The following is a 115,343-nucleotide window of genomic DNA, read 5'->3' as shown; positions in this document are numbered from 1 at the left end:
AGCGTCTGGACATACAGTTCTAGAGCAGTATGCCTTTATGAAACGCGACTACGCAGTAAACCTGATGACGGCAGATCGCCCTGCGACTTCATTTGATGGTGACCGCCAGAAGTTCCTCGGTAATATGGGTTATGGCAGCTGGGCTGCGCCTGAAAAACTGTTTACTGCTGAACTGGGTAATAGTGAATGTCTGCGTGGTGACAACATTGGCGCATTAAACTTGCGTTTAGGTTGGTTAGCACCACAGCAGAACGAACGTACCGTTGTACAGCTAACGCAAATGCCGAGCCTAGCACAAGCTGAGCCTATGCTTGCGAGGTATCGCGATCATCAAGAAGTGGATAAGGCGTTTGACGCTCTGGCTACTCATTGGGACAACTATCTTGCGGCAGTTCAGGTTGAAACGCCTGATCCTGCAATGAACTCAATGCTGAACATTCACAACCCGCGTCAGTGTCATACAACGAAAAACTGGTCACGCTATTTGTCTTTGTATCAGCTTGGCTACGGTGCTCGCGGCATTGGTTTCCGAGACTCTTCGCAAGACACTCTTGGTGTTATCACTCATATGCCTGAAGAAGCGCGCGAGTTTATCGAGCGTCTGCTTTCAGTACAAAACGTAGATGGTTCTGCGATGCACCAGTTCTTCCCATCTACGATGGAAGCGAACGCAGGAGACTCTCGTGAAGAAGAAGATCGCCCTGATTACTACGGCGATGACCACTTGTGGATTGTTTATGCAGTAACGCAGTACGTCAAAGAAACAGGTAATGCAGAGTTTCTCGATAAGCTAATTCCGTTCTATCAAAAAGATAAGCAAGGCAAACCACTTGAATCGGCGAGCGTGTGGGAACACTTATGCCGCGCGATTGAATTCACTCGTGGTAATACTGGTCAACATGGCTTGCCATTGCTTGGTTTCGCTGACTGGAACGATACGGTGAACTTGCCAACAGGTGCTGAGTCTCTAATGGTTGCCAGCATGTACGGTAAAGCGCTACTCGATATGCTCGATCTCTGCCGCTTGCGTGGTGAAGATGACCGTGCCGCGCAATATCAGGCACAGTATGAGCAGATGAAAGCCATCGTTAACCAGTGTGGCTGGGATGGTGAGTGGTTTGTTCGTTACTTTGACGAGCAAGGGCAACCTGTCGGTTCTCATACCAATGCGCAAGGTCAAATCTATACCAATGGTCAAAGCTGGCCAGTAATTGCAGGCTTTGCAGAGCAAGAGCGCGCGACTCAGGCGCTTAACTCGGTATACACCAAACTCAATACGGCAAACGGCATTAAGCTTTCAACCCCTGGCTACAATGGCTTTAACCCGAACCTTGGTGGTGTTTCAACTTACCCGCCGGGCGCGAAAGAAAATGGCGGTATTTTCCTCCACTCCAACCCTTGGGTGATGATTGCTGAAGCGAAAATGGGTAACGGTGATCGTGCTTACGAGTACTACCGCCAAATCAACCCTGCATCAAAGAATGATGTGATTGATATCTTTGAATCAGAACCTTACTGCTACCCGCAAAACATTCTTGGTGATGAGCATCCGCAGTTTGGTCTTGGCCGAAACGCTTGGTTGTCGGGCACATCTTCGTGGACTTATGTTGCCGGAACACAATGGATTTTGGGCGTGCGTCCTGACATTGATGGTTTGATTGTTGATCCTTGTATTCCAGTTGATTGGAAAGAGTTTCGCGTTAAACGCCAGTTCCGTGGTGCGACCTACCATATTCACGTAACCAACCCAGACAAGGTAAGTAAAGGTGTGGCGGAGTTGCGCGTGAATGGTGAAGTCCTAGCTGGGAACAAAGTGCCAGTGTTTACTGAAGGTGAACATCAAGTAGAGGTAAGACTCGGCTAGTAAATGAGGGGAGCATTGCGCTCCCCACTTTTTGAACTCGCCAATAGAACTAGACAAATGTGGCTTGGCATTGCCACTCAAATTGAACGGTTTCCTCTGGAGCCAGCTCCAGTAGACCAATGTGATTATTGAATGCATCAGCAGGGCAAGTCATTGGCTCAATCGCAATACTAGGCTCCGAAGGTGGCGTATAGAGTTGCACGAACGAGTAGCCCTTGCCTTGGTTGAACTGCAAAGAAGCGCTCTTGTCATCACGTATCAGTGCAAGAGTTTGCTCTGATGAGTCACTGAACAGGTAGCAGTGATTGAGGTTAACGCCTTCCAATGAAGTTGGGGTAGAGAAGACGTTGCTAGAGAGATATTGCCCGGTAGGTAAATCGTGTTGGTGTTCGAGCTCGGTATGAGCCGCCATAGTGAGCTGACAATGTTTGAGGTCACAGCCGAGAGAAAAGTAGGGGTGCCATGCATCTCCAAATGGGAAATGTTCGGTGCCTAAGTTGGTAATGGTCGTATTGCAGCTTAAGGTTCCTTGATAGTCAATTCGATAACGGACATCAAGGCGAAACGCGAAGGGATACCCATCCGCTAATTTAGTGGTTTCAAAGCGAAATGTGGCTTCAGCGTATTCACTATTGGCTTCATGCGCGACCAGTTTAAAAGGTTGGTTATAGAGCAAACCGTGTACTGCATGCTCAGACCATGGAAAGTTGGCTGCCAGTGTGTAATCACGTTGTCTATAGCGGTATTGGCCTGCTTTTAGGCGATTTGGAAAGGGGAAGAGCTTTGCGCTACGCGAAAAGAAAGGATGAGATTGAATTAAATCATGACTGTCTTGGTATCCCACAATAAATGAAAATGGACTGTGGTTAACTCGATATTGATTAATGATAGCACCGAAGTCTTGAATAATATCGACTTGAATTCCAAGTTCAGAGTTTAATATGGTTGTTGAATTGAGTTCCCCAAAATTGTTTTTAATTAATTTAAACATAAATATTCTCCTTTTTTTAGATATTAAAGGATGAGTTTAAATATTCAATATTGGATTTGAAATTATGATAAATAAAATTCCATATACATCGTATTCAGGTCAAGCAGGTGCATTATGCAGTAAAGGGAATGCCGTTGAGTTTCTTCAGCCTTGGTATACCCCGATCTCAACAACACCAGCTAATACAGGGATGGCCGTTGGTGGTATAGGTTCGACATTTACCTTAACTCCGCAAGGTAACACACCAAACTTTAGCTTTATTCCAGGCATATTCGTTGATTGTGAACATGAAAGTATTCACTTTAATGACTTCTATTTTTCCGTAATGGATGAACACTCTCTGGATAATTTGGATATACCAAATGTCGGTGAATTATTACTGTTCTTAAAATATTATCCAGTGGACTTTTATTTTGATGTTTTTCATGCCAAGAATAAAGATTTAATTCTTTCTGGAATAAAGAATTGTTTGCGTTCAGGCTTGTTCTATCTAAATAATAAATCCAACTTTGAACGTTGGCAGATTGAATTTTCCGATAAAACCCAACAAGCGATCACCAACGATCCTTCTAGTCTTGAAACCCAGTTGCTTGTTGTGATCGATTTCTTCAATGGTTTATTGATAAACAACTCGGCACGAGCTCTGTCGCTGACGGCTAATAATGGTTCAAGCGTTGAATCTATTGATCCAAGCAACATAGAGTACCGTGCTCTTTATCCGATCGCAGAGTTCGAATATCGAGGGCTTGAGTCTGTTGCGCTAACGCGTCAGGTCATTTCACCTATTGTGAAAAACGACCAAATGCTTTGTAGCTTGCCGATGCACTGGAACCACTTCGAGATGAGTAACCGTAGTGACAAAACTCAGCTTGTCACCTTGGTTCAACCGTTACGCAATTTGATTGGTTCAACCTATAAGAAAGCACGTGAAGGTGTGCAAGATTCTTGTTGTCACTTAGTTCAAAATGCCATCAGCCAACAACATCAGCCAGTAACTATCTCTGGTGCTGGTTTTGAGTTCCATGGCGTGAGTATGACATCGAACTCACCTTATGATGGCGATATCTCAGGTGAGGTCTTGTATGGCGTGCATACCCAATTTGAAGGGGTAACGGCTGAGCAAGTAACGGTAACCGTCAAACCTCAGGTCTACTGCAGCAAAGCGGATCAACAAGTTGAGCGAGCATTAAAAACAGGCCGCACCAATGCGCATTTTGATCGTGGTATCTATAGTGGCCGAGAGCCATTAAGTGCTTTGGTCTGTGTGCAAGTGACTCTTAAACCTGGTGAGACGATTGCACTTCGATTTGCTCAAGTAATGGATCACAGCAAAATCTTATTGGATGGTTGGGAAAGTGAAAAAGCTTATGCCCGTTACTTTGATGCTCAATCGCGAGCGCAATCTATTCTCAACCAGACTTTGCCGAGACTGAGCGAGATCGAGCAAAACATTATCAGCCAACAGCGCGAGTTCCTTGATAATGCCAGCCAAACCTTTGTTGATAATGACTGTGCGCTTCGTTTCGCCACTATGGCGATGAACAGCTTGTCCTTCTTAGCGGAATCTACGGTATGGGATAAGGAAAACGTACTTCTGGTGAAAGAGTGTGTTGATTACCCATTTTTTAACTCACTGGATGTGTATTTCTACGGTTCATTTTCTCTGCTCTATCTGCTTCCGGAGCTTGATGGCTGCGTAATGAAACACTTCGCCAAAGCCATCTTAAATAGTGATGAAAAGCTGCGACGCTACTGGGAGTATGAAGATAAGCCTTATGCAGAGTTGGTGGACGAAAAATATCAGGGAAGCAGAGCTGAACGTGGGGCGGTCATTCACGATCTGGGCAGTCCTTTTGATATTGAGCCAGATGCTTACAGCTGGCATAACGTCAAAGAGTGGAAAGATTTAGCGCCTAAATTCATTCTGATGGTGTATCGCCACTGGCAAAAAACGGGCGACCGCGAAGTGGTTGAAAGTTGTTGGTCATCAGTGAAAGAGAGTATCGATTATCTGACCAATCTTATTGAAGATGGAGACACTCTGCCTTTGACCCGCGGTACTGATGATACCTTTGATAATCTTGCTTCTCATGGTGTTTCAATCTACTGTGGTAGCTTATGGGTAGCAGGGTTGCGCGCAGCAAGTGAACTGGCATTGTTAGTCGGTGAGGAAGAGCTGGCTCAGGGGTATACGCAACGTTCTAAGGATGCTCTTGAAACACTAGAGCGCGGACTTTGGGACGAGCAAAAAGGCTACTACCATTTCTTCATCACACCAGTACAGGCTAAGCATTTAACCGGAAACGGTTTCGAATCACTTGAAAAACTTGGCTTAACGCTGACAGGTAATACCGTACATGATGCTAACTTGGTCAACGCTTATTTAGATGCTTACGAAGTAGACAGTAGTATCAGCAAGCGAGGCCAACGTTTGGCTAAGAAACAACGACTGATCGAGCTAGCGCCGCAAGCATTCAGTGCTGAATTTGCCAAGTTGGAAGCGGATTCCGACAACAGTTTTGGTGACGCACTATTGGCGGACAGCTATCTGAAGCTGGTCGATTTACCGGGCTTGTTTGATTCATCACGCATTGAACGTACGCTAGATTTTATCTATCAAACCAACTTTATTACCAACAGTCCTAAATTGGGGGTTGCTAATATGACGCTGGCAGATGGTAGACCTCACGATGCGTTTCAGGCGCAAGATGTTTGGATTGGCGTTCAGTTTAGTGTTGCGACTGCACTGCGTCTTGCGGGTAAGCAAGCACAAGCAGAGCGATTGATGGATGCGGTATATCAGGCACTTTACAGCATGGCAAAAATTCCTTTCGCTGCTCCGGAAGGGTTTAACTGCTCTGTTACTGTAAGCGAAAACGATATTGCACAACGCTTTGACCTAACGTCAGAGGTGGCGAGTGAGTTGTTATTGCACTTACAGAAGGTTGGTCACTTGTTTGCTGATGGTCGGGTGAATCCAGAGCTGACTCAAAACATTGAGGAGTTTGCGCTGAGTTTGTCCAACTTACCTTCAAACGTCGACTATCGTGAACTCCACACTTGGTTGTTGAGTACCGGTTTGAAATACACAGCCGGACGCTATTTCCGACCTGGAATGATCTACGCCTATCTCTATAGATAGAGTGATTAGGTAGTTCAAAGGTGGAATATGTGGGATTGAGTGTAAAAGCCAATCCCACTTTATGCTTCATATACTTATAAAAAAGAACGAGGGGGTAAGTCTGATGACCAACAAAAAGAAAAAAGCTCCAACTGTTTATGATGTAGCAAAATTGGCTGGCGTATCACCCAGCACTGTTTCACGCTTTTTGAACCGAACTACCTATGTTGCGGAAGAGAAGAGTCATAAGATCGAACAAGCCATCACCTCTCTAGGCTACAAGCCAAACTTCCAGATGCAGCAGGATAAAAGTCGTCGCTCTATGACGATTGGTGTCCTAGTACAGCATCCTGACAGTCCTTACACCAGTAGCATTCTAAATGATATGGAACGAGTTCTGTTGGCACAGGGCTATTCTTTAGTGCTGGCGACCGGGCATTGGCAGAACAAGCTTGAGATGCATGCGCTTGAATACTTAATGAAGTGCTCAGTTGATGGTTTGATCATCGTGACTGGTAGCCTAAGCGAACAAATGATTTTGAAAACGGCAGAATCAATCCCTGTGGTAGCGGTAGGCTATAACATCGAGGGAGAAAACATCCGTTCACTCAATTTGGACAATGTCATGGGTGGCTATATTGCAACTTTGCACTTGTTACAACTCGGTCATATGAACATCGCTCATATTAAAGGGCTAGAGAGTCAACCAGACTCAAGAGCACGTCTTAAAGGCTATAAAAAAGCTTTGCTTGAAGCGAATATCAAACCTAATCCTAAGCTGATTAAGCAGGGCGATTTTAGATCTGAAACCGGCTATAAAATGACGGTGGAATTGATCGAATCAAAAGTTCATTTCTCAGCACTGTTTGCAGCCAATGACCAAACGGCTTATGGCGCGATCAAAGCGTTGACTGACCATGGTTACAAAGTACCAGAAGATGTCTCGGTGGTTGGGTTTGATGATTTACCCGTTTCACAATATTTCACACCAGCATTGACCACCTTGCGCCAGCCAATAGAAGAAATTGGTGCGTTATGTGCGAGATCTATGCTGAATTTGCTTTCCGGAGAGCGACACGAAGTCAGATTACCTCCGATTGATCTTATCGTTCGTCAGTCTACTAAGTCGATTTATCGATGAGATTCTCTTGAAACAGATTCATAAGCTCAGAGGCAAGTGTTAGTAGTATCACGAAGGGAAAAATAGACATTTTTAGAGCAGTTTATTTGTGCGCAGACATCAAACTATTCGCTATGAAATCGCTTACTTTCATCGTGTTGTAATTCATATGTCTAGGAGTAACTATGCACAAATTCAAACTCTCACTGGCGACCATACTGATTCTTTCATCGTGTTCTGTTTATGCAAATGAGCAGCTTATTAACGGTAAATTTGACGGTAGTATGGATGGCTGGTGGAATGCTGGTGCAGATGTAAAAATCAATAATGGCGAAGCGTGCGTCGAAATTAGAAATCCGGGTGAAAACTCGTGGAATGTGATTTTAGGTCAAGGCGGCATTGGTTTAGCCAATAGCGCAGACTATCAGGTTTCATTTGATGCGTACGCGACTGTCGACACTCAAATGAAAGCGCTGATCCAGCATGAAGGGCCTCCTTACACGCATTACTTTATTGATGAAACAAAGGTCTCGACTCAGAAGAAGAGCTATAAGTTTAACTTCAATCATGATGTTGAAAGTGATGCGAAGACAGAATTCCAGTTCCAAATGGGCGCACAGAAAGTTGGCACTATATGCGTCAGCAATGTGTCGATTCTTGGCGAACGATACATCGAAGAACTAAAGACCAGCTCTGTTCGCGCGAACCAAGTTGGTTACCTTCCTCAAGCCGATAAGTTTGTATTTGTCGCTAATGAATCTAAAGAGCCCTTAAAGTGGGTGCTAACCAACAGCAGTAATATCAATATCGATTTGGGCAGAACGGAAGTTTTTGGTCTTAATAAGGCTTCAGGTGAATTTATTCACCGTATTGACTTATCAAACTACAAATCGGATATGAGTGGTTTGAAAGTGAAAGTTGGCGAAGACGAGAGCTTCCCATTCAGCATCAACAAAGATATCTACAACCAGTTGAAATACGATGCGTTGTCTTATTTCTATCAAAACCGCAGTGGTATCGATATCGATAAAGCCTTGGTACAGCGTGACGATTTAGCGCGCCCAGGCGGTCATATGAGCGATGTAGTTACCTGTTTTGATAAGACGGACAGCTGGGGCAATAAATGGCCTGGTTGTGATTTTACGGTCGATGTAACTGGTGGTTGGTATGACGCAGGCGACCACGGTAAGTACACTGTGAACAGCGGTATCTCAACCTGGACTCTGTTGAACTTGTTTGAAAGAGGTAAATGGCTAGATAACGCACCTATTCCTTTTGCTGAAGGGAAGGTGAAAATTCCTGAAGCTGGAAACGGTGTGAATCCTTTGTTGTCTGAGGCTCGTTGGAATATCGAGTTCATGTTGGCGATGCAGATCCAAAGTGACAAACCCGTCGCTGTTCCTGTTGGTGACCAGTCTGAAGACAAAACACTTAAACTGACGAAGATTGACGCAAAAGGTATGGCTTTCCATAAAGTTGCTGATGAAGCTTGGACAGGTATGCCATTGCCACCTCATATGGACACCCAGAAACGATATGTGGGTTACCCAACGACAGCTGCAACGTTGAACTTGTCTGCGATTGGTGCTCAATGTGCCCGAATTTGGAAAGAGATTGATCCTAAGTTTTCGAAAAGCTGTTTGAATGCGGCACAAGAGGCTTGGGAAGCGGCGAGCAAAAATCCTAATATTCTTGCCTATGATAACTTCACAGGCTCGGGTCCTTATGATGATAAAGAGCTTTCAGACGAGTTCTACTGGGCTGCAAGTGAACTTTATATCACCACAGGTGACAGCAAGTACCTTAAAGCACTGAAAGCTTCGCCTCATTATCTAGAGACTCCAAAAGGCAACATTGAAGCTGATGATGAAATGTTCTGGGGGTACACAGCACCTTTAGCAACGATAAGCTTGGCGGTTGTTCCTAACGGACTGGGTGAAGAGCAGATTAAAGTAGCAAGAAATAACCTAATCGCTACCTCTGATAATTTTGTGGGTCAGATTGAGAACGAGGGTTACCACATTCCTTACACGGTAGAAGAGTACCCATGGGGATCGAACTCAAGCTTTGTGAACCGAGCTATCTTCTTAATCTATGCGAATGATTTCACTGGCGATATTAAGTATGTGAAAGCGGCTGCAAATGCGATGGATTACTTACTTGGCGCTAACCCAATGAACCTCTCTTACATTACAGGTTACGGTACCAACGCTGCTAAGAGCCCTCATCACCGTTTTTGGGCACATGCCGCTGATGAAAACTCACCAGCTCCAGCACCAGGTGCGCTAGTGGGTGGGCCAAACTCAACAAGCTACAGCGATCCTGTTGCTGCAACGCTGAAAGGGTTATGTGTGGGTCAAACCTGCTATAGAGACAGCATTAATGCGTGGTCGTTCAATGAGATCACGATTAACTGGAATGCGCCTTTAGTTTGGGTTGCTTCTGCTTTGGATGAAGGAAAGCTAAATTAATTTGTTTGTCTTATGAGTCTGTTGGTCATCTCAAATTTGCTTTCAACGTTCAAAATGAGGTGGCCAATATTTTTACTTTCAAGCAAGTAAAGAGTCGTAAAACAGATTGAAACAATAAATTATGCTTGGTTGTGAACTAATAAAAAGCCCTTATAAATAAGGGCTTTGTGCATTATGGAATTTGGAACTAGTGTTATTCGATATTCTGAATCTGCTCACGCATTTGTTCGATAAGCACTTTAAGTTCTACACCTGAAGCGGTGATGTCAGTGCTGATTGACTTGGATGCTAATGTGTTTGATTCACGGTTGAATTCTTGCATCATGAAGTCCAGCTTACGGCCACAAGCGCCGCCTTTTTTCATTACATTGCGTGCTTCTTTGACGTGAGAATCTAGGCGGTCCAGCTCTTCAGCAACATCGGATTTTTGTGCTAGAAGAATCAGCTCTTGTTCTACTCGCGTTGGATCTAACTCAACTTTTGCTTCTTCAAACTTGTTGAACAGACGCTCACGTTGCCATTGCAGAATTTCAGGCATACGTGCGCGAACTTTCACGACTTCTTCGCTGATCGCAACCAAACGCTGCTCAATCAACTCTTTCATGTTTTCGCCTTCACGACCGCGAGCATCAATAAACTCTTTAACCGCTTCGTCGAACGCTTCTAGAAGCGTTTGGTTAATGGCATCCATATCTTGCTCAGGCGTTTCCATTACACCCGGCCATTGCATCACCTGAAATGGGTTGATACGAGTCAGTTCACCAGTCATGTGCATAACCTGACCAGCGGCTTTAATCACTTGGTGTGCTAATGCTTCATTGATTTTAAGTTCACTTTGCGCAGCAGGGTTAGCTTCAAAGCGTAGGTTACACTCGACTTTACCGCGCGCTAAACGCTGACGAAAACGCTCACGAAGCACAGGCTCTAGGCTACGAAATTGTTCAGGTAAGCGGAAATAAGTTTCTAGGTAACGCTGGTTTACCGAACGAATCTCCCATACTGCGCTACCCCAATCGCCTTTGACTTCTTTGCGTGCATACGCCGTCATACTGTAAATCATCAGTGAATCCTTGATTAATCTTCTGCAATTTAATTAGCGCTAATAGTAGCATACAAACACATGGGATAGGTGAGCGCTAATCTCGTTGTTGAAGATTCACACCTAGGAACTGAATCGGAATTCCTATATAATCCTCGCCCAATAAATTTCGGTTACCGGCTGAGTTTTTACGGACTTAGTTTTACTAACACAGCTTTGTTTCCACAACACAGGTAAATACCTTATGCGTCCAGACAATCGTGCTGCAGATCAAGTTCGTCCAATTAAAATCACTCGTCAGTACACGGCATATGCAGAAGGCTCTGTGTTAGTTGAATTTGGCAACACCAAAGTGCTGTGTAATGCCAGCGTTGAAGAAGGCGTGCCACGTTGGTTGAAAGGTCAAGGTAAAGGCTGGGTGACGGCGGAATATGGCATGTTACCTCGTGCAACACACTCGCGTACTCGTCGTGAAGCGGCAAGTGGCAAACAGGGTGGCCGCACCATGGAAATTCAACGCCTGATTGCGCGTAGCTTGCGTGCAGTGGTGGATTTAGAAGCCATGCCAGAAGTGATGATTACAGTCGACTGTGATGTTATTCAAGCAGATGGTGGTACACGTACCGCTTCTATTACTGGCGCTAGCGTTGCATTGGCGGATGCGTTTGCAAAGCTAGTTGCTGATGGCCGCTTGAAAAAGAACCCAATGAAAGGCCACGTAGCTGCGGTGTCTGTAGGCATTCTTGGCGAAGAGGTGCTTTGTGACCTTGAGTATGTAGAAGACTCAGCAGCCGACACTGACATGAACGTTGTCATGACAGAAGAAGGCAAGATGATTGAAATTCAAGGCACTGCTGAAGGCGAACCGTTCAGCCACGAGCAACTGCTTGATTTACTTGCTGTTGCCAAGAAAGGCATTGCCGATATCGTCCAGGTTCAAAAATTGGCTCTGGCAGAATGATGTTTTTATAGCTCCCAATTGGGGGCTATTTTTTTAAGTAACGTTTTTTAAGTAACTACGGAAGAGAAGAGAAAGATGAAAGCATACCAGCGTGAATTTATAGAGTTTGCCCTTGAAAAACAGGTGCTAAAATTTGGTGAGTTTACTTTGAAATCAGGCCGTAAGAGCCCTTATTTTTTTAATGCTGGTCTGTTTAACACTGGTCGTGATTTGGCTCGCCTAGGTCGTTTCTACGCCGCTGCGCTTGTGGACTCAGGTATTGATTACGATGTGTTGTTTGGCCCTGCTTATAAAGGTATTCCAATCGCAACAACAACTGCTGTGGCTCTGGCTGATCACCATGATGTGGACACGCCTTACTGTTTCAACCGTAAAGAAGCGAAAGACCACGGTGAAGGCGGTAACTTAGTCGGTAGCGCACTCGAAGGTCGTATTATGTTGGTGGACGACGTTATCACCGCTGGTACTGCGATTCGTGAATCAATGGAAATCATTAAAGCTAACGGTGCTGATTTAGCTGGCGTATTGGTTGCGATTGACCGTCAAGAGAAAGGCAAAGGTGAGCTTTCTGCTATTCAAGAAGTTGAGCGTGATTTTGGCTGTGCAGTGGTTTCAATCGTCAGCCTGACTGATCTTGTGACTTACCTTGAAGAGAAAGGTACGAACAACGAACATCTTGATGCAGTAAAAGCGTACCGTGCTGAGTATGGTATCAATGCTTAATTGATAACGCGTGATGGATATGAAAAAGCCCCTAACGGGGCTTTTTTAGTTTTGGGTCGGTGGTAACGGTTTTTCTTGGTCACCATCATGTGAGTTGTCATAAATCTCAATGCCATCACGGCGAGTTTTGAGAAGCGACAACTGCCACATATATTGCTCTGGATGAGGACGAACTAAGTCTTCAATCGCTTGGTTCATTGCGCGCGCATCCGCTTCTTCATCACCTGTCGGGAAGTTTTCTAACGCAGGTAAAATATGTACTTCATATTTCTGTGTTTTGTCGTTATACGCAGGTAGCACTGGAACGACTTTCGCTTTTGAAAGGCGAGCCATTTTACCAAAGCCTTTTAAGGTCGCTTTTTCTGTACCAAAGAAGGGAACGAAAACTGAGTTCGCCTCGCCGAAATCTTCATCCGGTAACCAGTAACCTAAATAACCATCTTTGATAGAGCGAACAAAAGGTTTAACCCCTGCGTCACGAGCGAAGATGCGGCCACCATACTGCATACGCTGAACGTGCATTAGCCAGTCGCCGATTGGGTTACGCTGAGGCTTCATGATGGTTGTTACTTTGTAGCCTTTCGCAGCTAGCATTACCGCTGGGTAATCTACAGCCCAAGCATGCGGTGCAAGGATAATCACCTTTTCACCAGCATCAAGAAGCGGTAATAGATTTTCTTCGCCAATCATCACGCCGCGATTTTGGTTATGTTTGGTTGAGCGAGCCAAAAATTCTGAATAACCCAGCATGTATTGGGCCGCTTTGACAAACGTTTCTTCTAAGATTTCCTGACGTTCTTGCTCGGATTTCTCAGGGAAGCAGTAAGCTAGGTTAACGCGAGCACGACGAACCACTCGACCATTTTTCTTGATAGCAAATCGAGAAAGTTTACGCGCTAATCCGTCACGCAATGACACGGGCATAAAAGCGAATAGAGCAGCAAAAGCGATACCTATCCATGTGCCCCAATGCTTAGGATGAAGAAAAGACCACTCAAAAGTTGGATTATGTAAGTATTTATTGATGCTGTTATCGTTGTCGCTCACAAGCAGAACCTTTTATTTACTGGTATCGGGCATTGGTTTGTGTTTCATCTGGCAGCGATTTAAACCGCTTATGAAGCCACATCCACTGTTCTGGGGCGCGAAGTATAATCTCTTCAACAAATTTATTCATGTAGGCTGCCGCAGCTTTTTCATCTTGTTGAGGGTAGTTACCCTCAATGGATTGATCAGCAATAAGCTCGTATTTACCTTGTGAATTTCTAAAACCGGAAACTGGTACAATCGCACATTTGCTGCTGTAAGCCAGAATACTGGTACCCGTAGTGGTGCATGCTTCTTCTACTGCGAAGAAAGGGACGAAAACAGATTTGTTATGTCCGTAATCTTGGTCTGGCAAATAGAACAGACGCTCACCTTGGCGCAGTACACGAATCATTTTCTTCAGATCGGTACGATAAACGAGTCGGTTACCATTACGTGTTCGGCCTCGGTACTGAATAAATTCATACGCAGGGTTGCTGTGCGGACGATAGACACCATAGCCACTAAGACCAATAACCGCAAAAGCACGAGCTGTGATTTCTAAATTCAAAGCGTGCACGCCACACATTAAAACACCTTTACCGTTTTCTGCATGTTTGCGTACAACCGCAACATCTTTTTCATCCAAGATGCGCTTAAAACGCCAAGTTGGCCAAAACCAGGTAATACCGGTTTCAATCAGAGCCATTCCAGTGTTTTTGAAATTTTCGATCACCATTTTATCGATATGTTCTTCTGACATATCAGGAAAAGCGAGCTCTAAGTTTCTTTTAGCAATAAAGACCCGTCTTTTGCCAAAGCGCATGCCAAAAGCCCCGATTGCGTGGCCAAGCTTTAGCAACATACGGTAGGGCAATAGGTTAACGGTTAAGGAGAGTAGACCAAATCCAAACCATACACCCCAATATTTAGGATGCAGCAGGGATAAGGAGAACTCTGGTTTGCCGGGTCTTTTTGTGCTCATTGTCTTTACTTAATTTGTGCGCTGAGTAATGCCCAGTATTCTTCAAAGTTTTCGGTTGGTTGGTATTTAAAGTCTGAACGTACAAAACGGTTCAAACTTCCTTCAACTTGGCCGAGCAACTGGGCGGCTAGTGTTTTTTCATCGACTGGGAATGATTTACCTTCACGAATTTTACGCTCTCGCAGTATTTGGCGCAAAGAGGTTTCAATTCGTTCAAACAATTGATTAATTCTGTCACGTAGACGTTCATTCTCAAACATTAGAGCATGTCCTGACAGAATTCTTGTCAGCCCAGGGTTACGTTCTGAGAAAGCCAGAATAAGTTGCATCACTAATCGAATGCGATTGAGGGTATCTTTCTCTTCATCAACAATGCGGTTAATTCGTGACATTAACGATTCTTCAATAAACTCGATTAGGCCTTCGAACATACGCGCCTTACTTGGAAAATGGCGATATAAGGCAGCCTCTGAAACGCCAACTTGGGCGGCGAGTTTTGCAGTCGTGATGCGTGAAGCACCTTCGTTTGACTCGAGCATTTCAGCAAGAGCTTGGAGAATTTCTTCGCGGCGATTGGTTTTTTTATTGCCGGCCATAACCCGTATCTTCCTTCTGGTTATCACTGCTAATCACGAGGTAGTGGTTGCGTGGAATAGACGCCATTACTTCGTAAGTTCGAGATTATTTAATGAGGAAGTAGGTGGAATCACCACCTACGATTTGCGTTTAGCTGTCCGTTTTATTGATGAAGCTGTTTATCAGCAGCATTAAAGCGTTTGCCAGTTCAGCTTTGCTTGCCAATGGCAGCGCCTGCTCACCTTGTTGCCAATATACGGTTAATGCGTTGTCATCACTATTAAAACCTTGTCCTTCCACAGATACGTCGTTAGCACAGATCATATCGAGGTTTTTGCTGGTTAGCTTACCGCGTGCGTATTGCTCCACGTTTTGCGTTTCAGCAGCAAAGCCGACAGTAAATGGACGGTTTTCTGTTAAAGCTGCAACGGAAGCGACAATGTCAGGGTTTTTAACCATAGTGATGGTAAGGGTGTCGTTGTCACCCGTTTTCTTAATTTTTTGTTCAGCGACGTGTTCTGGGCGGTAATCTGCTACAGCCGCACAAGCAATAAATGCATCATGTTCCGTTGCGGCGTGCATCACAGCATCATGCATATCCAGTGCGCTCTCAACATTGATTCGTTTTACTTGTTCTGGTGTAGCCAAACTTACAGGCCCTGAGACTAAAGTCACTTGCGCGCCCATTTTTGCTGCTGCGTCTGCAATTGCAAACCCCATTTTGCCAGAACTGTGATTGGTCACGTAACGAACAGGATCAAGTGCTTCACGAGTTGGACCTGCAGTGATCAGTACGCGTTTCCCATCTAACGGTTTTTCAGTAGATAGGGGGTTTGGACCAAAGAATGCTTCACAGTGATGAACTAAATCCATTGGCTCTAACATGCGGCCTTTACCCACATCACCACATGCTTGTTGACCAGAAGCCGGTCCCCAAATCATTGCACCACGACGAGCAAGGGTCACTAGGTTTTCTTGAGTTGCCGGGTTGCCGTACATCTGCTGATTCATTGCTGGAGAAACCGCAACTGGTGAGTCCGTTGCCAGCACTAAAGTGGTGAGCAAATCGTTACCCATACCTGCAGCCATGCGTGCAATAAGATCAGCGGTTGCTGGTGCAAGCAGAACTAAGTCTGCCCATTTGGCCAGCTCAATGTGGCTCATTGATGCTTCTGCACTTGGGTCAAGCAAGCTGTAAGAAACGGGATTGCCGGAGACGGCTTGCATAGTAAGTGGCGTAATGAACTCACGCGCAGCATCAGTCATTACTACTTGAACTTGTGCGCCACGCTCAATCAAACGTCGCGTTAATTCTGCGCATTTGTAGGCGGCGATGCCCCCACTGATGCCAAGCAGAATTTTTTTTCCTGCCAAAGTTTGCATTCTGGATTCCTCAAAAAATCTGCGGGTTATGTTAGCACAACTCCCAGAATATGTATGAGCTGTGTCAACTTAACAATCCGCACAGGTGAAATATATGAGATTTTGCTTACACATCGGTGAGATTTTCTTTAAGAAAAGATTCCTCCGGAAGATAATGTCTTATGTATCAATAAAACCAACATAAAAAATCAAACGCTGGAGCACCTATGTTTCGTTCGATGAGAAGCCGTACCAAGTTGTTATTACTAACAGTTATCCCGTTAGTTGTGATAACCAGTGTCAGTTCTATGGTGTATTACTGGATAGGGATGAACAGTTTGCAACAAGAGCTGACTCAATATCGTGAGCAGTTAGTTAACAACCGTAAGCAAGAGTTAAAAGCCTACCTGATGATGGGTGTAACCGCGGTTAAGTCTCTTTACGAGGAAGACAGCAGCCCTGAAAACAAAGCGTTAGCAAAAGAAATTTTAAAGTCGATGCGCTTTGAAAGCGATGGCTACTTTTTTGCGTACGACTCAAAAGGTGTGAATACCCTTCACGCAATGAATTCATCACTGGAAGGCAAAAACCTTTACGGATTAAAGGATGAGAATGGCGTCCCTGTTATTGCAGGTTTGATTGATGCGGCTAAAACGGGTGATGGGTTCTTATACTTCTCTTGGCAAAAACCTTCTATTAAGGCTCAAGCACCGAAATTAGGTTATGCAGAATATTTACCGAAGTGGGATTGGGTGTTAGGTACAGGTATTTACATCGATGATATCGATACTCAGCTTGCCGAATATCAAACGCAGCGCTTGGCGGTGTTGCATGACCAAACCTATTCAGCTGTGGGGCTGTCTTTCCTAGGCTTGTTAATTACAAGTTTAATTGTGAGCTTGCTTGTGGCTCGAGGCGTAGCACCGCTGCAGCATATTGTTGGTTCTCTGAAAGATGTGGCTGCGGGTGGCGGTGATTTGACGGCTCGCTTGAAAGTGGAAAGTCACGACGAAGTAGGTGAAGTTGCGAAAGCATTCAATGATTTCATGGACAAGCTTCATCCGATGATCGCCGATATTCGACGTTCTGCCGATGATGTAAGCAGTGCAGCTATGGAACTGGATAAGCAAACGTCTAAATCCAGCCAGCAGATGAATGAGCACTGTTTAGAAACCGATAAAGTAGTCACTGCGGTAACTGAGATGAGTGCGACCTCTCGCGAGGTGGCGAACAACACCAACGCAACTGCACAAGCTATTGAGTCTGCAAATCAGCAAATTATCGAAGCTCAGAGAGAAGTGAACCTAGCTATTGAAGGCATTGGCGCTCTGGTCAATGAAGTCGATCTGACTTCTGATGCTATTCAAGAGCTAAGTCAACAAACCAGCAAGATTACTCAAGTTCTTAAAGTGATTGGTGATATCGCTGACCAAACTAACCTGTTAGCGCTGAATGCTGCGATAGAAGCGGCGCGAGCGGGTGAACAAGGGCGTGGTTTTGCGGTGGTCGCTGATGAAGTTCGTTCTCTGGCGAGCAGAACACAAAACAGCACAAAAGAAATTGGAGACATGATTGAAGCGTTACATCAAGGTGTTAACAAAGCGGTCACCAGTATGAATGTTAGCCAAGAACGTGGAGAGAAGACGGCGTTAGAGTCAGTTCAGATTAAAGAAACGCTCTCTGGTATCTCTAATGCGGTTTCAGTGATTCAAGACATGAGTACCCAAACGGCTTCTGCTGCTGAGCAGCAAAGCGCAGTAGCTGAAGAGATTAACCAGAATCTTGTGACTATTCAGCATATTGTGAATGATCTGAGTGAAAACCTGAAATACTCGGAATCGATCAGCCATCGTTTAACGCATTCTGGAGACAAAGTAGGAAGCTTGGTTGGACACTTTAAGGTTTAACCAACACTCTCGCTTCAAGCAATATTGAACCCAGTCTAAAAATCCCCAAAGCCAGTTGCGGTTTTGGGGATTTTTTCGTTTTTGTATGCCAAATATCCCCAACGACTTGGAGTTGCAGCTTCAAGTTGGAAGAGTATAGACAGGAGCTGATATGAAGCGAAAATTTCTTCCTAGTGAATCCATGCCTCGTGAAAAATTGTTATCGCGAGGCCCTCAATCCCTTTCTGATGCGGAACTGCTTGCCATATTACTTCGTACAGGTACTCAAGGAATGAATGTATTGGAGTTAGCTGATTTTCTGTTACGGGAGTTTGGTTCGTTGCGATCTCTGTTTTCCTCATCCAAAGATCACTTTTGCCAGCACAAAGGGTTAGGCGAAGCTAAATATGTGCAGATGCAGGCATCACTAGAAATCACGCAGAGGTTTTTGGCTGAAACATTAAAGCGCGGAGAGGCTTTAACCAGCCCACAGCAGACTCAATTGTATCTTTCGAGTGTGTTGCGCGACAGGCAGCGTGAGGCTTTCTATATTCTTTTTCTCGATAATCAGCATCGGGTTATTCAGGATGAAATCTTGTTTGAAGGCACCATTGATGCTGCCAGTGTCTACCCAAGAGAAGTGGTAAAACGCGCGCTTCACCACAATGCTGCAGCGCTTATCTTGGCGCATAATCATCCTTCAGGTGTGGCAGAACCCAGTCAGTCAGACAGAAGGATCACCCGTCGTATCTCAGACGCTTTAGCTTTAGTGGATATTCGAGTCTTGGATCACTTTGTCGTTGGAGACGGAGAAATCGTTTCTTTTGCTGAACGAGGGTGGATGTAAACATTGATCGCTTCATTCTCACTTTTTAAGAGCAAACTCAAGCTGCAAAATAGAACAACACCTTGCCAACTTTTGTATTTTCTACGGAATGAACGAGTCTAAAATGCAATGTTTAAACCTATCATTATGTTAAAAAACAACGCTTAAAAGAGATTTGTTGATGATTTCGCCTGAATGCGTAAAAAATGCTTAGCTTTCTGTCGTTTTCTGGTATGATTCGCACACATTTTTTGACACTAATTCAGCTCGCCAGAGAAAAAAGATCAGCGAATCCTGCAAAAAGGATCTGTTCGGGTCTTGAGCAATGGGTATCAAGTTAGTATAATGCGCGACCTTTGATAGCCTTGCGTGGATTTTCCATAGCGGTTTTTACCTCAGTTCTTTTTGAACATTAAGGGGTTCAGCCAGCAAGGTTGATATCGAGCTGAAACGATTTGGAGAAGACATTCATGTCCCGAGTATGCCAAGTAACTGGTAAGCGTCCAGTAACGGGTAACAACCGTTCACACGCACGAAATGCTACTAAGCGTCGTTTTCTGCCGAACCTACAAACTCATCGTTTCTGGGTAGAGAGCGAAAAACGTTTTGTTAAACTACGTCTAACTGCTAAAGGCATGCGTATTATCGACAAGAAAGGCATCGATGCTGTTCTTGTTGACATCCGTGCACGTGGCGAAAACGTTTAAGAGGAATTAAGCAATGGCTAAAGGCATTCGTGAGAAAATTCGTCTAGTATCATCTGCTGGTACTGGTCACTTCTACACTACTGACAAAAACAAGCGTAACATGCCAGGCAAATTCGAGATCAAAAAGTTTGATCCAGTAGTTCGCCAACACGTTATGTACAAAGAAGCGAAAATCAAGTAATTGATTGCTCTCTTTAAGTAGTAAGAAAACCCAGCCTATAAGGTTGGGTTTTTTCTTTTCTACGCCATACTTTTTTCTGCAAGCTTCTGCTTGAAAGGCTCACTGTTCTGACACTCCTCTCTAGGATCTGCATTTTCTTCCTGTTAATCTACATCCACGCTTTTACTATGGATCTCCTCATTTATTAAGGATAGCTTCATGCGTGTTGCTCCTAGTCGCCGTCGTCGGTGGAACAATATTCTCATTCTGGCTGTGGTGTTATTCATCGGGGTTTTAAATCTCCCAGCTGTGATAAAAACCTACTTTATGGAACCGCCAGCGCCAGCTTACCCAACGTTGCTCAATACCGAGTGGCAGCTACAAGCGATACATTTTCCTCAGCTATCTTTAGAAAAGAATCAAGGGCGTTGGAGAGCGACGCCACCAAGCAGTATCGCACCTGAAATATTGGTAGAACGCTGGAAAGACTTGGTTGGTACTGAAGTCGATGATGAAACGTATCAGTCGTTCCTGCCTATTCTGCGCAATCCACAAACGGTAGAGGTGTGGTACAGCGATCGCGAAGAACCACAAAGGATCACTTTTTATCAGACACCGCGTTTTTGGCTGTTCAAAAACTGGCAAGATAAGTGGATAGCCATTTCGGTTGAACAAGGCTACTTGTTGCCTGAGAACGAATAATCAAAAGAATGAGACAGGAAGTGTTATGCCAGAACTCCCAGAAGTAGAAGTCAGTCGTATGGGAATTTCGCCTCATCTTGTGGGGCAGAAAGTGCGGTCATTAGTCTTTCGTACGCCGAAATTACGTTGGGATATTCCCGTTGAACTGAAACAGATGGAAGGGCAGGTTATCCGTTCCATTTCCAGACGAGCGAAGTATTTGCTGATTGAAACCGATATCGGCTCGGCTATCGTTCATCTTGGAATGTCAGGTTCCTTGCGGGTGTTGGATGGGTTTATTACCGCAGGTAAGCACGATCACGTTGATCTCACTTTGAGCAATGGCAAAGTATTACGCTACAACGACCCTCGACGATTTGGCGCGTGGCTGTGGTGCCCAATCGGAGAATCACACTCTGTGCTCGGGAATATTGGTCCAGAGCCACTGACGGATGAGTTTGATGCGCCATACATGGTTGAAAAGGCGAAGAACAAGCGTGTTGCGGTGAAGCAGTTCATCATGGACAACAAAATTGTTGTAGGCGTAGGGAATATTTATGCCAGTGAATCGCTTTTTAGTTCTCGAATTCATCCACAACGCCCAGCTTGCTCTTTGTCTTTAGATGAGTGGAAAACGCTGGTGGCAGAAATCAAAGCGGTGCTTACCGGTGCAATAGCTCAAGGTGGTACGACGCTTAAAGATTTTGCTCAGGCGGATGGTAAACCGGGCTATTTTGCTCAAGAGCTGCAAGTGTATGGAAAAGCAAAACAAGCATGTCCAAGTTGCGGCGAGCCGATCATCGATCTAAAGATCGGGCAGAGAAATACGTTTTTCTGCCCAATTTGCCAACTTTAAAAAGAGTCAGAATTAAACTTTTTTCTTGGTATGCAGCGCGCTTGCGACAACTTCCGGCACGAACTGGTCAACATTACCGCCATGGATCGCCACTTCGCGAACAATGGTCGAAGAGATGAACGCGTGCTCTTCGGCTGGAGTGAGAAACACACTCTCTAAGCCGGGCATTAAGCGTCGGTACATATTGGTTAAACCAAACTCATACTCGAAATCGACCGTGGTGCGTAAGCCTCGAATCAGGACATTGGCTTGTTCTTGCTTAGCGAAATCGACTAATAGTCCCGAAAAACCTTTCGCGGTGACATTATCAAGATGTTTGGTTACTTCGCTGGCGAAGGCCACTCGTTCATCTAAAGTAAACATAGTTTGTTTACTAGGGCTTGCCGCTACCGCAATAATGACCTCATCAAACATGCTCGCCGCACGTTCAATTAAATCTAAATGACCGTTGGTAATCGGGTCGAAAGTGCCCGGATAAAGCACTCGAGAAATACGTTTTTGACTCACAATCTATTGCTCTTTAGTGAACGGAATGTCCGCCATACTAACAAAAAGGCTTTGAAGTCGGTATGATTGAACCAGTTAATTTGAGTATAAACAGAACAGAATGAAAAAGTTACTTGTTATTCGCAACGATAAAATTGGCGACTTTATGCTGGCGTGGCCAAGCTTTGCTATGTTAAAAGCGTCTATGCCTGATTGTCACATAACAGCGTTGGTACCTAAGTACACGGCAGCATTGGCTGAGTTGTGTCCCTGGATTGATGCCGTAATGATTGACCCGACGGAGAAGTCAGATAAAAGTGCTCAGAAAGCGTTAATCGAAGAGATTAAAGCGCAAAACTTCGATGCATCAATTAACTTATTCTCCACTACCTACAATGCGTTGTTAGTGTGGAAGGCAGGGATTCATTATCGTCTAGCACCTGCAACAAAACTGGCTCAAATCTTCTATAACAAACGTATCAAACAGAAACGCTCTCAATCAGCCAAACCAGAATACGAGTACAACTTGGATTTAGTCAGAGCTTTTTTGCGTGATACAGGCATAACAATCGTAGAACCTAGTGCACCTTATTTGTCGTTTAGCGACGAAGTATTGAAAGCTCAGCGAGACAAACTCTCAGAACAACTTGTTCTTGATGTCGATAAGCCTTGGATATTTGTTCATGCTGGAAGTGGTGGCTCGGCAAACAATCTAACCTTGGAACAGTACGCGAATTTAATTCAGGGTTTGGAAGGTGAGCATGAAGTTGTGTTAACAGCAGGCCCAGGTGAAGAAGCTAAGGCCGCAGAACTAAAAGCTATTATTGAACAGCTTGGCGGTAAAGCGGCTTTGTATGATAAAAACGATGGTCTGGTAGATTTCACTCGCTCTATAGCTTGTGCTCAGCTGTTTATTGCGGGCTCAACAGGGCCACTGCATATTGCTGCAACATTAGATGTACCCACGGTAGGTTTTTTCCCTGCTAAGCGTTCAGCCACGCCGCTGCGTTGGCGTCCTCTGAATTCAGAAGGTCGTCATATAGCATTTTGTCCCCCACAAGCAGAAGACAAGCAGAGCCAAGAAAACATGACTCGAATTGATATTGCTACGGTTGTCGGGCAAGTGAATCCGTGGGCGAAAAATTTCCTTTGATAGACAAAAAAGCCTGAGTCTAGCTCAGGCTTTTTCATTTATTTCTTATAGTTACTGTCGTTGTTTCGAGCCCATAAGTCGGCATATTTGACGAATGTTGAGTGAGCAGACAGTAAAGATATCAAAAAGCCTTGTTTGCCATCTAAAAATCCACGCTTAAGCACATACATTTTCAGGAAGCAGCCGATGGCGTGCCCAATACCTTGGCTTAACGAGGATTTCTTACCTTTAGCCTGACGTTGATCTGCCCAAGCTTTGGCATAACCAGCCGATTTTACTAGGTAGTGGTGAATGTCATTGTAGGTGTAATGAATCGCATCCCCGTGAAGTGTCTCAACCTGCATATTGCCTGTCATTTCCACTTTCTCATGTACGAGAGCGTCATTATATTGAGTCAGATTGGTTGGGTACAAACGCAGTACACGATCGGGGTACCAGCCACAATGGCGAATATATCGTCCAAATACCCAGCTAAGACGTGCAAATTGGTAAAGCGTATTCGGTTTATTTTCTGCTACTGCTTTTAATACGCTTTCTTTAAGTTCTGGAGTGACTCGCTCATCCGCATCTAGCCAAAGAACATAGTCTGATTCGACATGATTTTGCGCTAGGCGTCGTTGTGGGCCAAAGCCTGGCCAAGCCGCGTTAACGAAAAATTTATCTGTGTAGCGACGAGCGACTTCTTCTGTGTTATCACTGCTACCAGAATCCAGAACAACTATTTCGTCGACCCAGTCATGTACGGTTTCTAAACAGGCTTCTAAATGCTGAGCTTCGTTCTTAACAATTAAAGCTACGGCTAATGTCGGTTTGGTCACGATGGATCCTTAGTAGTGCTAGTTGCTGCTATTTTAAAGTCATGTACCGCTTTATCAAACATTTGAATGACTTGCTTCGCGGTAATCCGGCTCATTGCCTGTTCATCTTTAACCCGGGTACGCCAGCTTACTTCTGATGGTGACTTTCCGGTTTCAGCGAGTAAAGCTTCTTCATAGGCAGATACCACATACTGACGATAATTATAGGGGCCAGTGCGCTCTGGATTATGGTGTGCATATAAACCGATTACAGGTGTATTCATTGCGTTCGCCATATGAGTAGGCCCCGTATCCGGTGCAATAACAAGATCGGCTTTATCGATTAAAGCGAGCATCTGTTTGAGAGTGCTTTGACCAACGAGATTGATTACTGGTACAGCTAATTTTTGTTGGATACTTTCGGCGAGGTCTTTTTCTATTTTGGCAGGGCTGCCAGCTAAGATAATCTGCCATCCTTGAGCATGTGCGTAGGTAATAACTTCAGTGTAACCTTCTGCCGTCCAGTTTTTGTATCCTTTACTGGCTGCGGGAACAACAACGAGTTTGGGTTTGTCCGCGACAAAATGTTCATTTGCCCATTGCTCATCAATGAGCTGGTAGTTGAGTTCCCACTTTGCTTGTGTATCTTTAACACCCATAAACTCAACAAAAGCTAACAAACCATCTAAAACGTGAGTTTTATTGGGAGAAGGCACTTTAATATTGGTAAACAGGGTTTGAAAATCGTGGCTACGCGCGTTGTCAAAACCTAATTTGTACCTAGCCTTTATACCTAGAGTAGCAATGCTAGCGCGAAAAGCGTACTGCATATGGAGTAGGGCATCAAACCTGTCATTCTTTAGCTGCGCCCATAATGTTTGATAGGCCTTCCAGCCTTGTTTCTTATCAAACACAATCACACGAACGCCTGATAAATCTCCGATTAACTGAGCTTCCAGCTTCCCTGTTATCCAAGTAATTTTCGTTTCTGGCCATTCGCGTTGAATTGCCTGAACCGCAGAAATGGTGTTACACACATCTCCGATAGCCGATAAACGCAAAATACAGATTGATTGAGGAGCAGTTTGAAAAAGCGCCATGTAAGAACCCACCTAAATATTGAGTCAAGATTATGCAGAGTGCGCTATAAAATGTAAAATGCTAAGGCACTTACGTTGTTAGCGTGAGAGGTTGGTTGATAATTGTGAGGATTTCGATTTTTGTTCAAGACACTAACAGAGAAAAACCAAACGATCTGGTTTGACGAAGCGTTATTAGCTGAAGATCCAATGCAATGTTTTGATGCCGATTTCTGGCAACGCCGAGACAAGGTCTTGGGGAGCGCAACGGGTCGAGGTACTACGTGGTTTGTCGATGGTGAAAAATGCTCGGCAGCGCTGCGCCATTATCGACGTGGTGGTCTGTTTGGTAAATTAGTGAAAGATCATTATTGGTTTCAGGGCTGGGAAAAAACGCGCAGTTATCAAGAATTCCAACTTTTGAACACGCTCATTAAAACTGGTGTCAATGTACCCAAACCGATAGCGGCAAGAGCGGTAAAGCGAACTTTTTGCTACCAAGCCGACTTATTGAGTGAGCGCATTCCTAATGCCCGTGATTTAGTGTCTATTCTCCAAGAACAAGCTTTGCCTGCCGAAATGTATCGGAAAATAGGCCAAGAAATCCGTAAGATGCACGATGCGCAAGTCAATCATACCGATTTAAATATTCATAACATCTTGATCGATGACCAAGAAAAAGTATGGATTATCGATTTTGATAAATGTTTTCAACAAGATGGTGACAGTTGGAAGCAAAGCAATTTGGAACGGTTGAAGAGATCGTTTGAGAAAGAAGTTGGTAAAAGAAATCTCCAATATCGAGAAAACGATATGTCCAACGTTTTAATAGGTTACAAGAGCAAATAATGATGAGAAGAGTGGTTAGCCAAATACAGCGCTTTAGGGATATTATCCGTCGAAAGTTGGGGATATGGTTGTTCGATACAAAGAAAAAAGCCACTTTTAATCCTACTGATGTAAAGAGCATTCTGTTCATTCGTCATGACGCTAAGCTTGGAGACGCAATCGTATCATCTTGCCTTATTCGAAAGTTGAAGAAGTTTCGTCCAGATATTAGGCAGGTGGTTTTAACTTCGAAAGGTATGTCTTCGATGTTTAAAGACGATTTTGGCGTAGATGAAGTCGTCCATATCAAAAAGCGCCCTTCATATGGTGAGATTCGAAATATTTGCCAGCAAATTGGCTCTGTCGATATGGTGGTATCTCTAAATCAAGATATGAAGATGAAAGATATCTACATGTTAAAGCATCTAGAATCACAGCTTAATGTTGGAGTAGACCCTGAAGTCGGTTTGATTAATATCAATATACAAAACGATATTTGTCATGCTCACTATGCTAAGAAGTTTGATTATATAGCTAAGTTAGTTGGAATTGATGCTCCAGAAGAATCATATATAGTTCCAGTTAAAGATGAAGCGATACTTCGAGTTAAGCAGTTTCTAGTAGCAAAAGGAATTGACAAGTTTGTATTGTTAAACCCTTTTGGTAGCGGTAACGAGAGAAAGCTTAGCGCTGAGAAAATTAATGAAATTTTGTTGGAAGTTCAGAGCAAAAAATCTCTTCCAGTTGTGATTCTTTCATCTCCCGATACAAGAGAGCTTCTAGCATCCATGCCAATCGTATTTTCAGGCAGCGTAGTACATTTTGACCAAAGTGAATCTATATTTGATGCTATAGCCGCGGTCGAGTTATGTGATTTAGTCATTACTGTTGACACCTCGATTGTCCATATAGCAGCTGGTCTGAATAAACCACAAATCGCTATTTATAGTGATGACAAGACTAACTTTAAAAACTGGAACCCTAATTCGATTTTAGCTAAGGTGATAAAGACTAGTGGTTCAATTAGCAACTTTAAGATAGATTCATTGCAAATGACATTGATGGTTGATAGATAAATATGAGAATACTATTTATTTGTCCGGATTGGGCTGGGTTAGCTACACCTATTGTCAAAGAGATGAGAAGACAAGGTCATAACGTTACTTTGTTAGATCATTCTGATTTTTCTGATTTTTCCTATTTTAATAAAACACATCGATTACTTTCTAAGTGTTATCAAGTATTCTCTGGCGAAAATTATAAACATCGACAAACTTGTATAGAAATATCAAGAACTATCAATTCCTTCTTCATAGATAGAGAGATGTTTGATGCGGTTATTATGACAGAGCCAAGTTTGTTTGAAAGAGAACACTTGTTACTTCTGAAAAAACATTGCCATAAACTAGTTGCAACTCTATGGGATAGTTTAACAAAATCGCCGAAAAACAAGCAAAACATAGATCTATTTGACGCCGTTTTTAGTTATGATCGAGAAGACTGTAGTCGATATAATTTCGTTAAAATAAACAATTATTTAGATCCGTCATGGTTTACCTGTATAAGTTTAGAAAATGCTCGATATGATATTTTTTCTGTTATGAGTTTCACAAGGGAAAGATATAGTCAAATAGTTAATTTTCTAGATGATAATCCGAATATTTGTCCAAATATTTATTTATATATCGATAATGAAAGGAAAAGAAAATACATAAATGACACGCGAGTTAAAGTAATCAATACGATTATGTTGGGGGATGAACTTAAGGAAAATATCGAAAACTCTAAAGTAATTTTAGATTTACTACAGGGTCATCAGACTGGTATGTCATTTAGGGTTTATGAATCTTTAGCTTATAAGAGAAAGTTGATCACAACGAATGCAAATATCGTTAATTATGACTTCTATAACCCTTCCAATATTTTTATATTAGAAGGAGAATCGGTACCGGAAAGTTTCTTTTATACTGATTATGAAGATGTACCTGAAGATATAATTAGTAAATATCACTTATCTTCTTGGGTTGAAAATGTTATTTCCGATTTATAGTAAGGGATAAATGCTTCTATAGTATTCTTTATAGCACCTTTGCTTTTTAGGATGCATTGATAGCTAAGAGAGCCTAGTCTAATTAATTGGCTCCTATTATTGACTAGTGTTACAACAGATGTGGAGATTGCCTTTGCTGAGGGAGTAATGATTATCGCATTGTTAGAAAGCATAAGCTGAACTATTTCTGAAAAATTATAATAGCTTGGGCCTGTTAAAACGGGCTTTCCGAGCGCAGCTGGCTCCAACATGTTATGCCCTCCAACTTTATCGCCTAGCAGACTCCCACCCATAAAGCAGATATCAGCAGCTTCTATTAAGACCAACATCTCCCCCATGGTATCGCCCAAATAAACCTGAATGTTGGTGTCTAACAGTCTATGACTCTGTTCAGTTCTTCGAACAGTATTGAACATGTGCTGGGATAGGTTAAATACGTCGTTAAACCGTTCAGGATGACGTGGAACCAACATTAGCAGAGCATTAGGATGATCTTTTAATACTTCTTGATGTGCTGATAATATTTGTTCGTCTTCGCCGTTATGTGTGCTGGCAGCTATCCAGACAGGACGATTATTACCCAACTGATTGCGTAGGGCTTGGCCTTCTTCTTTCACTTTTGGACTAACTTCAATATCAAACTTAACTGAGCCAGTTACAGAGACTTTTTCTTTTGCTACACCCAGCCTAATAAAACGTTCAGCATCATCAGGATATTGGCACAGAACTTGAGTTAAGTTCTTGGCTAACATGTCAAATATTGGCTGTACTTTGGCGTAGCGCTGGCAAGAACGTTCTGATAGACGTGCATTAATTACGGTAATAGGAATGTTCGCTTTCGCGACCGTATGCAGAGTGTTGGGCCAGAGCTCAGTTTCCATAATGAGTAGCTGGCTAGGCTTTATCGCATTTATAAAGCCACGAATAGCGAACGGGAAATCGAATGGCATATAGCGATGTTCGGCTATTCCTGCTAACTTTTGGGCTTGTTCCGCGCCTGTAGCTGTCGTTGTAGTGATGACTATCGTTAGGTGCGGATATTGTGCTTTTAGCTTCTTAATCAGAGGCGTAACTGCGAGAGTTTCGCCTACTGATACGGCATGAACCCATATTGGGCCATGGCAGTTGTCTAATTTAGGCGTTAAACCGAAGTGCTCTTTCCAGCGTTTTCCTACACATGGTTTTCCTGTTCGGTGTCTATATAGCCCCCACATTAGAAACGGTGACGCAACAGCAAGCAAAGCAGTGTAGATATAGCGAATGAGCACGGTAGCCTCGATTATTTCTTAATTAGGTCTTCAGACTTCATATGAGTCCACTTACCTCTCGGTTTATCCAAGTATTGAAAGTATTCATTGGTAAATGTGCCCTGAATACAAACATAGCGGCGGCGCTTTGATTGTATAGCTTCATTGGCAAGAACATCATTAAAAACTTTAGGCCCTGTGGTTCCATAAACCCCTTTCTTTGGGTCATAGTTTTCAATGTTATTGACAATTGCATCCATGACTTTCTTAAAGTGCGGATTATTGGGCGCTGTCGCTAAGAAGTAATTTGTAATTTCAGTATCGTTTTTAATCTTTATGTATAAAGCGTCTTTTACTCCGTTAAGCAGTTTGCTTAACGGCCAAACCAGAGTCGCATCGATATCCATATAGATACCACCTTCTTTATACAAGGTGGTCACACGCCATAAATCGGCTTGAGCAGCTCCGTCTGTTAGCTTCAGATAAGCTTCATAGACTTCTTTTGGAGCATTCTCTTTCAAATACCCCTCTCTTGCTTCAGTACTAACGTATCGATAGTCATAACTTAACGACATTAAGCGATTAAACAAATAATTCAGATAGACAGGCAGAGTACTACGGTTGGAGTAGTTTGTTTGCCATATGACTTTAGTGACACCGCTATCATTGGAGCTTTTGAGTTTGGCTGGTGAATATTCTGGGATAGTAAAGCGCACTTTAGGTAGTACAAAGTGAAATGGGTATGACAATACTTTGAATATATTGCCGATTAGTCTAACTGAACGGTTAACAACCATTACTGGTAAGTGACTCATAATGTCCCTTATTAAAAATAATTCTGACGTATTACAGTATTAATGCAGACCATGATATAACTAGCAAAGAAACTTGTTAATAGCACGCATAACGGTTTCAGGTGAAAGCTTATTTAAACAGTCTAAATGTTGCAAAGGACATTCACGCTTAAAGCATGGCCTACAACTGATGTCTGTATGAACGATTTCAACGTTATTTGATAGTGGTGGTGTATATTGAGGAGAGCTAGAACCATATACAGCAACAATATTACATCCTACAGCAGCAGATACGTGCATTAGCCCTGAATCGTTACTTACCACCGTATGGCACGCCGCTAGCATATCTACAGCTTCAATGAGTGATGTTTGGCCTGCTAAGTTTTGGCAGTACTGTTGAAGCTCAGGCGGCAGTTGTTGACGAATAGAATCTGTGACTTCTCTGTCTTTTGCTCCACCAAATAGCCAAACTTGTTGGTCTTTTTCTATAAGTTGATGAGCAATTTTTGCATAGTATTTATCTGGCCAACGTTTAGCTGGGCCAAATTCAGCTCCAGGGCATAAGCCTACAACAGGGCGTTCTAGATCTAGTGAAAGTTTTTCAAGTGTAAGTTGCTGAGCATTTTTATCAACAGTCAATTTTGGTATCGGACAGTGTTCAAGCTTTACCTGTTCAAGCATGGTCTGTTTAGGATAAGCAAGTGCGACATAGCGTTCGACCATGTATTGAAAAACGCGTTTATCTGGTCGTAGGTCATTGATAAGGCCATATCTCATTTCACCTTTCCAACCTGTGCGAGTTGGAACCCCTGTAAACAAAGGGATTAACGCCGATTTTGCTGAATTAGGCAGTATAAAGGCATGGGTATATTTCTGACGTTTTAGTTCTCTGCCTAGCGCCCAGCGTCCTGAGAGGTTAAAAGAGCCGTGGCCGATAGGCATTTCTATCGCTTTATTTACTTCAGGCATGCGCTCAAGTATCGGTTTACACCAAGCAGGAGCGAGCACATCGATCTGTGCCGCAGGGTGCAACTCTCTTAACGTTGTGTATAGGCTTTGTGACATAACCATATCACCAACCCAAGAAGGACCAATAATCAGAATTTTCATAGTGTTTTTCACATTGAATGTATATATGTGGCAGATTAAAAGAGAATAAGTGAACTGCTACTTTTTGACTTTTCTAAAGGTATAATTGCCACGAATTTTACGCCATAAACCAAATACGTCTGTCTTCGGGAATATAGCAATACGGCGAATTTGATACTTATCTTGATGCATAGCTAATGGACCGCTATTAGTCGCAACAGCAAATTGATACCCAGCTTGTTGAGCTATATCCTTAGAACATTGGTTATGGTCACCGTATGGATAGGCAAAAGAGCATAACTTAGTTTGTAGAAGTTCTTCTAGTTCTTGTTTGTTAGTTTCTATTTGTGTTCTCTGCTCTGCCTCTGAAAGTGTGCTCAGTCGAGGATGCGTCATCGTATGGCCACCTATCTCGACCAAACCTGAACTGTGCAGCTCTTTCAGTTGTTCAGCAGACATTAGTGGAACGGACTTCTCTGGATTCTCTGGTACTTCAACATCCCAGCGATTGAAATTTTCTCCCGTCACAACATAGATGACCGCTTTAAAGTGATATTTTTTAAGCAGTGGCAGTAATAGTTCGTGGTTGTCTTTATAGCCATCATCGACAGTGAGAATGATGTAGCGCTTTCCATACTCGAGTCTATGGATGAGTCTTTTATCCGCTAAGTCACTAAAAGTCAGAGTTTCAAATCCCATTCGCTTTAGTAACTTGAAGTGTTTCTCAAGCATATCCACATGCATGTAAGTACCATGAACGCCTTTTTCACTCTCATCTCGAATAAATCGATGATACATTATCACAGGCATTTCACGCTGGAGCTTCTCAACATAAACGGTTTGATAAGTATCTTCTAGATGATCAACAACCTTTGCGAGGTCGTAGTTGTCTTGGATAAGTTGGTTAACTTCAGTTTCACAATGTTTGGTCTTTAAAGCCGCTTCAACAATGTCTGCTATTTGGCTGAAATCAATATCAAGGTCTTTAGAACCAATATCGCCAAAGTTAGTAGCCATAGCCTGATGAATATTGTTGCTATCAACGAGTCCAATACAGCTGGCTTCACCAATAGCTAAAGTAGGTCTGCCACATAATAAAGCTTCCATCGCTACTCGCCCAGCGCCAATGACTAAGTCGGATTGAGCCATAACTTGTTGAACATCATTGGTATAACCAGGAAAAGTGACTTTTGACGTGAACGGAGTAAAACGATCGGTCACTTCTGAACCTGTAATAACACGCACATCGTATTTCTCAGTGTCTAAGCAATCTTGGAGAAGCTTGTAGCATAAATCACCTTTTGGACCAGTTAGACGCCCAATAATTGTGATGATAGGTTTAGTATTTTCGGGCGCATCCTGCCATTTGAAATACGATGTTTGTATGCCATTACGACTTATCACCATTTCATCAAGTGGTACGGTTAGGTCTTTATGGAGTTGATCTCTTATTGCTTCGCATACTGGAAGCGTTTTATCGCCCATTGCATGAAATTTTTTGCGCGAGGCGTGAACTGGTTGTCGACCGTGAACGGTTGTGACCATTGGCGTGCCTGTGATTTTACAAGCGATGTGACAACTCCAACTGGAAGCTCTGGAATGTGCGTGAATCAGTTGAATATTGTTTTTCCTAATTAGATAAACAAGGTAAGCGACGTGCCAGAACCTGCGAGGAATACTACGTTTGTTGAATCGTAAAGAGAAAAATGGCCCAAGATGAGGTTTAGTTAAAGTATCACTCACATAGACAACATTATGCCCACGTTTGGTTAGTTCATCTCCAACTGTTGTGGCATACACTTCTGCCCCTGTTACTTCTAACTGGGAAAGAGCCATTAAAATATTCATAGTGTGCTCATCAAGTCTTTTATAAAGTGCTAGTCTACGCTACCCGCCTGATGATAACCATCAAGAGCAACGATGTGATTTCCTTCGCGAGTCTGTCTGAATAATTCTTCCGCTTTTTCTAAACGAGGAAGCTCAGTGTGGATCACATGTAGAACAATAGCTTGATAGAATAAATTTTTTATCTGCTTACCCTGCTTGACTAGACGATACTCAATGTCAGTATCTTCTCCAATACTTGGTATGTCGTAACGGTTATCAAAGCCATTTACCGATAAGAAATCTTCTTTATGAAGAGAGAAGTTACAACCAACAATACCTTTTTTCTTTGTGTTGAGCTTTTTTAGCAAAAAAGGGTGGGTGATGCGAATCCCTTTCTCCACATTCTTGCCGTGACCAAGTAAATAAAGGCTAAAAATTTTTAATTTATTGCGGTTGAAAAACTTATCAGGGGATGCGCTAGTGTAAAGACGTTCCTTAAACTGTATTGCTAAGTCGACTCGACGGCCATTTAGGATTGAGTTTGGCTGATTATTGGATAAATGATCGGCAACAAAGTGACTTTGCGGTATGCAATCACCGTCAATAAAAATGAGGTAATCGCTACTACTATGACTTACTGCTTTGTTTAATATGCGATTTTTTCTAAATCCGATGTCCTTTTGCCATATATGAGTGACAGGCTTTGAAGCGTCCGAGATGAGTTGTTTCACTTTAGCCACGTTTTCTTCACGTGATCCGTCATCGGCAATTATAATCTCAAAGTTCTCTTTTTGATTATCTAGTGCCTTGATGATACAAGCCAATGAATCCACATTATTGTAAAATGATACGATGACTGAAGCATCGTACTGATATTTATTCATTTTGTTTTAGTTCCACATTAACCCGTGCATAGCATAAAGCGACCAAGGAAAAGAATATGGTCGTTTGGTATTCCAGCCCGCTAGTATAGAAGACAGAGGTTATTCCGTACGTTATGACTAAGCAAATACCGGAGTATGCCCATGCACTTACATGATCTTTATGCATCAGAAAGAATTTTAGCATCAACACTAAAATAACCATGTAGGCTAAAGCGTATATTGCCCCGATTTTGACTGACAAATCTAAGTATGTATTGTGTAAATCCTTAAACGAAATTTCTCCATTTGCTTGTTCGATCATCTTTTTAACATTTGTCGACTGGTCTAAGAACAGCAGATACTTAGATTCAAAGTGTTCAATACCGACGCCGAAAAAAAACTCACTGGGCTTATTGGCTAAGTTGTATTTAGCAAAGTTAAAACCATTCTGCCACATAACAAGTCGTGCATTATTCGAATTATTGTGATTCAAATCAGCAATGCTGGAGATGCGCTGATGAACGGCTTCTATTGGTGGAAAAGATTTACCGACATAAAAAATTGCTGAAAAGCTTAGAGCGATGGTGATAAACGCTTTGGGAGAACGCAATAGAAGATATAACGTGCTGGTGATGGTAATAGCTAAAAGAGGCCCTCGACCTCCGGATATGACTAATGCTATTAAACAACAGACTGATAAAATTATGTAAAATAAGCGTTTGCCTTTGGTGACGCTATTGCGGTACTCAAAGATCAAAGGTAATAAAATAGCTAAGCTGTATCCAAGACATTCCGCCCACCGGCCTACATCCCAAAAACTGGTAATTCTTTGTCCATGCCATTCGGAGACAAGAGCTAATTCATAAAAAGCATTTCCCAGTCCGACCAGTAATCCTGCGATAAGGCTTACTTGTGCCCACTGAAGGTTATTGGTCTTTCGTAGCTGAAAGAAAAGGATGGGAAATACCAATAAAATGCTCGCTTTACGAAAGTAAGTAATAGTGTCCTTCGCATCCATTGACAGTGTTGAAGCAATACCAAGGCAGAATAAGCCTATAAATCCCCATAAAAGGCGATTCCGAGATACTAGTTCTCTAAAACTTTTGTTACTAGCGAAGGAATAGAATTGAATTAGCAGCAATAAACTTAAGCCAATGTAGATACCTGCTTTTGATATAAAAAGAGAGAAAAATAATAAGCAGAGAGAAGTTATTTCTATTTTGGTAAGCAATTTTGGCATGGAAAAACTTAAATATGAGTGAGGTAGAATGCTCAATTCGAGCCTGCAATTATCTTGAAATGCATCTACCCTAGGCCGGGTAGATGCAAGCTTTTAAAAAGGTTATTTATTGATAATACTCATGTACTCAGCCACACCTTCAGCCACAGTCTTAAATTGGTGGTCACAACCTACGGCACGTAGTTTTGTTAAGTCAGCTTGTGTAAATTCTTGATATGCGCCTTTCAAGTGGTCGGGGAATGGGATGGTTTCCACTTCACCTTTACCATGGAACTTTATAACTGCTTTAGCTACTTCATTGAATGATTCTGCATTCCCTGTGCCTAGGTTAAAAATACCTGACTTACCATGCTTCATAAACCACAGGTTTACTGCTGCAACGTCGCCTACATAAACAAAATCGCGTTTAAAATGCTCACTACCAGCAAACAATTTAGGGTTTTCACCAGCGTTCATTTGATTATTTAAATGAAATGCAACAGATGCCATTGAACCTTTGTGTTGTTCACGAGGGCCATAAACATTGAAGTAGCGGAAACCCGTCACTTGAGAAAGCTTCTCACCATGTGCTTCCGCATCTGCCAAAAGTTTTCGAACATAATTATCAAACTGTTGCTTTGAATAGCCGTAAACGTTTAATGCACCTTCATATTGTGGTTCTTCAATAAAAGTATCAGTTTCACCATAAGTTGCCGCTGAAGAAGCGTAAAGGAAAGGGATCTCCCGATCTAAGCAGTAATGCAACAACTCCTTAGAGTACTCATAGTTGTTGAGCATCATATATTTACCGTCCCACTCAGTTGTGGCAGAACAGGCTCCTTCATGGAAAATCGCTTCGATAGGACCGAAATCGTCTCCAGCCATAATTTGTGTCAGGAAATCATCGCGATCCATGTAATCGGTAATATCCAGATCGACTAGATTTTGGAACTTACGGCCATTTTTTAAATGATCAACGACCAGAATGTCGTTAATACCTTGGTCGTTAAGTGCTTTAACGATATTGCTACCAATCATGCCGGCACCGCCAGTTACGATGATCATAGATAAATCCTCAATACAAATTAGCTTTATGGGGCTCTGCCCAAAGATGAAACCAGTATATCACGCTTGTTTCATGCGTCACCCCTGACTGAACGGGATCCAAGAAAATCTTGTAGGGTCTTTTGATTAGAAATGATCGATCTAGGTTCGTTCTCGTGTGCCGTAGTCCGAGTGTAAGAATGCTCTTTTAAGAGGCGTTACTCTCCACAAAACTAATAAGTACTATCGCACATGGCTACATCTTGGTTTAAACTCTGGGCTAGATTTATTCCATTCCAGATAGCGCGAGCTATATTTTTGCTATAGGCAGAGTTTGATGAAAATATTAGTAACTGGTGGGGCTGGCTTTATTGGCTCTGCAGTCATCCGACATATTATTAACGATACTCAAGATTCAGTAATCAACGTTGACAAATTAACTTATGCTGGCAACTTGGAGTCATTGGATTCTATTTCTAGAAACGATCGTTATGTTTTTGAACAAGTAGATATTTGTGATCGACTAGCGTTAGACCGTGTTTTCGCTGTTCATAAGCCTGATGCTGTGATGCATTTAGCTGCAGAATCTCATGTTGACCGTTCTATTGATGGTCCTGCTGCGTTCATTGAAACCAATATTGTTGGTACTTATATCCTACTTGAAGCTGCCCGTAGCTACTGGAACAAAATGGATAGCGATAAGAAGTCTGCTTTCCGCTTCCATCATATTTCAACCGATGAGGTGTATGGTGACTTAGAAGGGACGGATGACTTGTTTATCGAAGAAACCTCTTATGAACCTTCTTCTCCTTATTCAGCGTCAAAAGCATCAAGTGATCACTTAGTTCGTGCTTGGTTGCGTACCTATGGTTTGCCAACGATCGTAACAAATTGCTCAAACAACTATGGTCCTTTCCATTTTCCAGAAAAACTTATCCCACTCATGATCCTTAATGCACTAGACGGTAAACTTCTGCCAGTTTATGGAGATGGTATGCAAATCCGTGATTGGCTATTCGTGGAAGATCACGCTCGTGCACTATACAAAGTGGTTACTGAAGGGAAAGTCGGTGAAACCTATAACATCGGCGGCCATAACGAGAAAGCAAACATTGAAGTGGTGAAAACCATTTGCACGCTATTGGAAGAGTTAGTGCCTACTAAACCTCAAGGTGTTGCTCAATACCTCGATTTAATCACTTACGTAAAAGACCGCCCGGGGCACGATGTTCGTTATGCCATTGACGCGGCGAAGATTGAACGTGAACTGGGGTGGAAACCTCAAGAAACGTTCGAATCAGGTATTCGGAAAACTGTTGAGTGGTATCTCAATAATAAAGAGTGGTGGAGCCGTGTATTGGATGGTTCATACAGCCGTGAGCGCCTAGGTGGTGGAGAATAACCAATGAAAGGAATTATTCTTGCTGGTGGTTCTGGTACTCGGTTATATCCGATCACACGCGGCGTTTCTAAGCAACTGCTTCCTGTTTATGATAAACCGATGATTTATTATCCTCTTTCAGCACTCATGTTAGCCGGCATTAAAGATATTTTAATTATTACAACTCCAGAAGATAACGAAAGCTTTAAACGCCTTTTGGGTGATGGTTGTGATTTTGGTATCAATTTGCAATATGCCATTCAAGCAAGCCCAGACGGGCTAGCACAAGCATTCCTTATCGGTGAAGAATTTATTGGTAATGATTCTGTATGCTTGGTACTGGGTGACAACATTTTCTATGGTCAGTCTTTTAGTAAAACACTGAAAAGTGCAGCTTCGCGTGAGAATGGTGCAACAGTATTCGGCTACCAAGTTAAAGATCCAGAGCGTTTTGGTGTGGTTGAGTTCGACCATGACATGAAAGCTATCTCTATCGAAGAAAAGCCAGTTCAACCTAAATCCAACTACGCTGTGACTGGTTTGTATTTCTATGACAAACGCGTTGTTGAGTTTGCTAAGCAGGTTAAACCTTCTGCTCGTGGTGAGCTAGAAATTACCACCATTAATGAAATTTACCTTAACGATGGGTCGTTGAATGTTGAATTATTGGGACGTGGTTTTGCTTGGTTAGATACTGGTACGCATGAAAGTTTGCATGAAGCGTCATCGTTTGTGCAAACCATTGAACACGTACAAGGTTTAAAAGTGGCGTGTTTAGAAGAAATTGCATGGCGAAATGGCTGGTTAACGGATGAGCAAATTAAAGCCATTGCTAAACCTATGTTAAAAAATGCTTATGGTCAGTACTTAGACTCTTTGATTAAATAACTAAGGTCAATAATGAGAATTTTAATCACAGGATGTAATGGGCAAGTCGGTCATTGCCTTACTGAGCGCCTGAAAAATAAAGCTAATGTTCTAGCCCTAGACTACGAAGGGCTAGATATCACTAACCAACAAGCTGTAATAAAAACAGTTACAGACTTTAAGCCGAATTACATCATTAATGCCGCGGCGCATACAGCAGTAGATAGAGCTGAACAAGAGGTTGAGCTTTCTAATGCTATTAACTGTACTGGCCCTCAATACTTAGCTGTTGCAGCACAAGAAATTAACGCTGTTATGCTTCATATTTCAACTGACTATGTGTTTGACGGCGAAAGTAAGCAACCTTATGCGGAAACAGATATAACGGCTCCTCAAGGTGTTTATGGCCAAACTAAATTGGCAGGTGAGTTGGCAGTTGCACAGTGCTGCGAGAAGCATCTTATCTTACGCACTGCTTGGGTGTTTGGCGAACATGGCAATAACTTTGTTAAGACTATGCTTCGTCTTGCTCAAACAAGAGAACATCTTAGTATTGTGAATGATCAATTCGGAGGGCCAACTTATGCTGGCGATATTGCTGAAGCCTTGATAACTATGGTTGAAGCTATTGAGCAAGGGCTTCAACCTGAGTGGGGGGTATATCATTTCACTGGCATGCCTTATGTAAGCTGGTATGGGTTTGCAGCGAAGATTTTTGAGTTAGCCGTAAAGAAAGGTGTATTAGAAAATCAGCCTCAACTAGGTTCCATTCCAACTTCTGACTACCCAACACCAGCAAAGCGTCCCGCAAACTCTCGGCTAGATTGTGGCAAAATTGGCCGTCAATTTGGTATAGAGCCAAGTAATTGGATGGTAGCTTTAGAAAATATTCAATCTTATAAGTAGTGCACGATGAAAGTTATTGATACATACATTCCAGACGTGAAAATTATTGAACCTACCGTATTTGGTGACGAACGTGGCTTTTTTATGGAAACTTGGAATCAAAAGCGGTTTGAAGAGATGGTAACTGGCAAGCCGACGTCTTTTGTTCAAGATAATCATTCCAAATCGAGAAAAGGAATTTTAAGAGGGTTGCATTACCAAACAGAAAACACTCAAGGAAAGTTAGTAAGAGTTATATCTGGTGAAGTGTTTGATGTGGCGGTGGATATTCGTGAAGACTCTCCAACTTGTGGGAAGTGGGTAGGAGAATATTTGTCCGCTGAAAATAAAAGGCAATTGTGGGTCCCAGAAGGCTTTGCGCACGGTTTTTATGTCACGAGCGAAGAGGCTGAGTTCGTTTATAAATGCACAGACTTTTATAACCCAAATGCTGAGCATTCTATAGTCTGGAATGATCCGGATTTAGCGATTAGTTGGCCACTTGATTTAGGTGGGCAACCAAGACTGGCAGATAAAGATCTCAACGGAGAGTCGTTTTACAGTGCTGTGAAGCTATAGTTCTATACAAGAAAAATACACGGCAAAGGTAAAAACGGTAGTCATAAAAACTACGGTTTTAAGATGTTTTTACATAGTACAAAGGCTAGAAGCTCAATGTGAAGTAGTCTCCAGCTTCATGAGAGCGTTAGCGAGCAGTACCTGCTTACCAGTCGCAACTTCACTGATTTTGGTTTACACTCTCCGCACTAAAAAATGCATACATTAAAGAGCATTAGAAAAAATTACGCATTTAGGGGCGATACCTAAGGGCGGTAGCATTGCTAAATGTTTTAAAGTTATAAAATTATATAAAAACGACTAGCTTTCATTGGGTGCTACTACCAAGCATTGAATTCAATATTTGTTTATAACTCAAAGATAATTATATGTTTATTCCTGTAATCATGGCTGGTGGATCCGGTTCAAGGCTTTGGCCTCTCTCTCGCTCTGCTTTTCCTAAGCAGTTTTTGTCACTAGACAATCAACATTCACTCACAATGCTTCAATCAACCATAGAGCGCTTGGATGGCTTGCAAGTAGCAGAACCAATCATTATTTCAAATGAAGATCACCGTTTTATCGTTGCTGAACAAATTCGTAGTTATGGAAAAAAGTCGCGAATTATTCTTGAACCTGCAGGAAGAAATACAGCTCCAGCCATAGCTTTATCGGCTTTGACAGCAATACAGCAGGGCGATGATCCTATACTGCTCGTTTTAGCTGCCGATCACTTTGTAAAAAATAAAGCAGCATTCCAATCGGCAATTATTCAGGCCGCACATCAAGCAGAGGCTGGTAAGCTCGCTACTTTTGGTATTGTTCCTACAGCTCCTGAAACAGGATATGGCTATATTCATCGTGGGGAAGAAGTGACATCCGGGACTTATGGAATCAATGCATTTGTCGAAAAGCCCCAGATGGAAGTCGCCGAAAAGTATCTGGCCAGTGGTGAGTACTATTGGAACAGCGGCTGTTTTATGTTTAAAGCCTCGGTTTTCCTAAATGAACTGAAACAGCATTCGCCAGATATTTACCGACAATGTGAATTGGCAATGGAAGGTATAACTCATGACTTTGACTTTATCCGAGTTGGAGTCGATGCATTCCTAAAGTGTCCTGATGATTCCGTCGACTATGCAGTAATGGAGCACACTAAGCTAGGTGTTGTTGTTCCTATGGATGCAGGTTGGAGTGATGTGGGTTCTTGGTCTGCTTTGTGGGATGTATCTGATAAAGATGAACACGGTAATGTATGTCAAGGTGATGCAATTTTAAATGGTACTTCTGACTGCTACATCTATGCGCCAAATAAACTAGTCGCTGCTGTTGGTTTGAAAGATATCGTGGTAGTAGAGACTAAAGATGCTGTGCTAGTTGCAGACAAAAATCAGGTGCAAGAAGTAAAGAAAATTGTCGAGCATTTGAAAGCAGAGAACCGTGCTGAGTATAGAGAGCACCGTGAAAGCTATCGCCCTTGGGGTAAATCAGATGCGATAGATAAAGGTGACCGCTATAAAGTAAACCGCATTACGGTTGAACCAGGTAAAAAACAGTCACTACAGATGCATTTTCATAGAGCTGAACACTGGGTGGTTGTGTCAGGTACGGCAAAAGTAACTTTTGATAATTCAGTGAAAGTTATCACCGAAAACCAATCATTGTATATTCCAGTTGGAATGAACCACATGATTGAAAACCCAGGGAAAATCCCACTAGAACTGATTGAAATTCAATCCGGTTCATACCTAAACGAAGATGATGTAGTACGTTTCGAGGATAAATAATCATGAAAGAATTAACGTGTTTTAAAGCTTATGATATTCGTGGGCAATTAGGTACTGAACTCGATAACGATATTTCATACAGAATTGGTCGCGCGTATGGACAGTTTTTAAAAAGCGAAAATGACGCAGATAAAACAGTTGTCGTTGGTGGTGATGTCCGCTTAACCAGTGAAGAGTTAAAACAAGCGCTAGCTAATGGCTTAATGGATGCAGGTGTAAACGTTATTGATATTGGCATTACTGGTACCGAAGAGATCTATTTTGCAACCTTCCATCTTGGTGTTGATGGCGGTATCGAAGTAACCGCAAGCCACAACCCAATGGATTACAATGGTATGAAGCTGGTCCGTGAAGGCTCAAAACCTATTAGTGGTGATACTGGTTTACGCGAAATTCAAGCTTTGGCTGAAAAGAATGAGTTTGTGGACGTTGAAGTAAAAGGTAACTACAAAAAAGTATCTTTACTTCAAGAATATGTAGATCACTTAGTGAGCTATATTACGCCAGCAAATATAAAGCCCATGAAGCTTGTTATTAATTCAGGTAACGGAGCTGCAGGTCACGTGATTGATGAGCTGGAAAAACGTTTTGTTGAACTGAATATCCCGCTAGAAATTATTAAGGTTCACCACGAAGAAGATGGTAACTTCCCGAATGGAATTCCTAACCCTCTATTACCAGAGTGCAGAGCAGATACAGCCAATGCAGTAAAAGAACACAAAGCTGATATGGGAATAGCATTTGATGGTGACTTTGACCGCTGTTTCCTATTCGATGAAAAAGGTGACTTTATTGAAGGTTACTACATCGTAGGTTTATTGGCAGAAGCGTTCTTACAGAAAGAACAAGGTGCTAAAATCATTCATGACCCACGCTTAAGCTGGAACACTATTGATGTCGTGACTAAGGCGGGCGGTGTGCCTGTAATGTCTAAAACCGGACATGCATTCATTAAAGAGCGTATGCGCAAAGAAGACGCTATCTACGGTGGTGAAATGAGTGCCCACCACTACTTCCGTGATTTTGCTTATTGTGATTCGGGTATGATTCCTTGGTTGCTAGTCGCAGAATTACTGTCAGTGAAAAGCATGAAGCTTTCAGAAACGGTATCGGAACGTATTGCAGCTTACCCTTCTTCTGGTGAGATAAACTCCAAGCTAGAGAATCCGAAAGGAGCAATTGGGCGAGTTTTAGATGCATACAAAACTGAAGCTCTTATTTTTGATGAAACAGATGGTATTAGTTTGGAGTTTACAGATTGGCGTTTCAATTTGCGTTCTTCTAATACTGAGCCTGTTGTTAGGTTAAATGTAGAGTCTAGGAGAAACAAAACTCTGATGAACAACAAAACGGATGATATATTAGAGCTGCTGAGAGAAGAATAATGAGTTCGCTGTTACTAGCTATTTATAATTATAGAGGGTTTATTCTTGGTAGCATTAAGCGAGACTTTCAGTCTCGCTATCAAAGAAGTATGCTTGGTGCCGCATGGCTAGTATTGCAGCCATTGGTTATGATCTTAGTATATACCCTAATTTTCTCTCAAGTAATGAAAGCCCGTTTACCAGAAAGTTCTGGGACTTATATGTATAGTATATATCTTTGCTCTGGAATTATTACTTGGGGATTATTTAGTGAGATATTATCTAAAACGAAAAATGTATTTATCGATAATGCGAATTTGATAAAGAAATTAAGATTTCCGAAAATATGTCTTCCAATAATTATAGTATTAACAGCTTTGATTAACTTTCTAATCATATTCGCTATTTTTATTTTTTTCTTAACTGTTACCGGAAACTTCCCTGGAATAGTAATAATAAATTTTTTGCTAATATTGATCTTGCAAATTATTTTAACCATAGGGGTTGGAATGATTTTAGGTGTGCTAAATGTGTTTTTTAGGGATGTGGGACAGTTGGTAGATGTTACATTACAAGTTTTGTTTTGGGCGACACCAATTGTGTATACAATAAGTATTATACCTAGCTGGGCCAAATTTTGGATAATGTTAAACCCGGTAGCACGTTTAATATCCGCTTATCAAACTATTTTTGTCTATCATCAGTCACCTGACTGGTGGTCATTATTTCCAGTATTAATAGTTTCTATAATCTGCTGCATTATTGGTATGCATTTATTTCGCAAGCACTCGGCTGATATGGTTGATGAATTATAATGGGTAATATAGTTGTAACTGGTGTAGGTAAGGCATATAAGCAATATGCATCAAAATTTGGCCGACTCAAAGAGTGGTTAATGCCATATAGTAAAACTAGGCATACGCTAAAGTGGATTCTAAAAGATATTAGTTTTTCTGTTTCTCCTGGGGAAGCAATAGGTATTATTGGTGTTAATGGTGCTGGTAAAAGTACCTTATTAAAGTTGATTACAGGTACGGCATACCCTACGAAAGGCACTATCAATATGACTGGCCGAGTTTCCGCTCTCCTAGAGCTAGGTATGGGCTTTCATCCAGACTTTACGGGACGGCAAAACGCTTTTATGGCTGGTCAACTATTAGGTATTAGTCGTAATAAAATAATTGAACTATTGCCTGAAATTGAAGAGTTTTCAGAGATAGGGGATTACATAGATCAACCAGTCAGGATGTATTCTAGTGGGATGCAGGTTAGGTTGGCATTTAGTGTCGCGACAGCGATAAGACCTGATATTTTAATTGTTGATGAAGCACTATCTGTTGGTGATACTTACTTTCAACACAAGAGTTTTGAACGAATTAAGTCATTTTGTGAACAAGGTACAACTTTACTACTAGTGTCACATGATAAAGCGGCAATTCAATCTATATGTAACAGAGCAATATTAATTTCAGAAGGTGTAATAAAAAAAGAAGGTAAGCCGGATGAAGTGATGGATTACTATAATGCACTTTTATCAGATAACTCTAGTGTTCAATTTAAATCGTTGGATAATGGATATAATCAAACTGTATCTGGAACCAAAGAAGCGATTATTAATAAAGTCGCTCTATATGGTGTTAATAATAAAAGCGTTCAAGTTATATCAACAGGGGAAAAAGTAAAATTAAAAGTTGAAGTTTTGATTAATGAGGATATTGATAACTTAGTTCTAGGGTATGTTATAAAAAACAAATTGGGCCTTGATATATTTGGTACTAATACATTTAAACATGACAAGGTAGAGAAGTTTTTAAAAAAGGGACAAATTATTAATTATACCTTTGAATTTGATGCGAACTTAGGTGAAGGTAGTTACTCCATTTCTCTAGCCTTACATGCCGATGATAAGCATGTAAACAGAAACTATCAGTGGCTTGATTTAGCTCTTGTTTTTACTGTTATCAATTCGAAAGAAGAGCACTTCATTGGTGTATCTTGGTTACCACCTACAATAGAAGTAAGTAAGTATGGACAATGATTTTTATAGAGCATTCGAAGATCGGTTTAGAGGTAGTAGAGATGAGATAAAAAAACGTCTCGAATGTTATAAACCGTATCTAAAATTCATTAAAAATTATAATGATAATTCTCCACTTGCTATAGATATAGGTTGTGGTAGAGGAGAGTGGTTGGAAATATTATCAAGTTTTAATATAAAAGGAACTGGAATAGATCTTGACTCCGGAATGCTTAAGGCCTGTACAGAAATGAATCTAGATGTACTAGAAGGTGATGGAATTTCCTATCTTAAAAATATAGAAAGTGATTCAATTTCAATTGTATCAGCATTCCATGTCATCGAGCACATAAGTTTTGAGCAATTAACAGAATTAGTTAATGAAGCATTTAGGGTTTTAAAACGAGGTGGGCTATTAATCTTAGAAACGCCTAATCCAGAGAATATTATTGTTGGCATTAATAATTTTTATTTAGACCCAACACATGAAAAACCTATTCCTCATCAATTTTTAAAGTTTTTCACCAAATACCACGGTTTTAGTCAATCTGTTGCTATTGGTGTAAACGGTAACTCTGAAGAGGCGATTTCGTCTTATGATTTAATCTCAGGTGTTAGTCCTGATTATGCCATCATATCCATGAAAGAGAGTGATGAGAAAAGTGAAAAAAATTTTCGTAATATATCAAGGATTGGTAGCCTAACTTTACATGAGCATTGTGAAAAGTTTGATCAGCGCTATAAGGCTATTTATTCTGATATGGATGAGAAAATAGTTCTTTTGTCAGAAATTATCAGCAATAGCATTGTTTTTAGAATTGAAAGAAAGATTTTAAATGTTATTTTTGGATTGAAATCAAAAATATTTAAATAGAGTTGTTTTTGTTTTGTTTTGTTTGGGTTTGATTAATATGAATATGATGAAAAAAATTACTTATTTTATATTAGCTCACTTTTTTGCATTTATTAAGAATAAGTTGCGTCTATTTCCTAAAACTAAATTTTTTTTAAAAAAAATTGTTATGTCTTCTTCATTATTAACTGTTTTTTTTAGAAAGCTTGGATTGATGCTCACTCCCACAGGTCCTGCATTGAATTTTGACCAGTTGAACAAAGCTCTGACACCAAGACAAAAAGTGATTTTTGAAAAGATGGAGGGAAATTCAATGGGAACTCGAAAATGAAGAAAGCATTTATATTTAGTGCTGATTATTTAGATTGTATGGATTTTTCTGTACTTCAAAACGAAGTTTTGAATCAAGTACAATGCAAGGATATGCCATTTATTTTCGTTCTAGGTTCTTGTAACCAGCCGTATGAGCCAACCACAATAATTAATATTTTGGGGAGAGGCTTTGCAAGTAGGGATTACAGGTCTATAGATCTGATAGAATTAGGTTTAACAAGTGTGTTGAATCTAGAGATTATTAGCCTGATGCTTTACTCATACGGTTACAATTCATTTATATCATTTAATGATGATATTATTAATAGTTTTCTTTTTGAAGATGGCGACAAGGTTAATAAAGTTGATGATTGCAAAGGTGATTCATTTACTTGCTACTCAATTACTGAGGAAGTTAATCTCAATAGTGTCATCGATATTATTAAAAATGATAAACTCAATTACATTCAGCTAAATGAAGTTTCAAAAATATTATCCTATATAAAAGTAGAGCCAGATACTAAAAAAATATTATATATTGACATTAGCACTTTGATACATTTCGACCATGCTACAGGGATACAGCGTGTTGTAAAAGAGTTAGCTAAGCAAATTATGTCATTTAACCTATCTTATGACTGTAAGCTTATCTATTCATACCCCAAACATGAACATTTTTATGAAGCGGATTTATTAGAATATACATATAAAACTCAATCATCAGCGTCAATAGAAAAGCACATGATTGATTTTTTCGATGGTGATAAGATTCTATTTTTGGATTTACATCCTTCAAATGCTTATACAAAAAAGGACATAATTAAAAGCCTGCAGTTACGTGGCGTAGAATCATATTTTATTGTGTATGATTTGCTACCGATATCACATCCTCATTGTTTTGTCCAAGAGCTGGTGGATGATTTCAAATCATGGTTGGAGACCGTAGTATGCTCTAATGGGGCAATATGTATTTCAAATGATGTTAAAAATAAGTTGGAACAATGGATTTCCACTAGTGGCACATACAAGTATCCACACTTTTGGAATGAATACTTTCATTTAGGCGCTGACTTTAGTGTATCAACAATTAAAAGTAATGATAAACCAAGTCAAGCATCACTACTGGAAAAATATATTATTAATGAAAGCTACAACGTTTATTTGATGGTGGGTACTGTTGAGCCTAGAAAAGGGCATGTGGATGTTCTTGATGCTTTTGAGTTAATGTGGAGAGAAAGCTCAAGTGATATCCTAGTGATCGTTGGTAAAGCTGGATGGAGAAATAAAGAGCTAATAAAGCGACTTGAAACACATTCTATGCTAGGAGTTCGGTTATTTTGGTTGCAGGGCTTGAGTGATGGGTATCTCGATTATCTGTATCAAAACTCTACATGCTTGATATCTGCCAGTGAAGGGGAGGGATTTGGTTTACCCTTAATTGAGTCTGCTCAATATGGGTTGCCGATAATTTCCCGCGATATACCAGTATTCAAAGAAGTTGCAGGAGATTTTGCATATTATTTCCAAAATGGTAAATTACATGAAGCAATAATAGATTGGAAAAATTTACACAAAAACAATTCTCATCCAAAATCTGAAGGTATGAAGTATTTGAGCTGGAAGGAAAGCGCAGATAGCTTGCTAAGTCATATTATTAGTAGATAAAGGATTTTAGTAGATTATGTCTAATTCGAAAAAAGTAGAAGTAATACCTTCTGGTATAAGTTTTTCTTGCCATGGGAATATACTTCAAGATGCTTTGTCCAAAGGTATCGCTCTTGAACATAGCTGTAAAAATGGAAGCTGTGGAGTGTGTTCTGCCAAGTTATTAAGTGGAATAGTGGAAGATCAATATGGCAAAGAAATTTCTAGTGGCAAATTTTTAACCTGTCAATCCAAGGCAAAAACCGACATAGTAATAGAGGCCAATTATTACCCAGAGCTAGTTGGTATTAATGAAATAACTACGCCATGTAAAGTTACTGAAATTAAATATGTAACTGATGATATAGTTGTAATTAATTTTAGGTTGCCTCCTACGAGCAAATTTGAATATTTACCTGGTCAATATGTGAATTTGAAATTTAATGGAGTGACTAGAAGCTACTCTATTGCATCAGCGATAAATAATTCTAAAGGACTAGAATTACACATACGAAAAGTTCCTAACGGAAAAATGTCAAATTTAATTTTTGGTTCAATAAAAGAAGGTACCTTAATGAGGTTAGAAGGACCAAAAGGCACTTTTTTTGTGAAAAATAACCAGAAACCAATCATTTTATTAGCTGGCGGGACGGGGATAGCTCCTATTAAAGCGATACTTGAAGACTTAATCGCAAAAAATGACCCAAGAGCCATCTGTGTTTATTGGGGAATGTCAACTTCCGATACTTTTTATGTTATTGAGTTGGAAAAATGGGCTGAACGCTATGACAACATTACTTATGTTCCTGTACTATTTTCGAGCGTAGGTCATTGGGAAGGTAGAAGAGGCTTTGTACACGAAGCTGTGTGCGATGATTTTGAGTCACTAAGTGAATATGAAGTTTATGCTTGCGGTTCACCACTTATGATAGATGCAGCAAAGAAAGAGTTTTGTAAGTTGGGTTTACCTATGGATTCTTTCCATTCAGACGCCTTTATTGCAGCTAGCAGCTAATTAATGAATTAATATTATGGAGATATAGAAAAATGAAAGCAGTAATTCTTGCTGGTGGTTTAGGCACTCGATTGAGTGAAGAAACATCCATAAAACCCAAACCAATGGTAGAAATTGGTGGAATGCCAATTCTTTGGCACATCATGAAACAATACTCAGCTCATGGTATAAATGACTTTGTTATTTGCTGTGGTTATAAGGGATATGTTATTAAAGAATATTTTGCGAACTATTTCTTGCATATGTCCGATGTAACATTTGATATGAAGCAAAATGAGATGATTGTACACCGAAAGCGAGCCGAACCATGGACTGTTACTTTGGTTGATACTGGCGATAATTCTATGACAGGTGGTCGATTAGGTCGAGTGGCTGATTATGTAAAAGATGAGAAAGCATTTTGTTTTACCTACGGTGATGGTGTGGGTGATATCGACATCTCTAAAACAATAGACTTTCATTTTTCTCATGGTAAGAAAGCAACACTAACTGCTACATACCCACCGGGTCGTTTTGGTGCTCTAGATATTAAACATGGTCAAGTCGATAGCTTCAAAGAAAAGCCTAAAGGTGATGGCGCGATGATCAACGGTGGTTTTTTTGTACTGTCACCTGAGGTGCTAATGTATATTGATGGTGACAGCTGTGTTTGGGAACAGTACCCACTGAATCAATTAGCTGAAGACGGTGAACTTATGGCCTATGAGCATCATGGATTTTGGCAACCAATGGATACTTTAAGAGATAAGGTGTATCTCGAAGAACTTTGGCAAGCTGGCAAAGCGCCTTGGAAAATTTGGGAGTAATAATGAATCCAACATTTTGGCATGGTAAAAAAGTTTTTATTACTGGACATACTGGCTTTAAAGGTGGTTGGCTTTCACTATGGCTACAGGAAATGGGTGCTATAGTAAAAGGATATTCTCTTCCTGCTCCGACAACTCCCAGTTTATTTGAGCAAGGGAAAGTATGGGCAGGTATGAGAACGGAAGAAGGCGATATCCGCGATTTTACTCACATGCGACAAAGTATGTATGAGTTTAAACCAGAAATAGTTTTTCATATGGCTGCCCAGCCATTAGTGCGTCTTTCATACCATGAGCCAATCGAAACATACTCAACGAATGTTATGGGTACGGTCTATTTGTTAGAAGCGGTTAAGCAAGTTGGTGGCGTTAAAGCTGTAGTTAATATTACATCTGATAAATGTTACGAAAACCGAGAGTGGGTTTGGGGATACCGAGAAGATGAACCAATGGGTGGTTATGATCCATATAGCAACAGTAAAGGATGTGCTGAGTTGGTTGCTTCATCTTATCGTCAGTCCTTTTTTAATAAAGAAAATTACCATCAGCATGGATGTGCTTTAGCATCGGTTCGTGCTGGTAACGTTATTGGTGGTGGCGATTGGGCAGAAGATAGATTGATTCCAGATATGTTAAAAGCATTTTCAAATAATCAAACAGTAGAAATTCGAAGTCCTCATGCAATTCGTCCTTGGCAGCATGTTCTTGAACCTTTGTCTGGTTACCTAACTATAGCAGAAAAGCTTTATACTGGAGGTCCCGACTTTGCTGAAGGATGGAATTTTGGTCCTCGAGACGAAGATGCAAAGCCTGTTGATTGGATAGTTAATCGATTAGCTGAACTTTGGGGTGCAGAGGCTCGCTGGTCTTTGTGTGATGGGGAACATCCACATGAGGCTCATTATCTTAAGCTTGATTGTTCGAAAGCAAAAATGCGACTAGATTGGCAGCCTGTTTGGGATCTAGATACAACACTGGAAAAAATTGTCTCTTGGCATAAAGCTTGGCTTGCCAAACAAGATATGCACCAATATACAATTAACGAAATTAAACAATATATGACCGCACGAGCAGGTAAAGAGTAATGTCAAAAGAACAATTAAGAAGTCAAATTGCAGAATTAGTAGCACAATATGCGGCCATTGAATACGCACCTAAGATGTTTATCGGAGGAGAAAGCGTTGTTCCGCCATCGGGTAAAGTTCTTGGAGCAAAAGAACTACAACTTATGGTAGATGCTTCTCTTGATGGATGGTTAACTACTGGTCGCTTTAATGAAGCTTTTGAAAAACGCTTAGGTGAGTACCTCGGTGTTCCATTTGTATTGACTACAACTTCGGGTTCCTCTGCTAACCTATTAGCACTGACAGCGTTAACGTCTCCAAAACTTGGCGATCGTCAATTGAAACCGGGTGATGAAGTGATCACTGTAGCAGCTGGTTTTCCAACGACAGTTAACCCTACGATACAAAACGGTTTAATTCCTGTTTTTGTAGATGTTGATATTCCAACTTATCAAATCAAATCTGAACTTATTGAAGCGGCCGTTTCTGAAAAAACCAAAGCGATAATGGTAGCTCATACATTAGGTAACACTTTTGATTTAACTGAAGCTAGAAGAGTAGCGGATAAATATAATCTTTGGTTAATTGAAGATTGTTGTGATGCTTTGGGCTCAACATATAATGGCCAAATGGTAGGTACGTTTGGTGATATTGCAACGGTAAGCTTTTATCCTGCTCACCATATTACAATGGGCGAAGGCGGCGCAGTTTTCACTAAAGATAAAGAACTACGTAAACTTATTGAATCTTTCAGAGATTGGGGGCGTGATTGTTATTGTGCACCTGGTTGTGACAATACTTGTGGAAAACGCTTCGACCAGCAACTAGGATCTTTACCTCAAGGATATGACCATAAATATACTTATTCTCATCTAGGATATAATTTAAAAATTACAGATATGCAAGCTGCTTGTGGTCTGGCTCAAATGGATCGAGTTGAAGAGTTTGTTCAAGCACGTAAAGAAAACTTTGCCTACCTTAAAAATGGACTAGCTTCATGCGAAGAATTCATTATTTTACCTGAGGCGACAGAAAATTCTGAACCATCTTGGTTTGGTTTCCCTATCACAATCAAAGATGATTCAGGCATTAGCCGTGTAGATTTATTGAAATTTATGGATCAGAACAAAATTGGTACTCGTTTATTATTTGCTGGTAACTTGACACGTCAGCCATATTTTGAACATGTAAAATATAGAGTGGTAGGTGAACTCACTAATACTGATTTAATCATGAACAATACGTTCTGGATTGGTGTTTACCCAGGACTAAGTAAAGAACATCTAAATTATATTATAGAAAAATTCGAAGAGTTTTTTGGTTTGAATTTCTAAAAGATAGGCCAGAGACAAATGAATAAAAAACTTAAAGTTGGAATTTTAGGAACTGGCAATATTGGCACAGATCTTTTGCTTAAAATTATACGGTCAAAATTTTTAGAGTGTAAAGTATTTGTCGGTAGAAATTTAAATTCAACAGGGATGAGAAAAGCAGTTGAGCTTGGTATTCCTATATCAGATAAGAGCATAGAAGCGTTTACAAGTGGCTTGTTTGATGTGGATTTAGTATTTGATGCTACTTCCGCTCAAATGCACAAAAAGCATGCTCCTATATTTGAAAGTATGGGCATACTGGCAATCGATATGACACCTTCACAAGTAGGGAGTATGTGTGTACCTGCTATTAATATGGAGGAATGTCTAGGTAAGAAGAATATGAACATGATCACGTGTGGTGGCCAAGCTTCAGTTCCTATTGCTTATACATTAAAGAAGGTCGTCCCTGAAATCGAATATATTGAGACTGTGTCAGCGATTTCATCTAATTCAGCTGGTCCTGGTACTAGAGCAAATTTAGATGAATATATCAATAATACAGAAGCTGCTTTATCCTATTTTTCTGGCTGCAATAATGTAAAAGCCATTATAAATTTGAATCCAGCAATTCCTCACATAGACATGCAAACGACTGTCTTTGCGAAGGTTAGCTCATGTAATATTGAAGAAGTAAAATCAGCGATTAATGAATGTGTTAAAACGATTCAAAGTTATGTGCCTGGTTATAAATTGGTTGTAGAACCCGTGTATGAATCAGGTCGAATTATGGTAATGGTTAGAGTTAAAGGACTCGGAGACTATTTACCACAGTATGCAGGTAATCTGGACATCATTAATTGCGCTGCAATATCGCTGGCAGAATCATATGCTAAGAGTAGGGAGAATTGATCCTTTATGAAAAATATTGTTATTAGTGATGCAACCCTCAGAGATGGCAATCATGCTGTGCGCCATCAGCTAAGCCGTGAACAGATTCAACAATATTGCATTGCAGCTAATGCTGCCAACATTCCTATTGTAGAAGTTGGGCATGGGAATGGTATCGGAGCAAGCTCTATACAAGTTGGTCTTGCGAAAGAGTCAGATGAAGTATTATTGGCGACAGCAAGAGAGCATCTGACGACCTCTAAGTTAGGCATACATGTAATACCTGGATTCGCAACGATTCAAAAAGATTTGAGCCGAGCAATTGATTTAGGTGTGGATGTATTTAGGATCGCTAGCCATTGTACAGAAGCCGATGTCACCGCCAAGCACATAGCCTATGCGAGAGAGCATGGGAAAGAAGTGTATGGAGTCCTTATGATGAGCCATATGGCAAGTGTTAAAGCACTTGTCGAAGAAGCTCAAAAAATGGAATCCTATGGAGCAGAGGCTGTAATTATAATGGACTCTGCTGGCGCCTATTTGGGGAGTGATGTTTATGACAGAATCCGAGCGTTACGAGATGGATTGAATTGTCAGGTCGGTTTTCACGGCCATAACAATTTGGGCTTAGCTATTTCAAATTCACTAATAGCAGCGAATAACGGTGCGACCATCATTGATGGTTGCGCAAGAGGATTTGGAGCTGGTGCCGGAAATAGTCAGCTTGAAGTGCTAGTTGCAGTATTTGAAAAAGAAGGTTTTTATACAGGTATAGATCTTTATAAAGCTTTAGATGCCTCTGACATAGCTGAACATAATTTGATGGAGAAGGTTCCAACAATCAGTTCTACGAGTATTGTTAGCGGTTTATCTGGCGTTTTTTCTGGTTATCTTATGAGGGTAAACCAGGTCGCTAAGGAATATGGAGTTGATCCTCGAGATATATTCTTTAGCCTTGGCGAGAAAAAAGTTGTAGCAGGTCAAGAAGATATGATCGTTGAAGTTGCCCAAGAACTTTTAGCCAAAAGGAAGGTTTAATGAACTCAAATCAGGTAAGTTATATTGATAATGAACTCAAAAGTGCATTCTTAGAAACTGAATTTGTAGACCTACTTAAAAATAAGCGAATCTATATTACAGGTGCATCGGGTTATATAGGTAAGTGGCTACTTTTCAGCTTCTCATTTTTGAATAAGACAAAAAACTTTAATATAAAAGTTACCGCAACTTCAAGAAATATACTTGATAGTGATTTCTTAGAATATACCGATAGCAGTTTTGAATATCGGAATGTAGATGTTCGCAACGCATTTGATATTCCACAAGATGTAGACTACGTAATTCATTTAGCAGGTGTTCCAGATCGTAGGATACACGCATCTGATCCATTAGGAGTGATAAGTACTAATATCGATGGTACCAGAAATGTATTAGAATCTGCCAGTAGGGTTCCTGGTTTGAAGAAAATATTAGTTTTTTCATCAGGTCTAATACATGGAAACCAATATGTTGATGAAAATGGGACAGTACATTATCGACCATCTGATACACTTAATTTCTCTTCTTCCTATATTGATTCTAAAAGAGTTCAAGAAAATATCTGTCACGTCTATTTTCGTCAATTTCAACTTCCTGTATCAATAGTAAGGCCTTATTCTTTCATTGGACCACTCCAAGAGTTAGATAGACCATGGGCTATAAATGATTTCATAAATGGCGCAATTAGGAATAATGAAATTAGAATATTAGGTAATTCACATACAGAAAAAAGCTATCTTTATTCAATAGATATGGTTAATGGGATATTGAAATTTCTTGTTTCTGATGAGTTTGAAACACCATTAGAATTAGGATCTAATAAACCTGTTACATTGAGTCACTCTGCTGAGATTATTAGGAGTTGTTTGACAAAAGCAATTAATATTAAGTGTCCTACTAATATGACAGAGCTTGCCCGTCAAGATTTTATCTGTAATAAGACGAATATTAATGAAACGGTTTCTATTGAAGATGCAATATCTCACTCCCTTTCTTGGTATAATTTGTAACTAGAGCATATAAAATGGAAAATATGAAGGTAAGTGACCAAATTGCATTGTTTTTGAAAAATAATGAAATTGAGGTTGTGTTTGGAATAATTGGTGCGGGTATTGCACATGTCTTTGATAGTATAGAAAAATTAGGTTACACAAAGATCGTTAGCGTGCATCATGAACAAGCCGCAGTTATGGCTATGGGTGCATATTATCGAGTGTCCGGAAAATTATCTGCATCGCTAGTTACTACCGGTGGCGGATCTAGTAATGCCGTTACTGGTGTTGTTAGTTGTTGGATGGATTCAATACCAGGAATTATCATATCTGGTAACGAAAAGTCGCAATTCACAACATCAGGAAATTCACTGCGAATTTGGGGTGTTCAAGGTTATGACTCGGTAGCAATGGTTGAAAAAACGACTAAGCTGGCTAAACGGTTGACCGATCCAAAGCGTGTTTATGCAGAATTGGGTATTGCTAAAGATGTAGCATTAAGTGACCGAAAAGGGCCGGTTTGGCTTGATGTTCCAATGGATATTCAATCTCAGAGATGCGATTTAGTTATAGAACCTAAAATGGAAAAAGTTGCTGAGCAAAATTCTGTTAGCGTGTATAACAGTCTTGAAGGTGCAGATAATTTATTAAAGTTACTTGCCAACTCAAAGAGACCTGTTCTTTGGCTTGGACATGGTATAAGGTTAGCCGGGGCTGAAGACCTAATTGAAGATCTGCTAGAACGACTAAGAATTCCAGCTCTTATTAGTTGGCAGGGAATCGATATGATTGACTCAAATCATCCCTATGTATTTGGTCGAGCAGGTGTTTACGGTCAGAGATACTCGAATTTTATTGTTCAAAATAGTGATTTGGTCATTTGTATTGGTACACGAATGGCATATCCTCAAATTGGATATGATATTAATGAGTTTGCTAGAGAAGCAAAAGTCATTGCGGTAGATATAGATCCTATTGAGTTAAATAAATTTAAGGATCGTTTAGATATTTCAGTTTGTGCTGATGCTGGAGATTTTATCAGAACTATTCTAAATAAAACTAAGAATGAATCTATTTGCGATGTTAGTGAATGGCATTCGAAGTGTTTAGAGTATAAAGAGAAATTCCCCAAAATTGCATCTGAACATGAAGATACGAATGGCTTTATGAACTCATATCGGTTTATGGACCGGTTGAACAAAGATATTTCTGCTAACGAAATTATTGTTACTGATATGGGTACTGCTTTGCTATCTGCCCATCAGGTTCTTGACATTGTTCCCCCACAACGATTAATCACATCCACTGGATTAGGTGAAATGGGGTATGGTCTACCAGCAGCAATCGGAGCCTCGTTCGGTTCTGATAAAGGGCAAGTATTATGCTTGAACTGTGATGGTGGTATGATGATGAACTTGCAGGAGTTACAAACCGTTATTCATCATGGCTTACCAATAAAAATAGTTATCTTCAATAACGATGGCTACTTAATGATTAAGAATAGCCAAAAAAGCTTATTTGAGGGTCGATACACGTGTGCTGATGCGACTTCTGGAGTTACGTGTCCGAATTATACAAAAGTTGGTAAAGCATTTGGTTTTGATACCTATCAATTGCATAATTGGGATGATTATGAAACGCATTTTGCTGAATTTATGAATAATCCTAAAGCAAGTATCTGCGAAGTTTTCATGGATCCAGAACAACCATGTTTGCCAAAACTTGGGGTCGCAATAAACTCTAAAGGTGAATTAATTTCACCACCTTTAGAAGATCTATCTCCATTTATTTCTCGGGAAGAGTTTAAAAAATCAATGATTATTGACCCTATGGAAAAGTCACTTAATATTGATTCATAATAGTAGTATATAGATAGAATAGCGGTTTTGGTATAAACCGCTATTTACTTATATAAACGTAATTTAAATTAACATATTATAATTAATTATAATTTTGTTCCAGATTAAGTTAATACAATGAATGTTTTGTCGGATGATTTGAAATTAATTGAAGAGAAGCTAGCACCAATTTTTCCAATGTTATCAAACAAAAGAATATTTATTACTGGTGGTACTGGTTTTTTTGGTAAATGGATATTAGAAACAATCAACTATTTAAATTTCAATAATAAGTTGAATATTAGTGCGACAGTTCTTTCAAGAAATCCTGAATCGTTCAAGAATAAGAATTTTCGATTGTGTAATAGCGTTAACATATCCTTTATAGAAGGTGATGTAAGAGATTTTGATTATAAGGATATTCGTCAGGAATTTGATTATATCATTCACGCTGCTACAGATGCTTCGGCTACGCTAAATAGGAACAATCCAGAATTGATGCGTAGTACTATTATGGATGGTATAACTCATATAATAGGTTTTGCAAAAAATGTTCAATGCAAAAAAATATTATATACAAGTTCCGGAGCAGCTTATGGTCCTCAGCCTCTATCGTTAGATGCGATGGCGGAAGACTTTACAGAGAATAGCAACTTTAATCTTAATGACGCATATTCCAGTGCAAAAAAAGAATCAGAAGAAATATTGGTTAATTGCGATGAATTTGAAACAGTAATCGCAAGATGTTTTGCTTTCTCAGGCCCATATTTGCCTCTTGATGGGACATACGCATATGGGAATTTTATTTCAAATAAGTTAAAAAATGAAGATATAAAAATAAATAGCTCTGGTGAATCGATTAGAACATATCTCTATGCAGCAGATTTGGTTATTTGGCTATTTACGATACTTATTAAAGGAACTGACAAAGCTGTTTACAATGTGGGTTCTGATGAAAAAATATCAATTCTGGATTTGGCAAAAAAAATATCTAATGATGAAATAGCTGTGTCGGTTAGTGGTGAAACTGGAATTGGAATAAGCAGATACGTTCCAGATATAAGTAAGGCTAAATCGGAGTTAGGCCTTGATGTATATACGTCAGTCGATAACTCCATACTTAAGACAGTAAATTTTTACAGAGAAAATTAAACGCTAAATGGATAATATATACAAAAGGTGGATGCCTTTAATACTAGTATTGATTATAAATTTTATTGCATTATCACCAATGTTGAGTAGTGGCTATTTTTCTGATGATATATTAAACTCACAAATCAAAGGCGAAATTTTAAATACCGACAGAAATGTGCTTGAAGTTAGCGCATTTTACGCGGAACAATGGTTTACTAATTCAGGTCGAATATTTCCACTTGGATTTTTTATCGCATACTCAATATTTGATACATTTGATAGTCTGATTGCATATAAAACTTATTGCTTATCTATAATATTGCTTAGTGTCACAGTATACTTTTTTTTAATTAAAAAAATAAGCGGTGGAAATAGATTGCTCGCAACACTATCTGCTGCTACGTTACCCATATTTTATCAATTTAGGTATGGAAATGATCCCATACTTGCATTTCATGCATCTTATCCCCTGTTGGCTTTACTGATTTTTTTGTCATTAATATTATCACTAAACGAGAGATTATCTTATAAGTTATTATCAATAATTATCTATATAACAGGATGCTTGATCTATGAAATATTTTACCCTTACTTTGTATTGTTTTTTATTTGTCATTTCATTTCAAGTAGAAATTTATTTAAGTCAATATCTAAAGCACTACCTTATCTTATAATTACAGCTTTGTTTGTTTTTTTTAGCTTTTATTTTAGAAGTAAAGTAAGTATGAGTCAGGATAGCGCATATAATATTAATCCTGACATTCTTTTAGTGTTAAAAACATATTTTTCACAAGTTTTTGGAAGTCTTCCATTTTCGTATTATGTATTCGATCCCCATTTTATATTTAAGACGTATGATATTAATTATTTTAATGTGGAAAATTTTTTATTTATATTAACATGCATTTTTAGTGGGATAATCTGTAAAAAAACAATCAATCAAAGTAAGAGAAAAAATTCTAAATTGATAACTAGAGATTTTTCAATTTTGTCATTATCTATGATCGCGTTGCCTTTCCCATTGATATCTCTATCTAAAAAATTTCAAGCAATGAGTTTAGGGGATTCTTACTTACCTGTATATCTAGCATATTTTGGATTGAGCCTTTTTATATCAGTGATTTTAGTTAAATTATTTTCATCTAATTTTAAGTGGAAAAGTAAGTGGGGCTATTTACTTATATTTATTGGCGCATTTTTGACAGGGATAAACTTTGAAAATAATAAACGCATAGTTCAAGTTGAAAATCAGGTCATATGGAGTCCTCGAGATATTTTCCAAGATTCAATTAGGAATGGTATAAATAGATTTATTGTTGAAGGCACAACCGTAATTGTATCACCAGAATACTACTGGAATAATAAAAATGAGTATGCATCACTTTTGGGAAAAAAAATTGATGTTGTTTCATTGAATCATATAAATAAGAAGCAAAAAGACCATTTACTTAAAAGTAGCAATTGCCATGATGAATATATGATGTCGGTATGCCAAGTAAAAAAAGAAAACCCTCTTTTTTATGTTGATATTAACGACACTGGTGATTCATCAGGAATGGTTGTTTTATCAAAGGTTTCCGGATTTTCTATTATAAATGATTCTATAAACTCCATATCAACTCATAATATTTACGTGTATTCTAAACATGAAGAATACTTTTCACCAAATAAACCTGAATTTTATGTATCTGCCAAGGAATATAATGTCGATAAGGCTATGAAAATAGCGCAAAATAAAGGTTATACTCTGGGTAAAACAAGAACTTGGGATTTCGTTGGGTATCAATTCCCGTTCGCAGTCGATGCTTTTTCAATTGATGGTAGTTATTCTAGGATAATAAGAGAGTCTACGAATATAATATTTAAAAATGAGGATGAATTACAACTATCTAGTAATCTGAACAACATTTTCCATATTGGTATTAAAAGCCACGATTTAAAAGATGGTGTGCAATTTCCCCCTCTGGCACTTAGAGATAGTATGAGTGTAAAACTAGTTGTGACGCCATCTCAAGACCAAAAAGACTATGCTACAATAATTAGCAATCATGGAGACTACAAAGGCTTCACTATTGAAAAGTCAGCGGGAAAAGATAACGATAGATATATACTTGCTTTTGGAACTGGAGATGCGTGGGTTAAGGTTGCAAGTTTCTCTTTATTGCCTAACTTTAAAAATGAGATCAACTTTATTTTATATAATCATCGAATAACCCTTTACATTAATGGTATAGAAGTTGAAACAGCACCTATAGCTATAGGCACTTCTATAGTTCTGGGTGAAAATCATTTATGGCTAGGTAACTGGAAATACGGTGGCCGGCAGTTTTCCGGTAAAATTGATGAAGTTTTAGTTTCAGTTTATTAAACATAAGGTGTATAAAGTTGACTAATTTTGGTCTTATTTTTAAGAAGTTATATAGTGCACAGATAATACGTTTCGCACTAACTGGTCTGGTAAATACTTTTTTTGGTTACTTTATTTATGCGCTTTTAATATATTTAGGTGTTGTTTATTCGGGAGCATTATTTGTATCAACAATATTGGGTGTATTATTTAATTATTTAACTTTTGGATCGGTAGTTTTTAGAAGAGCAAAAGAATGGCGTATATTTTTTAAATTTATATTGAGTTATTTTTTTGTATACATAATTAATGTTTTTTTATTAAAACTATTGGTTGACAACCTATCTATAGACCCATATTCATCTCAGTTATTATGTATGATACCAAGCGTGTCAGTTAACTGGGTTTTATTGAAATTTTGGGTGTATATTTAATTTTGTGTGTTTTATTGAGATAAGAATTTTTATGAAAAAAATAAGTGTTATAAGTCCATGTTTTAACGAAGAACAAAATGTTGAAGAGTTATATCGAAGAGTTAAGTATGAATTTGATAAGTTAGATGGTTACTGCTATGAACATATTTTTATCGATAATGCATCAACTGACAGTACGGTTGATATATTAAAGAATATTGCTTTAAATGACAATAATGTAAAAATAATTGTAAACAGCAGAAATTTTGGTCCAGTTAGATCACCTCAGCATGGTTTATTGCAAGGCGATGGCGACGCAACACTGTTTATGGTTTCTGATTTACAGGATCCGCCAGAGTTGATTCCAGAGTTCATTAAAAAGTGGGAGGATGGAAACGAACTTGTTATAGGAGTGAAGAATGAAAGTGCTGAATCTCCAGCTATGTTCTTTATCAGGAAATGTTATTACAACTTAATTTCCAAACTATCAGAGACTAAATTGGAAAATAATTTTTATGGTTTTGGCTTATATGATAAAAAGATAATTAATATTCTTCGTGATATTCCAGACCCATATCCTTATCTTAGAGGATTATTGATGGAAGTCGGTTTTAACGTTGCTAAGATCGCTTACCTCCAACCCAAAAGATATCGTGGTATTACAAAAAATAATTTTCTTTCTTTGTATGATATGGCTATGCTTGGAATCTGTAGTCACTCCAAAGTGCCATTGCATATTGCGACCATCTCAGGTTTTATTCTTAGCTTTATTAGCCTTATGATAGCCATTACTTATTTAATTATAAAGATGGTTTATTGGGATGACTTTCCAATGGGAACTGCACCTATATTGATAGGTATGTTTTTTCTAGGATCTGTACAATTATTTTTTATAGGTCTGGTTGGTGAATACGTTGGTTTTATTGCTACAAAAACTTCAAAATTCCCACTAGTTATAGAAAAAGAACGTATTAACTTTAAATAACTATGAGTTTGGTTTCTAGGTCGAATATGAATACGACACAGTTTATAAGTAAAGAAATACAACCTAAAATATCACTTCGAGATATTGTTTTGGATGAATGGAAGGTGTTGATATTTGGTATTATATTTACCTTTTGTTCAGTGAATATAATTATAAGTGGTTCTGTTTTTGGAATCCTGCCTTACCTTGATGGTCCTTTTGTGTATGGTGGGGATAGCTTGTTTACATCTTGGTATGCTCAGCGGGCAATAGAAGGATGGGTGCTAGATAATTCCAGAAGTGGTTACCCATTTGGTTCAAATATCCAAGCTTATCCAATAGCTGACTCAGGGAGTTTCTTACTTTTAAAAGTTTTTGGGTTATTAACTGGTAGTTACTGGAAAGCAATGAATATATATTTTATATTTGGTTTTCCTTTGGTTTTTTTTACTTGTTATATAGTCACACGTACATTCAAAATTGGTAAGACGCTTTCATTTGTTGCTGCTGTTATTTATGCTTTTTTACCTTACCATTTTGATAGGATTAATCATCTCTTATTAAGCTTTTATTTTCTAGTTCCGGTTTATGTATACCTTGCATATTTGTCGTATAAGTTTCCTATTAATAGTTTAGTTAGGGTACGCTGGACTAAGTGGCTTTCCTATACTTTAATTTCGATATTTATTTCTTCGTTCGGTGTGTATTACACTTTTTTTGGAGCTATGGCTATAGGAATATCTTCGCTGTTAGGCTGGGCGCGATATCGAAGTGTAAAGCATCTAAATAGAGCATTGATTTTCATAACATTGTTATTGTTCGGTTTGGCTTTAAACATTTCACCAGCTTTGGTTGAACGTTGGAATGGTTCCAATAGTTTTGAAAATGTTGTTAAGAGGGCTCCTTTAGAATCTGAAGTTTATGGTTTAAAATTGCATCAACTCCTTGTCCCTAGGCAAGGTCACAGGCTTCCTCAATTCTCTAGTTATAATAGTTACTATAGCTCTACTAGCCCTCTTGTTAACGAGAATATTACTTCGAGTTTTGGTATAGTTGCTTCTTTAGGTCTTCTATTGTCCTTTTTAATATTATTTTTCACTCGTATGAAAAGTGATAATAATCATTATGATGATTTATTATACCTATCGTTATTAGTATTATTCTTTGTATTGATGTCTACTGTTGGTGGTGGTGGTTCAATATTTGCTTACAATGTTACCCCCTCAATTCGAGGTTGGAATAGAGCTAGTGTTTTTATAGCTTATTTTTGTATTGTTATATTGTTCATTATTATTCAGTTGGTAGTGTATAGGATTAGAAATCGAGTTTATAAATATGTTTTACTTCTTTCCATGTTAATATTGGTTATGCCAATTGCTATTTTGGATCAAACAACTAGCTCCTGTGTTTCTTGCCTTAAAAATACGCGCAATAAATTCACAGAGGATAAATTATTCGTTCAAGCAATTGAAGAAAGTTTACCTCAAGGTAGTTCTGTTTATCAGCTTCCGTATATGGCTTTTCCTGAAGTGCCACCTTTGTTTGGGTTAGAAGACTATCAATTAGCTTCAGGGTTTATTAATTCAAGAACGCTTCACTGGAGTTATGCTTCAATCAAAGGTAGCCAAGGCGATCAGTTTTTCAAGTCCTTATCTAAAGAACCATTGAGTAAGCAGGTCAATATTGTTGAAAGACTAGGTTTTTCAGGCTTATATGTAGATTTGCGTGGATACGAAAATAATGGAGTCAATATATCTAAGGATCTCACTGATCTTCTAGGGCCGCCCCAAATTGTCCATCCTAGAGGATATATTTTGTATTTTCATCTTAAAGGCGTTTATCGTAATTTCAAGAACATGTCTAATACTCAGATAATGAATTCAGTTGGTTTCTATGTTGATAAGCATGGCAAACGATTCCCACTATCCTTAGAGGATAGCTATAAATTTAATCAAGCAGCTTTACCATCTTATTTGGAGGATCTTAGTGGATTGTCTCAAGTAGAAGATTGGGGAAGATGGTCTGATTCTAAATTAGTTCGGTTTGAGTTTTTCAACAAGCTGCCTTCTAAGTTTGTGTTGAATTTTACGGGGCAAGCATTTGGGCCTAACACTGGGAAGGAAATGATTATTTCTGTAGGTGGAGTAAAGGAAAGTGTTGTTCTTTTACCAAATGTTAACACTTATAGTGTCGAGTTTACCCTGGATGATATTGACGCTCAAGAAATACAGTTCTCAATTCCAGATCCTATTTCACCTCGGTCTCTAGGGGTTAGTTCAGATGAACGAACTATAGGTGTAGGATTTATAGCATTGAGTATAAATTTTTAATTATTTTTAATGGGTTTAAACTAGATAATATCTTTGTTCTAAGTATTCAGAATTTGATGTAATTGTGAAATAATCCATTTTTTCAACACCGTATGAGTGAATGAATATGAATTCTGCAATCATTACTGGCATTACCGGCCAAGACGCAGCCTATTTAGCAGAGTTGTTGCTAGAAAAAGGTTACAAAGTATATGGTACTTACCGTCGTACCAGTTCAGTAAATTTCTGGCGTATTGAAGAGCTAGGTATCAAAAATCATCCTAACTTAGAGTTAGTTGAATATGATTTGACGGATCTTTCTTCAAGTATTCGCCTACTGCAATCAACTCAGGCAACAGAAGTATACAACTTAGCAGCACAAAGTTTCGTTGGTGTGTCTTTTGACCAGCCACTAACTACAGCCGAAATTACAGGTATTGGTCCTGTAAACTTGTTAGAGGCGATTCGTATCGTGAATCCTAAGATACGCTTCTACCAAGCTTCAACTTCTGAAATGTTTGGTAAAGTTCAAGAAATCCCTCAGCGAGAGACAACACCGTTTTACCCACGTAGTCCATACGGCGTAGCTAAACTATATGCTCACTGGATGGTAATTAACTACCGTGAGTCTTACGATATTTTCGCTACTAGTGGTATTTTGTTTAACCATGAATCCCCACTACGTGGTCAAGAGTTTGTAACTCGTAAAATTACGGACTCAGTGGCTAAGATCAAGCTTGGTAAGTTAGATGTTCTTGAGCTAGGTAATATGGATGCAAAACGTGACTGGGGCTTTGCTAAAGATTACGTAGAAGGCATGTGGCGTATGCTACAAGCTGACAAAGCAGATACATTTGTGCTAGCAACGAACCGTACTGAAACTGTTCGTGATTTTGTCACTATGGCATTTAAAGCAGCAGATATTGAACTAGAATGGACTGGTTCTGAAGAGAACGAAACGGCCACTGATAAAGCAACAGGTAAAGTGGTTGTTAAAGTGAATCCTAAGTTCTACCGCCCTGCGGAAGTGGACTTGTTGATTGGTAACCCAGAGAAAGCGAAAAAAGAACTTGGATGGGAGCCAAAAACAACACTTGAAGAGCTTTGTGCAATGATGGTTAAAGCTGATTTGCGTCGCAACGAGCAAGGTTTCTCATTCTAATTAAAGCCAATCTAATGGTTGATTAAGTAGTGGTTTCAGTAGTGATATTGAAAGCCACTATTTTTTTATGCTAGGAGACATTATGAAAAAAGTACTGTTAACAGGTGTTGATGGGTTTACTGGCAAATACGTAGCCAAAGAGCTGACCGAAAAAGGCTACCAAGTTATTGGTTTGGTCTATAAGCATGCTGGAGAAGGACAAGTGGCGTGTGATTTAACGGACAAACAATCAGTTAAAAATTGCTTAGTCGAAGTTAAACCTGACTATGTTATTCATCTTGCAGCGCTATCCTTTGTGGGACATGCGGATCAGAGAGCTTTTTACGATGTTAATGTGTTTGGCGCATTGAACATATTAGAAATGGCAAAAGAGATCGGCATATCTTTTAAAAAGGTAATTTTTGCTAGTAGCGCTAACATTTACGGCAATCCAATCGCTATTGAGAAAATTGACGAGTTAGTTGTACCAGCCCCGGTTAACCACTACGCAATGAGTAAGCTTGCGATGGAGCATATGGCAAAACTTTGGTTTGATGATTTTCCATTGCTGATCACGCGTCCGTTTAATTACACCGGCCCTAGACAAGCTGAACAGTTTCTGATTCCTAAAATTGTTTCTCACTTTAAGAAAAAAGCAGCTGAAATTGAATTAGGCAATATTGACGTTTACCGTGATTTTAGTGACGTACGTGATATAGCGAAAGCCTATGTAAGATTGTTAGAGTCGAGTGCAAGGTCGGAAATAGTGAACTTATGCTCTGGAAATGTATCTTCGCTATCAAGCATTATCTCTAAGATGGAAGATATTGCAGGCTATAAAATCAATGTAAAAGTGAACCCTGCTTTTGTACGCGATAACGAGATAAAGGTTCTCGGTGGTGACAATTCTAAACTGGTGTTCTTAACTGGCTTTAAGCCAACGATTACAATCGATCAAACGTTACTTGATATGTACAATGCAAACTAAATTATTGATTAATATTACACCGATAAGAAAACCGCTGACTGGCATTGGTTACTACACACTCAATATTTTACGCGAATTGTTGAGAAAAGATACCGATGTCATCGGTTTGCAGAATGGCCGACCGGTTGATAGACAGCAACTCCAAGCACTAACTGATAGTTTTCTTATTGAAACTGAACATCAGCAACCTCAGCAAAAGTCGATTAAGCGCTCTGTTGTGGAGTTAATCAGAAGTATTCCGGGTTCATATCAAGTTAAAAATATATTGTTGTCTTTTCGCGCAAAGCGTTCTCTTGCTCGCTTTGCTGCGCAAAATTATGTCTATTTTGAGCCAAGTTTTATTCCGTTTGATTACAACGGGCGAACCATCACTACGGTTCATGATCTTTCATTTATTTCTTTTCCTCAGTTCCATCCTGAAACTCGGGTGGCTTATCTAACAAGCAAAATACGGTCTTCTATCGATAAGTCTGATCACGTAATTGTTGACTCTGACTATATTTTGCAAGAAATGCATCAATATTACCCTTCAAGCTTAAATAAAAGCTCAACGGTTTATCTCGGTGTAGATCAGTTTTTTAGGCCTTATTCAGCATCTGAATGTGCTGAAATTAATGCGCGTTTAGGATTAAAATATCAGCGGTTTATTTTAAGTGTGGCTACTTTAGAGCCTAGAAAAAACTTAAAGCGTCTTGTTTTAGCATATAAGCTGATGCCAACTGAAATAAGGGATGAACATCCACTGGTGTTGGTCGGTGACCACGGTTGGAAGAATGCTGAATTGCTCGCGGAAACCAAGGAACTGATTGAAAGTAAACAGTTGATATTTACCGGTTACCTTTCCGATAACGATTTAAAGCGCTTATATGGATCAGCCATGATTTTTGCTTATCCTTCTCTTTATGAAGGGTTTGGTTTGCCAGTGGTTGAAGCTATGGCCTCTGGTGTTCCTGTGATTACGTCATCACGAGGTGCTACTGCTGAAATTGCTGATGATTCAGCAGTTTTGGTCGATCCGGAAAATGAAAATGATATTTCTCAAGCAATGGTTAATTTGGTTTGTCGACCGGAGCAAAGAAAAATGCTTTCAGCATCGGGAATTGAATTTGTTGAACGCTACCAATGGAGCAAAACGGTAGAGAATATATTAGAGATAGCAGACTCTATCTCTAATAAATAAACGTTACTACTCTAAGAGTTCGCGATAAAGCGTTACGTAGCTTTGGGCATAACGTTGAGCCGTGAACTCTTGTTCAAAGCGTGTGCGTGAATTGACGCCAAATGTCTTACACAAATCTGCATTGTTTTCAATTTGCAGCATAGCATCTGAGAAGCTTTGGCTATCAGCAGGAGGGACAACTAAACCTGTTTCGTCATTGATATTCACATAGGAAGAACCTGTACCAATATCACTACTAATGATTGGTTTGCTATACATTTGAGCTTCAATTAGTGAGATTCCAAAAGCTTCTGAACGTAAATGCGACGGGAATACAAATGCTTTTGAAAGTAAGTGGAGAGCTACTTTATCTTCTTCGGAAATAAAACCCACCAGTTTAACGTTGCCCAGATTGTGCTTCGAAATATAATCTTCTATCTTCGCTCTTTCAGGCCCATCTCCCGCTATCACAACTGGTAGGTTGTTTATTCTTGCTGCTTCTAGCAAGTAATCTAACCCTTTGTAATATCTTAGAACTCCAACGAAAAGGAAAAAACCTTCACCTACTTTATCTCGCCACTGCTCAATAGTGCTGCTCAGTGGTGTCGGGTAAGTCGCTTCGTCAATCGCAAGTGGTATTACCCTTACCTTATTTTTATATTTCTGTAAGTTGGTACTAGTTTGAGCATACTGCGGTGATGTTGCGACAATTATATTTACATGGTTTAGAAAATGAATTTCGAGTGGTTTATACAAAATTTTCAGGAGTTTTTGTTTAACAATATCAGAATGATAAGTCACTAAACCGGGCTTTTTAGCTGTATTGAATAACGATATTAAGTCACCTGAAGGCCAAGGGTAGTGATAGTGGATTATATCAGCCCACTCAGATAATTTTTTAAACTCGGATATAAGCTTTAAAGCAAACCCATTTGAAGAAACCTCAAATGTTTTCTTTACTGGGATAATTTCTGTGCCTTCACAGTTGTAGGGGGGCGCATCATTATCAGACAACGTCAGTATCTTTGTTTCAACACCTAATGTTCTCGTTCCGGAAGCGATAAATCGGATGACTTGCTCCACACCACCGTTAGTTTCTGGGTAGCAAGTTCGGTATACTTGTAATACTTTCATTAATATCTCATTGCTGTGGAGAGTAACCAGTTGGCGCTTCCAACAGAAGGCGCTTAATACATTCGACATCGAAGCTATGGCAACACATATCTAGCTCTTTCAGTAACTTTTCCATCTCTTCCCAGCTAAGCTTGTCTTCAGAAGCTGTCATGATCTTTTTATGGCTTGTACCCTCGACATTGTCACCAATCAACAACTCTTCGTACAGTTTTTCGCCTGGTCTCAATCCAGTGAACTTAATTTCGATATCGCCATCATCGCTGTTGCCATCGTAGAATTCTTTCATTCCCATGAGGTGAATCATTCGTTTGGCTAGATCGACGATTTTGACAGGCTCGCCCATATCCAGAACGAAAACTTGCCCATTACGGCCCATTGCACCCGCTTGAATAACTAACTGTGCAGCTTCGGGGATCAGCATAAAGTAGCGGATAATGTCTGGATGGGTAACAGTGACTGGGCCACCACTTCTAATTTGTTTTTTAAATAGCGGAACAACAGAGCCTGAAGAGCCTAATACATTACCAAACCTTACCATGGTAAATAGTGTTTTGGTGTCAGTGTCCGCTAATGATTGCAATACCAATTCAGCCATGCGCTTGGTGGTACCCATTATATTTGTCGGGCGTACAGCTTTATCAGTGGAAATTAGCGTAAAGTTAGCGACATCAGATCGTATTGCAGCTCTAGCACAACAGAGCGTGCCGAATACGTTATTGCGAACACCTTCAACAATATTATCTTCAACAATAGGAACGTGTTTATAAGCAGCTGCGTGGTATACAGTCTCTACTTGGTAAGTGGTCATAATATTAAACAGTCGGTTTTCGTTTTGCACAGAACCGAGAGCGGTAATAATTTCTGTCTCACCTTTGATGTTCGCTTTAATACTTTTTAGTTCTTGGTCAATTTTGTAAAGGTTATATTCGTTAAGTTCGAAAAGAACCAAGGTTTTTGGTTTTTGTGCCAATATCTGCCGGCAAAGCTCAGACCCAATAGAGCCGCCAGCGCCTGTTACTAGGACACTCTTGCCAATGATATTCTTTCTTAATAATTCTTTATCTGGGTCAACGGGAGCTCTTCCTAATAAATCTGCTACATCGAGATCCTGTACGTCAGTTGCCTGTGCCTTACCTGTTGCAATATCTTCCACTGAAGGAACCGATTGTACTTCGATTGGCCAGCTAGACAGCTTCTCAACCAAACGCAGGCGCTTTCCCTTGTTGATATTGTTAATGGCTAGCAAAAGTTTCACAGGTTGGTAGAGTGACTGAATATTCGAAAACTCGCTAGAGTGATGCACCCGAATACCAAACATGATCTGGCCAACTTTACTGGTGTCGTCATCCAAAATCGCTACCGGATGATATTCACCTCCTTGGATTAGAGAGTAGGCCAAGTCTCGCCCAGTAGAACCAGCTCCGTAGATTAGTACATTAGGTTTTTGTCTTTTGTAGTAATGGTAGTATACGGTTCGGATGAAAAGTCTTGGACCTCCAAGAGTTAATGTTGCCAATCCTGCGTAAATAAAAGGAACGCTGCGAGGAATAAATGCTTGAAAGAAAAATCCACTAAGAGCTAGCGTAATCGCTGATATCAGTACAGATAGAAAGATATAGCCTATGGCTGGTAACATCATGTAACGCAACACCGCTCGGTACATTCCCAGTTTCACAAAGCACACAATAGTCACTACAGCAGTCGTTATCATGCTGAGTAACTCTCGAGAACCTATATCAAAAGTCAGTGTATCCAGCCTTAAGGCATGCGCAGCAAGTAGCGAGGCAAATATCGCTAAAATATCGTAAATCAGAGTGATAATACGTTTATTATGTCGTTGTGCGTTAAGTAGAATTCGAATAGGTGTGAACATTGCGCTACAGCTTGCCTTATAATTATTCGCCAACAGATGAGTTGTTATGTGGAGTCTATTATTTTATATCGCCCAGATTGTAAAACTCTTGAGTACGATAAGCTAGCGTTCAGTGTGATAGACTTTGCACATACCAATGACTCTTTGTCACGTTTTCACTTTAAACTTTCGTGGGAATCACTTTGAAACTATTAGTAACTGGAGCATCAGGGTTAGTCGGTCATTCGATTGTCCAAATGGCCGTCATTAAAGGCTGGGCTGTTATAGGTCAATCGCGTAGTAAGAGCATTGACGATATTTCTATTTTCAAAAGTGAAATATCAGAAGACACAGACTGGAGAGAGGCTCTTCAAGGTGTTGATTGTGTCGTTCATTGTGCGGCACGCGTGCATCAAATGAAAGAAAATATAGAATCACCAATTGATGCTTACCGAGGTGTAAATACCTTCGGAACACTAAATTTGGCGCGTCAAGCCGCAAAGAACGGTGTTAAACGCCTTGTTTTTATCAGCTCGATAAAAGTGAATGGTGAATTTACACCTTCGGATGCTCCTTTTGTTAGCCAATCAAATCAAGTTCCTACTGATCCTTATGGACTTAGTAAGTATGAAGCAGAAAAAGGGCTGTGGGACATCGCAAAAGAGACAGGGCTTGAAGTGGTAGTTATTCGTCCTCCGCTAGTCTATGGTCCGGAAGTTAAAGCCAATTTTTATTCTATGATGCGTTGGGTGGAAAAAGGCTTACCTCTGCCTTTAGGTGCAATTCGTAATCAAAGAAGTTTGGTTTTCTTGGATAACTTAGTTGATCTGATCTTGACTTGCTGTACGCATCCGAATGCTAAAGGCCAAACATTTTTAGTCTCTGATGGTTATGATGTGTCGACTTCTCAGCTTCTTGATAGCGTCTCGAAAGCGATGGGTAGACCAAATCGAATGTTACCAATTCCAATGTCATGGATAAATTTTGCAGCTCGATTGATTGGAAAGCCGCAAATATCTCAAAAAATATGCGGAAACCTGCAAGTTGATATATCACATACCGAAGAAACACTAAGGTGGAAGCCACCTTATTCATTTGAGTATGGAATTCAGAAAACGGTGGATGCTTATTTAAAAAGCAATACAATATGAAACCGTTTAAGAATCTATCGATACCAGATTATTTGCCGTTTGGGGTTTAAATTTTGATCCGTATTTTTGACTTTTTGTTTTCTTTTTTTGGTTTACTGTTTCTTTGGCCAATTTTATTAATTATTTGCGTTCTGGGGTATTTTGATACTGGCTCTCCAATATTTAGACAAGAGCGAGTAGGCAGAAATCAGAAGCCGTTTACACTTATTAAATTTCGTACAATGCCGGTAAATACTCAGTCGGTCGCTACGCACTTGGTTGGTGCTAGCTCTGTGACAAAACTCGGCAGCTTTTTACGCAAAACCAAGTTGGATGAGCTTCCTCAATTAATTAATGTGGTTAAAGGTGAAATGAGCTTGGTTGGTCCTAGACCATGTCTTTTTAATCAAAAAGAGCTTATCGATGCCAGAGAAGCTAGAGGTGTTTTTCAGGTTCTTCCCGGTGTCACAGGTTTAGCTCAGGTTAATGAAATTGATATGTCTACACCTGAGAAGTTGGCTGAATGGGATGAGAAGATGATTCAAACTATGTCATTGAAGAACTATTTCACTTATTTAATCCAAACAGCGACAGGTAAAGGATCTGGAGATCGAGTTTAACTCGACTTCCTCCGCAACTTCACGATGTTAACCTTCCCATTTTTGTCTTGAGTATTACTCTGAAATTAAAGACAAAGATAGGGAGTGTTGGCAATGCAACTCATCCACCACGGCGGTAAAAACACAGTCACAGGTTCTTGTCACGAACTCGTGTTTGGAGACCGTTCTATTCTTATTGATTGCGGTATGTTTCAAGGCGCTGATGCGCAGCAACTTACTGAACCATTTCCTTTAGATAACGTGAAAGCGTTAGTGCTTACTCACGCACATATAGACCATATTGGTCGCTTGCCTTGGCTGATAACTCAAGAGTTTGATAAACCCATTTACTGCACTAAAGCGACGGCTGAGTTAGTACCCTTGATGCTTGATGATGGGCTTAAGATTCAGCAGGGGCTGACGTTAGAAGCTCGAAAGCCAATCATTGAAGCGATCATTCGTCTACTTTATCCGGTGGATTATTATCGCTGGATTGATGTCGATACTTTCCGCTGTCGATTTAATCCTGCTGGTCATATCTTAGGCTCTGCATATTTAGAAGTGGAGCTACCAAATCAGGAACTCGTAGTGTTTTCTGGCGATTTAGGTCCAAGCAATACACCGCTATTACCTGATCCTGTACCACCTAAGCAAGCAGACTATCTGGTTATTGAAACAACCTATGGTAATGCCAAACACGAAGAGGTAGAGCACAGGTCTCAGAAACTAAAAGAGATCATCGATCGTTCTTTGTCTGATGGTGGCACAATCCTTATTCCTGCGTTTAGTGTCGGTCGAACTCAAGAGTTGTTATTCGATATCGAGCAATTGATTCATGAACATCAACTTGATTCTAAACTGCCTATCATCCTCGACTCACCCATGGCGCAAAAGGTCACTTTGTCTTATCAGAAATTTAGAAGTCTTTGGGGAGAAGAAGCTAAACAACGTCTGAAAATGCATCGCCATCCACTAGCATTTGAACAGTGTATTACAGTTGGCGACCATCAGGCGCACCAAGAACTGGTGAATCGTCTTGTTTCAACAGGAGAACCTGCGATTGTCGTGGCTGCCTCTGGCATGTGTGAAGGCGGGAGAATTATGGATTATCTCAAAGCTCTTTTGCCTGATGAAAGAACCGATGTGATATTTGCAGGCTTCCAAGCTGAGGGGACGCTAGGTAAGTGTATCCAACAAGGAAACAAAACAGTTTGGATTGATGAAGAGGAAGTGTCAGTAAACGCTCACATTCATACTATGTCGGGCTATTCTGCCCATTCAGATAGTGATGACTTACTCAAGTTTGTTGAAGGTATACCGGTTAAACCTAAGCAGATTCATCTCATTCACGGAGAGCTCGAATCCAAACAAGCTTTTGCAAATATCCTGCGTTCCAAAGGATATGAGGTTGTTGAGTAAGCTTAACGACTAAATACAAGAATGAACATGATTGCGGATGTATTCTACAACCTCGGCTTCAAACCAAGTGTTTTTCTTTAACCAAAGAGTATTCCGAGGTGAAGGATGTGGAAGTGGTATAAACCTCGGTGCCCACTGTTGCCATTGCTGCACGGTTTCAGTGAGGCTTACGGGTTTATCTTTTAGATAGTAATTTTGCGCGTACTGACCGATCAGTAAGGTCATTTCTATATTCGGTAATTCGGCTAGCACTCTTTGATGCCAGAGTGGGGCACATTCTTTTCTTGGCGGTAAATCGCCACTGTTACCTTTTCCGGGATAGCATAATCCCATTGGCATGATGGCAATTTTCTCTGGGTTATAGAATGTCTCTTTATCGATATCCAGCCAGCTTCGTAGTCGATTGCCACTGGGGTCATTCCAAGGAATAGAAGTCTTGTGTACTTTTACTCCCGGAGCTTGCCCGATGATGAGCAACTTAGCCTCTTTGCTAGCCTGAATAACCGGGTTTGCACCTAAGGGAAGTGAGTGTGTACATACATCACAAGTTCTGATTTCCCTGAGTAGAAGATCTAACATCAGTAGCCTTTGTCAAAGTCAATTCGATTTTCTATTTGGAAGCCATCTCTCCATAAACGATAGTTGTGAGCAAAAATTTCAACCACCTGATGTGGAAAACTCAAGGCTGCTATATGTGGTGTGATAGTGATACTACTATGTTGCCAGAAAGGGTGTTTTGGTATTAGTGGCTCATTGATGAACACATCAAGAAAGGCGTGTTTGATATGCCCATGTTCAATAGCAGGAATCAAATCTTCTTCAATCAAAATAGCACCGCGTCCTACATTAAACAGCAGAGCGTTTGAACAGTAGCCCAATGTTTTAGCATTTAACAGCCCTTTAGTTTCTGCGGTATTTGGTAAGGTGTTAACGACGATATCAGCTCGTTTCATGGCGCTTTCGAGTTCATTGATATGGTAAGTATCATGAAATCTTCCCGATTTTGCAGGAATACCCGTCGTGTTAACACCTATCACCTTGATACCTAGTGCCGCTGCTGCTGAAGAGAGGTGAGAACTGATAGAGCCAGTACCGAGTACGAGCATCACCTTGGTATCTAGGGATTGATATAAGTGTTGCTGCCATTGATGTTGAGCTTGCTGCTTCTCATACGTTGCAAAGTGACGGAAATGGCTAATTGTGTAACCTAAAACATATTCGGATATTTGCTGGCCGAAGATGCCTTTCACATTGGTCAGCTCATAGTCTTGTCGAAGGTGAGGGGCAGTTAAAGCATCTACACCTGCATAAGCGGATTGTAGCCATTCAAGCTTTGGGAAATCATCAAGGCATTTCGCAGCCATGGGAGGCGCAGCCAAAAGTATCGACGCTTCTTCTCTGTGTTCTGTGATGACTAAGTCTTTAAGCTTCAATGATTCAACGTTTTCTCGATAAACGTCGTTTTGTTCCGTCAAAATATAAAGCTTGTGAGTGAAATTGTTCATAAGAGCGGCTTTTTTCCCCGTTGGTTATCCAGTACACTTCCGCTGTCTATTTTCCTCAACGGTTGAGTGCTTATGCTCCAAAATCCTGTACAGGTTCGTCTAGAAAAGTTCGAGCCTTGGCAACAAATTACCTTCATGGCTTGCTTGTGTGAGCGTATGTACCCTAACTATGCCATGTTTTGTGAAAATACTGAATTTGCTCATGCCCGTGTATATCGCGATATTTTAGATAGCGTGTGGGAGCAGCTCACAGTCAAAACGGCCAAAGTGAACTTTGAGCATCAATTAGAGAAGTTAGAAGAGATCATCCCGAACTCTGAAGATTTCGATATGTATGCCGTTTATCCTGCCATAGATGCTTGTGTGGCTTTGTCTACCTTGCTACACGGCTTGCTAGACCGTGACTACCTGTTTGAAAACATGTTAGAAGTCAGTCAGATATCGGTAACCACTGTCGCTCAATTGGAAGAAGCTCAAACGGGTGAAGAGATCACTAACGAAAACCAAAAGCAGAACGAAGCAGTTTGTGCTGAATGGGACGTTCAATGGGCAATTTATCGCCCGCTGCGTGAAGCGGAAGGTCGTGATATCAATCTAATTAAAGATTTACGCCAAGAACTTCGTGATGAAGGCGAGAGCAATATTGGTGTGACTCTCTAACTCTGTTTAGGTTTTACGAGCTATGTTTCTATCTAAAAAAATAGCGCAGTTGAAAAGTGCAGTAAGTAGCAAGGTTGTTCGAGCGTTAGATTTTCATTCGCGCATTTGGGTGATTCGAATATCTGAATCGAGATTGAAAGATGAATCCTTTGTTATCAACGAAGATAGTTTTCAAGAACCTTTACAGTGGATGAAGCGTCGTAATTACACTCCCGTGATGCTAGAACAGGTCGAGGATATGCAACGATCTCAGGTTCGTATTTTTCACTTTGACCAACAGACGCATCATCTCTTGCGGGTTAAGTAACCATTCTTTTTTATATTGCCCTTAGTGAGTTGCGCTAAGGGCAATCTCACTCAGTTACTCGTCATTGTCGCGACTTTCAATCACACGGTGTGCTTGTTTCCAGCGCTCCCAGCGTTCAACCGCTAATTTTTGCATGTTGGTTGTACGGTCAGCTTCATCAATAATCTCTTCACCAATCAAATTCTCAAAAATATCCTCCAACGTTAACAGACCTTGAACAGTTCCATATTCGTCAACCAACATCGCCAGTTGTGAACGGTTTTCGATCATTTGCTCAAAAGCCTTGGGTAAAGAGATAGTGTTCAGCAGAACATGCAATGGCCGCATAACACTACCTATTTGCTTTTCTCCTTTTCCCTTTTGTTGCAGTCTAAACAGCTCTAATCGGTGTACAAAACCAAGGATGTTGTCTTTGTTCTCGCTATAGATCAGTGGTCGGGAAAACGGTGTGTTTTTGTGTTGGGACAAAAACTCATTGATGGTCATTGTGGCATCAACTCTAAAAAGCACTCTTCTCGGTGTCATTGCCTGAATTGCCGGCACGTTTTGAATGTTCAATAAATTGTAGAGAATTTTGGATTCACCAGAAGTAAACTCGCCACTCTCATTGGCGAGCTGAGCCATCGCTGACAACTCATCACGAACTTTGGGCGTTGTTCGGTTGCGAGTAAGCACATGAGTGATCTTTTTAGACATCCAAACGAAAGGCAAAAGCAACAATACCATCCAGTTCAGGATCTTTGCGGTAAACGGAGCAAGTTGTCGCCAGTAAGTTGCACCAATAGTCTTAGGCACTATTTCTGAAAGAAAAAGGATACCGAGCGTTAATATGGCTGAAAATAATCCCAGCCACTGACTGCCAAATACGACAGATGCTTGAGCGCCCGCTCCCGCAGCCCCTGCTGTATGCGCAATGGTGTTTAGCGTCAAAATTGAGGCCAGAGGTTGGTCAATATCGGCTTTTAGGCGTTCCAGTTTTTGTGCGCAAGGATGATTTTGTTGACGTAACTGTGCCAAATAACTTGGCGTAATACTCAGTATCACGGCTTCAAGAATCGAACAAATAAACGACACGCCAATCGCAATCAAGACGTAAATCGTGAGTAGAAACATGAGTACTCCTTAGGTAAGAGAGCGAAATACACCCTAATATTTCAGATGTTTCAACACATTGATGCTTATTTAATAAGGCTTTTTTGCGGTAAAGCAAGGGGATATGCAGCCAATTGATTTAGCAAATTGTGAGTTAATGCTCAGAATATGGTTAAAACTACGTCAGATAAGCAGATCTTGCGTGACAAACCTTTGCCAGCTGGGGCACTTATGCTTTAGAGTGAAGCGAATTCGATAACCTATCAGAAGGGAAAACTAATGAACAAGACCCAATTAATCGACTTTATCGCAGAAAAAGCAGACCTATCTAAAGCTCAAGCTAAAGCTGCTCTTGAAGCGACTCTAGGCGCAGTTGAAGGTGCACTAAAAGATGGTGACCAAGTTCAACTAATTGGTTTTGGTACATTCAAAGTAAATCATCGTGCAGCTCGCACTGGCCGTAACCCAAAAACTGGTGCTGAGATTCAAATCGCTGCAGCTAATGTACCTGCATTCGTAGCAGGTAAAGCACTGAAAGATTCTGTTAAGTAATCTATACTACGCCGAGGTAGTCTTATCTCGGCGTTCTTTTTCTATGAAAAAAATTCTTTTCTCTTTTATCGCTGCCACTCTTATTGCGGGATGTTCTTCTTCCGTTGACACATCTAACTTCACTCAAATGAGTCAGTTTTCTGGTGGTCAACGTACCGGAGACGCAACCAGTTATTACTGGTACACCGAAAGTGCATCTCAAGCTTTATCTGCTTCTGATCATGTTACCTCTGAAACCTATGGTTGGTATGAAACCTCTTACCGTTGGGATGAAGGAAGTGTGCGTGAAGTGGTTCGTAAAGGTGAGCAACTCAAAGATGGTGACTTGGTACCTTATACTGCACATGTCCGTTTTAATAAGGATGGAGAAGCGATATATCAGCAGTACCGAGTGAACAAGAAAATTTTACCTCTCAACGAAGGGCAATTAGAACGCTACGTTTTAGAAGCAAAAGCCATTACCAAAATGACTAAAGACCAGAATAAACAAGGTCTTGAGCTTATTCAGGGGTATTGGGATGGTTCGACATTTGAACGTTGCAACGGACCTGATTACAACAAGGTTGAGTTTAACCATACGCTTCCGAACTTCGTCATGAGCCGCTTGTCTACGCTGGATAACTACATTGGTTTTCTAGGAAAAATCCGCAATAACACCGTTTATATCGATGAATTGCTCATTCTTGCAGATGACGATCACGACTGTATCGAAAGGCCTCAGTTGATAACTGAATAACGTTTTTTGAGTTTCAACCAATAAAAAAGACGCTGAGTTTCCACAGCGCCTTAATCTTAATTGCTTTAGCTATTACTTTTCAGCTTGTTGCTCGCGCGCGATAGCACGGTAGCCGATGTCATTACGGTAGAACACACCGTCCCACTGAATTTGTTTAGTTAACTCATAAGCGCGTTGCTGTGCTTCAGATACTGTGTTGCCCAGTGCCGTTGCGCATAGAACGCGACCACCGTTAGTCACAACATTGCCGTCTTTGTCAGTTGTACCAGCGTGGAAAACTTTTTGACCTTCAACTTCAACTGTTGGTAAGCCAGAAATTACATCACCTTTGTTGTAATCGCCAGGGTAGCCACCCGCAGCAAGTACAATACCGATAGAAGCGCGTGGATCCCACTTAGATTCCATTTGGTCTAACTTGCCATCAATAGCGGCCAGACAAAGTTCAACTAGGTCTGATTGCATACGCATCATGATAGGTTGAGTTTCTGGATCGCCGAAGCGGCAGTTGTATTCGATAACTTTAGGTGTACCCGCTTTGTCAATCATAAGGCCAGCATACAAGAAACCTGTGTATGGATTACCTTCTGCAGCCATACCGCGTACTGTTGGGTAAATCACTTCCTGCATGATACGGTCATGAATTTCTTGAGTAACCACTGGAGCTGGAGAATAAGCACCCATACCACCAGTGTTAGGACCTGTATCTTTGTCGCCTACGCGTTTATGGTCTTGGCTGGTGGCCATAGGTAGCACATTTACACCATCAACCATTACGATGAAGCTTGCTTCTTCACCATCAAGGAACTCTTCCACAACAACACGGCTGCCAGCATCACCGAATGCATTGCCAGCGAGCATGTCTTTAATCGCATCTTCTGCTTCTTCCAGCGTCATCGCAACGATAACGCCTTTACCAGCTGCAAGGCCGTCCGCTTTCACAACGATAGGCGCACCTTGTTCACGAACATAAGCCAATGCTGGCTCAATTTCCGTGAAGTTTGCGTATGCCGCTGTTGGAATGTTGTGGCGAGCTAGAAAATCCTTAGTGAATGCTTTTGAACCTTCTAATTGAGCCGCGGCTTGGGTTGGACCAAAAATTGGTAAGCCTGCTGCACGGAAAGCATCAACCACACCGATAACGAGTGGCGCTTCTGGGCCAACAATCGTTAAGTCAATGGCGTTTTCTTGTGCGAATGCCACTAAACCAGCAACATCTTCTACCTGAATCGCCACATTTTGCAGTTTAGGTTCAAAAGCTGTACCGGCATTACCCGGTGCGATAAAGATGTTTTTAACGTTCGGGTTTTGAGCAACTTTCCAACCAAGCGCATGTTCACGGCCGCCGGAACCAATAATCAATACATTCATTCTTTAATCCTTACTGCTGCGCCATTTTTAAGATCTCTGCGTCAAGCATGCTCATTTATAAGCATAAACTGCGCGTGCTTTCCTTGACCTCTCAAAAATGGCTTTGCATTAAATTCTTAAAACTTGTCTCTAACGCATTTCAAAATATTCACAATTCCAAAATGCGGAATTAATTTATCTCTGTCTCTAAATCAGTGGGGCGAGAACAAGGCAACGAGTGAGCTTATCCCTATGAGCATAGATATCTATGTGATTAGGATAAGCGAGCGCTGTTAACGTAGTTATCGCCCTTCTGATGACGAGATAGTTAGTGGCGGAAATGACGCATACCAGTAAAGATCATCGCCATGCCGTGTTCGTCTGCTGCTGCAATTACTTCGTCATCGCGCATTGAGCCACCCGGTTGAATTACGCACTTAATGCCAGCTTCTGCAGCAGCGTCGATACCATCGCGGAATGGGAAGAATGCGTCAGAAGCCATTACGCTACCTGCAACTTCAAGACCTTCGTCTGCCGCCTTGATGCCTGCAATTTTAGCTGAGTATACGCGGCTCATTTGGCCTGCGCCGACACCAATTGTCATATCGCCTTTTGCGTAAACAATCGCGTTTGATTTCACGTATTTTGCAACTTTCCAGCAGAATAGGGCATCTTTCAGCTCTTCTTCAGTTGGTTGACGTTTAGAAACCACTTTCAGGTCATCAAGTGAAACCATGCCTTGGTCGCGGTCTTGAACAAGAAGGCCGCCGTTAACGCGTTTAACATCAAAGCCAGTTGTTTGCGTTGACCATTCACCACACTCTAGTAGACGAACGTTTTTCTTCGCTGCGACAACTTCAATCGCTTCAGCAGAAACTTTTGGCGCGATGATCACTTCAACGAATTGACGCTCAACAATCGCGGATGCGGTTTCTGCATCTAACTCTTGGTTAAATGCGATGATGCCGCCAAATGCTGATGTTGGGTCAGTTTGGTAAGCGCGGTTGTAGGCTTCAAGAATATCTTTACCTAGTGCTACACCACATGGGTTCGCGTGTTTTACGATCACACATGCTGGTTCAGCGAACTCTTTAACACACTCTAGCGCAGCATCTGTATCTGCGATGTTGTTGTAAGAAAGCGCTTTACCTTGAATTTGCTTAGCTGTAGAAACAGACGCTTCTTGCGGATTCGCTTCAACATAGAAAGCCGCTGCTTGGTGGCTGTTTTCACCGTAGCGCATGTCTTGTTTCTTCTCGAACTGCATGTTGAATGTGCGAGGGAATTTACTCTCTTCATCACCTTCTTTGTTCTCACCGTAAGATGGAACCATAGTGCCGAAGTAGTTCGCGATCATGCCGTCGTATGCCGCTGTGTGCTCGAATGCTGCAATAGCGAGGTCAAAACGAGTAGTAAGAGTCAGAGATTTTTCGTTCGCATCCATTTCAGCAATAACGCGGTCGTAATCTGAGGCGTTAACTACGATAGTCACATCTTTATGGTTTTTCGCTGCAGAACGAACCATTGTTGGACCACCAATATCGATGTTTTCAACAGCATCTTCCAGCGTACAACCTTCTTTCGCGACTGTTTCAGCGAATGGGTAAAGGTTAACAACGACCATATCGATAGGGTTGATACCATGAGTAGCCATGATTTCATCATCTTGGCCGCGACGACCTAATACGCCACCATGAACTTTCGGGTGTAGCGTTTTTACTCGCCCGTCCATCATTTCCGGAAAACCGGTGTAGTCTGAAACTTCAGTTACAGCGATGCCTTTTTCAGCAAGCAGGCGAGCGGTACCGCCAGTAGATAGGATATCGACACCGCGCTGTGCTAGCGCTTGGGCGAACTCAACGATACCAGTTTTATCTGAAACACTGATCAGTGCGCGGCGAATTGGACGAGCGTTACTCATGCTTCCATTTTCCTTTAATTCATGGAGTTGATACGAAAGGTGTTTGCCAAAACTGTTCATGGGTGATGGTGATTCATCACAGCTTGGTCAGTTTTGGTAAAGACCCTATATCTGTATCAATAGTCTTCCAGATTTCGGATGGCGCGTATTCTAACCAATTTATTACAAAAGATCTCGCGCAATCGTTTGGCATGGGGAAAATAATATCTAAAAACAGGTTTTTCAAGAGAAAAAAGTAACGAAGAGGTAAATAAAGCAAGTTAAGCTTGTGGTGCAAAAAGGCCAAGTATATTCGTAACTCGGCCTATAAAGACTTAAGGTTGGTTTGGAAGAGATTTTATAGTCCTAGCCAAGCAGCTCCGCGGATTCCACTGCTATCGCCGAATTTGGCTTGTTCGAAACGAATGTTCGCACTGTCAGAAAAAACATATTTAGAGGTTGCTTCTGGAAGGTGCCGATACAAACTCATCACATTCGATAGCCCTCCGCCTAGAACTATAACATCAGGGTCTAACACATTTACAATAGCTGCAAAACTACGAGCCATTTGGTCAATGAGTGTGTTATAGCAAGTCACTGCGTTAGATTCTTCCTCTTCGTATCGCGCGATAATCTCTTCAGCGCTGATATTTTCTCCTGACAAAGATTTATAGCTGAGTTGTAAACCTGTCCCTGATATATATTGTTCTATGCAATTCCTCTTTCCGCAATAGCAGACTCGGGCTGGGCCATCCTGTCTTTCTGTATAGTGAGGAAGTGGGTTGTGTCCCCATTCGCCACTAACGGCGTTGGGGCCTACGAGCAGCTTTTGATTCACAACAATGCCACCACCACAACCAGTTCCTAGAATTGCACCAAATACAACATTGTGATTTTTCCCAACACCATCAACTGCTTCAGATAGAGTAAAACAGTTCGCATCATTAGCTAAATGCAGTGGCCTGCCTAGTTTGTTTTGAAGGTCTTTTTTGAGATCTGTACCATTTAGGAAAGTGCAGTTTGAATTTTTTATTAGTCCCGTCGCTGGACTAATTGCTCCTGGTAAGCCTATGCCGATAGCGGTGGATGTTGCAGTGTTGTTTTCAGCGATTGATATCAGGTCAACAATAGCTTCTAAAAATCGCTCGTAATTGCTTGGTGTGGGGACTCTTTTGGTAAAAATAGTTGTGCCTTTGTGGTCAAGAACACAAACTTCTATTTTTGTTCCACCAATATCAAAACCAATTCTCATTCTAGATCCTTCTAGTATAAATAAGGCCTGTATAACAGGCCCTTTTTATTAGTTGTATGCTCTAGCCACACGACCTAAAGAGCGTAGTTTGTAATTTCCTGTATATGCTGGAACAAACACTGACTGACCTTTAGATATGGTTATTGTTGTCCCATCGTTACTTTCCAATGTTAAATCTGAGTCTAAAGGCATTAGTACTTCGGCACTATCAATGGAAACTTGAACGTTGTCTGGTTGTGGGAAAATCGCAAACTTAAAATCCGGTACAGGTACTGGGAACAACAAAATATGGTCTTGTTCTACGGGCTCGAGTAACAGTGTGCTTGCTGGTTTTTCTGCAAACTTAGTACATTTCGCCAGTTCTGGCACATCCATATACTTTGGCGTTAAACCCGCGCGCAACACGTTGTCTGAGTTAGCCATAATCTCAAGCCCGGTACCTTTTAGATAAGCATGAGGTGTACGAGCATCCAGATACATGGCCTCACCAGGTTGAAGTGTCAAAACATTGAGCATCAGAGGCGCAAATAGCCCAATATCGCCTGGGTATTGCTCTGCAAGCTCTAGGATTAATGCAAACAAAGGTTCACTAGCGTTGGATTTTGCATGTGCTAATAGTGCCTCGACTGCGGAAGCTTTTACCGCGCCTTGTAAAGAGAGCAGTTGAGTAAAGAACGCTTCCAAACCAGCTTCATTTTGTGTTTGCTTAAATTCTGCAATCAGTGAGTTTAGAGCTTCAATCTTTAACGCTTCGAAATTGTTTAAAATTTCAGTCAGAGAACGAAAACCGTTCATTGCCTGGTAAGGCGTTAATGCATAAACCAGCTCAGGTTTATGGTTTGGGTCTCGATAGTTTCTGTTCGCTGCGTTAGGTGCAATACCTGCTAGATTTTCTTTCTCATAGCCAATTTCAGCTTCTCCTTTACTTGGATGCACTTGGATTGACAGTGCCTGTGCAGCGGCTAGCACTTTGAATAAATAAGGCAACTCACCAAACTGTTTGGCTGTTTTAGCGGAAAGAATCGCGTCTTTATCTTTTGCAATTAATTCGCTAAGGAGAATTGACTGTCCGTCGTGTTCAACTTCAGAGCAACCGTTAGGGTGGGCTCCCATCCAGATTTCAGCTTGGGGTTCCAATTTCGGATTGGGGATATCAAATAGTTTATTGACAGAATTCACACTCCCCCAAGGATAGTTCTGGATTTTATTTTTCATTACAAAAAATGGAGTACTAGCGATCTTACTCATGATTTTATTTCCAAATTAAAAAACTCCTGCATTAAAGCAGGAGTACAACAAAATCTAAAGCCTAGGAGCATGATTGTTGTCAAAGTTCCGCCCATTAAGTGGTTCATGGGCGGAAAGGGTTATTTATGCTGCCGCTTGTTGTAACTTTGCTTGGCGCATTTTTTTTAGACTAATACACACGACTGCGGTAACCACTGAGCCTGCAATCATACAAACCAATGCAAGTAGTGGTTTGTTCATTGCACCAAGTAGAGCCACAACGGGGCCGCCGTGTGCCACACTGTTGGTAATACCGAAAGAGAACGCCATTACAGCGGCAACCATTGAACCCAATACGTTTGCAGGGATAACTGACATAGGGTCTTGAGCAGCGAAAGGAATCGCACCTTCAGAAATACCCACTAAGCCCATAGCACCTGCTGCTTTACCTGCTTCAATTTCAGAATCTTCGAATAGGCTCAGTTTACGGCCAATGAAGGTTGCCAATCCCATACCTAGAGGCGCGACCGGAATTGCACATGCCATTGCGCCCATAAACTGAGTTTGACCACTAGCAATCATGCCAACTGAGAACAAGAAGGCTACTTTGTTGAATGGGCCACCCATATCGAAGCCAGCCATACCACCCAATACAATGCCGAGTAGTACCAAGTTACCAGTACTCATAGAGGTAAGTAGTGCGGTTAGGCTATCCATCAAACTTGCGATTGGTGCACCGATAACAAAGATAAATAAGCTAGAGATAAATAGCGAACCGACAATTGGCGCAATCATAATTGGTACAAGTGGTTGAATGAACTTGTGGTAATTGATGCTTGTTAGCCACTTAACGAAGTAACCAACCAGTAAGCCTGCGATAATCGCACCAATGAAACCTGTACCAGCTTCCGCACCATAGAAAGAGCCATTGTTCGCGATCCAACCGCCAATTAAACCCGGAGCTAACCCTGGGCGGTCAGCGATAGCGTAAGCAATATAGCCCGCTAGAATTGGAATCATCAGCGTGAAAGAGACGACGCCGACATCAAGTACTTTGTTCCACAAACTTCCCGGTGGAATCGCCATACCCGCTTCAGTTGGCTGTCCACCAATCGCTAGTGCCAGTGCGATTAAAAGACCACCAGTGACAACGAATGGGATCATGTGAGATACACCATTCATTAGGTAGCGATACAAATCATTTCGCTTACTTGAAGAAGCGCTAGTGGAATTTTGATTCGATTTTACATTAGTCTGATAAACGCTCGCTTTCAGAGCTCGATTAATTAAATTCTTCGCATCACGGATCGGTTCTTTTACGCCAGTTTCAATCAGCTTTTTACCTGCAAAACGCGCCATGTCGACTTGTTTGTCGCTGGCAACAATGATGGCGTCTGCTTTGGCAATGTCATCAGCGGTAGGGCTATTTTTCACACCAATTGAACCATTGGTTTCCACTTTGATGCGGTAGCCCATTTCTGCAGCGGCATTTTCCAATGACTCAGCGGCCAAATAGGTATGTGCGACGCCAGTTGGACAACCAGTAACACCAATTAAAAATCCTTTGTCGCCAGTGGTGGTCGCTTTTTCTTTTGATTTGGCCAGTAAAAGGTCCAACGCTTGTTTTTCTGTTTTTGCAGCTAAAAAGTTGTCAATAAAGCCAGGTTCAATCAGCTTTGAAGAGAGTTCTGCAAGAACTTCAATATGATGGTTAGAGCCGCCGTCAGGTGAGGCAATCATGAAGAATAGTTTGGATGGTTGACCATCGTCAGCACCATAATCGATTCCGTTTCTGCTGATACCGATAGCAACTGCTGGTGACTGTACAGCGATGCTTTTCGCGTGAGGTATCGCTACACCGTCGTCAAAACCAGTATTGCCAAGTTCCTCCCTAGCGTAGATGTCTTGCAAGAATTGTTGTTTGTCACTTAGGCGACCGTCTTGCTCAAGTACATTGGCCAGTTCTTCGAGTACACCAGATTTATCGTTTGCTTTGAGGTTGAGTAGTATCAACCTTTCATTGATGAGTTCTGTGATCATTTTCGTTCCCTACGTTATTGCTATTGTTGGCTTAATTGTGGTCCTAACACGGAAATTAGAGTAGAGCACTGATAATGCATTTACTGGATTATTGTAACCTAGTGATTTAAACGTGATCGTAGTCGATTATTTCTAATGACAGTTATTCTCACGGTTTGTTTATTTAATTTATTAAAATTCAATATCTTATTTTTTAAATTGCAACTTTTGATGTAGATGATTATTTCTCGACTATTAGATAAGATGAAATGCATTGGATTTTCGATACCTAGGTTGGAATAGAGTGAGTCAAGTTTTTAGTAGCATTATTGAAGCGATTGTTGATGAACGAGACAGCTGCCAGAGAGTTTGGTTTGCCGGAGATAAGCAGACTCCACCACCTTTCTGCTATCAGGTGAACTTTCCACGAGTCGAACTAGTATTGAAGGGAAGTTATCGAAATCAGATTGAGGATGCAGAGCAGGGGATCACCACTGTCGATATCTTGGCTGGCGATGCGTTATATATTCCGCCCAACTGCTGGAACAAGCCTGAGTGGGGGGAAGATTGCTCGGTACTGAGTCTACTATTCGGTCGTCGGCAACTGGGTTTTAGTTTCGTTGCCAAGAGAAAAGGCGAGAGTGGGTTTTATGATGTGCAGAAACACAGTATCCCAACCAGAACAGGATTTGCGATTGATAACATCCTAGAAAGCCTTAACGCGTTAGCGACGGAAGTGAAAAAGAGCCCCGTGGATGAGTATTTGTTGTGTGCGTTATTAACCTACACACTCGGCATTTTAGAGCAGCCGGTTCAATCATCGAAGAAGCGTAGCGAAGATGTTTATCAAGGCATCTGTATTTATATCCAAGAGAATTTCCATCGCTCGATCACTCGTGACAGCATTGCAGCTAGATTTAATATTTCACCTAATCATCTTTCACGACTATTTCGTCAACAAGGGCATATGACTCTCGCGGATTACATCACATGGGTGAGAATGGAGCGGGCGAAGTTTATGTTGAAAAAGTATCGTTTCAGGTTGTCAGAGGTTGCGATTCGCTGTGGCTTTCAAGATGTGAACTATTTCTTTCGTGTATTTAAAACTCGCACAGGAATGACGCCTTCTCAGTATCGCTCGCGGATACAGTAAGTAGTCCCTGTGACTTTTTATAGGTCAAAGGCTTATGGGTCAATATGTGCCATAACGTGGAGCAGAATACCCGTGATGGTCTCTTCTCTGTCAGCATCCAATATAAAATGATGAACATTGTTGTTAATTAACCAGCGAGTTAAACGAGTGGCTGCAATGATGTACTCTTTCTTGAACGCTTTGGGAAGTATTAGTGCTGCGATAAAAAGCACATCACATTGTGACGAGTTCCAGTCTAATGGCGACTCTAACGACTGAATGATAAAAGTGGGTTGTTGAACAAATTCGCTGATGATATGCGGTATGGCAATACCACCTGGAATGGCAGTCGACGAGATTGCTTCTCTATCGGCGAGTTGCTGGTGAATGGCGTGTTCGTTTTGACTTGAAGCCAATTGAGCCAAAGTAGCAAGTGCCGCATTTTTATCTGGGTAGAGCGCTTTTCGGGCATAATGCCATTGATAACTGAATGGCAGTTTGAACGAGCTATGGTGTGTAAATAACTGCTTCGCTTGGAAGTTTTGTTTGTGTGAGGTGGAAAGCAAGCTGGAGTGATCTCTGAGATATTCAGTGAGAACCATACAAGCCAGTTCTGAATCCAAACCCTCAATCGCTATTTGGCATACGTCATGGCGGCAACTTCCTAAGCTGAGAATGCCAAGGGGTTCATTCAAATTCGCTTGTTTACCACGGGTTATGTTATAGAGCACGAATAATGAGTGGAAATAGCCAGCGAGCTGTTTCAACTCATTCAGTTGCCATGCTGCAAATCGATTATCCTCAAGAACAAAAGTAATACGAGTCGTGATCATATCTTAGATAGACATTTATTCATGATTTCTTGCACATTGGTCAACACTTCTTCAATTGAGTAATGCAAGGTTGTGCAGCCTTTGAAACGCTCTTTTTCTTCTATCTCGATGTCGGAAACGATCATTCTAATATCAGCAGATACAATTTCTCGAGGAGTTAGGGCGTTCTCTATACCCATCGCTCCTTGAGTTTCTACTTTGATCGAAACATTACGCTTGTGAGCTTCCTTCTGTAAAACTTCTGCAGCCATATAGGTATGTGCAATGCCTGTTGGGCAAGCTGTTACAGCAACGATTTTCATCGCTATCAGTCTCCGTAGATAATGAAACATGCGGACGAGACTATAACATTATTTAGGTTTCTAATAGCTAACGCTTTCGGAAATATGGTTTATCGCCTAGACCTTAAACACAGAAAAGCTGTGAGTCAGACGCTGCCCGTTTTCTTGTAGCTGCTCGCTTGCTGCTGTGACTTGTTCTGCTTGAATTGCCGCTTGAGCACTGTGATCGGCTATCAGGGTAAGGTTACGGCTGATTTCATCTGTTGCCAAAGATTGCTGTGCACTGGCTTCGGCAATATGTTCATTCAATTGCAGGATTTGTCGAATCTGCTGATCAATATCATCCAATGCTTGTTGAGCTTTCTCTGCCTGCTCTTGAGTACCTTTCGATTGTAGCTGAGTTTCGTCCATTGACGCGCTCACTTGATGTGCTCGCTCTTGTAGCCCTGCAATGATCTGTTCTATTTGTTGAGTACTGCTCTGAGTGCGGGTTGCCAGTGAACGCACTTCATCAGCAACCACCGCAAAACCTCTCCCTTGCTCGCCAGCACGTGCTGCTTCAATGGCTGCGTTGAGAGCTAACAGGTTAGTTTGTTCTGCTACACCGTAGATCACCTCAAGTACCGCGCTTACTTGCTGAATCTCTTTGGCTAAGGCTTGGGTGTTGCTGTCGGTAGCGGTAAGTCTTTCTGATAGTGAATCCATATAAACTGATACTTGATTAATGACATCACGCCCTTGCTGGCTCTTTTCATTAGCGGTTTGAGCTGCAATCGCCGCATTTTGTGCCGCGTTAGCCACTTCCTGATTGCTGGAGTGAAGTTGGTTCATGGCAGAAGCAACGGTATCCACCGATTGCTGTTGTTCCATTGCTTTGCCTGCCGCATTTTGAGCGACATGAGTCAGCTCAAGTGCTGAATCGGTCACTCCATCAGTCACCGGTACAATATCCAGCACTATATGGCGAAGTTTATGAGTAAACTGGTTGAAGGCTTGAGCTATGCGCGATAGCTCGTCTCGACCTGATGCATCAAGTTGTTTGGTAAGATCTCCTTCACCTTTAGCGATATCTTCCATCGCCTGCAATGTCGCAACACATGGTTTGGTAATACTTAGACCGATCAAATACGCAAGAGTCAACATAGCTACCAGTACGATCGCTAAGCCAGTAAATACACTTTGCAGACGTTGCCAAACCAAAGCGTTTACATCATCAATATAAACCCCTGAACCGACAATCCAGCCCCACGGTTCGAACAACTTAACGTAAGAGACTTTTTCAACGTCGGTGTCTGAACCGGGTTTAGGCCACATGTAATAAACCGTTCCTTCGCCCTGATCACGGGCAATGTTCGCCATTTCGACAAATAAGGCTTTGCCTTGCGGATCTTTCACCGCAGAAAGATTTTTACCATCGAGCTGAGGTTTAAATGGGTGCATGACCATTGTCGGGGTCATATCATTCATCCAGAAGTAGTCTTCTTCTCCATAACGCAACTGGGCTACGGCTTGTTTGGCTTGGTCTTGAGCTTGTTGTTCGCTCAAGGTTCCTTGAGTCTGGAGTTGATAGAAGTGGTTGAGCAGAGAATGGGTGTTTTCAACCAAATGGCGAGTTTGTGTTTGTTTGGCTTTTATTAGGTCACTTTGATAATCCTGCACCATTACCATAAGAGGAAACAGAAGGAACAGAGTTATCATCCCACTAAGCAGATATAAGCGAGCACGGATGCTGATTCGGCGTAAAGAGACAAAAATCATAAAGCCACTCCTTGTAATACGGCAATTCGGGCTAGCAAACTGAAAATTGAGTTGTGTTGTTAACATTAATGTAACAATGTGGCTTTTGATTTGTATATGAGACTAAAGGATAGAAAAGTAAAAACTGTTGGTGAGATCTAACAATTATTAGTTGAAATTTGGCGTGGGTGTTGTAGCGAGAGTTTGATGATGGGACAAAGGCTTGGCAAAGATGCAATAAAAAAGCTCAACTATTTCTAGCTGAGCTTTTTAAATTCAATTAGTTAGCACTTTCTATTAGTTCATGCCGTATTTTTTAAGTTTCTTACGAAGAGTGCCGCGGTTGATACCCATCATAGTTGCTGCGCGAGTTTGGTTACCGCGAGTGTACTGCATGATCGTATCTAATAGTGGCTGTTCAACTTCCGCTAGAACTAACTCGTATAGTTCTGTTACTTCTTGGCCATTTAACTGAGCAAGATAGTTTTTAAGAGATGCTTTAACGGAATCACGTAGTGGCTTTTGCGTGATTTGGTCTTGTGAAGTTACTGTAGTTACTGTTAAAGCTTCTGAAGTCAGATTTTGTTCGAACATATTCGGTCTAGCTCTTCTCTTAATTATGATGCAACGTTATCAAAATAACCTTCAAGCGCTTCCAATTGCAGCGATGCTGCCTCTATGGCGTTGAAGGTACGGCGAAACTCACTCGCTTCTTCATGTTCTTTTAAGTACCAACCCACGTGCTTACGCGCGATTCGTGGCCCCAAATACTCTCCATAGAAACCATGCAGAGCTGTCACATGACCAAGCATAATACTTTTCACTTCCTCAAGAGGAAGGTCGGGCATTGTGGTGCCGTTTTCCAAATAGTGTCGGATTTCCTGGAAAATCCACGGACGGCCTTGGGCAGGACGTCCAATCATTAAAGCGTCAGCGCCTGTGTACTCAAGCACATATTTGGCTTTCTCCGGAGAATCGATATCACCGTTAGCGATAACCGGAATACTGATTGCCTCTTTCGCCGCTTTAATGCTGTCGTATTCGGCCTCACCTTTGTACATACACGCTCGCGTTCTCCCGTGGAGTGCCAACGCCTGTATGCCGCAGTTTTCGGCTAATTGAGCGATGTAGATACAGTTTTTATTGTCTGTATCCCAGCCAGTACGGGTTTTGAGTGTCACTGGGACATTCACCGCATCTACCACCGTTTTTAAAATCTCTTCTATAAGATCAGGAAAACGAAGTAGTGCAGAGCCGGCTAGCTTCTTATTCACTTTTTTCGCTGGGCAGCCCATGTTGATGTCGATGATTTGCGCACCGTTTTCAACACTGAATTGAGCCGCATCAGCCATAAGCTGTGGATCACTTCCCGCAATTTGTACCGAACGAATGCCCGATTCGCCTTCATGTACCATACGGTTTTTTGATTTATCGGTATTCCACAGTGCAGGGTTGGAAGACATCATTTCACTGACGGCCATTCCTGCACCATATTGAAGACACAACTCACGAAAAGGTCTATCAGTGACACCTGCCATAGGGGCAACGATAAGATTGTTCTTAAGTTGATAATTTCCGATCTTCAAAACGTCTTCACAGCTTAGTACCAGCAAGGGCGCGCATTTTACGCATTTTTTTACTGCGTGAAAAGACTAATATTTGAGCATTTACAAATTGTTTTTGTAAATAGTCCAATTTTCAATCAATTAAGCAGATAACTTATCTTTAGCTTAATTTCTGTCCAGAGATTCTGCACCACTCATTGAGCTCCACAATAGGGTCAACACGCAGTTCGTCTCGGTAGTAGTTGGCGACGTCTTCGGCTTGAGTATCTAGCACGCCAGACATCGCTAACAGACCATTTGGTTTCATAAGCCCTTTGATGACACCAGAAAGCTCGCGCAGAGGACCGGCAAGAATATTGGCGACAACCACATCAGCAACCAAACCTTCAGGTTGGTCTTGCGGCAGATAGACTTCGATTTGGTCTTCAACGCCGTTACGGCCTGCATTGTCTTTAGAAGCGAGCAGAGCTTGGGGATCGATATCGATACCGATAACTTTTGCTGCGCCGAGTTTGATTGCTGCAATAGCTAGGATGCCCGAACCACAGCCAAAATCGATGACGGTTTTGCCGCTTAAATCGAGGGACTCTAGCCACTCAAGACACAGTGCTGTGGTTGGGTGAGTACCCGTACCGAATGCAAGACCCGGATCGAGCATTACGTTCACAGCACTTGGATCTGGAACATCACGCCAGCTTGGGCAAATCCATAAGCGTTCACCGAACTTCATTGGGTGGAAGTTATCCATCCATTCACGTTCCCAGTCTTTATCTTCAATCTGTTCAACTTTATGTGCAAAGCCTTCTGGAAGAAGCTGGCTGTCGCGAATTTGGCTGATGATAAGCGCTGTATCAACTTCAGCGTCGTAGAGAGCTAATACGTCGGTGTCACCCCATAAGCGAGTTTCACCCGGTAAAGGCTCAAACACAGGGGTATCTTTTGCATCTAGGAAAGTGACGGATAACGCGCCAGTCTCTTCCATTAGCATATCGCTAATTTGTTCGGCGTTTTCATTGGTCGCGTTAAGCTTAATTTGAATCCAAGGCATGTTATTGCTCTCTTCGTACTTTATGTTGGCGCAGAGTTTACTCTCGCACTGATGCTGCTGCAACTTTGTTCGTTGATGACGGCCATCACAAAAAAGAAAAGCCACAAAAGAAAAATCACAGAAATAAAAATGCCCACCGAAGTGGGCATTTCTTTCTGTTTGTCTATTAAGACTTATTCAAACCCAGTTTTTTCTCTAGGTAGTGAATGTTCGCGCCACCATGTTGGAAGTTCTCATCCTTCATGATGTCTTGTTGTAGAGGTACGTTTGTCTTGATGCCTTCTACAATCATTTCGTTCAGCGCGTTACGCATACGTGCGATTGCTACATCACGGTTCTCACCGAAAGTGATCAGTTTACCGATCATTGAATCGTAGTACGGTGGAACTGTGTAACCAGAGTAAATGTGCGATTCCCAACGAACGCCCATACCACCCGGAGTGTGTAGACGAGTAATCTTACCTGGGCTTGGCAGGAAGCGTACTGGGTCTTCAGCATTGATACGACACTCAACGGCATGGCCGCGGATCTTGATGTCACTTTGAGTAAATGACAGAGGCTGACCAGCAGCAATACGAAGTTGCTCTTTAATCAAGTCTACGCCAGTTACCATTTCTGTTACTGGGTGTTCAACCTGAATACGCGTGTTCATTTCGATGAAGTAGAACTCGCCATTTTCGTATAGGAATTCGAATGTACCTGCACCGCGGTAGCCGATTTCGATACATGCACGAGTACAACGTTCACCGATGTACTTACGCATCTCTTCAGTGATACCTGGAGCCGGAGCTTCTTCAACAACTTTCTGGTGACGACGCTGCATTGAACAGTCACGTTCACCTAAGTGGATTGCACCACCTTGACCATCAGCAAGCACCTGAACTTCAACGTGGCGAGGGTTTTCTAGGAATTTTTCCATGTAAACCATGTCGTTGTTGAAGGCCGCTTTTGCTTCTGCACGAGTCATGCTGATCGCGTTAACGAGCTCTGCTTCAGAGCGAACAACACGCATACCACGACCGCCGCCGCCGCCAGACGCTTTAATGATGACTGGGTAACCAATGCGTTTAGCGTGAGCTTTGTTTTTCGCTTCGTCATTGTCCAAAGGACCGTCAGAACCCGGAACACAAGGTACGCCAGCTTTTTTCATTGAGTTGATTGCTGAAACTTTGTCACCCATTAGGCGAATTGTTTCTGCTCTAGGACCAACGAAAATAAAGCCGCTTTTCTCTACTTGTTCAGCAAAGTCTGCGTTCTCAGATAGGAAGCCGTATCCAGGGTGAATCGCAACAGCACCAGTCACTTCTGCAGCAGAAATAATACGTGGAATGTTTAGGTAACTTTCCATGCTTGACGCTGGACCGATACAGATAGACTCATCTGCTAGCAATACATGTTTTAGATCGCGGTCTGCTGTTGAGTGAACAGCAACCGTTTTGATCCCTAATTCTTTACATGCGCGAAGAATACGAAGTGCAATTTCACCTCGGTTCGCGATGACTACTTTATCTAACATAGAAAAGGCCTCTATTATTCGATAACAACAAGTGGTTGGTCGAATTCAACAGGTTGACCGTCTTCAAGCAGGATCGCAGTAACAACACCAGATTTGTCTGATTCGATTTGGTTCATCATTTTCATCGCTTCAACGATACATAGAGTATCGCCAACAGACACTTTTTGACCCACTTCGATGAATGGTTTTGAATCTGGACTTGGAGAGCGGTAGAACGTACCAACCATTGGAGAAAGAACGCTATGACCTGCTGGCGCACTTGGCTCTGCAGATGCCGCTGGTGCTGCAGGAGCAGGTGCCGCTACTGGTGCAGGTGCAGCTACAGGAGCTGGTGCCGCATAGTGAATTGGTGCTGGCGCAGCAACACCGTGACGACTGATTCGTACCGACTCTTCGCCTTCTGAAATTTCTAATTCAGCGATGCCTGATTCTTCAACTAACTCGATTAGCTTCTTGATTTTACGAATATCCATTGTTTCTTTTCTCTTTTATCTTGTTGAGTAAGACAGTCCGTTAGGACTGCAGAGTGTTTGGTTACTTTGCCTGCAGAGCTTTGATTGCTGCAGATAAAGCAAATTCATAACCTTGTGCGCCCAGACCACAAATTACTCCTTGTGCCTTATCGGACAAGTAAGAGTGATGGCGGAATGGTTCACGAGCATGCACGTTCGACAAATGCACTTCGATAAACGGAATGGCAACGCCGAGCAAAGCGTCACGAATAGCGACACTTGTGTGCGTAAATGCTGCTGGGTTGATAATAATGAAATCCACATTTCCATGAGCCTGATGAATAGCTTCTATCAACTCATATTCGCGATTAGATTGAAGATGTTCCAACTCAACGCCTGCTTTTTCTGCATTTTCACGCAACGTCGTGACAATGTGTTCTAAGGTGTTAGAACCATAATGTGTCGGCTCACGTAAACCTAAAAGGTTTAGGTTGGGGCCGTTTAGGACAAGAATGCGTGATTTGGCAGCCATTGTGTCGTTATCTTCCTCTAATGTGGAGCGAATCGGAGATTCTTGAGAATCTTCTCGTATTCGACACTATTTTTTGTCAAAAATTCGTAGAAATTTTCAAATTGACCAAGATTATAGCTAATTCACAGCAAATGGCAGCAAATTACTGGTCTTATCACTTTTATTTGGCTTTTAAGTATAGATGAAATGGAAGGAACAGCACACAGTAGGCCGATCCATAAGCCTTTCATTCTTTTATGAGCAAGCCAATATCAGATTTGTCTGAAAATTCAGAATATTGTTATTAATCTGATATTCAAGACTCAATCAGAAACTATAGTTTATGAATTCGGCTTTAAAAAGTGTTCTTACACTCAAGTCAGTGGTGTATCCGAAGAACAATATTGTTGGATAGAGTTAGACATCTATGCCAACGGTTTCTTCGTTATTAAGGTATTTAAAAAATGAAAATAGCCTCATTCATATCGGTAGCAACGTTAATTCTTGCAAGTTCAGCGCAAGCAGCACCGAGCTCAGATATTAAAGATAATGAATCTAAGTTAGCCGATGACCCAACCAAGGTAGTGACCAAAGTGGGTGTGTCTTATGCGAATAACTATGATTTTGATGACTCAAACGTCTCTTTTTCTGGATCATTAGCGTTTGACCCTGCGAGAAAGATTAATGTTCGACTTAATTCAGATGCGAGTGAATGGCGTGTGGGTGGCTCTTGGTTATTTCCAGTTGGTATCTTGAACTTTAACTTTGGTAAGAATGAATACACTAACGGAGCAACACAAACGAATTACAGTGTGGGTACCTTTATTCCTATGAGTTTATTTGGTATTGAACCTTTGGGTGTTCAGTTGTTCCCAATGGCGGGTTACACCTACAACGATGGTGAGTCTCCTCGTTGTGATGGTAACAGCGCTAGTGCATGTTCAGACGTGAACTTCGTGGGTACGCCAAGTGCTGAAAATGGCTTTTATATGGCAGACTCTGCGGGTAGTAGTGGCTATGTCGGTGCTTTTGGTTTGAAACCACTATCTCAAGAAGTGACATTAATGGGCTTTGCTGCGGGCACTTATGGTTCTGAAAACGATGAAGGTGAAAACTACAAAGGATACTTCCTTGGTGGTGGTGTTAGCTATCTGGCAAATAAGAACCACTCATTCAGCTTGATGAGTTTTCTGATGGACAACAACACTTACTTAGATGAAGCCGATAAACGTGTTATTGCGTCATACACCTACCAATTTAACTAATTGAGTGAAGTTGGCGAGACTAATATTGAGACAAATATTGATGTCGAGACAAAGAAAAGCCCCAATGAATTGGGGCTTTCTACTTTTAGACTTTTGCTATGTGGTTGGTTACACCAGTTCGGCTTTCTCAGCGATCAGTTTATCGACAACACTTGGATCCGCTAGGGTTGAGGTATCACCCAAGTTTCCGGTATCACCAGTAGCAATTTTACGTAGAATACGACGCATGATTTTACCTGAACGGGTTTTAGGTAGCGCATCTGTCCAGTGCAGCACATCTGGTGTTGCGATAGGACCAATCTCTTTACGCACCCAGTCTTTCACTTCTTTGTGCAGTTCCGCTGTTGGATACACACCATCATTGAGTGTGATGTAAGCGTAAATTGCTTGGCCTTTAATGTCGTGAGGTACACCAACTACAGCTGCTTCAGCAATCTTCTCGAATGCGACTAGAGCCGATTCGATCTCAGCCGTACCCATGCGGTGACCGGATACGTTGAGTACGTCATCCACACGACCGGTGATCCAGTAATAACCGTCTTCATCACGGCGAGCACCGTCACCAGTAAAGTACATGCCTTTAAAGGTAGAGAAGTAGGTTTGCTCAAAACGTTCGTGGTCACCATACACGGTACGCATTTGACCCGGCCAAGAGTCAAGAATGACTAGGTTACCTTCAGCTGCACCGTCCACGATTTCACCCATGTTATCAACTAGCGCAGGTTGCACCCCGAAGAATGGACGAGTCGCTGAGCCCGGTTTCAAGTCTGTAGCGCCCGGAAGTGGGGTAATCAAAATACCGCCAGTTTCTGTCTGCCACCAAGTATCCACAATTGGAGATTTCTCGTTACCTATGGTCTTGTAGTACCACTCCCAAGCTTCTGGGTTAATTGGTTCACCCACTGAACCCATGATGCGAAGGCTATTACGATGAGTGTCTTTTACCGCTTCATCGCCTTTTGCCATTAGAGCACGTATTGCCGTTGGTGCTGTGTAAAGGATATTGACCTGATGTTTGTCGACAACTTGGCTCATACGGTTTGTATCAGGGTAGTTTGGTACACCTTCAAACAGAATGGTTTTCGCGCCGTTCGCCAGCGGTCCGTAAATCAGATAAGTATGACCAGTAATCCAGCCCACATCGGCAGTACACCAGAAAGTTTCACCCAGTTGGTAGTCGAACACGTATTTAAACGTCATAGTCGCGTAAACAAGGTAGCCGCCCGTGGTGTGCAGTACGCCTTTTGGTTTACCTGTTGAGCCCGAGGTGTAAAGGATGAACAGAGGATCTTCCGCTTTCATCTCTTCAGGAGGACAGTCAGCGGATACTTTTGCTGTTGCTTCATGCCACCAAACATCGCGATGCTCATGCCATGCAACATCACCACCAGTACGTTTAAACACAATGACTTTGCTGATGTTTTTGATTTCAGGGTTAGTCAGTGCTTCGTCGACGTTTTTCTTCAGAGGAACTGCGCGGCCACCGCGAACACCTTCATCGGCAGTGATGACCAGTTTCGCGTTAGAGTCGATAATGCGGCCTGACAGAGCTTCTGGAGAGAAGCCACCAAATACTACCGTATGCACGGCACCAATACGTGTACAAGCCAGCATTGCAATCGCGGCTTCTGGAACCATTGGCATGTATAGACACACCACATCGCCTTTGCGAACACCTTGCTCTTTCATTGCGTTTGAGAAGCGACAAACTTGCTCATGCAATTGCTTAAAGGTAAGAGTCGTGTCTTCCTCTGGGTTGTCACCTTCCCAAATGATGGCAACGTCATCACCACGTTCAGCAAGATGGCGATCGATACAGTTAGCAGAAACGTTTAGTGTGCCATCTTCAAACCAGCGAATGTCGACGTGTCCTGTGTCGAAAGAAGTCTGTTTCACTTTAGTGAATGGCTTAATCCAATCCACAATCTTACCGTGTTCGCCCCAGAATCCTTCAGGATCGGAAACTGACTGCTGGTACATGGCTAGGTAAGTGTCATTATCCGCATGCGTGTGAGATTTAATATTTTCTTTTACCGGATAAATGTGGGCTTCACTCATTACAAATTCTCCTTGTGAATACGGCGATCACCTTGATGGCGTTTAAAACGGCCAGCAAGGAAATTCGTTATGCCTATAACTCTTAGTCACACTGGGAAGTTTCACAATTAGACTTTAGGATAAATGCGGTTTGTTTAAGGCAGAATAAAACGGGTTTTAGTTTGATAAGGCATTTTTTTGAAAAGGGAAATGAGCCATAAATCAGACTTTAGTGATAGGACGAGGTGAAAGTCGGTAAGTCGCCTTGAGTCAGGCGAACATAAACCAAAGCAGCTGAGATGGCATCTTGCAGAGCATCGTGTTTGTCTTGTTGTGGCAAGCCGAGATGTTTGCAAATAGCATCCAAACTCAAATCGATATAAGCGTTAGGCAGATGGCGCTCAAGCTTATCGTGATATATCTGGCTGACTTCAATCAATTCATTAGGCAATGGAAAACCAAGCTGTTTACGACAAGCGATATCCAAGATTTTTTTGTCGTAACGGATGTGATAGCCAACCAGAGGGCGGTTACCAATAAAGGCGATGAGTTGAATAAGCGCTTCTTTTTCTGAAATACCGTCAATTAAGTCTTGATGACGCATACGGTGAATACGGACTGAATTGGAATCAAGAGACTGCGGAGCTCGTAACCTCACTTCGAAAGGCTGGCTAGTGATAATGCGATTATCAATAATCTTGGTTGCCGCGATGGTCACCAGTTCCGCTCTGTTTGGGTCTAGGCTGGTGGTCTCACAGTCGAGCGAGACATACTCATTGCCACTGCTTGGTTCAAACAATGACTGATAATGAGATCCTTTAAGCTTATGGTGCCAATAGCGGCGACTTATCCAATTCATAGTACTGCCCGTTTATCTCTGATTTGCCTAGTCTCTTATTTGGTAGTGATAGCCAAGCCACTGTTTAAACTTTTTCACGACATGCAGGCTATGTCTCAGCAAGTCTCGCTCAGTACGATCAAGCAAGTTAATGTCGATGTTATTGCTGCCTTTTACATCTGAACCCAGCGGATGAGTTAATTGCTGTGCGAGACGCAATTTGAAAAACTGCTTCAGTGCTTCGCTCAGGTTGTCGCCAGTCTGTTTCTCTAGTACACGGCGATTTACCAGTTCACTGATTCGGTCGAAGGTGTTATTCACTTCAATCATGTGCTCTAAGCTCAAGGCGCGAATGCCGTGAACGATAGGGAATATGCCTCCTTGCTTGATATCCAAACCGGTTTTTGAATTCTTCACGTTACCGAACAAAGTGAGCGGAACAGAAAAATTCAGCGCCGGACGGGTAAATTCGGTAAGAATCAGTTCCTGATCGGCCATCAGATGGCTCAAATGTGACTTGATAGGAGCGAGCAAGGACTTATTACCTGCAATCGCATGAGCGTCAGCCATAATCGCAATATCCATCACCTGTTCAGGCTTAGCAGCATTGACCCAACTGCTGAGCATTTTTTTCCACTGTGACTGGCTTTTAACCCACTTAGGGTTATTCACCATCACTTTGCCGGGACATAGAGGATAGCCAAGCTGCAACAAGGTGTGGGTCAGCTCCTGCATGACGTTTTCACATTGATGCCATTCCAACCCATCCTTGATAATTAAAGCGTTGTCCTGATCGGTTTTTAGTATTTGTTCTCCGCGTCCTTCCGACCCCAACACGATAAAACAACAGTGGTCATGCAGTGCTGGTGGCACCACAAGTTCGAACGCTTTCTCAATAATTTGTTCGTTGACGGCAGCAATCAACTCCATGATAAATCGGGTGCGAACGCCTCGGCTGAGCAAGCTTTCGATTAACTCTATTTGTTTATTGGATGCTAAGGCCAGTTCTTCAACGCTGGAGGCTCTGGCTATTGCTAGTGTCAGTACATGCGAGTGGGTAGAGAAGGTACTGAGGATCTGTGTCATATCCAACATACCAATGGCATTGTTGCCATCGCACACCATCACGCGTTTGACTCGATTACGGGTCATCATCACCATAGCATTAAACAGAAAATCTCCTTCATCGACATGCATGACAGGGAATGTCGCTATTTTTCCTACTGGTGTATCAAGCGGATGGTTCTCCAACATCACAGCATGCAGCATATTGGTTCGGGTGACGATGGCATACGGATGATGAGTAGAGTCAATTAAGCGAATATCGGATTCAGCCAGTTCAACCAGTGCGGCATCGACACCGTTTTCTTTCATCTGCATAGTGACCGTTTTCAATGATTGTTCCGGAGTGACAATCATTGGAGGAGAGTAAATAGAGTTATCGACCTTGGTCAGGATGAATTCAGCGATGTTTTTCTGTTGCTGTGCCGCCTCAATTAGCTCTTGTCTTTTTGCTAGGTTGTTATCGAAGTAAGCGGCAAATTGCCCATTTTCAGAATAGAGGGAAAGAAAGACTTCTCTTGGGATCAGGTAAGACAGCGTATCTTCTAACGCAATGTACTGGTGGCGGGTATGTTCTTCAAATAATGCTCGTACATCGAACATGTCGTCGTTGGCGTAATGAGCGAATATCTCTTTTCCAGATGTGGAGCGTTCTTCTACCGTTCCCTTAATAAGGACGTGTAAATGGGTGCTGGTTTGACCGCTTTTTAGTAGGGGGGCGCCTTGTCGGTAATAAGCCACATCTAATGAGGCGCGAAGTTTTTTCTGTTGATCAGAGGTTAAACGATCAAAGGGTGGAGATTGCATGTTGAATTTATCAGGCATATACCCTTCCTACTTGAAGCTGCCGCTACATTCGCTGCGTTCATTTGCCCCAATCACACTGAACTTTAATACAGGCAGATAGTTTATCTGCAATTAATTCTCTGTGTTCATGGGGGCTCATTCACTTTTTACTTTGCTGAAATGCTTATTGAGTTGGGCATCACAGAAGTTCGTCAGTGAGAGGTATCTAGGGTAAGTGTGACAAATTTCCCTCAGCCCTCCAGACGACTTTGGTCTAATGAAGCCATTTTTCGCCCGATGAAAGTTGTGATAGGGGAAACAGTTCGTTTAACAAAGTTCCCTTTTTCGTGGACGTGACTCGTTGCATAATGGGCGCGTTTATTTTTCTCATGTTGTTTAGGATAACTAATGTTTAAGCCCTCTCCCTACGGATGGATCTCTCAATACTTTTTCGGTTTCTTCTTTGCTTACGGCGTATATCTACCGTTTTGGGCGCTATGGTTTGAAGGGCAGGGTGTGTCTGCCAGTGACATCGGTGTGTTAGTGGGGATTGGTTTTGCAACACGTTGTGTCGCGAACTTGGTTATTACACCTCGTATTCATAAAGTGGAACATCTTCTGCCAGCACTTCGCTGGGTGACATTCGCACTGATGTTATTTACCGCTTTTCACTTTTTCACTGGTGGTAGTTTTTGGCTACTAGCTTTGGCGACGGTTCTTTTCAATATGATGTGTGGCCCAGTATTACCGTTGTCGGATTCGGTTGCTAACCACTATGCCAAACGCAATATGCTCGATTATGGACGCACTCGTCTCTGGGGCTCGATCGCCTTTATCGCAGGCTCTACTGTGGTGGGGTATCTGATTGTGCTTTATGGTTCAGACATGATCGTTTACACCGCACTGTTCGGCACACTTGTCACCTTGTTGATCAGTCTGCGCAGTCCTAAGGTTATGCCTGTTACAGAAAGTCACGAACATAAAATTCGTCCTAAGCTAACGGAATTACTTCGTGAATGGCCAGTGATTAAGTTTTTGCTTTTGGTCGCTCTGATCCAAGGTAGCCATGCAGCGTATTACAGCTTTAGTTCTATCCACTGGCGTGCGGCAGGTCATTCAGAAGATATCATTGGTTATTTGTGGAGCTTAGGGGTTGTCTCCGAAATTCTGGTGTTTGCTATCAGCAAGCGAGTGTTTTCCAACTGGAATATCCGCACACTGTTTATCATATCTGCGTTAGGGGTCATTGTTCGCTGGGGGTTAACAGCATCAACAACGGCATTAGTGGCATTGGTGGCAATTCAATCCTTACATGGGGTGACTTTTGCTTTGGCCCATATCGCGACGATTAAATACATTCAGCACGCACCGCAACATAAAATGGTTGCATTACAGGCGCTGTATAACGCGATCCCTCTTGGCGCAGTGATTGCGATGATGACAACCCTGAGCGGCTGGGGCTACGAAAGCTGGGGAGCAGGTGTGTTCTGGGGAATGGCGTTGATGGGCTTGCTTGCGTTGTTTGTGAAAGTCGAATTACTTCAATCACAAGTTAACGATGTTTCAGTTCATAAAGCGGAGCCTGAAGCACAAAATTAACCCAATCAGATTGAGATAAAATCCCATACCTGTTTAATAAAGCTTCTCCTAAGCTATTGGAGAAGCTTTATTTCTTTATAAGCCGCACTGGCGGTTTTAGAACATTCAAAGATTTCACAGGGAATAGGGAAGTCGGATGCAGGGTTGGTTGGTGGTTCCAGTCTCACTCGCTTATTTAGGCGTGCTGTTTCTTATCGCATGGTATGGCGATCGTCAAACTCGTTGGTTGGCGAAATGGCGACCTTGGATATACAGCCTGTCGATTGCGGTTTACTGCACCTCATGGACTTTTTACGGTACGGTTGGTCAAGCCAGCCAGAACCCGTGGTCATTTTTACCGATTTATATTGCGCCAATTATCGTCTTTACATTTGGCTGGCGCATATTAGCTCGTCTGATCCTGATTGCGAAACGAGAACACATCACTTCAATTGCTGACTTTATTGCCGCTCGCTATGGGAAATCGCAGGGCTTAGCCGTTGCCGTCACTCTGATTGCGGTTGCAGGTATACTGCCTTACATCGCGTTGCAGCTGCGTGGTATTACCATGGGGCTTAACATTATTGCTCCTGATCTGGGTACGCATTTTGGCTATCAGGACGACAATGTTTCTTGGTTTGTGGTTTTGGCTCTGGCGCTGTTTACCATGCTGTTTGGTACTCGCCATATTGATAATACCGAACACCACCGAGGCATGATGATGGCGATTGCTTTTGAGTCGATCGTCAAGCTGGTTGCGTTTCTGGTCGTGGGAATGTTCATCCTCTATCTTGCATTACGAGAACAAGATGTCGCGTTGTTGGATGTAGCGCGAGAAACCTATCAGGCTCCGAACTGGCCAACGTTAATTATCCACACCGTTTTAACTATGATAGCCATCATCTGCTTGCCTCGTCAGTTCCATACCATGGTGGTGGAAAACGAGCGTGCGCAAGACCTGCACACTGCGCGTTGGCTTTTCCCCTCTTATTTGATTCTGATGGGAATATTCGTTCTGCCGATTGCATGGGTTGGGCAGAGTTTATTGAGCGGCACATCACCGGATACTTTCGTTATTAGTGTCCCTGTTGCTGTAGGTGCAAATGATATTGCTTTGCTGGCGTTCCTTGGTGGCACATCTGCCGCTTCTGGAATGGTGATTGTCTCGACTATCGCATTAGCGATTATGGCGTCCAATGATCTGGTAATGCCTTTACTGCTGCGTCGCATGCGTTTGTCACAACGAAATCATCGTCACTTTTCCGGTCTTCTGGTCATCATTCGTCGCACTTTGATCTTGTTGTTATTGATGGGGGCGTGGGGATTCTATCTGGTTTTGGATACTATTCCTTCGCTGTCTGCCATTGGCTTTTTGTCTTTCTCTGCCATTACTCAGTTTGCTCCTGCACTCATTGGTGGCATGTACTGGCGAGAAGGAAATCGCAAAGGGGTTTATGTTGGTCTCTTGGTGGGCTTCACCTTGTGGCTGATCACTCTGATGAGCGCAACCAATATGCTGGCGGGCGACCATGAAAGTAACGTGCTGTTGTGGGTGATCACACCGCCTCAGTTCCTTGGCAACATGGGGTTAGAAAATTCCGACTGGGGTATGTTGCTGAGCGTTACTCTGAACAGTATCTGTTATGTGGTGATTTCTATCGCGACACGCTCAAGTTTAAGTGAGCGATTACAGTCGGCATCTTTCGTTGGCACACCGTTGCCGGAAAACGAAAACATCAGTTTGTATCAAAGCCGTGTAACCGTCGCCGAGCTTGAAATGCTGGCATCGCGATTTGTTGGACGACAAAGAGTGCGCGCGGCATTTGGTCAGTATTGGGATCAGCAACGTGAAACTCTGATGCCCAATCAGCAAGCACCGGCAACATTAATTCGTCATACGGAACGTGTTCTTGCTGGTGTGTTTGGCGCTTCGTCTGCCAAGTTAGTGCTTACTTCTGCTTTGCAAGGCCGCAATATGCAGCTGGAAGAGGTGGCAACCATCGTTGATGAAGCCTCTGAACTTTATGACTTCACCCGCGGCTTGTTGCAGGGGGCGATAGAACATATTGGGCAGGGCATTGCGGTAGTCGATAAACAACTTCGGCTGGTGGCTTGGAACCAACGTTATCTGGAACTGTTTGATTTTCCTCCGGGGCTGATACAAGTCGGAAGACCGATAGCCGATGTTATTCGTCATAACGCTCAGCAAGGTTTGTGTGGGCCGGGAGATCCTGAAGAACATGTACGTCGCAGGGTTTATCACTTAGAACAAGGGACTCGCCATACCTCTTCGCGTATTCGCCCTGATGGTCGAGTGATTGAAGTACAAGGAAACCCAATGCCCGGTGGTGGTTTCGTTATGAGCTTTACCGATATCACCGTGTTCCGAGATGCAGAGCGAACACTGAAAGAAGCGAATGAAAATCTTGAAGAAAGGGTATTAGAACGTACTCGTGAGCTGGAAACGCTGAACAAAAAACTCGTTTCCGCTACACAGCGTTCCGAACAAGAGTCTCAATCTAAATCGCGATTTTTAGCTGCGGTCAGCCACGATTTGATGCAGCCGCTCAATGCAGCAAGATTATTTGCATCTTCACTTTCCGAGGTTGCTCAGGAAGAAGAGTCGAAGCGTTTGTCTCGTCATATTGAAAGTGCGCTCAGTGCAGCTGAAGATTTGATTGGTGACTTACTCGATATTTCTCGTTTGGAGTCTGGAAAACTTGAAGTGCATTTGCAGAGCTTCAAGGTGAATGATGTGCTTTCCAATTTGAAAGCGGAATTCGAAGCGCTGGCACATCAACAAGGGGTCAATTTCAGTACGGTGTCTTCCTCGTTGTATGTTCACTCTGATCCTAAGCTGCTGCGTAGAGTTATTCAAAATTTCTTAACCAATGCCTTTCGCTACAACCCGAAAGGAAAAGTGGTATTAGGTGTAAGAAGAGTCGCTGGTAGGGTGCGTATCGATGTCTGGGACAACGGCATCGGGATAGAACAAGATAAACAACAAGAGATTTTCGAAGAATTTAACCGAGGCAGCCAAGTTCGTTCAGACCAAGGTTTAGGATTAGGCTTAGCGATCTCGAAAGGGATTGCGTTTGTATTAGGCCATGAAATATCAATGCGTTCTTGGCCGGATCAAGGCAGTGTGTTCTCACTTACGTTGGATAAAGCTGAGCCACATGAGGTGGTTCCGCAAAAAACAGCGGTATTGGAAGCGGTGCATGATTTGGCGCATTTGCGTGTGTTGTGTGTGGATAACGAACAAGACATTTTAGTGGGCATGCAGACCTTGTTGGAACGCTGGGGATGTGAGGTAAAAACGGCGCTAGACATTAAGCAGAGTATGAAGGCTCTTGATAGCCAATGGATCCCTGATGTGATTTTCTCTGATTATCGCCTTGATAATGGACGTACCGGATTAGAAGTGCTTCAGCAGTGCCGATTGCGTCTAGGTGATTGCTTTGAAGGGGTGATCATCAGTGCCGACCGCAGTCCGGATATTCTGGATGGTATTAAATCCAACGGATTTAGTTTTATGGCTAAGCCCGTTAAACCGTTGAAGTTAAGAGCTCTATTGAATCGTATTGGATAAAAGATAGCCCTCATTTGAGGGCTTCTTAATATTTGAGCGTATTACGGTAAAGCTATTGTTCGTTTATTCATTCGCTTGAATGTTCAACGGCCAACCCATATCTGTTTGACGGTTTGCTTCAAGTTCAAGTTCCGCGCGGGTTAATGGATTTGCTTGTAGCCACTGTTTGTCGATAGATAACGTCAATTCGTCATCTTCGGCAGTGAGAATTATATTCGGTTCTAACTCTACGCAACGACGGTGACTCAGAAGTACAGCTAAACGTAATAGGCGTAATACTCGCTTACTGCTGGTTACGGACAACGCATGTTGTTCAGGCAAGCTTGTTAACTGTTCGCGGTAGCGTCTTGTCAATTCAGCAAGTAAGTGCTTCTGTGCACGAGTGAACCCGGGTAAATCAAGATTCTGTAACAGGTAAGCGTTATGCTCACCGCCTTTTTTAAAATCGATAGAGAGACCAATTTCATGTAACTGCGCAGCAGTAAGCAGAAGCATCTCTGCTTGTGGTTCAGAAATCCAATCTTGCCCACCACACTGAGTAAGCAGTTTGCTGGCAAGATCAGAAACTTGCTGTGCGTAGCATTGGTCTATCTGATAGCGAATCTGGACACTGTGAATCGTGCGCGAACGAATGTCGTCTTGGCGCAAGTTATCCATCATGTCGTAGACCAGGCCTTCACGCAAAGCGCCGCCAGCTAGGGTCATAGATTCAATGTTTAACGATTCGAAAATAGCGATCAGAATCGATAAACCACTAGGGAAGACTAACGCCCTCTCTAGAGTTAGGCCTTCAATTTCAAGCTCTTCAAGATGATCAGACTGCATTGCCTGCTTTTTAAGGCGATTTAACTTTGCCAAAGTGATGACTTCGTCCATCCCCTGAGCCAACATGATCTCTTGCAGAGCTTGAACAGTGCCGCTTGCTCCCACACACACATCCCAGCCTAACTGGGTATATTGTTCTAACACGGGAGCTAAGCGTTTTTTCGCTGCATCTATTGCGTTGTTAAAGTTGGTGCTGTTGAGCTGGCGGTCTTTAAAATGACGTTCAAGCCAAGTCACACATCCCATCTTTAAGCTGGTTAACGCTTTTGCTTCAAAGCCCTCACCGATAATCACTTCGGTACTGGCTCCGCCAATATCCACCACTAATCGACGCCCAACGCCTCCAGAGGTGTGAGCGACACCTTTATAGATAGTGGCAGCCTCTTCTTCACCTGAGATGACTTCAATCGAATGTCCTAGAATTTCATTCGCTTTCACTAGGAAATCATTGATGTTCGTCGCTGTACGCAATGTTGCAGTACCTACGATACGAATATTCTCGTGTGGGATGTCTTGTAAGCGTTCAGCAAACAAACTTAAACAATCCCAACCGCGTTGCATGGCTTCATGACTTAACGCGTTATTGTCATCTAAACCGGCGGCAAGACGCACTTTACGCTTAATCTTAGCCATGGTTTGAACGCTACCGTCGACGTGGCGCACTACCAGCATATGGAAGCTGTTAGAGCCTAAATCAATCGCGGCATATAACGGTGAAGAAACAGTTTGGCTCATAGATGAATTACGAATCCTTTGGCTTTTGTGGCGCGCGAGGGCGTCTTTGTGGCTTACGATTTCCGTTGCGAGAACCGCCAGTATTCGTGCGGCGCTGTGGTGACGATGAGCGTAACGTTAAAGGTTTCGGCAAATTCGTCAGTAGTGCGGATGGATCGTAATCAGACACAGGAATAGAGTGCCCAGTGTATTCTTCAATTGCAGTCAGGTTGATAGCATACTCTTCACATGCAAATGAAATTGAGTGACCACTTGCACCTGCACGACCAGTACGGCCAATACGGTGAACGTAATCTTCACAATCATCTGGTAGGTCGTAGTTAAATACGTGTGTTACTTGTGGGATGTGTAGACCACGCGCTGCCACATCTGTAGCAACCAGAATATCTACTTCACCTTGAGTAAACTGTTCTAAAATGCGTTCACGTTTTTTCTGTGGAACATCACCTGTTAGTAAGCCTACACGATGACCATCGGCTGCAAGAGCACCCCAGATGTTTTCACAACGGTGTTTAGTGTTTGCAAAAATAATGGCGCGATCCGGCCAATCTTCCTCAACCAAAGTTTGTAGAAGTGCCATTTTGTGTTCATTAGAAGGGTAGAACAACTCTTCTTTAATACGGTGACCTGTTTTCTGTTCAGGCTCTACCACCACGTGCTCTGGGTTGTGCATGTGTTCAAATGCCAATTCTTGAACGCGGTAAGATAAGGTCGCAGAGAACAGCATGTTCAAACGATCTTTCGGTTCAGGCATACGGCGGAATAAGAAACGGATGTCTTTAATGAAACCCAAATCAAACATACGGTCTGCTTCATCCAGAACCACAGCTTGAATGTTGTTCAGATTGAAAACACGTTGCTTGTAGAAATCGATGATACGGCCAGTTGTGCCGATCAGGATATCCACACCTTCTTGAAGCTTGCCCAGCTGTTTATCGTAGCTTTCGCCACCATAAGCCAGTGCAGCTTTAAGACCGGTACTCGCCACGAGCGAGTCTGCATCATTAAAGATCTGAATCGCGAGTTCACGCGTCGGAGCCATAATAATTGCACGAGGCTGAGTGACTTTACGTCCTTCAATTTCGGGTGTTTTTAGCAAATGGTTAAAAGTCGCAGCGAGAAACGCGATGGTTTTACCAGTTCCCGTTTGGGCCTGGCCTGCAATGTCTTGGCCGGTGAGCAGTACCGGCAACGCCAACGCTTGGATAGGGGTACAGAATTCGAACCCTTTTTTTTCCAATCCTTCAATTACTTGGGGATGTAAATCCAAGTCGGCGAATTTTTGCTCTGTGATATGTGTCTTTTTCATTGCTATAGAATATCAGCTTCCACTTGCAATACGGAAGTAAATACATTCCAATAGGGCATCTATTTACTGGTTAGTCGATAATCAGTCTAATGATTGTTAATAATCAGTGCAGAAAAAAGCACATTGGAGTGGAAGATGAGTGATAAAATTTTGCAGCTATCTGATGATGGTTTCGAGAACGATGTAATCAAAGCTGCAGGTCCTGTTCTAGTTGATTTTTGGGCAGAATGGTGTGGTCCTTGTAAGATGATTGCTCCTATTCTTGATGAAATCGCAGAAGAATACGAAGGTAAACTCACTATCGGTAAATTGAATATCGACCACAACGCAGGTACGCCACCTAAGTTCGGTATTCGTGGTATTCCTACGCTATTGCTATTTAAAGATGGCAGCGTAGCAGCGACAAAAGTAGGCGCGCTGTCTAAAACTCAACTAAAAGAGTTCTTGGACGCAAACCTATAATTCGCCATAACTTTACCGTACATAGAAATATGTACGGTTTTGTTTTTGTAAAAAACAATTTCTAGACTAGGCTAATATTTAGTGCTAGTTTATCGCACGTAAATTAAACAAGTGTTCACTTCTTGGTCAATCCTGAGACCAAATCCATCTTAACTAGAAAATAGATCCTATTTTGACTAAACAAGTATCCACCACAATGAATCTAACAGAACTGAAGAACAGACCCGTATCTGATCTTGTCAAACTTGGTGAGAGCCTAGGCTTAGAAAACCTTGCGCGCCTGAGAAAACAAGACATTATTTTTGCCATCTTAAAAGCGCACGCGAAGAGCGGTGAAGATATCTTCGGCGACGGTGTTTTGGAAATTCTTCAAGACGGTTTTGGTTTCTTGCGCAGCGCGGACAGTTCCTACCTTGCTGGCCCAGATGATATCTACGTATCTCCAAGCCAAATTCGTCGTTTCAACCTACGTACGGGTGATTCGATTGCCGGGAAAATTCGCCCGCCAAAAGAAGGTGAACGTTACTTTGCACTATTGAAAGTGAACACTGTTAACCACGACAAACCTGATAACGCACGTAACAAAATCCTATTTGAGAACTTAACTCCGCTACACGCCAATGAGCGTATGGTAATGGAGCGTGGTAATGGCTCGACTGAAGACATTACAGCACGTGTTCTTGATCTTGCTTCTCCTATCGGTAAAGGTCAACGTGGTCTGATTGTAGCTCCGCCAAAAGCGGGTAAAACTATGTTGCTACAAAACATCGCCCAAAGTATTGCTAATAACCACCCAGAATGTGAATTGATGGTACTTCTTATTGACGAACGTCCTGAAGAAGTAACAGAGATGCAACGCCTTGTAAAAGGTGAAGTGATCGCTTCAACGTTTGATGAGCCAGCGTCTCGTCACGTTCAAGTTGCAGAAATGGTTATTGAAAAAGCAAAACGTCTTGTTGAACACAAGAAGGACGTTGTTATCCTTCTTGACTCTATCACCCGTCTAGCGCGTGCATACAACACAGTAATCCCTTCATCAGGTAAAGTTCTTACCGGTGGTGTGGACGCTAACGCATTGCACCGTCCAAAACGTTTCTTCGGTGCCGCTCGTAATGTAGAAGAAGGTGGTAGCTTAACTATCATTGCTACAGCGCTAGTTGATACTGGTTCTAAGATGGATGAAGTGATTTACGAAGAGTTCAAAGGTACAGGTAACATGGAACTGCACTTGAACCGTAAGATTGCAGAAAAACGCGTTTTCCCTGCAATTGACTTCAACCGTTCTGGTACTCGTCGTGAAGAGTTATTAACTAAGCCTGATGAGCTGCAAAAAATGTGGATTCTGCGTAAGATTGTTCACCCTATGGGCGAAAGTGACGCAATGGAATTCCTCATCGACAAGCTGGCAATGACCAAAACCAATGATGAATTCTTTGACGCAATGCGCCGTCAGTAATGAATAAACATTGATTATTTTGAAGCACCACCCATTGGGTGGTGTTTTTGTTTGCATTCTTTTCATTACCGCACGACAATTATGAGGAATGTTAACAGGAGGTTAATATGCAACAAGGACTGTTGTTTAGTTTATTCCTCTCTCTTTTATTTGCTTGGACACCTGCTTCTGCTGTTGAGGTTTCATCAGCAAGTCAGCAAAAGTTCCTGCAAGATCATCTGCTACAGCAGAAGGTCTCAGAACTGGTCGACTTGGCGATAAAAGACGATATTGATGCCCTTTCATTTTCTGTAGAACGTATATCGTTGCCGCAGCAGGAAGCCGCTCGTTTTCTATTACTGCAGCACTTAGAACAACAGCAAGTGGCTCTGTCTGAGAATTTGTTCCATTTTGTGGAAAAGCAAAAAAACATCGTTCCTGTTTATCAAGTATTGGAGAAAGGGGAAGGGTATGAATTCTCCGTCCCAGCATTTGACTACATTGCTATTGCTCACCGCCTAACAAAGCAATGGAAGCAAGAGCAGAGCGTGCTTAACTTCATCCTAAAAGCCGAAAGTGGTGAGTTGATACTGGATGAATGGTTGTCCGGGCCTGACTATTTAGTTCAGGAGCGAGAAAACTTGCTACTGAGTGAATTCGATAATTTGTCTTCGAAAGTTCAGCACGATCTCGTTCAACAACTGACTCAGGTTAATGTCGTTGTTTGGTTGCCGTCTTCTAGTGTGATGGTCAAAATGGCACAAGTAACTGGTGACCTTCAGCTATATAAGCTGTTGTGGTTGATGCGCGCGGATTTTTATGTCGAGCAAGAGCTTGAGCGTTTAGCAAATGTCGCTGATGATTTTGCCATTAATCAAATCATGTTAGCCGCAGACAATCCAAGGTTAGCGAACAATGCATTGCAGTATTTAGTCAAAATACCGAAACCTTTTTCTGAGCAAGTGAAGCAGTTTTTGGTGAAACGCTTAGAAAATTCTTCAGATGCCCCCATTGTGGCTCAAGCGCTTGTGGAACAAGGATATCAATCTTGGCTGAAAGAACTCTTGAACAGTAATCGTCGTGTTGAAAGCCAAGCGATCTTACAGGTTCTTTCTCAGCAATAAGCGTTCATCACCCTCGGAACAATCTCTCTACAAAAGCGCAACACTTTTTAGAAAAGAGAAATCGATAGCAAAGTGTTTTTTGTTATACTGCTTGCAGTTTAATCATTCATAGAGCAGATATGAGCTTTAAAAACTTACGTGATTTCTTAGACCATCTCGAAGCACACGGACAACTCAAACGTATTTCTCATCCCATTGATCCGCATTATGAAATGACGGAAATCAGTGACCGAACACTACGTCAAGCTGGTCCGGCTTTGCTGTTTGAAAACCCTATTGGTTACGATGTTCCTGTACTGACGAACCTATTTGGTACGCCAGAGCGTGTTGCCATAGGGATGGGGCGTGAAAACGTTCAGGATTTACGTGAAGTTGGAAAACTGTTGGCATATCTGAAAGAGCCCGAGCCGCCTCGTGGGTTTCGTGATGCTCTGGATAAACTCCCAGTCTTCAAGCAAGTTCTGAACATGCCAGCCAAAAAGCTGCGTAAAGCACCGTGTCAGGACATAATTTGGCAGGGAGAGGATGTTGATTTAGATAAAATTCCGGTGATGAGTTGTTGGGCTGATGATGTTGCTCCTCTTTTAACTTGGGGGTTGACCATCACTAGAGGCCCAAATAAAAAACGCCAGAATCTGGGCATCTATCGTCAACAAAAGATCGCGAAGAATAAAGTTATTATGCGCTGGTTAGCTCATCGTGGCGGAGCGCTTGACCTTAGAGAGTGGATGGAAGCAAATCCAGGAAAGAACTTCCCTGTTTCGGTCGCTTTTGGTGCTGATCCTGCCACTATCTTAGGTGCTGTTACCCCAGTGCCGGATACGCTATCCGAATATGCTTTCGCAGGTTTACTACGAGGCAGCAAAACCGAAGTGGTTAAATCAATCAGCAATGATTTGGAGGTGCCAGCCAGTGCTGAAATAGTACTGGAAGGTTACATTGACCCGAATGAGTACGCGGACGAAGGCCCTTATGGTGATCACACGGGTTACTATAATGAAGTAGAAAGACATCATGTCTTCACTGTGACTCACATTACTATGCGTAATGAGCCTATTTACCACAGTACTTATACTGGTCGTCCGCCAGATGAACCCGCAGTTCTAGGTGTTGCGCTTAATGAAGTCTTTGTGCCTATTCTTCAAAAGCAGTTTCCTGAAATCGTAGACTTCTACCTACCGCCCGAAGGTTGTTCTTACCGTATGGCTGTAGTGACAATGAAAAAGCAATACCCAGGTCATGCTAAGCGAGTCATGATGGGAGTGTGGTCTTTCTTACGTCAGTTCATGTACACCAAATATGTTGTTGTGCTTGATGAAAGCGTAAATGCTCGAGACTGGAATTCCGTGACCCAAGCCATGTGTGAACATATGGATCCGGCACGCGATACATTAATGATAGAGAATACGCCAATCGATTCGTTGGATTTTGCTTCTCCTGTGGCTGGTTTAGGTTCCAAGATGGGCTTAGATGCAACGATTAAATGGGATGCGGAACTTGCGATGACGCCTAAAGTCGAAGCTCGACCTTCGCACGAAATAAAGAGTGCGGATATTGAAGAGTTCAAACGACGTTATCCGCAAGTTGAAGATATCTATTTCCCGCCGACAACTGAAAATCGCATCGCCATAGTTTCAATGCGTAAATATGCTGCCGGTGAGTCAAAAGCTCTGTTGGAATCAGTGTGGACATTTTTGGCAGAGTACACGGACGCTAAGTTCGTTGTATTGTGCGATGATGATGTGAATGCCCGAGATTGGAATGATATTATCTGGGCTATCACAACAAGAATGGATCCTGCTCGAGATACCTACGTCATTCCTGCTACAAATGGAGCTGTGTCAAAACTAGGTTTGGACGCAACCAATAAATTTGAGGGTGAAGTATCTCGGGAGTGGGGAACACCAATTCATAAAGATCCTAAGTTGGTAGCGAAAATCGATGCCCTTTGGGATGAACTAGGAATTCTATGACTTTTACTGTACGTTTGCTGCCAAGCGAGCTTCAGTTTGAAGTTGAAAAAGGGCAAACGATATTGGAGGCTGCGCTCAACCAGCAGATTCCATTTCCTCATCGTTGCCAAGTTGGGGCATGTGCTGCATGCCTGTGCCGTAAAGTGGAAGGTGATGTAACTTACCATCTAGAGCCTATGCTTACAGAGAAAGAGCAAGCTGAAGGATGGATATTCCCCTGCCAAGCTATAGCAGAAAGTCATTTGGTACTTACTTTTGAAGAGTAAGTAAGAAGGATAAATATGACCATTAAATGTAAAGTAAAGTCGATACAGTCTTTAGCCAGTAACACATATCAAATATTGCTCCATCCTGAACAGCCAGTCACTTTCAAAGCTGGTCAGTACTTAATGGTGGTGATGGGCGAGAAAGATAAGCGTCCTTTTTCAATCGCGAGTAGTCCTTGTCGTCACGAGGGCGAGCTTGAGTTGCACATTGGTGCTGCGGAGCATAATGCTTACGCAATTGAAGTTGTTCAACTGATGCGTGAAGCTTTAGAGAAGCAACTTGAAGTTGAAATTGATGCACCACATGGCGATGCATGGGTTAGAGAAGAGAGTAAAAGCCCGATATTGCTTATTGCTGGCGGCACTGGTTTTAGCTACGTTCGTTCAATCTTGGATCACTGCATCGCCCAAAATAAAGCTAATCCTATCTATTTATATTGGGGGGCTCGTGACGAAAGCCAACTTTATGCTTTGACTGAATTAGAGCAAGTAGCTGCGAAACATGAAAATGTTCATTTTATTCCAGTAGTTGAAGAAGCTGGCACAAACTGGCAAGGAAAAGTAGGTAATGTGCTGCAAGCAATAAGCTCTGATTTCGATTCTTTGGCAGATTTTGATATCTATATTGCCGGACGCTTTGAAATGGCTGGTGCTGCGAGAGAACAATTTACGCAAAATAAACAAGCGTTGAGTGAAAAGATGTTTGCGGATGCATACGCTTTTATATAAAAACTTACTCAATTCGAGATAAAAAAGAGGGCTAAAAGCCCTCTTTTTGTTATTTTTGCTGCTTTCTTAAACGAATGAGCTGTTTTTTCAATTTTTTTTAAAAAAGCACTTGCGCGGTTTTAATTCCTCCCTATAATGCCGCCTCACTGACACGGCAGACGTCGCAAGGCTTCAGCAGGTGTTGGTAGAGGATAAGACTTCTAAAAAAGAAAAATTGAAAAAGTGTTTGACACTGACAGTTATCTAGCTAGAATGCACCTCCGCTTTGAGAAGAAAACTTCTGCAAAGCAAAGCTCTTTAACAATTTAAACCTATCAATCTGTGTGGGCACTCGTTGATGAAAATCAAAGTTAAGTCTTTGTTCTAGTAACAAAGCAACTTAGGTTTCAATGAACTGAGTGACCAATACAAATAACTTCGGTTATTTGGCACAGTCAATTCATTACCATTCTGTTGGAATGGTAATAGCTTTAAAATTACTTTTTACTTTCGAGTAAGAGCAGTTTTGAAGTCAGTATTCGTTGAGCCGACAAAATCTTAAATTGAAGAGTTTGATCATGGCTCAGATTGAACGCTGGCGGCAGGCCTAACACATGCAAGTCGAGCGGCA

General features: G+C 41.7%; 99 protein-coding genes, 1 rRNA gene and 1 pseudogene (1 of these 101 running past the window's edge). 60 read left to right on the top strand and 41 right to left on the bottom strand.

Features of this window, described 5'->3' with window-relative positions:
- Positions 1-1,864: the 3' portion of a glycosyl transferase gene (locus L3V23_RS15450; RefSeq protein ID WP_237292450.1), read on the top strand. The gene continues 548 nt to the left of window position 1, outside the view; the window shows 1,864 of its 2,412 coding nt (coding positions 549-2,412); its start codon lies beyond the left edge, outside the window; it ends in the stop codon at positions 1,862-1,864.
- Between the two features lie 49 nt (positions 1,865-1,913).
- On the opposite strand, the gene L3V23_RS15445 is transcribed toward L3V23_RS15450, so the two are convergent.
- Complete coding sequence (locus L3V23_RS15445) at positions 1,914-2,855, bottom strand: aldose 1-epimerase (RefSeq protein ID WP_102962982.1); 942 nt, start codon at positions 2,853-2,855, stop codon at positions 1,914-1,916.
- A 64-nt stretch (positions 2,856-2,919) separates the two neighbouring features.
- Here L3V23_RS15445 and L3V23_RS15440 point away from each other — a divergent pair, with 64 nt between their 5' ends.
- The 3 genes from L3V23_RS15440 to L3V23_RS15430 all read left to right on the top strand — a co-directional run bounded on the left by L3V23_RS15440 (position 2,920) and on the right by L3V23_RS15430 (position 9,567).
- A complete protein-coding gene (locus tag L3V23_RS15440) occupies positions 2,920-5,997 on the top strand; it encodes a GH116 family glycosyl hydrolase (RefSeq protein ID WP_102966447.1) in 3,078 nt (1,025 codons plus the stop codon).
- Positions 5,998-6,100: 103 nt separating this feature from the next.
- Positions 6,101-7,117 carry a substrate-binding domain-containing protein gene (locus tag L3V23_RS15435; protein WP_102954615.1) on the top strand — a complete coding sequence of 339 codons (1,017 nt, stop codon included), beginning with the start codon at positions 6,101-6,103 and terminating at the stop codon, positions 7,115-7,117.
- 164 nt (positions 7,118-7,281) lie between these two features.
- The gene (locus L3V23_RS15430; RefSeq protein WP_102966446.1) at positions 7,282-9,567 is read left to right on the top strand and encodes a glycoside hydrolase family 9 protein; all 2,286 of its coding nucleotides are present in this window, start codon (positions 7,282-7,284) and stop codon (positions 9,565-9,567) included.
- A 193-nt stretch (positions 9,568-9,760) separates the two neighbouring features.
- Here the strand turns inward: L3V23_RS15430 and L3V23_RS15425 are convergent, their stop codons facing one another.
- Complete coding sequence (locus L3V23_RS15425) at positions 9,761-10,627, bottom strand: YicC/YloC family endoribonuclease (protein ID WP_102941539.1); 867 nt, start codon at positions 10,625-10,627, stop codon at positions 9,761-9,763.
- A gap of 223 nt (positions 10,628-10,850) precedes the next feature.
- Between L3V23_RS15425 and rph the strand changes: the two genes are divergently transcribed.
- On the top strand, positions 10,851-11,567 hold the full coding sequence (gene rph / locus L3V23_RS15420; RefSeq protein WP_102954617.1) for a ribonuclease PH: 717 nt from the start codon (positions 10,851-10,853) through the stop codon (positions 11,565-11,567).
- 75 nt (positions 11,568-11,642) lie between these two features.
- Positions 11,643-12,290, top strand: a complete 648-nt coding sequence (gene pyrE / locus L3V23_RS15415) for an orotate phosphoribosyltransferase (protein ID WP_102962978.1) — start codon at positions 11,643-11,645, stop codon at positions 12,288-12,290.
- Positions 12,291-12,335: 45 nt separating this feature from the next.
- On the opposite strand, the gene lpxM is transcribed toward pyrE, so the two are convergent.
- The 4 genes from lpxM to coaBC form a co-directional block, all read right to left on the bottom strand.
- Positions 12,336-13,337: a lauroyl-Kdo(2)-lipid IV(A) myristoyltransferase gene (lpxM, locus tag L3V23_RS15410; RefSeq protein WP_102962977.1), complete on the bottom strand. Its 1,002-nt coding sequence runs from the start codon at positions 13,335-13,337 to the stop codon at positions 12,336-12,338.
- Between the two features lie 16 nt (positions 13,338-13,353).
- Positions 13,354-14,301, bottom strand: a complete 948-nt coding sequence (gene lpxL / locus L3V23_RS15405) for an LpxL/LpxP family Kdo(2)-lipid IV(A) lauroyl/palmitoleoyl acyltransferase (protein ID WP_102966445.1) — start codon at positions 14,299-14,301, stop codon at positions 13,354-13,356.
- Positions 14,302-14,306: 5 nt separating this feature from the next.
- Entirely contained in the window at positions 14,307-14,897 is a 591-nt protein-coding gene (slmA, locus tag L3V23_RS15400) for a nucleoid occlusion factor SlmA (protein ID WP_042488100.1), read from the bottom strand.
- A 130-nt stretch (positions 14,898-15,027) separates the two neighbouring features.
- Positions 15,028-16,260, bottom strand: coding sequence for a bifunctional phosphopantothenoylcysteine decarboxylase/phosphopantothenate--cysteine ligase CoaBC (gene coaBC, locus L3V23_RS15395; protein ID WP_102966444.1), 1,233 nt, complete (start codon positions 16,258-16,260; stop codon positions 15,028-15,030).
- A 206-nt stretch (positions 16,261-16,466) separates the two neighbouring features.
- Between coaBC and L3V23_RS15390 the strand changes: the two genes are divergently transcribed.
- The 6 genes from L3V23_RS15390 to mutM all read left to right on the top strand — a co-directional run bounded on the left by L3V23_RS15390 (position 16,467) and on the right by mutM (position 21,355).
- Positions 16,467-18,146, top strand: a complete 1,680-nt coding sequence (locus L3V23_RS15390) for a methyl-accepting chemotaxis protein (protein ID WP_102966443.1) — start codon at positions 16,467-16,469, stop codon at positions 18,144-18,146.
- Positions 18,147-18,297: 151 nt separating this feature from the next.
- Positions 18,298-18,972 carry a DNA repair protein RadC gene (radC, locus tag L3V23_RS15385; RefSeq protein ID WP_102966442.1) on the top strand — a complete coding sequence of 225 codons (675 nt, stop codon included), beginning with the start codon at positions 18,298-18,300 and terminating at the stop codon, positions 18,970-18,972.
- A gap of 449 nt (positions 18,973-19,421) precedes the next feature.
- Complete coding sequence (gene rpmB, locus L3V23_RS15380) at positions 19,422-19,658, top strand: 50S ribosomal protein L28 (RefSeq protein ID WP_004728407.1); 237 nt, start codon at positions 19,422-19,424, stop codon at positions 19,656-19,658.
- Positions 19,659-19,671: 13 nt separating this feature from the next.
- Positions 19,672-19,839, top strand: a complete 168-nt coding sequence (gene rpmG, locus L3V23_RS15375) for a 50S ribosomal protein L33 (protein ID WP_002535344.1) — start codon at positions 19,672-19,674, stop codon at positions 19,837-19,839.
- Between the two features lie 198 nt (positions 19,840-20,037).
- Entirely contained in the window at positions 20,038-20,520 is a 483-nt protein-coding gene (locus tag L3V23_RS15370; RefSeq protein WP_102962974.1) for a hypothetical protein, read from the top strand.
- 25 nt (positions 20,521-20,545) lie between these two features.
- On the top strand, positions 20,546-21,355 hold the full coding sequence (gene mutM / locus L3V23_RS15365) for a bifunctional DNA-formamidopyrimidine glycosylase/DNA-(apurinic or apyrimidinic site) lyase (RefSeq protein ID WP_102966441.1): 810 nt from the start codon (positions 20,546-20,548) through the stop codon (positions 21,353-21,355).
- A gap of 12 nt (positions 21,356-21,367) precedes the next feature.
- Here the strand turns inward: mutM and coaD are convergent, their stop codons facing one another.
- Positions 21,368-21,862: a pantetheine-phosphate adenylyltransferase gene (coaD, locus tag L3V23_RS15360; protein ID WP_102966440.1), complete on the bottom strand. Its 495-nt coding sequence runs from the start codon at positions 21,860-21,862 to the stop codon at positions 21,368-21,370.
- Positions 21,863-21,962: 100 nt separating this feature from the next.
- Here coaD and L3V23_RS15355 point away from each other — a divergent pair, with 100 nt between their 5' ends.
- Positions 21,963-22,994 carry a glycosyltransferase family 9 protein gene (locus L3V23_RS15355; RefSeq protein ID WP_102966439.1) on the top strand — a complete coding sequence of 344 codons (1,032 nt, stop codon included), beginning with the start codon at positions 21,963-21,965 and terminating at the stop codon, positions 22,992-22,994.
- A gap of 38 nt (positions 22,995-23,032) precedes the next feature.
- Here the strand turns inward: L3V23_RS15355 and L3V23_RS15350 are convergent, their stop codons facing one another.
- Both L3V23_RS15350 and L3V23_RS15345 read right to left on the bottom strand, forming a co-directional pair.
- Complete coding sequence (locus L3V23_RS15350; protein WP_102966438.1) at positions 23,033-23,812, bottom strand: glycosyltransferase family 2 protein; 780 nt, start codon at positions 23,810-23,812, stop codon at positions 23,033-23,035.
- A complete protein-coding gene (locus tag L3V23_RS15345) occupies positions 23,809-24,891 on the bottom strand; it encodes a glycosyltransferase family 9 protein (protein WP_102966437.1) in 1,083 nt (360 codons plus the stop codon). The genes L3V23_RS15350 and L3V23_RS15345 overlap by 4 nt, the downstream gene beginning before the upstream one ends.
- 120 nt (positions 24,892-25,011) lie before the next feature.
- Here L3V23_RS15345 and L3V23_RS15340 point away from each other — a divergent pair, with 120 nt between their 5' ends.
- From L3V23_RS15340 to L3V23_RS15330, 3 genes are read left to right on the top strand one after another with little or no spacing between them, the layout of a single operon-like run.
- Positions 25,012-25,719: a 3-deoxy-D-manno-octulosonic acid kinase gene (locus L3V23_RS15340; RefSeq protein ID WP_102966436.1), complete on the top strand. Its 708-nt coding sequence runs from the start codon at positions 25,012-25,014 to the stop codon at positions 25,717-25,719.
- Positions 25,719-26,774: a glycosyltransferase family 9 protein gene (locus L3V23_RS15335; RefSeq protein ID WP_180980322.1), complete on the top strand. Its 1,056-nt coding sequence runs from the start codon at positions 25,719-25,721 to the stop codon at positions 26,772-26,774. Before L3V23_RS15340 ends, L3V23_RS15335 begins: the two co-directional genes overlap by 1 nt.
- 2 nt (positions 26,775-26,776) lie before the next feature.
- Positions 26,777-27,748 (top strand): hypothetical protein, encoded by a 972-nt coding sequence (locus L3V23_RS15330; RefSeq protein ID WP_102966435.1) that lies wholly within the window; start codon positions 26,777-26,779, stop codon positions 27,746-27,748.
- On the opposite strand, the gene waaA is transcribed toward L3V23_RS15330, so the two are convergent.
- The 7 genes from waaA to rfaD form a co-directional block, all read right to left on the bottom strand.
- Positions 27,706-29,016, bottom strand: coding sequence for a lipid IV(A) 3-deoxy-D-manno-octulosonic acid transferase (gene waaA / locus L3V23_RS15325; protein WP_102966434.1), 1,311 nt, complete (start codon positions 29,014-29,016; stop codon positions 27,706-27,708). The two genes, L3V23_RS15330 and waaA, sit on opposite strands and share 43 nt — an antisense overlap.
- A gap of 11 nt (positions 29,017-29,027) precedes the next feature.
- Entirely contained in the window at positions 29,028-29,810 is a 783-nt protein-coding gene (locus L3V23_RS15320; protein WP_102966433.1) for a glycosyltransferase, read from the bottom strand.
- 60 nt (positions 29,811-29,870) lie between these two features.
- Complete coding sequence (waaF, locus tag L3V23_RS15315; RefSeq protein WP_102966432.1) at positions 29,871-30,899, bottom strand: lipopolysaccharide heptosyltransferase II; 1,029 nt, start codon at positions 30,897-30,899, stop codon at positions 29,871-29,873.
- Between the two features lie 57 nt (positions 30,900-30,956).
- Positions 30,957-32,726 carry a polysaccharide deacetylase family protein gene (locus tag L3V23_RS15310; protein WP_102966431.1) on the bottom strand — a complete coding sequence of 590 codons (1,770 nt, stop codon included), beginning with the start codon at positions 32,724-32,726 and terminating at the stop codon, positions 30,957-30,959.
- Between the two features lie 29 nt (positions 32,727-32,755).
- A complete protein-coding gene (locus tag L3V23_RS15305; protein ID WP_102966430.1) occupies positions 32,756-33,589 on the bottom strand; it encodes a glycosyltransferase in 834 nt (277 codons plus the stop codon).
- A complete protein-coding gene (locus tag L3V23_RS15300; RefSeq protein ID WP_102966429.1) occupies positions 33,582-34,808 on the bottom strand; it encodes an O-antigen ligase family protein in 1,227 nt (408 codons plus the stop codon). Before L3V23_RS15300 ends, L3V23_RS15305 begins: the two co-directional genes overlap by 8 nt.
- 102 nt (positions 34,809-34,910) lie before the next feature.
- Positions 34,911-35,852, bottom strand: coding sequence for an ADP-glyceromanno-heptose 6-epimerase (rfaD, locus tag L3V23_RS15295; RefSeq protein ID WP_102966428.1), 942 nt, complete (start codon positions 35,850-35,852; stop codon positions 34,911-34,913).
- Between the two features lie 316 nt (positions 35,853-36,168).
- Between rfaD and rfbB the strand changes: the two genes are divergently transcribed.
- The 26 genes from rfbB (at position 36,169) to L3V23_RS15165 (ending at position 66,932) form a co-directional block, all read left to right on the top strand.
- Positions 36,169-37,233: a dTDP-glucose 4,6-dehydratase gene (gene rfbB / locus L3V23_RS15290; protein WP_102966427.1), complete on the top strand. Its 1,065-nt coding sequence runs from the start codon at positions 36,169-36,171 to the stop codon at positions 37,231-37,233.
- Positions 37,234-37,236: 3 nt separating this feature from the next.
- A complete protein-coding gene (rfbA, locus tag L3V23_RS15285) occupies positions 37,237-38,100 on the top strand; it encodes a glucose-1-phosphate thymidylyltransferase RfbA (RefSeq protein WP_102966426.1) in 864 nt (287 codons plus the stop codon).
- A 12-nt stretch (positions 38,101-38,112) separates the two neighbouring features.
- Positions 38,113-38,985, top strand: a complete 873-nt coding sequence (gene rfbD / locus L3V23_RS15280) for a dTDP-4-dehydrorhamnose reductase (RefSeq protein ID WP_102966425.1) — start codon at positions 38,113-38,115, stop codon at positions 38,983-38,985.
- 6 nt (positions 38,986-38,991) lie between these two features.
- A complete protein-coding gene (gene rfbC, locus L3V23_RS15275; RefSeq protein ID WP_102966424.1) occupies positions 38,992-39,543 on the top strand; it encodes a dTDP-4-dehydrorhamnose 3,5-epimerase in 552 nt (183 codons plus the stop codon).
- A gap of 368 nt (positions 39,544-39,911) precedes the next feature.
- Positions 39,912-41,309 (top strand): mannose-1-phosphate guanylyltransferase/mannose-6-phosphate isomerase, encoded by a 1,398-nt coding sequence (locus tag L3V23_RS15270; protein ID WP_102966423.1) that lies wholly within the window; start codon positions 39,912-39,914, stop codon positions 41,307-41,309.
- 2 nt (positions 41,310-41,311) lie between these two features.
- A complete protein-coding gene (gene cpsG, locus L3V23_RS15265; protein ID WP_102966422.1) occupies positions 41,312-42,694 on the top strand; it encodes a phosphomannomutase CpsG in 1,383 nt (460 codons plus the stop codon).
- Positions 42,694-43,488, top strand: coding sequence for an ABC transporter permease (locus L3V23_RS15260; RefSeq protein ID WP_102966421.1), 795 nt, complete (start codon positions 42,694-42,696; stop codon positions 43,486-43,488). Before cpsG ends, L3V23_RS15260 begins: the two co-directional genes overlap by 1 nt.
- A complete protein-coding gene (locus L3V23_RS15255; protein WP_102966420.1) occupies positions 43,488-44,711 on the top strand; it encodes an ABC transporter ATP-binding protein in 1,224 nt (407 codons plus the stop codon). Before L3V23_RS15260 ends, L3V23_RS15255 begins: the two co-directional genes overlap by 1 nt.
- Positions 44,701-45,564, top strand: coding sequence for a class I SAM-dependent methyltransferase (locus L3V23_RS15250; RefSeq protein ID WP_102966419.1), 864 nt, complete (start codon positions 44,701-44,703; stop codon positions 45,562-45,564). The genes L3V23_RS15255 and L3V23_RS15250 overlap by 11 nt, the downstream gene beginning before the upstream one ends.
- A gap of 37 nt (positions 45,565-45,601) precedes the next feature.
- A complete protein-coding gene (locus L3V23_RS15245; RefSeq protein ID WP_102966418.1) occupies positions 45,602-45,874 on the top strand; it encodes a hypothetical protein in 273 nt (90 codons plus the stop codon).
- Positions 45,871-47,520 carry a glycosyltransferase family 1 protein gene (locus L3V23_RS15240; RefSeq protein ID WP_102966417.1) on the top strand — a complete coding sequence of 550 codons (1,650 nt, stop codon included), beginning with the start codon at positions 45,871-45,873 and terminating at the stop codon, positions 47,518-47,520. Before L3V23_RS15245 ends, L3V23_RS15240 begins: the two co-directional genes overlap by 4 nt.
- A 16-nt stretch (positions 47,521-47,536) precedes the next feature.
- Positions 47,537-48,514, top strand: a complete 978-nt coding sequence (locus L3V23_RS15235) for an FAD-binding oxidoreductase (RefSeq protein WP_102966416.1) — start codon at positions 47,537-47,539, stop codon at positions 48,512-48,514.
- 32 nt (positions 48,515-48,546) lie between these two features.
- Positions 48,547-49,320 carry a glucose-1-phosphate cytidylyltransferase gene (gene rfbF / locus L3V23_RS15230; RefSeq protein WP_102966415.1) on the top strand — a complete coding sequence of 258 codons (774 nt, stop codon included), beginning with the start codon at positions 48,547-48,549 and terminating at the stop codon, positions 49,318-49,320.
- A gap of 2 nt (positions 49,321-49,322) precedes the next feature.
- Positions 49,323-50,405: a CDP-glucose 4,6-dehydratase gene (gene rfbG, locus L3V23_RS15225; protein WP_102966414.1), complete on the top strand. Its 1,083-nt coding sequence runs from the start codon at positions 49,323-49,325 to the stop codon at positions 50,403-50,405.
- Complete coding sequence (gene rfbH / locus L3V23_RS15220) at positions 50,405-51,718, top strand: lipopolysaccharide biosynthesis protein RfbH (RefSeq protein ID WP_102966413.1); 1,314 nt, start codon at positions 50,405-50,407, stop codon at positions 51,716-51,718. Before rfbG ends, rfbH begins: the two co-directional genes overlap by 1 nt.
- Before the next feature lie 18 nt (positions 51,719-51,736).
- Complete coding sequence (locus L3V23_RS15215; protein ID WP_102966412.1) at positions 51,737-52,609, top strand: acetaldehyde dehydrogenase (acetylating); 873 nt, start codon at positions 51,737-51,739, stop codon at positions 52,607-52,609.
- Between the two features lie 6 nt (positions 52,610-52,615).
- Entirely contained in the window at positions 52,616-53,626 is a 1,011-nt protein-coding gene (gene dmpG, locus L3V23_RS15210; protein ID WP_102966411.1) for a 4-hydroxy-2-oxovalerate aldolase, read from the top strand.
- Positions 53,626-54,636 (top strand): NAD-dependent epimerase/dehydratase family protein, encoded by a 1,011-nt coding sequence (locus tag L3V23_RS15205; protein WP_102966410.1) that lies wholly within the window; start codon positions 53,626-53,628, stop codon positions 54,634-54,636. The genes dmpG and L3V23_RS15205 overlap by 1 nt, the downstream gene beginning before the upstream one ends.
- A gap of 14 nt (positions 54,637-54,650) precedes the next feature.
- Positions 54,651-56,477 carry a thiamine pyrophosphate-binding protein gene (locus L3V23_RS15200; RefSeq protein WP_102966409.1) on the top strand — a complete coding sequence of 609 codons (1,827 nt, stop codon included), beginning with the start codon at positions 54,651-54,653 and terminating at the stop codon, positions 56,475-56,477.
- A gap of 117 nt (positions 56,478-56,594) precedes the next feature.
- Positions 56,595-57,608, top strand: a complete 1,014-nt coding sequence (locus L3V23_RS15195) for an NAD(P)-dependent oxidoreductase (protein WP_102966408.1) — start codon at positions 56,595-56,597, stop codon at positions 57,606-57,608.
- 7 nt (positions 57,609-57,615) lie between these two features.
- A complete protein-coding gene (locus L3V23_RS15190; protein WP_102966407.1) occupies positions 57,616-59,958 on the top strand; it encodes a LamG-like jellyroll fold domain-containing protein in 2,343 nt (780 codons plus the stop codon).
- Positions 59,959-60,402: 444 nt separating this feature from the next.
- On the top strand, positions 60,403-61,335 hold the full coding sequence (locus L3V23_RS15185) for a glycosyltransferase family 2 protein (RefSeq protein ID WP_102966405.1): 933 nt from the start codon (positions 60,403-60,405) through the stop codon (positions 61,333-61,335).
- A gap of 26 nt (positions 61,336-61,361) precedes the next feature.
- Positions 61,362-63,644 carry a sugar translocase gene (locus L3V23_RS15180; protein ID WP_146029422.1) on the top strand — a complete coding sequence of 761 codons (2,283 nt, stop codon included), beginning with the start codon at positions 61,362-61,364 and terminating at the stop codon, positions 63,642-63,644.
- Positions 63,645-63,750: 106 nt separating this feature from the next.
- Positions 63,751-64,785 carry a GDP-mannose 4,6-dehydratase gene (gene gmd, locus L3V23_RS15175; RefSeq protein ID WP_102966403.1) on the top strand — a complete coding sequence of 345 codons (1,035 nt, stop codon included), beginning with the start codon at positions 63,751-63,753 and terminating at the stop codon, positions 64,783-64,785.
- Positions 64,786-64,867: 82 nt separating this feature from the next.
- Entirely contained in the window at positions 64,868-65,752 is an 885-nt protein-coding gene (locus L3V23_RS15170; RefSeq protein ID WP_102966402.1) for a GDP-mannose 4,6-dehydratase, read from the top strand.
- A complete protein-coding gene (locus L3V23_RS15165; protein ID WP_102966401.1) occupies positions 65,742-66,932 on the top strand; it encodes a glycosyltransferase family 1 protein in 1,191 nt (396 codons plus the stop codon). The genes L3V23_RS15170 and L3V23_RS15165 overlap by 11 nt, the downstream gene beginning before the upstream one ends.
- Before the next feature lie 6 nt (positions 66,933-66,938).
- Here the strand turns inward: L3V23_RS15165 and L3V23_RS15160 are convergent, their stop codons facing one another.
- Positions 66,939-68,045, bottom strand: a complete 1,107-nt coding sequence (locus L3V23_RS15160; RefSeq protein WP_102966400.1) for a glycosyltransferase family 4 protein — start codon at positions 68,043-68,045, stop codon at positions 66,939-66,941.
- Positions 68,046-68,052: 7 nt separating this feature from the next.
- Positions 68,053-69,918 carry a nucleoside-diphosphate sugar epimerase/dehydratase gene (locus L3V23_RS15155; protein WP_102966399.1) on the bottom strand — a complete coding sequence of 622 codons (1,866 nt, stop codon included), beginning with the start codon at positions 69,916-69,918 and terminating at the stop codon, positions 68,053-68,055.
- Between the two features lie 182 nt (positions 69,919-70,100).
- Here L3V23_RS15155 and L3V23_RS15150 point away from each other — a divergent pair, with 182 nt between their 5' ends.
- From L3V23_RS15150 to L3V23_RS15140, 3 genes are all read left to right on the top strand, one after another.
- Complete coding sequence (locus L3V23_RS15150; RefSeq protein WP_102966398.1) at positions 70,101-71,048, top strand: SDR family oxidoreductase; 948 nt, start codon at positions 70,101-70,103, stop codon at positions 71,046-71,048.
- 50 nt (positions 71,049-71,098) lie between these two features.
- A complete protein-coding gene (locus L3V23_RS15145; RefSeq protein WP_102955107.1) occupies positions 71,099-71,647 on the top strand; it encodes a sugar transferase in 549 nt (182 codons plus the stop codon).
- Positions 71,648-71,740: 93 nt separating this feature from the next.
- The gene (locus tag L3V23_RS15140) at positions 71,741-73,045 is read left to right on the top strand and encodes an MBL fold metallo-hydrolase (RefSeq protein WP_102966397.1); all 1,305 of its coding nucleotides are present in this window, start codon (positions 71,741-71,743) and stop codon (positions 73,043-73,045) included.
- A gap of 9 nt (positions 73,046-73,054) precedes the next feature.
- Here the strand turns inward: L3V23_RS15140 and L3V23_RS15135 are convergent, their stop codons facing one another.
- Both L3V23_RS15135 and L3V23_RS15130 read right to left on the bottom strand, forming a co-directional pair.
- The gene (locus L3V23_RS15135; RefSeq protein WP_237292496.1) at positions 73,055-73,627 is read right to left on the bottom strand and encodes a uracil-DNA glycosylase family protein; all 573 of its coding nucleotides are present in this window, start codon (positions 73,625-73,627) and stop codon (positions 73,055-73,057) included.
- Complete coding sequence (locus L3V23_RS15130; protein WP_102966395.1) at positions 73,624-74,550, bottom strand: D-2-hydroxyacid dehydrogenase; 927 nt, start codon at positions 74,548-74,550, stop codon at positions 73,624-73,626. Before L3V23_RS15130 ends, L3V23_RS15135 begins: the two co-directional genes overlap by 4 nt.
- Positions 74,551-74,622: 72 nt before the next feature.
- Here L3V23_RS15130 and L3V23_RS15125 point away from each other — a divergent pair, with 72 nt between their 5' ends.
- Positions 74,623-75,210, top strand: coding sequence for a DUF416 family protein (locus L3V23_RS15125; RefSeq protein WP_102955103.1), 588 nt, complete (start codon positions 74,623-74,625; stop codon positions 75,208-75,210).
- Between the two features lie 22 nt (positions 75,211-75,232).
- Positions 75,233-75,517 (top strand): hypothetical protein, encoded by a 285-nt coding sequence (locus L3V23_RS15120; protein ID WP_223159475.1) that lies wholly within the window; start codon positions 75,233-75,235, stop codon positions 75,515-75,517.
- Positions 75,518-75,571: 54 nt separating this feature from the next.
- On the opposite strand, the gene L3V23_RS15115 is transcribed toward L3V23_RS15120, so the two are convergent.
- On the bottom strand, positions 75,572-76,630 hold the full coding sequence (locus tag L3V23_RS15115) for a hemolysin family protein (RefSeq protein WP_102966394.1): 1,059 nt from the start codon (positions 76,628-76,630) through the stop codon (positions 75,572-75,574).
- A 258-nt stretch (positions 76,631-76,888) separates the two neighbouring features.
- On the opposite strand from L3V23_RS15115, the gene hupA reads away from it, so the two are divergent.
- Positions 76,889-77,161 carry a nucleoid-associated protein HU-alpha gene (hupA, locus tag L3V23_RS15110; RefSeq protein ID WP_102941587.1) on the top strand — a complete coding sequence of 91 codons (273 nt, stop codon included), beginning with the start codon at positions 76,889-76,891 and terminating at the stop codon, positions 77,159-77,161.
- A 43-nt stretch (positions 77,162-77,204) separates the two neighbouring features.
- Positions 77,205-77,897, top strand: a complete 693-nt coding sequence (locus L3V23_RS15105; RefSeq protein WP_102966393.1) for a DUF1481 domain-containing protein — start codon at positions 77,205-77,207, stop codon at positions 77,895-77,897.
- A gap of 72 nt (positions 77,898-77,969) precedes the next feature.
- Here L3V23_RS15105 and purD read toward each other — a convergent pair whose 3' ends face one another.
- The 6 genes and pseudogenes from purD to L3V23_RS15075 all read right to left on the bottom strand — a co-directional run bounded on the left by purD (position 77,970) and on the right by L3V23_RS15075 (position 85,663).
- Positions 77,970-79,265, bottom strand: a complete 1,296-nt coding sequence (gene purD, locus L3V23_RS15100) for a phosphoribosylamine--glycine ligase (protein ID WP_102966392.1) — start codon at positions 79,263-79,265, stop codon at positions 77,970-77,972.
- A gap of 307 nt (positions 79,266-79,572) precedes the next feature.
- The gene (gene purH, locus L3V23_RS15095) at positions 79,573-81,165 is read right to left on the bottom strand and encodes a bifunctional phosphoribosylaminoimidazolecarboxamide formyltransferase/IMP cyclohydrolase (protein WP_102966391.1); all 1,593 of its coding nucleotides are present in this window, start codon (positions 81,163-81,165) and stop codon (positions 79,573-79,575) included.
- A 137-nt stretch (positions 81,166-81,302) separates the two neighbouring features.
- Positions 81,303-81,407 (bottom strand): annotated as a pseudogene (locus tag L3V23_RS15090) (phosphoribosylamine--glycine ligase); the annotation flags it as partial.
- A 95-nt stretch (positions 81,408-81,502) separates the two neighbouring features.
- Positions 81,503-82,396 (bottom strand): ROK family protein, encoded by an 894-nt coding sequence (locus L3V23_RS15085; RefSeq protein ID WP_102966390.1) that lies wholly within the window; start codon positions 82,394-82,396, stop codon positions 81,503-81,505.
- A gap of 48 nt (positions 82,397-82,444) precedes the next feature.
- Positions 82,445-83,644: a mannose-6-phosphate isomerase, class I gene (gene manA, locus L3V23_RS15080; RefSeq protein ID WP_102966389.1), complete on the bottom strand. Its 1,200-nt coding sequence runs from the start codon at positions 83,642-83,644 to the stop codon at positions 82,445-82,447.
- A 123-nt stretch (positions 83,645-83,767) separates the two neighbouring features.
- On the bottom strand, positions 83,768-85,663 hold the full coding sequence (locus L3V23_RS15075; RefSeq protein WP_102966388.1) for a fructose-specific PTS transporter subunit EIIC: 1,896 nt from the start codon (positions 85,661-85,663) through the stop codon (positions 83,768-83,770).
- A 283-nt stretch (positions 85,664-85,946) separates the two neighbouring features.
- On the opposite strand from L3V23_RS15075, the gene L3V23_RS15070 reads away from it, so the two are divergent.
- Positions 85,947-86,795: an AraC family transcriptional regulator gene (locus L3V23_RS15070; RefSeq protein ID WP_102966387.1), complete on the top strand. Its 849-nt coding sequence runs from the start codon at positions 85,947-85,949 to the stop codon at positions 86,793-86,795.
- A gap of 32 nt (positions 86,796-86,827) precedes the next feature.
- Here the strand turns inward: L3V23_RS15070 and L3V23_RS15065 are convergent, their stop codons facing one another.
- The 9 genes from L3V23_RS15065 to aroQ form a co-directional block, all read right to left on the bottom strand.
- Positions 86,828-87,607 carry a PTS sugar transporter subunit IIA gene (locus tag L3V23_RS15065; RefSeq protein WP_102966386.1) on the bottom strand — a complete coding sequence of 260 codons (780 nt, stop codon included), beginning with the start codon at positions 87,605-87,607 and terminating at the stop codon, positions 86,828-86,830.
- Entirely contained in the window at positions 87,604-87,909 is a 306-nt protein-coding gene (locus tag L3V23_RS15060) for a PTS fructose transporter subunit IIB (RefSeq protein WP_102966385.1), read from the bottom strand. Before L3V23_RS15060 ends, L3V23_RS15065 begins: the two co-directional genes overlap by 4 nt.
- 96 nt (positions 87,910-88,005) lie before the next feature.
- The gene (locus L3V23_RS15055) at positions 88,006-89,646 is read right to left on the bottom strand and encodes a methyl-accepting chemotaxis protein (RefSeq protein ID WP_102966384.1); all 1,641 of its coding nucleotides are present in this window, start codon (positions 89,644-89,646) and stop codon (positions 88,006-88,008) included.
- Positions 89,647-89,922: 276 nt separating this feature from the next.
- Complete coding sequence (fis, locus tag L3V23_RS15050) at positions 89,923-90,219, bottom strand: DNA-binding transcriptional regulator Fis (protein WP_000462885.1); 297 nt, start codon at positions 90,217-90,219, stop codon at positions 89,923-89,925.
- A gap of 23 nt (positions 90,220-90,242) precedes the next feature.
- Complete coding sequence (gene dusB, locus L3V23_RS15045; protein ID WP_180980319.1) at positions 90,243-91,211, bottom strand: tRNA dihydrouridine synthase DusB; 969 nt, start codon at positions 91,209-91,211, stop codon at positions 90,243-90,245.
- A gap of 139 nt (positions 91,212-91,350) precedes the next feature.
- Complete coding sequence (gene prmA, locus L3V23_RS15040) at positions 91,351-92,238, bottom strand: 50S ribosomal protein L11 methyltransferase (RefSeq protein ID WP_042489909.1); 888 nt, start codon at positions 92,236-92,238, stop codon at positions 91,351-91,353.
- A gap of 166 nt (positions 92,239-92,404) precedes the next feature.
- Positions 92,405-93,754, bottom strand: a complete 1,350-nt coding sequence (accC, locus tag L3V23_RS15035) for an acetyl-CoA carboxylase biotin carboxylase subunit (RefSeq protein WP_102962932.1) — start codon at positions 93,752-93,754, stop codon at positions 92,405-92,407.
- A gap of 14 nt (positions 93,755-93,768) precedes the next feature.
- Complete coding sequence (gene accB / locus L3V23_RS15030) at positions 93,769-94,227, bottom strand: acetyl-CoA carboxylase biotin carboxyl carrier protein (protein WP_102955090.1); 459 nt, start codon at positions 94,225-94,227, stop codon at positions 93,769-93,771.
- Positions 94,228-94,288: 61 nt separating this feature from the next.
- Complete coding sequence (aroQ, locus tag L3V23_RS15025) at positions 94,289-94,738, bottom strand: type II 3-dehydroquinate dehydratase (RefSeq protein WP_102962930.1); 450 nt, start codon at positions 94,736-94,738, stop codon at positions 94,289-94,291.
- Positions 94,739-95,181: 443 nt separating this feature from the next.
- Between aroQ and L3V23_RS15020 the strand changes: the two genes are divergently transcribed.
- Entirely contained in the window at positions 95,182-95,982 is an 801-nt protein-coding gene (locus L3V23_RS15020; RefSeq protein ID WP_102966372.1) for a hypothetical protein, read from the top strand.
- Positions 95,983-96,090: 108 nt separating this feature from the next.
- Here the strand turns inward: L3V23_RS15020 and acs are convergent, their stop codons facing one another.
- The 3 genes from acs to L3V23_RS15005 form a co-directional block, all read right to left on the bottom strand.
- Positions 96,091-98,040, bottom strand: a complete 1,950-nt coding sequence (gene acs, locus L3V23_RS15015; RefSeq protein WP_102966371.1) for an acetate--CoA ligase — start codon at positions 98,038-98,040, stop codon at positions 96,091-96,093.
- A 208-nt stretch (positions 98,041-98,248) separates the two neighbouring features.
- Positions 98,249-98,878, bottom strand: coding sequence for a 3'-5' exonuclease (locus L3V23_RS15010; protein WP_102955086.1), 630 nt, complete (start codon positions 98,876-98,878; stop codon positions 98,249-98,251).
- A gap of 27 nt (positions 98,879-98,905) precedes the next feature.
- Positions 98,906-100,744, bottom strand: coding sequence for a DUF294 nucleotidyltransferase-like domain-containing protein (locus L3V23_RS15005; protein ID WP_102966370.1), 1,839 nt, complete (start codon positions 100,742-100,744; stop codon positions 98,906-98,908).
- Between the two features lie 369 nt (positions 100,745-101,113).
- On the opposite strand from L3V23_RS15005, the gene L3V23_RS15000 reads away from it, so the two are divergent.
- Positions 101,114-102,304 (top strand): 3-phenylpropionate MFS transporter, encoded by a 1,191-nt coding sequence (locus tag L3V23_RS15000; protein WP_102966369.1) that lies wholly within the window; start codon positions 101,114-101,116, stop codon positions 102,302-102,304.
- Positions 102,305-102,440: 136 nt separating this feature from the next.
- Positions 102,441-105,875, top strand: a complete 3,435-nt coding sequence (locus L3V23_RS14995) for a NahK/ErcS family hybrid sensor histidine kinase/response regulator (RefSeq protein WP_102966368.1) — start codon at positions 102,441-102,443, stop codon at positions 105,873-105,875.
- A 63-nt stretch (positions 105,876-105,938) separates the two neighbouring features.
- On the opposite strand, the gene gppA is transcribed toward L3V23_RS14995, so the two are convergent.
- Together gppA and rhlB are read right to left on the bottom strand one after the other, a co-directional pair.
- Positions 105,939-107,435, bottom strand: coding sequence for a guanosine-5'-triphosphate,3'-diphosphate diphosphatase (gene gppA / locus L3V23_RS14990; RefSeq protein ID WP_042489931.1), 1,497 nt, complete (start codon positions 107,433-107,435; stop codon positions 105,939-105,941).
- A gap of 7 nt (positions 107,436-107,442) precedes the next feature.
- On the bottom strand, positions 107,443-108,744 hold the full coding sequence (gene rhlB, locus L3V23_RS14985) for an ATP-dependent RNA helicase RhlB (RefSeq protein ID WP_042489932.1): 1,302 nt from the start codon (positions 108,742-108,744) through the stop codon (positions 107,443-107,445).
- A gap of 135 nt (positions 108,745-108,879) precedes the next feature.
- Here rhlB and trxA point away from each other — a divergent pair, with 135 nt between their 5' ends.
- From trxA to L3V23_RS14950, 7 genes are all read left to right on the top strand, one after another.
- On the top strand, positions 108,880-109,206 hold the full coding sequence (trxA, locus tag L3V23_RS14980; protein WP_042489933.1) for a thioredoxin TrxA: 327 nt from the start codon (positions 108,880-108,882) through the stop codon (positions 109,204-109,206).
- A gap of 196 nt (positions 109,207-109,402) precedes the next feature.
- Positions 109,403-110,662, top strand: a complete 1,260-nt coding sequence (gene rho, locus L3V23_RS14975; protein ID WP_042489934.1) for a transcription termination factor Rho — start codon at positions 109,403-109,405, stop codon at positions 110,660-110,662.
- Between the two features lie 107 nt (positions 110,663-110,769).
- Entirely contained in the window at positions 110,770-111,765 is a 996-nt protein-coding gene (locus tag L3V23_RS14970; RefSeq protein ID WP_102966367.1) for a hypothetical protein, read from the top strand.
- A gap of 119 nt (positions 111,766-111,884) precedes the next feature.
- Positions 111,885-113,738: a 4-hydroxy-3-polyprenylbenzoate decarboxylase gene (ubiD, locus tag L3V23_RS14965; protein WP_102966366.1), complete on the top strand. Its 1,854-nt coding sequence runs from the start codon at positions 111,885-111,887 to the stop codon at positions 113,736-113,738.
- Entirely contained in the window at positions 113,735-114,004 is a 270-nt protein-coding gene (locus tag L3V23_RS14960; RefSeq protein WP_042489939.1) for a 2Fe-2S iron-sulfur cluster-binding protein, read from the top strand. The genes ubiD and L3V23_RS14960 overlap by 4 nt, the downstream gene beginning before the upstream one ends.
- A 15-nt stretch (positions 114,005-114,019) precedes the next feature.
- The gene (gene fre / locus L3V23_RS14955; RefSeq protein ID WP_042489941.1) at positions 114,020-114,733 is read left to right on the top strand and encodes an NAD(P)H-flavin reductase; all 714 of its coding nucleotides are present in this window, start codon (positions 114,020-114,022) and stop codon (positions 114,731-114,733) included.
- Between the two features lie 539 nt (positions 114,734-115,272).
- Positions 115,273-115,343: ribosomal RNA gene (locus tag L3V23_RS14950) — 16S ribosomal RNA — on the top strand; the annotation flags it as partial.

It is taken from the genome of Vibrio sp. A1-b2 (assembly GCF_021726015.1).
GTDB classification, from domain to species: Bacteria; Pseudomonadota; Gammaproteobacteria; order Enterobacterales; family Vibrionaceae; genus Vibrio; species Vibrio diazotrophicus.
This window is presented reverse-complemented; position numbering and strand designations above follow the sequence as displayed.

Bases quoted from the DNA above. Each gene is read 5' to 3' on its own strand.
- L3V23_RS15445 (WP_102962982.1), bottom strand. From the start codon at position 2,855: ATGTTTAAATTAATTAAAAACAATTTTGGGGAACTCAATTCAACAACC.
- L3V23_RS15440 (WP_102966447.1), top strand. From the start codon at position 2,920: ATGATAAATAAAATTCCATATACATCGTATTCAGGTCAAGCAGGTGCA.
- L3V23_RS15435 (WP_102954615.1), top strand. From the start codon at position 6,101: ATGACCAACAAAAAGAAAAAAGCTCCAACTGTTTATGATGTAGCAAAA.
- L3V23_RS15430 (WP_102966446.1), top strand. From the start codon at position 7,282: ATGCACAAATTCAAACTCTCACTGGCGACCATACTGATTCTTTCATCG.
- L3V23_RS15425 (WP_102941539.1), bottom strand. From the start codon at position 10,627: ATGATTTACAGTATGACGGCGTATGCACGCAAAGAAGTCAAAGGCGAT.
- rph (WP_102954617.1), top strand. From the start codon at position 10,851: ATGCGTCCAGACAATCGTGCTGCAGATCAAGTTCGTCCAATTAAAATC.
- pyrE (WP_102962978.1), top strand. From the start codon at position 11,643: ATGAAAGCATACCAGCGTGAATTTATAGAGTTTGCCCTTGAAAAACAG.
- lpxL (WP_102966445.1), bottom strand. From the start codon at position 14,301: ATGAGCACAAAAAGACCCGGCAAACCAGAGTTCTCCTTATCCCTGCTG.
- slmA (WP_042488100.1), bottom strand. From the start codon at position 14,897: ATGGCCGGCAATAAAAAAACCAATCGCCGCGAAGAAATTCTCCAAGCT.
- coaBC (WP_102966444.1), bottom strand. From the start codon at position 16,260: ATGCAAACTTTGGCAGGAAAAAAAATTCTGCTTGGCATCAGTGGGGGC.
- L3V23_RS15390 (WP_102966443.1), top strand. From the start codon at position 16,467: ATGTTTCGTTCGATGAGAAGCCGTACCAAGTTGTTATTACTAACAGTT.
- radC (WP_102966442.1), top strand. From the start codon at position 18,298: ATGAAGCGAAAATTTCTTCCTAGTGAATCCATGCCTCGTGAAAAATTG.
- rpmB (WP_004728407.1), top strand. From the start codon at position 19,422: ATGTCCCGAGTATGCCAAGTAACTGGTAAGCGTCCAGTAACGGGTAAC.
- rpmG (WP_002535344.1), top strand. From the start codon at position 19,672: ATGGCTAAAGGCATTCGTGAGAAAATTCGTCTAGTATCATCTGCTGGT.
- L3V23_RS15370 (WP_102962974.1), top strand. From the start codon at position 20,038: ATGCGTGTTGCTCCTAGTCGCCGTCGTCGGTGGAACAATATTCTCATT.
- mutM (WP_102966441.1), top strand. From the start codon at position 20,546: ATGCCAGAACTCCCAGAAGTAGAAGTCAGTCGTATGGGAATTTCGCCT.
- L3V23_RS15355 (WP_102966439.1), top strand. From the start codon at position 21,963: ATGAAAAAGTTACTTGTTATTCGCAACGATAAAATTGGCGACTTTATG.
- L3V23_RS15345 (WP_102966437.1), bottom strand. From the start codon at position 24,891: ATGGCGCTTTTTCAAACTGCTCCTCAATCAATCTGTATTTTGCGTTTA.
- L3V23_RS15335 (WP_180980322.1), top strand. From the start codon at position 25,719: ATGATGAGAAGAGTGGTTAGCCAAATACAGCGCTTTAGGGATATTATC.
- L3V23_RS15330 (WP_102966435.1), top strand. From the start codon at position 26,777: ATGAGAATACTATTTATTTGTCCGGATTGGGCTGGGTTAGCTACACCT.
- L3V23_RS15320 (WP_102966433.1), bottom strand. From the start codon at position 29,810: ATGAGTCACTTACCAGTAATGGTTGTTAACCGTTCAGTTAGACTAATC.
- waaF (WP_102966432.1), bottom strand. From the start codon at position 30,899: ATGAAAATTCTGATTATTGGTCCTTCTTGGGTTGGTGATATGGTTATG.
- L3V23_RS15310 (WP_102966431.1), bottom strand. From the start codon at position 32,726: ATGAATATTTTAATGGCTCTTTCCCAGTTAGAAGTAACAGGGGCAGAA.
- L3V23_RS15305 (WP_102966430.1), bottom strand. From the start codon at position 33,589: ATGAATAAATATCAGTACGATGCTTCAGTCATCGTATCATTTTACAAT.
- L3V23_RS15300 (WP_102966429.1), bottom strand. From the start codon at position 34,808: ATGCCAAAATTGCTTACCAAAATAGAAATAACTTCTCTCTGCTTATTA.
- rfaD (WP_102966428.1), bottom strand. From the start codon at position 35,852: ATGATCATCGTAACTGGCGGTGCCGGCATGATTGGTAGCAATATCGTT.
- rfbB (WP_102966427.1), top strand. From the start codon at position 36,169: ATGAAAATATTAGTAACTGGTGGGGCTGGCTTTATTGGCTCTGCAGTC.
- rfbA (WP_102966426.1), top strand. From the start codon at position 37,237: ATGAAAGGAATTATTCTTGCTGGTGGTTCTGGTACTCGGTTATATCCG.
- rfbD (WP_102966425.1), top strand. From the start codon at position 38,113: ATGAGAATTTTAATCACAGGATGTAATGGGCAAGTCGGTCATTGCCTT.
- rfbC (WP_102966424.1), top strand. From the start codon at position 38,992: ATGAAAGTTATTGATACATACATTCCAGACGTGAAAATTATTGAACCT.
- L3V23_RS15270 (WP_102966423.1), top strand. From the start codon at position 39,912: ATGTTTATTCCTGTAATCATGGCTGGTGGATCCGGTTCAAGGCTTTGG.
- cpsG (WP_102966422.1), top strand. From the start codon at position 41,312: ATGAAAGAATTAACGTGTTTTAAAGCTTATGATATTCGTGGGCAATTA.
- L3V23_RS15260 (WP_102966421.1), top strand. From the start codon at position 42,694: ATGAGTTCGCTGTTACTAGCTATTTATAATTATAGAGGGTTTATTCTT.
- L3V23_RS15255 (WP_102966420.1), top strand. From the start codon at position 43,488: ATGGGTAATATAGTTGTAACTGGTGTAGGTAAGGCATATAAGCAATAT.
- L3V23_RS15250 (WP_102966419.1), top strand. From the start codon at position 44,701: ATGGACAATGATTTTTATAGAGCATTCGAAGATCGGTTTAGAGGTAGT.
- L3V23_RS15245 (WP_102966418.1), top strand. From the start codon at position 45,602: ATGAATATGATGAAAAAAATTACTTATTTTATATTAGCTCACTTTTTT.
- L3V23_RS15240 (WP_102966417.1), top strand. From the start codon at position 45,871: ATGAAGAAAGCATTTATATTTAGTGCTGATTATTTAGATTGTATGGAT.
- L3V23_RS15235 (WP_102966416.1), top strand. From the start codon at position 47,537: ATGTCTAATTCGAAAAAAGTAGAAGTAATACCTTCTGGTATAAGTTTT.
- rfbF (WP_102966415.1), top strand. From the start codon at position 48,547: ATGAAAGCAGTAATTCTTGCTGGTGGTTTAGGCACTCGATTGAGTGAA.
- rfbG (WP_102966414.1), top strand. From the start codon at position 49,323: ATGAATCCAACATTTTGGCATGGTAAAAAAGTTTTTATTACTGGACAT.
- rfbH (WP_102966413.1), top strand. From the start codon at position 50,405: ATGTCAAAAGAACAATTAAGAAGTCAAATTGCAGAATTAGTAGCACAA.
- L3V23_RS15215 (WP_102966412.1), top strand. From the start codon at position 51,737: ATGAATAAAAAACTTAAAGTTGGAATTTTAGGAACTGGCAATATTGGC.
- dmpG (WP_102966411.1), top strand. From the start codon at position 52,616: ATGAAAAATATTGTTATTAGTGATGCAACCCTCAGAGATGGCAATCAT.
- L3V23_RS15205 (WP_102966410.1), top strand. From the start codon at position 53,626: ATGAACTCAAATCAGGTAAGTTATATTGATAATGAACTCAAAAGTGCA.
- L3V23_RS15200 (WP_102966409.1), top strand. From the start codon at position 54,651: ATGGAAAATATGAAGGTAAGTGACCAAATTGCATTGTTTTTGAAAAAT.
- L3V23_RS15195 (WP_102966408.1), top strand. From the start codon at position 56,595: ATGAATGTTTTGTCGGATGATTTGAAATTAATTGAAGAGAAGCTAGCA.
- L3V23_RS15190 (WP_102966407.1), top strand. From the start codon at position 57,616: ATGGATAATATATACAAAAGGTGGATGCCTTTAATACTAGTATTGATT.
- L3V23_RS15185 (WP_102966405.1), top strand. From the start codon at position 60,403: ATGAAAAAAATAAGTGTTATAAGTCCATGTTTTAACGAAGAACAAAAT.
- L3V23_RS15180 (WP_146029422.1), top strand. From the start codon at position 61,362: ATGAATACGACACAGTTTATAAGTAAAGAAATACAACCTAAAATATCA.
- gmd (WP_102966403.1), top strand. From the start codon at position 63,751: ATGAATTCTGCAATCATTACTGGCATTACCGGCCAAGACGCAGCCTAT.
- L3V23_RS15170 (WP_102966402.1), top strand. From the start codon at position 64,868: ATGAAAAAAGTACTGTTAACAGGTGTTGATGGGTTTACTGGCAAATAC.
- L3V23_RS15165 (WP_102966401.1), top strand. From the start codon at position 65,742: ATGCAAACTAAATTATTGATTAATATTACACCGATAAGAAAACCGCTG.
- L3V23_RS15160 (WP_102966400.1), bottom strand. From the start codon at position 68,045: ATGAAAGTATTACAAGTATACCGAACTTGCTACCCAGAAACTAACGGT.
- L3V23_RS15155 (WP_102966399.1), bottom strand. From the start codon at position 69,918: ATGTTCACACCTATTCGAATTCTACTTAACGCACAACGACATAATAAA.
- L3V23_RS15140 (WP_102966397.1), top strand. From the start codon at position 71,741: ATGCAACTCATCCACCACGGCGGTAAAAACACAGTCACAGGTTCTTGT.
- L3V23_RS15130 (WP_102966395.1), bottom strand. From the start codon at position 74,550: ATGAACAATTTCACTCACAAGCTTTATATTTTGACGGAACAAAACGAC.
- L3V23_RS15125 (WP_102955103.1), top strand. From the start codon at position 74,623: ATGCTCCAAAATCCTGTACAGGTTCGTCTAGAAAAGTTCGAGCCTTGG.
- L3V23_RS15120 (WP_223159475.1), top strand. From the start codon at position 75,233: ATGTTTCTATCTAAAAAAATAGCGCAGTTGAAAAGTGCAGTAAGTAGC.
- L3V23_RS15115 (WP_102966394.1), bottom strand. From the start codon at position 76,630: ATGTTTCTACTCACGATTTACGTCTTGATTGCGATTGGCGTGTCGTTT.
- hupA (WP_102941587.1), top strand. From the start codon at position 76,889: ATGAACAAGACCCAATTAATCGACTTTATCGCAGAAAAAGCAGACCTA.
- L3V23_RS15105 (WP_102966393.1), top strand. From the start codon at position 77,205: ATGAAAAAAATTCTTTTCTCTTTTATCGCTGCCACTCTTATTGCGGGA.
- purD (WP_102966392.1), bottom strand. From the start codon at position 79,265: ATGAATGTATTGATTATTGGTTCCGGCGGCCGTGAACATGCGCTTGGT.
- purH (WP_102966391.1), bottom strand. From the start codon at position 81,165: ATGAGTAACGCTCGTCCAATTCGCCGCGCACTGATCAGTGTTTCAGAT.
- L3V23_RS15085 (WP_102966390.1), bottom strand. From the start codon at position 82,396: ATGAGAATTGGTTTTGATATTGGTGGAACAAAAATAGAAGTTTGTGTT.
- manA (WP_102966389.1), bottom strand. From the start codon at position 83,644: ATGAGTAAGATCGCTAGTACTCCATTTTTTGTAATGAAAAATAAAATC.
- L3V23_RS15075 (WP_102966388.1), bottom strand. From the start codon at position 85,663: ATGATCACAGAACTCATCAATGAAAGGTTGATACTACTCAACCTCAAA.
- L3V23_RS15065 (WP_102966386.1), bottom strand. From the start codon at position 87,607: ATGATCACGACTCGTATTACTTTTGTTCTTGAGGATAATCGATTTGCA.
- L3V23_RS15060 (WP_102966385.1), bottom strand. From the start codon at position 87,909: ATGAAAATCGTTGCTGTAACAGCTTGCCCAACAGGCATTGCACATACC.
- L3V23_RS15055 (WP_102966384.1), bottom strand. From the start codon at position 89,646: ATGATTTTTGTCTCTTTACGCCGAATCAGCATCCGTGCTCGCTTATAT.
- fis (WP_000462885.1), bottom strand. From the start codon at position 90,219: ATGTTCGAACAAAATCTGACTTCAGAAGCTTTAACAGTAACTACAGTA.
- prmA (WP_042489909.1), bottom strand. From the start codon at position 92,238: ATGCCTTGGATTCAAATTAAGCTTAACGCGACCAATGAAAACGCCGAA.
- accC (WP_102962932.1), bottom strand. From the start codon at position 93,754: ATGTTAGATAAAGTAGTCATCGCGAACCGAGGTGAAATTGCACTTCGT.
- accB (WP_102955090.1), bottom strand. From the start codon at position 94,227: ATGGATATTCGTAAAATCAAGAAGCTAATCGAGTTAGTTGAAGAATCA.
- aroQ (WP_102962930.1), bottom strand. From the start codon at position 94,738: ATGGCTGCCAAATCACGCATTCTTGTCCTAAACGGCCCCAACCTAAAC.
- L3V23_RS15020 (WP_102966372.1), top strand. From the start codon at position 95,182: ATGAAAATAGCCTCATTCATATCGGTAGCAACGTTAATTCTTGCAAGT.
- acs (WP_102966371.1), bottom strand. From the start codon at position 98,040: ATGAGTGAAGCCCACATTTATCCGGTAAAAGAAAATATTAAATCTCAC.
- L3V23_RS15010 (WP_102955086.1), bottom strand. From the start codon at position 98,878: ATGAATTGGATAAGTCGCCGCTATTGGCACCATAAGCTTAAAGGATCT.
- L3V23_RS15005 (WP_102966370.1), bottom strand. From the start codon at position 100,744: ATGCCTGATAAATTCAACATGCAATCTCCACCCTTTGATCGTTTAACC.
- L3V23_RS15000 (WP_102966369.1), top strand. From the start codon at position 101,114: ATGTTTAAGCCCTCTCCCTACGGATGGATCTCTCAATACTTTTTCGGT.
- L3V23_RS14995 (WP_102966368.1), top strand. From the start codon at position 102,441: ATGCAGGGTTGGTTGGTGGTTCCAGTCTCACTCGCTTATTTAGGCGTG.
- gppA (WP_042489931.1), bottom strand. From the start codon at position 107,435: ATGAGCCAAACTGTTTCTTCACCGTTATATGCCGCGATTGATTTAGGC.
- rhlB (WP_042489932.1), bottom strand. From the start codon at position 108,744: ATGAAAAAGACACATATCACAGAGCAAAAATTCGCCGACTTGGATTTA.
- trxA (WP_042489933.1), top strand. From the start codon at position 108,880: ATGAGTGATAAAATTTTGCAGCTATCTGATGATGGTTTCGAGAACGAT.
- rho (WP_042489934.1), top strand. From the start codon at position 109,403: ATGAATCTAACAGAACTGAAGAACAGACCCGTATCTGATCTTGTCAAA.
- L3V23_RS14970 (WP_102966367.1), top strand. From the start codon at position 110,770: ATGCAACAAGGACTGTTGTTTAGTTTATTCCTCTCTCTTTTATTTGCT.
- ubiD (WP_102966366.1), top strand. From the start codon at position 111,885: ATGAGCTTTAAAAACTTACGTGATTTCTTAGACCATCTCGAAGCACAC.
- L3V23_RS14960 (WP_042489939.1), top strand. From the start codon at position 113,735: ATGACTTTTACTGTACGTTTGCTGCCAAGCGAGCTTCAGTTTGAAGTT.
- fre (WP_042489941.1), top strand. From the start codon at position 114,020: ATGACCATTAAATGTAAAGTAAAGTCGATACAGTCTTTAGCCAGTAAC.